The organism is Bacillus sp. B2-WWTP-C-10-Post-4 (genome assembly GCF_009183805.1).
Taxonomy (GTDB): Bacteria; Bacillota; Bacilli; order Bacillales; family Bacillaceae_G; genus Bacillus_A; species Bacillus_A cereus.
Map to the genome: position 1 here is coordinate 1 of NZ_WEII01000006.1, position 115,343 is coordinate 115,343.

The window sequence follows — 115,343 nt, forward strand, 5'->3', positions numbered from 1 at the left end:
ATACATATTTATATTTGCTCTTTGGATATTCCTTATACCAAATGAGTCGAATATAAAAGAAATCGGGATTCTTTTCTTATTCTGTTTCGCTGCACTTTTTTCTTGCTATTGCTTATGTAAAGCGATTAGAAAAATGACGCATGGTGATAAATTATTTTGGATTTTATTATTATGTACTTGTCTATGCGGGTTAGCTATGGAAATAACTTTATTTCTTCCTTCACTTTCTATTCATAAGCAAGTTATATTCTCATATAAAGCATTACCTTTTTTTATCATACAATATGTTTTACTCTTTGTTGGATTTGCTATAAAGTTTATAAAAATTTACTCTATTAAGGGTCTTGCTCAATTTTCATTCGATAGCATCTTTATTGTTATTATGAACATTTATTTCACTTTAACTTTTATCTTGGACCTTTCAAGCTTCCGTATGTTAACAAAGGAAACTTGGATTTTAATTGGCTATTTTATTGCACAATCATTAGTAATTTACGCCGTTATTAGTCTTTATAGAAGAGAACAATATTCTTCTAGTAGAATCGCATTAATTATCGGTTTCACTATTATACTCGTATACGGTTACATTCATCTGTTTCAATTAAATTTTGGGATGAAAACTTCTCCTGAATTTAATTATTTAATACACACTGCTTCTATTTTATTAATTGGACTTTCTTCCATACTATATATCTTGGATAAACCAATGCAACATGAAACGAAAGCAAAATATTATCGATTCGATTATGTACGTTTTATACTACCTTATTTTAGTATAATTATTACTTTTTCCTTTATTATCATTCAACCTTGGAATGATAAATTTATGTTAATTGGTCTCGTATTATCACTTATTTTGTTATTCTTGCGGCAACTTTACATGTGGAAAGATAATCAAGCACTAATCCTTACATATGAACAGTTGACTACACAACTAGAGGATGAAGTTGAAGAAGGTGCATTTGCATTATCAAAAAGTGAACAACGCTATAAGTCTTTATTCGAAGATCATCCCGATGCCGTTTTCTCTTTAAATATGAATGGCATTTTTCAACAATCTAATAAGGCTTGCGAAAGCTTATTTACTGCCTATTATTGCCAAGTGGCAAGCTATTCTCTGGTACACTTCATTGATTCAAAAGACCACGAACTACTAAAGAAGGCTTTACAAATTACAAAGGAAGGTAGGCCACAAACGTTAGAAGTTCGGACAAAAGAACAAGAAGGCTATTATTATTATCTTCATATTACACTTATCCCTACTTTTATAAACAAAGAAGTGGTCGGAATGTTTGGGATAGCACGTGATATTACCACCTTATATGAAAAACAAAAACAAGTAGAACATTTAGCCTTTCACGATGCACTTACTGGATTACCAAATCGCCGAAAGTTCGAAAAAGATTTAAAAGCCATTTTAAATACAGCTCAAACTAACGCAAATGATGTCGCCGTCATATTCCTTGATTTAGATCGATTTAAAAAAATTAACGATAGACTTGGTCATGACGTCGGAGATTTATTATTAATTGAAGTAGCAAAAAGATTACGCGGTTGCTTGCGTTCAAAAGATATCGTCGCTCGCCAAGGTGGAGATGAGTTTACAATTCTATTACCAGAAATGTACTCAGAAAAAAGTGCAATTTTTATAGCTGAACAGATTTTAACTATTTTAAACAAACCATTCTTCATTCAAGGCGAAGAACTCTCTATTACACCAAGTATCGGAATTGCGATGTACCCTGATTATGGAACTGATGTAAATGAGTTAATGAAAAATGCTGATATGGCTATGTATCGTGCGAAAGCAAATGGAAAAAACAGATTTGTTTTCTTCTCAAAAGAAATGAGCATCGCTCAAAATGAAATTCAATTCTTAGAAGGTGAACTTTCAAAAGCATTACAACAAAATGAATTTTTCCTTGAATACCAGCCACAAGTAAGCACAAAAACAAAACAAATTATCGGTTTTGAAGCATTAATACGTTGGAAGCATCCAAAACTCGGTATCGTATCTCCTGCCCAATTTATCCCTCTAGCAGAGGAAACTGGTTTTATTATTGAACTTGGCAATTGGATTTTACGTACTGCCTGTTTAGAAGCAAAAAGATGGCATAATCAAGGTTTTTCTCACTTAAAAGTTGGTGTGAATTTATCTGTTGTTCAATTTAACCATGCAGATTTAATCCCAACTATTTCAAAGGTGTTGGAAGAGACAGAACTGAAACCAGAAGCACTAGATATTGAAATTACGGAAAGCATCGCAATTAATCAAAATCAATCTGTAGTTGCAAAACTAGAACAACTTCAAAATCTCGGTATTCAAATTTCAATCGACGACTTTGGTACTGGTTATAGTTCTTTAGCTTATTTAACAAAATATCCAATCAACACATTAAAAATCGCTCGAGAGTTTATTTGTGGAATTACAACTAGTCCTTTAGAAGAAGCAATTGTCTCTTCCATTATTACACTATCAAAAGAACTAAATTTAAAAGTGATTGCAGAAGGTGTAGAAACAGCAGAAGAATGGGAATTTTTACATAAACAAAATTGTGATCACATTCAAGGATTCTTTATTAGCAAACCTGTTTCTAGTAAAGACGTTTGGATGTTACTCCATAAAAAAACAACCGTCTAAATAAGACGGTTGTTTTTTAGAACTCAAAAGGTACTTCATTAGCTAATTGTATCTCTTGATTATTATGAGAAATTATTTGGTTTTTCTCTAATGCTGTATCTCCTAATGAAATACCCCATGCCATCGCTAACGTTAGTAAACTACCAATAAGTAGTTTTTTCATATTCCATCACCCGCATTTTTTCTTTAAATATATCATGAAAAATTATCCAGACTTTATGCAATTATGCATATTTGTTCTTTATGTCTTTTTTATTTCTTCATTTTTTTTATAAGTGATTCTTTTAATTCATGGTTTCCTAATATATCAAAAAAGAAGCATGCTTTTTCGTAAGCATCTTCAATTTCTGCTCTATCACACCCAAGTTTTGCTAGGCATTCACCTTTTCGAAAGTATAACTGTCCAATCAATGTCATACTGTTAATTCGACACGATAGGTCAATAGCTTTATTTGCGTGACAAAGCGCTTCTTCGTATTGATTGTCTATGTATAATGCTTTTGCATGATTATGTCTCACCTTCACATCAAACTCTTTATTATCATGCAATGCCTCTAATTGTTTTAATATATTTTCAAACAAATCAATACCCTGCTTCAAATAGCCGTTTTCAGCATAAATGTTTGCAATTGCGTTTTCAATATAAAGGTTCTGATATACATCTATTCCTACCAGTTGTTGATTGAGCAATTTCTTTAATTCTAAAATGCAATATTCGTAATCGATTTTTTTCAATACGTAAGCAGCTACATAATATTGCCATTGAAGAAATTGCTGAAGCTCGGGATGATATTCTTCCTTTTTCAATTCATTGCATACTCTATTATAAATTTCTTTATATTTTTTTTGCTTACAAAGCAGAATAATTTGATCTTTTAACTGCTTATTCCTCTCAATATCAGAATAAATAAGTACCTCATAAAAATGAATGATGGGAACTTGTAATTTTGCTGCAATACCTTGCAATATATCCATACTTGGGTATACCGCGCCCGATTCAATTCGACTTACTTCCGATTGATGACATATGTTCTCGGATAACTGTTTTTGTGTTAATCCTCTCATCACCCTAATTTTCTTAATTTCACTTCCTAATTTTTCTGCGTGCATACTTACTCACCATCCCATTATAACAATCTAATTTTTTAAGTTGTCATACCACTACAATAATGTGAATTCGACAATTTTTGATATGAAATAATGCATAATATATATATAATTCGGCAAATTTTTCATACAATTCATCTCACATACAATAATAGATTAGGAGTGTTATAGATGAATTATAGAAAACTTGCTAGTGCTTTCGTTACATTCGGTCTTCTTTGCCCTTTATCAACAGAAGCTATTCATGCTCAAGAGTTAGACAAAAGTGCAGTCAAAGTTGAAATTGCTCAGCCTGGTTTAACAATCGGGAAATTAACACAACCTCAAAATGATACGAAAGAAAATATTGCTAAAAAGTATTTAAAAGGTGAGGTAAATGGGGCGAAAGCTCAACAAGAACAAGTCACTACTGAAAAAAATGTAGATTTCCAACCTACAAATAAAGAAACTAAAGAAAATCAAACCGAAGTTCGCCTTGCACAAACATATAAAAACTATAAAGTATATGGCCAAGATCTCATTGTAAAAGTAGATAAAAATGGAGTGATCACAACTGTTAGTGGTAAAGTTGTTCAGAATTTAAATCAACAACCTAATCTTACTATAACAAATTTTTTGTCGAAAAATGAAGTAAAATCTAAATTACGCGATATAGTTCAAATTCCAAGTGATGCAGTTGAGACAGAATTCTCTAGCGAAACCGTTGTTTATAAGAAAAAAGATGGCTATTATACATTCGCAACTGTTATTACATTTACTTATGAAAACAATGAACAAATTATAAACGGCAATGCTATCGTTGATCTAAAAACTGGCGAAGTACTTTTCCAAGAAAAGTTCATTAAAAACAAAGAGAATAAGACTATAAATCAAGTAACATCACCTAGATTATCCCCTGCAAGTGAGCAAGGAACTGGGAAAAATGCACTTCAAGAAAACATCTCTTTCAATATTGCCAAAGGAACTGATGGGAAATTTTATTTAGCGGATTTATCACGCGGAAATGGTATTTATATTTATAATGCAAACTACGCCGATTCCCTCGGAGGATATAGTCAAGCTGGTTATCCAGGGACACTAATTTCAAGTAGCAATCCTAATTTTGCAGATAAAGAAGCCGCGGGCGCTATGAAGAATATGAGTGATATTTACGATTACTTTAAGAAAGAACATAATCTAAAAAGTTACGACAATAAAGATTCAAAAGTTGTTGCTAGTGTACACGGTTTTGATTCTACTGAAGTTAGTGATGGTGTAAAAGAAGACTATGTAAATGCATTTTGGCATCCCGCTTGGAACCAAATGGTATTTGGTGATGGTTTAGGCGGAAAACTAACATCCGCTCTTGATGTAACAGCTCATGAATTTGGACATGCTGTATTCAGTGGCACGACGAAAAATAAAGTCGTGAGATATCCAAGCGCTGAAACATCTGCACTAAACGAGGGATTAGCGGATTTCTGGGGTACACAAATCGAATATTACGTAAAGAAAGATAAAGGAAACTGGATTATGGGCGATACATTAGGTGGCCTAACAATTCGTGATATCCCAAGGGAAATTGGTGACGGCGGTCATAAATTATATACAAATTTACAAGATTTCTATAACGATGGTAATAATCAAGAATCACACGTGAATTCTGGTATTATCAGTCACGTATTATATCAATTAGCTGAAGGTAAAACATATAACGATGTTGCTGTTCAAAAACAAGGAAATGAAAAAGTAAGTAAAGTTGTTATGCGTGCATTGCAAAATTATGCAACTTCCGCTGAAGACTTTGAATCACTTCAATCTCATATCGTACAAGCTGCAAAAGATTTATATGACACTGCCGTATCAAATGAATTTGCAAAAGCATTTGAAGCACATGGTTACAAACCGTTACAAAAAGTAAATAAAGTAATAGAAGTACAATAATTATAAAAAGAAGGTTACCTCTCATAGGTAACCTTCTTTTTATATCCAACCCTTTTCTTCCGCAATTGTAATTGCCTCAATTCTATTTTTCGCATCGAGCTTCGTTAATACTTCAGAAATATAATTACGTACTGTGCCCGGCGAAAGATAAAGTGCCTTCGCAATTTCGTTTGCCGTCTTTCCTTCTTTCGCAAGCAACAATACTTCCTTTTCGCGATCTGACAACGGATTTTGCTCCTGCCATAGGCCGAACATTAAATCTTGGGAGACCTCTCGTTTTCCCTTCATTACATTACGAATTGCTGCCGCTAAATCTTCACTTGGGCTATCTTTTAACAAATATCCGTGCACACCAGCTTTCATTGCTCGTTCAAAATAACCAGGTCTTGCAAATGTTGTTAAAATCATTACTTTGCATGATGATTTTTCTTTCTTTAAAGTCTCAGCGATATCCAATCCACTTTGAATCGGCATTTCAATATCCATAATACTTACATCTGGCTTTAACGATTCAATTAATTTTAACGCCTCTTCCCCGTTCGCAGCTTGTCCAATTACTTCGATATCATCTTCTAGATCAAGCAGAGCCCCTAACGCACCACGAAGCATCCGCTGATCTTCTGCAATAATAATTCGGATCATGCCCTCACCTCATCTTTTCCTGTTCTAATAACAACTGGAACTTTTACTGTTAACAACGTCCCCGGATTGATTGTACCTAGTTCAACAAATCCATCAATAAGAGCAATTCGTTCTTTCATGCCACGAATACCATTTCCATCATGATTTTGATCTGTTAAACCGATTCCGTTATCTTCTACTTTCAAAATCAGTTCACCTTGTGATTCTAATACAGAAACTGCGCACCGCGTCGCCTTACTATGTTTTACAACATTTGTAACGGCCTCACGTAAACACATCCCGACAATATTTTGTTCAATTGGTGATAACGAGCTCGATCTTGCTTCTTGCCTCACTTCTAATTCAATATTAGCTGCTTGTAAGATTGCTTTTATTTGCTCTAGCTCTTCTTCTACCGTAATCATACGCATATCAGAAATTAATTCTCTCAGCTGTTTTAAGGCTGTACGAGACGTTTGTGTAATTTCCTTCGCTTCCGCACTTGCACGCTCTGGATTTTTTACGATTAACTTCTCTACAAGCTGGCTTTTTAAAGTAATAAGAGATAACGTATGCCCTAATGTGTCATGAAGATCTCTTGCAATCCGCTGCCGTTCTTCACGTTTTACTAAGTCTTTAATTTGCTCGTTCGCCTCATCTAATTGATTTCTTAACATCTTTTTCTGATTAAAATTACGCATACCAAATGGCGTAAGAAGCATTAAAATAAACATCGGAACGATATTTACTAAACTTGTAGTTGTTATTTGATTCATATTTACAAATAAAAATGCTCCAAGCATTATAACTAAAGAGCATAACAGCACTCGAAATACTTTCTTATTTGGCGCAAATCCCATCGCACTTGCTGTGAAAAAGCCAAAAAATATCATAAAAGGATTATAAAATAAAGCAAATAAAAAGATGAGTATCATTTGAATGCATGCCCATAAAATAAACGTCTTCTGAACAAAATAAAGCTGACGGTATGTGATAATAAAAAGTATCAACATACCGCTTCCTAGCACAAGCTTCCACCCTGATGCTTGTGCTAAATGGTAAATTGGAAATAATAAATACACAAGCCACATGTACGGAAAAAATCCCATATGTTTCGGAAAAATCTCAATCCTCTTCTTCTCTATCATTTATACCGCTTCCTGTCTTTTTCTTATATATATTGATACTACAACAAATATAAGGAAATAACCTCCTAATACCGCGATATTTTCCCACCCAATTGATTTTCCAGCTACAATATCCCACGCACCACTTCCGAAATGGTATGTCGGTGTCCATTCACCAATCGTTTTTAATATTTTTGGGAATACTTCAATCGGCATCCACAATCCGCCAACTATAGCTAAACTCATATTTAAAATATTTGCTAAGCCAGCAGCTGCGTCCGCCTTCTTAATGGAACCTATTACTGTTCCTAACGCTAAAAATGGTGTTACCCCTAACAATAACCATAACCCCGCACCAATCCATTGCCCTACCGTTAACTCAACATGATTAATTAGTATCCCTGCAATAAAAATAACTAATATTGAAAAAGCATTTACTACTGTTTGAGCGATAATTTTTGCTGTTAAATATGCTCCCTCTGGAAGCGGTGTAATTTTTAAAAGATGTGTCCATCCTTGCCCTTTTTCCTGAGAAAGTCTCACACCGAAACTAAAGAGTGCAGTCCCTACAATACTGAAAGTTGCCATCGAAATTAAATAATGTGCTTTCCACGCATCTCCGTTTTGTGGTACTTGAACAACATTTGTAAAAATGTAGTAAAACATAACAGGCATTAATAATGAGAAAAAGATAAATAATTTATTGCGGAATGTACGTAAAATTTCTATTTTGCACTGCATCCATAACGCTCTCATGCGATTTCCTCCTTCTGATTTGCGACAAACTGTTCAAATGCCTCATCAAGGCTTCCACGTTCAATTGAAACATCTGTTACAGGTAAACTCCTTTGATAAATGGCTTTTAAAGTTGCATCCGTATCCTCCGTTGTTAAAATGAAGCATCCTTCGTTTGACTTTACTTCTGTTACATTTGGTAATTCCTTTAGTAATTTTGTAGGAATGCTTTCCTTTGAGTAAAATGTGATTGTTTTTCTCGAAATTGTTGCTTTCATTTCGTCTGGTGTACCATCTGCGATAATCTTTCCGTTCGCAAATAATAAGATACGATTTGCTAAAGCATCTGCTTCTTCTAAATAATGCGTCGTTAAAATAATCGTTTTCCCTTCACTTGCTAACTTTCGAATCGTTTCCCAAAATATTCTTCGAGACGTAATATCCATTCCGACTGTCGGCTCATCTAAAAATAACAAAGCTGGATTTCCCGCAAGTGCAAGCGCAAAGTTTAACCTTCTTTTTTGCCCACCTGATAACTTCTCACATCTTTGCTTTCGCTCTGATTCTAAATTTGATAACTGCAGTAACGTTTCTTTCGCTATAGGATTCGTATAATAACTACGGAATAACTCAATTGCCTCTTCCACCGTAATACTATCAATGACACTTACTTCTTGCAGCATTGCACCGAGGCTATTACGAACATCTTTATGCTTTGGACTCTTTCCAAATATAAAGACCTTACCTTCTGTTGGGTCCTTTAATCCAAGCATCATCGACATCGTCGTTGTTTTCCCCGCACCATTCGGACCAAGTAACGCTACTATTTCCCCTTTATTTACATGGAATGAAACATTATTTACTGCGTTTTTATGTTTAAATGTTTTAGAAACACCATTTACTTCAATAATCTTTTCCATCTCTCCACCCCCGCTGTTTCTTATATTTACATTGTATTACTTGGAAAACTTAGGAAACAGTATAGTGCGTCATAACATCGATATGACAATTGTCATGTATTCTTTATGAGAGGAATCAACCCGCATACCGCAAGCGAGTAGCAGGACGAAAATAAACATGATACAATCGGATAAGATATATATTCGAGGAAGGACAGTGGTTTTCATGATTATTCGTAATGAACAAGATTTAGAAGGCTTACGAAAAATTGGCCGCATCGTTGCGCTTGCACGTGAAGAAATGAAAAAACAAGCGAAGCCAGGTATGACAACGAAAGAGCTTGATTTGATCGGTAAAAAAGTATTAGATGAGCATGGTGCTATTTCTGCACCTGAAAAAGAATATGATTTTCCAGGTGTAACTTGCATTAGTGTAAATGAAGAAGTTGCTCATGGTATTCCAGGAGATCGTGTATTAAAAGAAGGCGACTTAGTAAACGTCGATGTATCTGCTGCACTTGATGGCTATTATGCAGATACAGGCATTTCATTTGTTCTTGGAGAAGACGAGGCAAAAGAAAAACTTTGCCAAGCAGCGGTTGATGCATTTTGGGCAGCAATGAAAAAGGTTAGAGCTGGCTCAAAACAAAATCAAATTGGTCGTGCTGTTTCAAACTTCGCACATAAAAGTGGATACAATGTTATTCAAAACTTAACTGGTCACGGCATTGGTCTTAGCTTACATGAAGCACCAAATCACATTTTAAGTTACTATGACCCAATGGATAATGCGCTTCTAAAAGACGGTCTTGTTATCGCTGTAGAACCTTTCATCTCTATGAAAGCTGATCATATTATTGAACGTGGTGACGACGGTTGGACATTCGTTACACCTGATAAAAGTCTTGTTGCACAATGTGAACATACCGTTGTCGTAACACGCGGTGAACCAATAATCTTAACAGAAATCTAATACCAAAAACGGCTGTTTTGTAGATTTATTCCACATAAAACAGCCGTTTTTTATTTTTGGGAAAATATGTGAACTAGTGTTGAACTCTTTATCATTTAAGTATATAATCTTTAGCGGAGGTTACTTAAGCTTATCTTTACTAAAAAGATATTGTAACTAAGGAGTAAAACACCTTCTTTCTTATTGTTTAAACAGGCTCAAAAATGACCGTAGTAACGTGTTAGTCGAATATTCTGTAATCCTTATATTTCTCTAACAATGTAAGAAACTATCACCTTTCAACTTCGGTCCACTAATCGCACAACTCTCTTTAGACAAAATAAATGACTATTTTCAAAGTATATATTGTCTTCATTCTGACCAAAACCAACCCTATCTAGATTTTTATTTCCACATAACTTTAAGGCAAAAATAAGCCTTCACAAAGGGATACACTACATTGGTTAGTATGTATCGTAAAACTTACCTTTATAACCATTCTTTTTTACTAGATATACATGAAAACTATCTCACATATAAAGGTCTGATATCATTATTTATATCAGTATTTTTTTCGACATTTTTTGTCGAATTGTGTATATTTCCATAGAACTGTGTAAATATACATTTTGTTTTACGTTAAATAATATTGCTTTGAACATAATTCTGTTTGTCTGAGAACGCGTATAGAAACGGAGGGATAACAAAAATAAATAGCTTATAACAAATACTTTTAATATTCCATTTGTTCATGTGGAATAAGTCCCCAATGGACAAATGAATGTTCAGAGGAGGAAAAATGAAAAAACTTTTTAATGTATGTTTAATTGTATTCGTACTATTTTCGCAACTTGCTAGTTTTCCATACAATCAAGTAAGAGCGGAGACCTTAACAGGAGATTCCTTATTTGACACTGTTGAAATGAAAGATGAGACGAATCATATTATTGACGAATCAAAAAATCCTAACAATTTAATAAAGATAGGATCAACCATTCAAGTAGAATACGCTTGGTCAATAAAGGATCAACAAGTTGTACACGCAAATGATACAGCAGTAGTTCAAATACCACTTGCATTAAAAGTATCTAAAGATTTGCAAGGGGATTTAGTAACAGATCAAAAAAATATTGGTCAATATTTTATAACAGCTAAAGATAATAAATTAAAATTAATATTTAATGATCAAGTAGAAAATTTGAAAGACGCTAAAGGAAAAATTAAAGTTGATACCGTGTTTAACTCAACTTTAAAACCTGGGGAAAAATCAGTTCAAATCGCTTTTCCTTTAGGAACAATGGTTCAGCCTATATCAGTTCCTGTTCAAGTAGAAAACTCTAAAGAAGATGGCACCAAACAGGATACTAATAAACAAGCGCAAGATCCAGTAGCTAAACCTGTTACTGACAATCCGGAGCAAGATCCAGCAACTAAAACTGTTACTGATAATCCGGAACAAAACCCAGCAACTAAAACTGTTACCGATAATCCGGAACAAAACCCAGCAGCTAAAACTGCCACTGATAATCCGGAACAAAACCCAGCAGCTAAAACTGCCACTGATAATCCGGAACAAAACCTAGCAGCTAAAATTGCTACTGACAATCCAGAACAAAAGCTATCAAGCGACCCTGCTGAGAATACAAATTCAGGTCCAAAGCAAATAACAACAAACATTTTAACCGGTGTAAAGTTGACGGATAAAGACGGAAAACCATTTACAGAGGATAACCGCCCAAGTACAGATTCCCCTGCCAATATTGAGTTTACATGGGAACTTTTAAAGTCAATGAATGTGAAAAATGGAGATTACTATATTTTTGATCTTCCTAAACATTTTAAGATTTACAATACAATTAACAGTCCTTTATATGATAGTGAAAACCATCAAATTGGTAATTTTACTGTTACAAAAGATGGAAAAGTCACGATGACATTCAACGATTATGTTGAAGAGCATCCAGATGTTGCTGGTAACCTACAATTAAAGACAGAATTTAATAAAGCTGAAATTAAAGGTACAACAACACAAGAAATTCCTTTCCCGATTAAAGATAAGGATATTTCTATTACAGTTGACTTTAAGCCTAATGTACAAACAGCTACGAATAAAAAAGGATTACCTGATAGACCAATTAATACAAATGAAATTAATTGGAAAGTAGAGATGAACAAAACGCAAGACACCCTTAAAAACGCTATTTTTAAAGATAACATTCCACAAGGTACAAACTTAAATAAAGATTCTATTAAAGTTTATTATTTAGAAGTTGATGTTAATGGGAATGTAACGCGTGGTGCAGAAGCTGAGCCAACAGATTACAATATTATTTCATCAGATGGCTCAAAATTGGAGATTGCTTTTAAAGATTCTATCAATAAAGCATATCAAATCGAATATGCCACAAAAATTACTGATGAAAATATTAAAAGTTTCCGAAATAACGTTACGATAACGAGTGATAATCAAAAGCAACAAAACGCAAGCTCTACTGTAACGGTTTCTCGTGGTACACACTTAAATAAAACAAGTAAATATGATCCAAAGACGCAAACAATTGAGTGGACAATTACTTACAATGGTGATCAAAGAGAGATCAAAAAAGCAGATGCGATTTTAAAAGATATTTTTGACGATACACACGAACTAGATGCAAATTCTATTGTTGTAAAAAACGCTTCATATAATGAAAAAGGAACGCTTGTAACAGGAGACGCTGTTAATAATTACACTGTAAGTAACAAGAAGAATGGCTTCGATTTACAGTTTAATGATGATATTAATAGTGCTTATGTGATTACCTATAAAACCAAGCCAACTAATAAAGTTATAGAAGATGGAAAAGTAAAAAATAAAGTTACAGCTGATAATGATTCAAGTAAAGAAAATGAAGCTAGCTTCAAGCAGCAAAATATTATTAAATCTAATAATAAAGCTGAAACAAATTATAAAGACAAAACAACAACTTGGACAATTATAGTAAATAATAACAACTATCCATTAAACAACGCGATCATTACGGACACCTTTGATCATGGTGGATTACAATTAAAAGATAAGAAACTAGAAATTAAAGACGGAAATTATACCCTTCAGGCTGGGACTGACTATATTTTAGATACAACAGATAAAGGCTTTAAAATTACTCTTATAGGTACGTATCAGTCTAATATGACAAAGACATTAGTCGTAAAATATACGACAGACTTTGATTATACAAAGCTAGAAAGTGGTAAAACTTCATTTAAAAATACAGGTAACCTATCTTGGATAGATACGGATTCTAATCCACAATCAAATAAGGTTGAAGCTAATTTTGATCCTGATACTTTCACAAAAGCAAATGGTTATAAATACGGTTCTTATAACGCCCAAACGAAGGAAATTACTTGGATAATAGGCTTTAACTATAATAATGTTGAGATTAAAGATCCTTATGTTATAGACGTCATACAAGATAAACAAAAGTTAGTGCCTGGATCCATTGAAGTGCGCGATATGATTTTAAATGGAAATCCAGATAATGCACAACCTGGTAATGCTGTACCAACTGAGAAATATGAACTTGAAGAACCTACAGAGAAAAATAAAAACACCCTAAAGGTTCATTTCAAACAATCAATTAATTCACCTTACTATATTATCTTTAAAACAAGCCTTGATAGTGAACTTATCCAAGGCACCTACAAAAACGAGGCAGATTTAAAAGATGGCTCTAAAATCGTAAACACCCTTACAGGTGACACTCAAGTAAATAAAGGTGGCAGCTTCGTTACTAAAAAAGCTGTGCAAGACGACAACTATATTAATTGGAGTATCGCAATTAACGAAAGCCAATCAACCATTGCAGATGCCGTTGTAACAGATGACCCAACCGAAAATCAGGTAATTGTGGAAGATTCATTCCACTTATATCCTACAACTGTTGATCCATATGGAAATTTAACAAAAGATACAGTAAACGAATTAAAAGAAGGAACAGACTATAAACTCAAAATAACAACAGACAATAATACTGGAAAGCAACATTTCGAAATTGCCTTCTTGAAAAAAATTGATCGAGCTTATATTTTAGAATATCGCTCACTTATTAATGCAGACGATAAAGAAAAAGTAAGTAATAAAGCGAAAATCACAGGCAATAAGTTGACAGTTAAAAACACAGAAACTACTGAAACGATTGAAGTGAGAATGTCTTCTGGTTCAGGCGGAGGATCTGCTACTAAAGGCCGTGGAAACCTTGAAATTATAAAGGTAGATAACGACAATAAAAACGCACTATTAGCTGGGGCAGAATTTACTTTATACGATCGTACAGGTAAAACTGTTATCCGTAAAATTACAACAGACAAAGACGGTATCGCTAAATTTAATAATTTAAAACGCGATAAATATTTATTAAAAGAAACAAAGGCTCCTGAAGGCTATGTAATTAGCTGGGATTTAAAACAAGGGAAAATTGTTGAACTTGGTACACAAGAGACTACAACATATAAACTTGCAAATAAGAAGTTTGTCGGTAAAGTAGTTTTAACAAAGTCTGATGACCTGAATAAAAACATCACACTGCAAGGTGCCGTTTTCACACTACTTGATAAAGACAAAAAAATAATTTCAGAACACGAAAAATTAACAACAAATGATAAAGGACAAATTACTGTAGATAATTTAAAACCAGGAACTTACTACTTAAAAGAAATAAAGGCTCCTGAGCATTATCAATTAGATGATCGACTTATTGAATTTACAATCGAGGAAGATCAAACAACAGTAATTAATAAAACGGCCCAAAACAGCTTAATTAGAGGCTCAGCTATCCTAACAAAAGTTGATAAAGAGGGTAATACTTTAGAAGGTGCTGTATTTAGTGTACGGGACCAAAATAACAAAAGAATTCCTGGTTATACCAAATTAACGACAAATGGTAACGGACAAATCGAAGCGAAAAATTTACTTCCTGGAGAGTACCAATTTGTTGAAGAGAAAGCACCTGAACATTATGAAATAGATAAAAAACCGCTTAAATTTACAATTGAAAAAAGCCAACAGAAAGCACTTACTGTTACCGCGACAAATCACCTCATTAAAGGTGGTGTCACTTTAACGAAAGTCGATGATGTCGATGGCACTGCCCTTGAAGGTGCTGTATTTAAAATTGTCGATGCGAATGACGAGAAACAAGTAATTCGTGAAAATATAAAAACAGGTTCAGATGGAAAAGTTAGCGTTAAAGATCTAGAGCCTGGTGTTTATAAATTTATCGAAACAGAAGCTCCTAAGGATTATACGTTAAGTACAAACCCTATCGAGTTTACAATTGATAAAAGCCAACAAGCTCTTGCTACTGTTACGGCAAATAACAGCTTAAAAACGGGCGAAGTTGAATTATTAAAAGTTGATGAGTTTGGTGAGAAAAAACCACTTGAAGGTGCAGTATTCAAGCTTGTCGATACAAATAATAATGACGTTTCCCCTTACACTAACTTAACTACTGATAAACACGGTAAAGTTAAAGTTAGTAACCTACGTCCTGGTACGTATAAATTCATTGAAATAGCTGCTCCTGAACATTACGTTTTACGAGCAGAACCTATTGAATTTACAATCGATAGAAGTCAGAAAGAAACTCTACTTGTGAAAGCTGAAAATGCTTTAAAACCAGGAGATGTTGAATTAACAAAAGTTGATGATATCGATGGTACAGCTCTTGAAGGTGCTGTATTTAAAATTGTTGATGCAAATGATGAAAAGAAAGTCATTCGCGAAAATGTAAAAACTGGTGCGGATGGTAAAGCTATCGCTACTGGCTTACGCCCTGGCGATTATAAATTTATCGAAGTAACAGCACCGAAGTATTACGACAAAAATACAAAACCAATTAAATTTACGATTACAGAAAGTCAAACAACTCAGGCTACTGTTACCGCTAAAAACAGCTTAACAAAAGGCGGTATTGAGTTAACAAAAGTGAATGCTGCAGATGAAAAGGAAACACTTGAAGGTGCAGTATTTAAAATCGTTAATAGAGATACTAATGAAGATGTTCGTACGGACCTTGTTACGAATAGTAAAGGAATGCTAGTTGTAGATGACTTACGTCCTGGTAACTATAAACTTATCGAAACAAAGGCTCCAACTTATTACGATGTAAATGTAGAACCAATTGAATTTACAATCGAAAAAGGACAACAAAAACTCCTTCCACTTACATTTAAAAATAGTTTAACGAAAGGAAAAGTTAAACTTATTAAAGAAGATGATGTGGAAAGTAGTAAAGCTCTTGCCGGCGCTGTATTCACATTGCAAGACGCAACTGGCAAAGAAATTATGAAAGATTTAACAACAGATGATCACGGAGTATTAGTTATTCCTGATTTAGCACCAGGGGATTATCAATTTATCGAAACAAAAGCCCCTGAACATTATAAATTAGACAAAACACCTATTAAGTTCACAATTAAAAAAGGTAGTAAGGAAGATCTTCCTATCCCTGTTACTGTAAAAAATAGTTTACTTACAGGTGGCGTCACTTTAACAAAAGTTGATGATGTTGATGGCACTACTCTTGAAGGTGCAGAATTTATAATCGTTGACGCTCATGATACTAAAAAGGTAATTCGAAAAGGTTTAACGACTGATAAAAACGGTAAAATTACTGCTTCTGATTTACGTCCTGGAGACTATCAATTTATTGAAGTAAAAGCTCCAAAAGACTATACCTTAAGCAAAGACCCTATTCCGTTCACTATCGAAAAAAGTCAAAAAGAGAATATTAATGTTACCGCTACTAACAGTTTAAAGAAAGGTGCAGTAACATTAACAAAAATTGATGACATCGATCGTACGATGCTCGAAGGTGCAATCTTTAAGATTGTGGATATGAATGGTAAGGAAGTTCATACGAATCTTGTTACAGATAAAAACGGAAAAATTTCTGTTTCTGATTTACGCCCTGGAGACTATCAGTTCATTGAAACAAAAGCTCCTGAGCACTATGTATTAGATGAAACAACGATTCCATTTACAATTGAAAGAAGTCAAACGAAAGAGATCAATGTTACAGGCAAAAATGCTTTGAAAAAAGGTAGCGTTGAACTAACAAAGATTGACGATATTGATATAAATACAAAACTTTCTAACGCCGTATTTAATTTATTAGATGCAGACGGTGAGCTAGTTGAAGAAGGCTTAAAAACAAATGCTGAAGGTAAAATTGTTATTGAAAATCTACGTCCTGGTACGTATCAATTCGTTGAAACAATTGCTCCTGAACATTACGATTTAGATAAAAAACCTATCGTATTTACAATTAAAAAGAGCCAAACTGAAACTCTTCATATCACTGCTACAAATGCTTTAACAAAGGGTGCAGTTAAACTTTCTAAAGTAGACGATATTGATGGCACTGTTCTTAAAGATGCAGTATTTAAAATTGTTAATATGAACGGTGATGTAGTTCATAAAGACCTTGTTACAAATGAACAAGGAATAATCGAAATTAACGACCTACGTCCTGGTGATTACCAATTCATCGAAACGAAAGCTCCTAAGCATTACGTTTTAGATGAAACACCAATCAAATTCACTATTGAAAAAGGACAGAAGAAAGTTATTTCTTTAACTGCTACAAATAGCTTAAAACAAGGTAGTATCGAATTACTTAAAGTTGATGATTTAAACACTCAAACAAAACTTGCCGATGCGGTATTTAATTTACTAGATCAAGATGGCAAAGTACTTAAAACAGATTTAAAAACAAACAGTGAAGGTAAAATCGTTATCGAAAACTTACGTCCTGGTACGTATCAATTCGTTGAAATAACGGCTCCTGAACACTATGATTTAGACAAAAAACCAATTATATTTACAATTGAAAAAAGCCAAAAAGATATTGCTACCGTTACTATGAAAAATAGTTTAACAAAAGGCGGCGTGGAACTTTCTAAAGTGGATGACGTCGATGGCACTACTCTTGAAGGCGCAGTATTTAAAATTGTGGATATGAATGGCACTGTAATTCGCAAAGATCTTGTTACGAATCAACAAGGTAAAATTAGCGTTTCTGACCTACGTCCTGGTGATTATCAATTCATCGAGACAACGGCTCCGAAACACTATGATTTAAACAAAGAGCCAATTCCATTCACAATCACAAAGAGCCAAGCTGATCCTATCTCCGTTACAGCTACAAATAGCTTAACGAAAGGCACTGTGGAACTTTCTAAAGTAGATGATGTAGATGGTACTGCTCTTAAAGGTGCGATATTTAAAATTACTGATATGAATGGTAACGACATTCGCACTGAGCTTACAACAGATGTACATGGAAAAATTTCTGTTTCTGATTTACGTCCTGGGGACTATCAGTTTATTGAAACGAAAGCTCCTGAACACTATAAATTAGATAGTACACCTATTAAGTTTACAATTAAGAAAAGCCAAAAAGAAAAGCTCCAAGTTACTGCTACAAATAGCTTAACTGAGGGTGCTGTAGAATTAATAAAAGTGGATGATATAAATCCAGATACAAAACTTTCTGATGCAGTGTTTAACATCATCGATGCGAAAGGTAAAATTGTTCGCACTGATTTAACTACTGATAAAGATGGGAAGATTTCAGTTTCTGATTTACGTCCGGGAGATTATCAGTTCATTGAAACGAAAGCTCCAACTGGCTATGATTTAAACGTTAAACCAATTCCTTTCACAATTACGAAAGGACAATCTCAGGTTACCTCTGTTACAGCCTTAAATAGTTTAACAACAGGTTCAATTGAGTTAACTAAAGTTGATATTGATCACCATGGAACACTTGAAGGTGCCATTTTCAATATTTTAGACCAAGATGGAAAAGTCATCCGAGAAGGTTTAAAAACAGATCAACACGGAAAAGTAATCGTAAATGATTTGAAACCTGGTAATTATCAATTAGTAGAAACAAAGGCTCCTAAAGGCTATCAATTAGATGCATCACCAATAAACTTTACAATTGATAAAGCCCAAGCTAAGCCACTACAAATTACAGTTTCAAATAAAAAAATTGAATCTTCTTCAGGTGGAGATGACAAGCCAATTACTCCTCCAAATAAAGAAGATAACAAAGGCAATGAAACATCTGAGAAACACGAAAACGGAACTTCCGAAGAAACATCGAATAAAACAGATAACAAACAGCAAGATGATCGAAATACGGATAAGCACCTTCCAAATACAGGTCATAAAGAAGACCCTACACAAACAGTAGGTATTGTTCTTCTACTAGCTGGATTATTAAGTATTTTAGCTACAAAACGCAAAAAAAATTATTAATAATTTTTTCACATCCAATCAATCTCTCAATTGATTGGATGTTTTTTTATACAAAAAGGACGATACATAAAGTATCGTCCTTTTAACGGGGTGAGGCTGCCCAAAAGTACGGAAAACCTTTGAACAGCCTCTTATTTTCATATGGATGCCTTACATATATCACTGATAATAATTATGAAATGCGGAAACATAATTACCATCAACTGATTCAAACATGAGGAATGAAACCCTACAGTGGTTCCATTCCTCTACATAATCTAAAGTTTGGGTACACTAGATTCATGCAATGTAGGAGCTTTCAGAGTAGAAAGCGAACCTTCGTTTAAAATGATAGCATACATATCTCCCTCAAAAATATGCAAATATGCATATATAGTTTTTTTATTTATCAATGTCAGAATATTGAAAAATAAAAGGTGTGAAGGTAAAATAAAGTCATTATCCGTCTTCTTTTGTCAGTCAGAGAGAATAGAAGAATAGGAGAGGAAAAAATGAGAAAATCATTGAAACAAAAAATAGTAAGCTCTTTGCTTGCTGTATCACTTGCTGTTAGCTTAGCTCCAATTGGGCAAGCAAAAGCGGATTCCACGTCAGAGGTTACACAAACTCCATCTATTACAAAACAGATTGATCCAAACCGCGCGATTGAACATGTTCGTTTCTTATCTGAAACAATTGGTCCTCGCCCCGGTGGAACAAAATCCGAAGAATGGGCTTCTCGTTACATTGGTATGCAGCTTAAATCAATGGGCTATGAAGTAGAATATCAACCATTTCAGGTGCCCGATCAATACGTTGGATTCATTGAATCACCCCTATCAACAAAACGTAATTGGCAAGCTGGTGCTGCTCCTAATGCACTAATTTCTACAGAAGCTGTTACAGCTCCCCTTATCTTTGTTCAAGGTGGGACAAAATTAGAAGATATTCCAAATGAAGTAAACGGTAAAATTGTTTTATTTGAAAGAGGAACGACAGTTACCGACTATAATAAACAAGTTGAAAATGCTGTTAGCAAAGGTGCAAAAGGTGTTCTTTTATACAGTTTAATTGGCGGACGCGGAAATTATGGACAAACCTTCAATCCCCGCCTAATGAAAAAGCAATCTATCCCTGTCTTTGGTCTTGCTTATGCGCAAGGAAATGCATTTAAAGAAGAAATCGCTAAAAAGGGGACAACAATTCTTTCCCTAAAAGCGAGACATGAATCTAAATTAACATCTCTAAATGTTATCGCCAAAAAGAAACCAAAAAAGAGTACAGGTAATGAAAAAGCAGTCGTTGTAAGCTCGCACTATGATAGTGTTGTCGGAGCACCTGGCGCAAATGATAATGCTTCTGGAACTGGATTAGTATTAGAACTAGCTCGTACTTTTCAAAATGTAGAAACTGATAAAGAAATTCGCTTTATTACCTTTGGTTCTGAAGAAACTGGATTACTTGGTTCGGATTATTACGTGAATAGTCTATCCCAAAAAGAACGCGACCGTATTTTAGGTGTCTTTAACACCGACATGGTTGCAACAAATTATGATAAAGCAAAGAATTTATATGCTATGACACCTGATGGCTCTACAAACTTTGTAACAGACGCTGCCTTGCAAGCAGGTAAACAACTAAATAATGACCTCGTCCTACAAGGTAAATTCGGTTCTAGTGATCATGTTCCATTTGCTGAAGCTGGTATTCCTGCTGCTCTATTCATTTGGATGGGTGTCGATAGTTGGAACCCATTAATCTATCATATTGAGAAGGTATACCATACACCTCAAGATAACGTATTAGAAAACATTTCACCTGAACGAATGAGAATGGCATTAGACGTTATCGGAACAGGAGTTTACAACTCGCTTCAAAAACCTGTTCCTCAAACTGAACAGAAAGCTGCTTAATCATTTAAAAGACCACTGATTTTATCAGTGGTCTTTTATTGAGAAAAAATATATATGCATAAAAGCATATTTTATCCTACCCATTATCGTATACAATATTAACTGTAACAAAACTGATTACAACTAATAAGGAGACTTTTTCTATTATGAAAAAAATGATTTTAGCAGGTGCATTAACTTTAGCAGGAATTACTGGAGCTACTGCGTTTATTCCTGAAACAAAAGTCGCTGCTGCCGCTCAAGAACAAAGCTTTACAAAATTTTATTCTTTGCAAACTGGAGGTAGTTCCGAACAAGAACCTATTTTCCTTCAAAAAGGACAAGAACTAACAATTCATCCTAACAGCAAAACTCCTAGTTACAGTGTTTATGACTCAAATCATAACCTTATTGGACGTTATTCTGATGGTTACGGCCGAATTTTCAATGCAAAAACAGATGGAAATATGTATGTTCAATTTCATGCACCTTACATTTACTATAGTCCTGTTAGTTTTTCTGTTACTTATACTATTCAATAGAAAAGAGGTCCTTTATAGGACCCCTTTTATTTCTCTTCCCAATTCACTTTTACAAATCCATCTTTTACTGTTAATCCGCTTATATTCAATACATATTCTTCATTTGCTTTTAAAGTAACTGTAAAAGTACCTTTTTTCGATTCACAAATTTCCTTTAACTCTTTTATACCTTCTCCTTGTCTTTCATACACACTAAAACATAAGTTTCCTCGTTTTGCATCTGTCTCATAAGAAAATGTCACTTGTGTATCCTTTTCATACTGAAATTCAATATCCTTACCGGCAATATCCCATGATGAGAATTTTGCCTCGTAACTTGTTTTCCCTTGCTTCTCATTTTCTAAATATATATCCCCTGCTCTCCACGCATCATCTAACGTTTGTGCAAAAGTAAAACCACTAAGTAATACAAACATTGTACTTGCCAATATCGCAACTAATGTTACTTTCTGTTTTTTAACAAAGTTCATCTTATATTCTCCTCCAACTTTCTTTTTACTTCTTCTTACCATATATAATAAAAACCCAATAAAGAATGGCAATATAACTGCTAAAATACTCCATCCTTTGCTCATTTGATGTGCTTTAGCATCTGTATATACCCATGATGCAACACATATTAAAAGTGCTATAAAAGCTAAAAACATCGTCACTCCAGCTACTTCAAATAGTACAAACGGATTAGCGAACTCTTTCATGTAATTTATACTCCTTCTTTAAAAATGACTGTATTACAACATATATCGGAATGTATACATGCATCATAATCACAATGGCTATCAACATAGGAATTTTATAATCCAAATGTGTGACAAATTGTTCTATAACAATTGTTAACAAAACAATCCAAATGGTGTGAATACAAATCATCCAGTTCCTCTCTAACTTCTGAGCCTTTCGCACGCCCTGCTTCGTGTTATTTATTAGCTCTTCGCTTGGAGTTATCTCTTCTGCTAAGCTACTCTTTACCTTCTGTTCAAATTTATCTTCTTTCATAAACGAACCCCTCCAAATGTTCTCGCATTTGCTTCTTCGCATAATTAAGGCGATATTTCACTGTACCAATCGGTATATTTAATATTTCGCTCATTTCTTTATAAGAGTATTGTTCATAATAGTAGAGTACGAGCACGGTTTTATATTTTTCATTCAATAGCTGTATAACTTCCCGTATCATTTCCGCTTCCACTTTTTGAATAAATTCTTCTGATATATTCACATCATCTGCGAAATCTATTTCTTCACCATCTTCTTTATGAAATAAATCTAAGACGCGATCTTTCCATCTTTTCTTCTTGCGGTAAAAGTCATAAAATGTACGAACGCAAATTGTAGTAATCCACTTTTTATAATTATCCACATAAGAAAGTTGGTGCCTTGATGAAAAAACCTTTATCCACGTCTCTTGAAAAATATCTTCCGCATCTTCTTTCGTTTTCGCTAACTTATAGCATAAGGAATATATTTGCTGCTTATATATATCAATTAATTCTTCTATCTTTTCTTCCATCATAAGCCTCCTGTCATTTATATAAGACGACGCAAATTCCCCTTTTGTTTGATAAATTTTTTTTATTATCTCCACATAAAAAGGCAATCACAACATCGTGTGATTGCCTTTTATTTAAAAATGAAAGTACGCTTCCGCTTTTCTTTATTGTCCAGTTCCAGCGGCTAGAATACTCGGTGGCTTCGCGCCTTCCTCCGAGGCAAAGTACACCTCTCTGTCAGGAGCTCCATCCCCCTCCTATTCTAAACGATCCGCTTCCGCTTTTCTTCATTACATTTTTTCTGGTGCAGATACTCCTACGATTGCTAATGCATTTTGAAGTGTAGTGCGTACTGCTTTCATTAACTCGTAACGAGCTTTACTTAATTCTAAGTTATCTTGGTTTAATACTTTTTCTGCATTGTAGAAGCTGTGTAATGTTGCTGCTAATTCAAATGCATAGTTTGTAATACGGTGTGGCAGACGTTTTTGTGCTGCATCCGCAACTACAGCTGGGAATTCACCAAGTTTTTTCAGTAACTCTACTTCTTTCTCAGAAGTAACAAGTTTATAGTTCACATCTCCATCTACAGCTAATCCTAATTCTTCGCCTTGACGAAGGATACTGCATACGCGAGCATGAGCATATTGTGCATAGTATACTGGGTTTTCATTAGATTTTGATACAGCTAAGTCCATATCGAAGTCTAAATGAGAATCACCGCTACGCATTGCGAAGAAGTAACGCATTGCGTCCACGCCTACTTCTTCCATAAGCTCACGAAGTGTAACTGCTTTACCCGTACGCTTACTCATCTTCATTTTTTCACCATTTTGGTATAGTTGTACCATTTGGATGATTTCTACTTCAAGCGTGTCTTTATCGTAACCAAGTGCTTGAATAGCAGCCTTCATACGAGGAATGTAACCGTGGTGGTCAGCACCCCAAATGTTGATTAACTTATCAAAACCACGCTCTAATTTATCACGGTGATACGCGATATCTGGCGTTAAGTATGTGTAAGAACCGTCGTTTTTAATTAATACACGATTTTTGTCATCGCCGTAAGTCATTGAACGGAACCAAGTTGCGCCGTCTTCTTCAAAGATCTCTTCACGCTCTTTTAATACAGCAAGAGCTTGATCGATTTTTCCGTTTTTGTATAGTGATGTTTCTGAGAACCATACATCAAATTTAACACGGAAGCTTTCTAAGTCTTTTTGAAGTTTTGCTAATTCATATTTTAAACCGTATTCACGATAGAATTCATAACTTTCTTTTTCATCAGCTTTCGCATAACGATCGCCGAATTCTTCAGCTAAACGTTTACCGATTCCAATGATATCCGCACCATGATAACCGTCTTCTGGCATTTCTTTATCTAAGCCTAAAGCTTGCATGTAACGAGCTTCAACAGAAAGAGCTAAGTTATGAATTTGGTTACCAGCATCATTAATGTAGTACTCACGAGATACATCGTAGCCTGCTTTTGCTAATAGGTTACATAAAGTGTCACCTACTGCCGCACCACGTGCATGTCCTAAGTGAAGGTCACCTGTTGGATTCGCAGATACGAACTCAACTTGTACTTTTTCACCTTTACCAGTATTCGTTTCACCGTAAGCTTCACCAGCGTTTACGATTGTTGGAATTAAATCTGTTAAGTAGCTATTATCCATATAGAAGTTAATAAAACCAGGACCAGCGATTTCGATTTTTTCAATAGAAGCTTTTGCTTTATCGAAGTTTGCAACTAGTTCTTCTGCAATCATACGAGGTGCTTTTTTCGCAACGCGTGCAAGTTGCATTGCCATATTTGTAGAGAAGTCACCATTTGTTTTATCTTTTGGAGATTCTAATACAACGTTTGGAATCTGTTCTTCTGTCGCTAATTCTGCCTTTAATACAGCAGCCTGAATTTCTTCTTTAATCAATCCTTTTACTTGTTCTAAGGAATTCATTATTTTGCCTCCTTCAAATTAATTGTAATAGTATATCTGCCAGCTTCTTGTTCACTTAGAAGCAATGCGTAAGTTAAGAAGAGTTGTCCTTTTTTCTTTTCATCCGACCATTTAAAAAGAACGTTATCAGTCTTTGTTTGCAATGCAAACGTACCAAGTTCACTCGTATACGTACCAGTTGTCCATTCACCTTTCACATGCGTCTGACGCATAGAAACAGCACCTGAACGCATAATGAGAACTTGTTCATCTTGAATTTTAATAATTGTTTTCACTTCGCCTTGTTCGTTCGGCTCCTGGAATGTTACATATGTACCTTGACCTTTTACATAGTATTGACCATTTGCTTCAAAAGCAACGGTTTCCTTCCTCGCCCCTTCACGGATTTCTGTTACGAAATGAACGTGTACCGGCAAGCCTGCAAGTTGTTTCTCCACGTCTTGCACACCTTTCAAATGTTATAGATATTAAATACTACTTATAATAAATCACTTTTCCTATCATATCAAAAAAAGACTCTGTCTGTCTGCTGAAAAATCAGGAAAACTCCATTTCAAAAAATAATTCACTTCTACTTTATTTTATATGATAAAATATTTTTTAAATCTAAATATTCTTTCAATTAAAGAGGTGAATATAGTGATACCAACAAAGTTAAAAAAGGGTGATGAAATACGGGTGATTTCACCATCGTGTAGTTTAAGTATTGTTTCAAATGAAAATAAAAAATTTGCTATAAAAAGATTAACCGACATGGGCTTTCAAGTTACATTCTCAAAATATGCCGATGAGATAGATCGATTTGCTTCCTCTTCTATTTCTTCCCGCATTCAAGACCTCCATAAAGCATTTAGAGACCCTAATGTAAAAGCTATTTTGACGACACTTGGCGGATACAACTCCAATGGTTTATTGAAACATCTCGATTATGATCTAATTCGTAAAAATCCGAAATTTTTCTGTGGTTATTCAGATATTACTGCTTTAAATAATGCAATTTACGCAAAAACAGGTCTCGTTACATATTCAGGACCCCATTTCTCTTCCTTTGGAATGGAGAAAGGGCTCGAGTATACAACCGATTACTTTTTAAAGTGCTTAACTTCTAATGAGCCTATTGAAGTCCTGCCATCTGAAACATGGAGCGATGATTCTTGGTATATAGATCAGAAAAATCGAGAATTTATTAAAAATAAAGGATACGTTTCAATTCAGGAAGGAGAAGCTACAGGAGATATTATCGGTGGCAATATGAGCACATTTAACTTACTGCAAGGTACACCATATATGCCAAATTTAAAGGACAAAATTTTATTTATTGAAGAAGATAGTTTAACTGGAACATCTACTCTTAAAACTTTTGATCGTTATTTACATTCCCTTATGCAGCAGCAAGATTTTGAATACATAAAGGGAATCGTTATAGGAAAGATGCAAAAAGGTGCAGAATGTACGATAGAAGACATTCAAGAAATGATTGCTTCAAAACCTGAACTTGCACATATTCCTATCATTGCAAACGCAAGTTTCGGGCATACAACCCCGATTTTCACTTTCCCAATTGGTGGACGTGCAAAAATTATTTCTAACAAGGAAAAAACATCTATCACTATTTTAACGCACTAAAAAGGAGCGAATGAGTCGCTCCTTTTATGGTTTTTCTATTTTTTCCAACGCTTTTTGTGGAATAGATTCTTTCGGGATTTCAGCCCATCCTTTTCCTTGCATACCTTTTGCATAAATTTTTATAAACGCCCCCGCATGCAATTCACGGTTCATCATTCTTTTAATGATCTGTAACTTTCCGTCTTCTGTATACCCTTTAAAAGTATACAAGTATTCTCCGTCTTTTTTCTCACCTTTATCTATAACCGCATAATAATCTTGTATTTCTTTATTTGAAAAGAAGTTGTCTACAAAAGCATGTACACCTTCTGTTTTTGTGTTCAAATAATACGCTGTTCCACCTAGAATAATGGCGAATACAGCTAAAACTTTAATTACCAATTTCATACATGAACCTCCTGTTTGCACTTCTTTCTCACTAGTATTATATCTATACTTGTATTATACGGAAAAGAGCATACTATACTCTATCTAAAAGTCTTACACTTTCCTTACATTATTGTAAGGGATTTTTCTTACAGCAAGTTCCCAAGAAAAAATTTTTCCGTTTCATACACTTTTATATTATTATTGAATGATACGAATTTTTATTACAAAAATCAAAGGAGACAGTTTTCAAATGGCTATCTTGCAAGGTTTAGCACTATTACTTGTTGTACTTTGTCTATTTACACTTTTTAGTTACCGTGCGCCTTATGGAATGAAGGCGATGGGTGCTTTAGCTAATGCAGCAATCGCAAGTTTTCTTATTGAAGCATTTCACCGTTATATAGGTGGAGAAATGTTTCATAATGACTTTTTACAATCAGTAGGAGAAGCTTCCGGTAGTATGAGCGGTGTCGCAGCAGCGATTTTAGTCGCATTAGCAATCGGTGTTTCCCCCGTATACGCTGTTTTAATTGGTATCGCTACTAGTGGATTCGGTATTTTACCAGGATTTTTCGCTGGATACGTTTGTGCTTTCGTCGTGAAATTTCTCGAAAAGAAATTACCAGCTGGCGTGGAATTTTTAGCAATCCTATTTATCGCTGCACCAATCTCACGCGGAATGGCACTGCTTATGGATCCGCTTGTTAACGCAACACTCGGTAAAATCGGTTCTATGATTTCAGTTGCAACTACAGAAAGTCCTATCATTATGGGTATTATGCTTGGTGGATTAATAACAGTTATTTCTACCTCTCCACTGAGTTCTATGGCACTAACTGCAATGCTTGGATTAACAGGTTTACCAATGGCGATTGGTAGTCTTGCCGTTGCGGCCTCAGCCCCGATGAACTTTATTTTCTTTAAACGATTAAAAATTTGTTCAAAGAAAGATACAATTGCTGTAGCAATCGAACCTTTAACACAAGCCGATGTTGTCTCAGCAAATCCAATTCCAATCTATATGACAAATTTCGTTGGCGGTGCACTTGCCGGTATTATTACATCGCTATTCCAGCTTGTTAATAATGCACCAGGAACAGCATCACCAATTCCAGGTCTTCTTGTCCTATTCGGATTTAATGACGTTGTAAAAGTAACAATTGCTGCTATATTATGTGGAATCGTTACCACTATTGTCGGATACATTGGATCTATTGTGTTCCGTAAATATCCAATCCGCTCTGCTGATGAAATTCGCGGAGTTACTTCGGAAGAGAAGGTTGCATAAGAAAAAGAGCTATTCCCATCGTTTGAGAATAGCTTTTTTTGTGTTGCATAACGGTAAATGAAATTATATCAGCGGTTTTTTCAATATATCAGCGCAACTCGAATTATATCGGCGATTTTTTCAATATATCAGCGCAACTCGAATTATATCGGCGATTTTTTCAATATATCGACTTACCGACACATAACGACAAAATAAGAGCCCTCTAATCATATAGAGGGCTCTTATTTTATCTAGCTGCAGCGGCTAGAATGATTGGTGGCTTCACTTTTATTTCACCCAACCGAGCAGCATTTCCCGCACGAATTTGCTTGCTGCGACTGGTGTTTGATCACTATGGTCGTAGACTGGAGCTACTTCTACTAAGTCTGCTCCAACTACATTTATATTTGAATTTGCAATTGCTACGATGGAATCTAATAATTCTTTAGATGTGATACCTCCAGCTTCTAACGTTCCTGTTCCAGGAGCGTGAGCTGGGTCTAATACGTCAATGTCAATTGTGACATAAACTGGGCGTCCTGCCAGTTTCGGTAATACTTCTTTTAACGGTTCTAATACGTCAAATTTATATAAGTTCATACCTACTTCTTTTGCCCATTCGAATTCTTCCTTCATTCCAGAACGAATACCGAAAGAATATACGTTTTCCGGACCAATTAAATCGCACACCTTACGAATAGGTGTAGAGTGGGATAAAGGCTCCCCTTCATACGACTCACGTAAATCAGTATGAGCATCCATATGGATGATTGCTAAATCCGGATATTTTTTTGCCATTGCCTTAAAAATTGGCCAAGACACTAGGTGCTCACCGCCGAGACCTAGTGGAAACTTATCGGCATCTAAAAGTTTTGATACATACTCTTCAATCATGTCTAAGCTGCGTTGTGCGTTTCCGAATGGTAATGGGATATCACCCGCATCAAAATATTTTACCTCTTCTAGTTCACGATCTAAATACGGGCTATATTCTTCAAGACCGATTGATACTTCACGAATACGTGCAGGGCCAAAACGAGATCCCGGACGGTAACTTACTGTCCAATCCATAGGCATCCCATAAATAACTACCTTTGACTCTTCAAAACTTGGATGACTTTTAATAAATACTTTACCTGAATAAGCTTCATCAAAACGCATATTCTTTTCCTCCTTATGTGGAACTTAAGGTATCCCAACCTTTCACTATTTCTCAAATTTGGAGCGAATTGCTCCTCTTTCTCGATTTACCGGGTCTTCTGTTTCATAACAAGAAGACGATTTTCTTTACAGGAGTGTAAGTAGCTAGCATGTTCAAGTCTTCTGGACAAACACCTTAAATGAGCTACTTACACTTTATTTATTTGATACGATTTTCTTACTTAATTAAATCACCAACAAATTTCGGTAATGCGAAGGCTGCATTGTGTAATTCTTTTGTGTAGTATTTCGTTTCGATTTCGTGGAAACGCTCTTCACTTACTTGTAATGGATCATGTTTTTTAGATCCAATTGTGAACGTCCAAAGACCACTTGGGTAAGTTGGAATGTTCGCTGTGTATAAACGAGTAATAGGGAAGATCTCTTTTACGTCTTTAAACACAGTTGTAATTAATTCTGGTGTAAACCAAGGGTTGTCCGTTTGTGCAACGAAAATACCGTCTTCTTTTAACGCTTTAGAGATTCCAGCGTAGAAACCTTTCGTAAATAAGTTTACTGCTGGTCCTACTGGCTCAGTAGAATCTACCATAATTACGTCATATTCATTTTCGCTCTCTGCGATGTGTAGGAAGCCATCTCCTACTTTTACTTCTACACGCTTATTATCTAATGCGCCTGCAATTGATGGTAGATATTGTTTAGAGTACTCAATTACCTTTCCATCGATTTCAACAAGAGTTGCTTTCTTTACACTTGGGTGTTTTAATACTTCACGAATAACACCGCCATCACCGCCGCCAACAACTAATACGTTTTCAGGGTTTGGATGTGTAAATAAAGGTACGTGCGCTACCATTTCATGATAAACGAACTCATCTTTTTCTGTTGTCATAACCATGCCATCTAAAATAAGCATGTTTCCGAACTCTTCCGTTTCAACCATATCCAATTTTTGGAATTCTGTTTGCTCCGTATGTAATGTGCGGTTAATACGCGCCGTAATCCCAAAATGTTTTGTTTGTTTTTCAGTGAACCATAGTTCCATCGTACAATCACGCCTTTCAATGCAAATTTATAATAGGGACATCATTAATGTCCCCTAACAAAAATAAAACAAAACATCCAAAAAGTATAGTTAAAAGTAAAAAAATAGCGAAAATATATTTTAGTCAGAGGGCTCCAATATCTATGCATAAAAAAAGCCCTTTCTTAAGAAAGGGCTTTTTTCTCTACTTCTACCGGTTTTTGAATCGGAATTAAAAGCATTACGCAACCAACTAATACAACAATTCCACCGACTAAAAACGGACTTTGCGGTGAAACAGTATGACCGATGACCCCTGATAAGATTGGCGCAATTGCACCACCTAACCAACGAACGAAGTTATAAACACCTGATGTAACAGATCTTTCATAAGGTGAAATATCCATTACATAACTTGTAAATAATGCATTATTTAATCCAGATGCTAATCCTGATAGAACAATTAATACAATTTGTAACAACATAATTTTTACAAAGAATAGCGCAATTAAGAAAAGCGCAAATACGAGTAAACTTCCTTTCAACAATGTTTTCGGCTCATAATTACCTTCTAGCTTATGGGCTAAAATTGCAGAACCGTAAGCTAACGCTAATCCCCATCCGCAAAACACAAACCCTAATTGAATAGCAGATAAATGCATAATAAGTGGTGAATATGCTAACACAACGAAAAATCCGTAGTAGTATAACATTCCTGAAATCGCACCTTGCATAAACGGTTTATATTTAACTAAGTTAAGTAATTCTCCTACGCCTGCCGCTTTACGCTTCACTTTTCGCTCCGGTTCTTTTACAAAAAAGAAAACTAAAATAAATGCTAAGAAGATTAAAATACTCGTCGCAAAAAATGGGTAACGCCAAGAATGTCCACCTAATATCCCGCCTAATAACGGTCCGCCTGCCATCCCTAAACCGATAGCTGCTTCATACAATCCTACTGCTTCATGAACTTCTTTACTTAATGCAATCAATAATGTCATCGCCGTTGCGAAGAACATCGCATTTCCTAATCCCCATCCTGCGCGGAAAAGAGATAATTGAGCAATCGTTTGCGATATACCGCATATAAACGCAAATATAGTCACGATCGCAAGACCAATCGTCATCATTCGTTTATCACCAAATCTCGATGCGAATATTCCAGCTGGTAACATCATAATTGCCATCGTTAAAATATATGCTGTAAATAACATCTCTACTTGCCAATGCGATGCACCAATTTGTTCAGCAATGCTTGGTAAAATTGGGTCGACTACCCCTATACCCGAAAAGGCAAGGAAGGTAGCCACCACTGTAATCAATCTCCCTAATTTTTGTTTGCTCTCCATTTTGATCATTCTCCTTTTGTGCTCTCTAAAAATGTCACTGCACGATGTAAGCTATCTTCAAGCTCTGCCTTTACACGCTGCATTTGCTCCATTTTCTCGTCTAACGTTTGCACTTGTTGTTCAAGCATCTCTTTAATTTCTTGAATCACTTCACGGTCACGAGGATTTTCACTACTTCTTCTTTGCTCCATTCTTTCTTTTAACGATAAAAAATGCTGCATTTCTTGAAGTGTGATTCCTAGCACTTCTTTCGCTTCTACAATTCTTTTAATTCTGGCAATATCCTCATCCGTATACAGACGAATATTTCCCTCACTACGTTCTGGGGGATGAATTAAACCAATTTCCTCATAATAACGAAGTGTACGTTTTGTTAAACCGACTTGCTTTGTTACTTCATCAATTTTATACATGTTTATTCCTCCCTTCACTTAATTATTACATTTTACGTTAACGTTAACTTTTCTGCAACTGTTAGACTTTTGTAAATGTTTGTCATATTCAATTGTATTTTCTCTAAAGCAGTTTCATAATGAAAGAAAAGAGATAATAAGGAGAATTTCACATGAGTAAACCACTTATTTTCGCTCACCGCGGAGTAAAAGGAACACATCCCGAAAATACGATGATTGCCTTCCAAGAAGCAGAACGCATTGGCGCTCACGGAATTGAACTCGATGTCCACTTATCAAAAGATGGTGAACTTGTCGTAATTCACGATGAAACCGTCGATCGTACAACAAATGGCGTTGGACTTGTTTCGGAAAAAACGGTAGAGGAACTACAATCATTGGACGCTGGTAGCTATAAAGACCCTTCTTTCCATGAAGCAAAAATCCCAACGTTGCGTGAGGTTTTCATTTGGCTTTCCACAACGAACTTACAACTAAATATTGAATTAAAGACAGATGTTATTCATTACCCAAATATTGAGGAAAAAGCTGTTGCACTTGTGCGTGAATATCATCTTTCTAATCAAATTGTATTTTCATCATTTAACCATGACTCTGTTTCATTATTAGCAGAAATTGCTCCTGAAATCCCAAAAGCAATTTTATATGATACACCACTTGCTGATCCAATTGCCGAAGCAAAACATAGAGAAGCAAATGGATTACATCCAAACTTCCAGTTATTAACGAAAGAATTTGTGCAGTTAGCACAAGAGCAAGGGTATGTTTTCCGTCCATATACAATTAATGAATACAAAGATTTACAAACTATGATTGATTATGGTGTAGATGTCATCATTACTGATTGGCCAGCACGTGCCTTTGAGCTCCTTTCTTAATGGAAGGGGCTTTTTTATTTTCGAAATTTCATTGTTTAAAATAAATGAAAACCCTCAATACTAATACAATAACGCTTGTATTAATGAGGGGCTGAAAAAAGATGGATCAAACTATGAATCCAAAACTTAAAAAATATAAACGTCTTTTCTTCACCGCAATGTTTTCTTGCGTCCTTTTCTTCGTTTTTTCTTTTTTTGTTATTATTATAGTTGCAAAAATTATGGGACCTCCTCCTGTTGCGGTCCCGCAAACAAGCGTCTTTTACGCAAATGATGACACTGTTATAGGACAAAGTAATGAAATGCAAAAACGTTACAATGTACCTCTTAATGAAATTTCACCTTATGTAAAAGAGGCGACACTATCTATTGAAGATCAACGATTCTACAAACATCATGGCTTTGATATGAAACGTATTGCTGGTGCCATTGTTGCCGATTTAAAAGCGATGGCAAAAGTCCAAGGTGCTAGTACGATTACACAACAGTATGCTCGTAACCTTTACTTAGATCATGATAAAACGTGGAAACGTAAACTATTAGAAGCAATGTACACAATTCGCCTTGAGGTGAATTATAATAAAAATCATATTTTAGAAGGATATTTAAATACAATTTATTACGGACATGGCGCTTATGGCATCGAAGCTGCATCCCGTCTATATTTCGATAAAACGGCAAAAGAGTTAACATTAGCAGAAGCTAGTATGCTCGCAGGTATCCCGAAAGGGCCAAGTGTCTATTCTCCCTTTTTGAAAGAGGATCGTGCGAAAGGACGACAAGCTCTCATATTAGATGAAATGGTAGAACAAGGATATATTACGAAGCAACAAGCAGCCTTAGCGAAGAAAGAGCCACTAACTTTTGCCTCATTAGATACGAAAAAAGTAGCAGAGGTCGCACCATATTTCCAAGATGCTGTACAAGCTTCGCTCCTTCGTGATGTTGGATTAGATGAACAAGCTTTACAACGGGGTGGCTTGCGAATTTATACAACGCTAGACCCTAAACTACAAGCTGTAGCAGAACAAGCTGTAAAAGATCACATACCTGACACAACAAACATACAAACTGCTCTCGTCTCTATGAATCCAAAGACAGGTGAAGTGGCTGCTCTTGTTGGTGGAACTGATTATACTACGAGTCAATTTAACAGGGCTACACAAGCCATTCGTCAGCCTGGTTCTACATTTAAGCCATTTCTATATTATGCGGCATTAGAACGAGGATTCACGCCTGCTACGCGCTTAAAAAGCGAATATACTGTATTCACCTTAGGTGACGGCGTTTCAAAGTATAAACCGAAGAACTATAAAGATTATTATGCAGATGATTTCGTAACGATGGCACAAGCTCTCGCAGTCTCTGATAACATTTATGCTGTGAAAACGAATTTGTTTTTAGGCGATGACGCGCTTGCAAAAACAGCGAAACAATTTGGAATTAAAAGTGCATTAAAAGATGTGCCTTCTCTAGCTCTTGGTACATCACCAGTAAAACCAATTGAAATGGTTAACGCTTATAGCATGTTCGCAAATGGTGGAAAAGAAGTAAAACCTACTTTCATTCGCCGCATTATGGATCATGAAGGAAATATATTATACGATGCTCATTTAGAGAGTAAACAAGTTCTCGACAAGAGCAAAGCGTTTGTAATGGAAGAAATGATGACCGGTATGTTTAATAAGAAACTAAGCAGCTATGCTGCTGTAACTGGTCAATCGATGTTATCCAAACTATCAAGAACATATGCCGGCAAATCTGGTTCTACTGAAACGGATAGTTGGATGATCGGATTTACTCCGCAAATCGTAACTGGTGTGTGGGTCGGATATGATCAACCTAAATCTATTTCAAACGTAGCAGAACAAGGATATGCGAAGAAAATATGGACTGATACGATGGAGAAAGGGTTAGATGGACAACCAAAAAAAGAATTTAAACAACCAGGTGACGTCGTAGCGGTTAATATCAATCCAGAGAACGGTAAAATTGCTACAAAAAATTGTCCTATTTCTGTGAAAATGTATTTCGCTAAAGGTACCGAACCGACTGAATATTGTATGGATCACGTCGATGATAAAGAAGAATTTGAAAAAACGACTGAAGAAAAGAAAAAAACAAGTTGGTGGAAAAAATATCTTCCTTGGTAAAAAAAATAGCTGACGGGCATCCGTCAGCTATTTTTTATTCACTTAATAATGCACGGCGCAATTCTTCACTAGATTCGTTCCAAATAGCTTCATTATGTTCTTTCAAGAACGTACCAAGTACCTTTTTAGATGATTCATCCATATGGTCAACCATAATGTGACGCTTCAATGATTTATCCATTTTATTTACGTGCTCTGGAAGTGATTTATATCCGCGGCGAATTTCACGGTCTACTGTCATTTCACAAGCTGTTACACCTGCATAATACGCACCTGTCGCAGTTCTTTCAATCGTTACCCAAACAAGCCAAAATGGTTTTCCGTTTGGAACTTCATCTTTATTTGTTAAAAACTTAATACCTTTTTCTACTGTACTACGCGCGTGCATCGCACCAATATCAACGAATGCAGTTTTCTCTAGTACATCAACAAATACAGGTGAAATGTTTTCTAAGCTTAATGCCCCAACACCAAATCCACCATGTCCATCTGTTGAATCATTTTTCACGATATTAAAACCGATTTTTTTCTTTTTCTCTGTCATATGTAAAATCCTCCTCACTTAAAAATTATAAAAGGCCAGAAATAGGCGCAATGATGCTATCTAAAAATACAAATACATGCGGAATAACTACCTGGAAAATAGGTTGAATTGTGTAATTACTAAGCGGTGTAATAACAAGAATTAATAACGCAATTGCCCCGTATTTTTCATACTGTGTCATTTTCGCGCGAATATTTGCTGGCGCTAAATCTTCTACTACACGATACCCATCAAGTGGCGGGATCGGTAATAAGTTAAATACAAGTAAAACGATATTCAGCATAATAAAAATCTGGAAAAATTGAGCTAACGTATCTGCTACTGCAGATGGAATTGAGTATAATACACCAAATTTTAATAAGCTATACCAAATAATTAAACCAATTGCGCTTAAAATTAAGTTACTAATCGGCCCCGCAATTGAAACTAATATACCTGCAAGACGCGGTCTTTTAAAGTTATATGGGTTAACAGGAACCGGTCTTGCCCAACCGAATCCAAGAATTAATACTGCAATCAAACCTATAGGATCTAAGTGTGCCATCGGTGATAAAGTCAAACGACCTTGTCTCTTTGCTGTATCGTCTCCAAATTTATATGCTACATATGCATGTGCAAATTCATGAACTGATAATGCGATAATAATGGCCATTGCTACCAAAGGAATTTGGTGCAACGGGTATCTAAATAACTGATCCATGCTTCATCTCCTCTTCCATATGTCAAAAAAAGAAATTATTTGTTTTTTCGATTGTTCTTCCCCATAATCCGCTATAATAAGAGTGTAACTTACATAAAAGGAGCGATTGTACATGCCATACGTAACAGTGAAAATGCTAGAAGGACGCACAGAAGAACAAAAGAAAGCTCTTGCTGAGAAAGTAACAGCAGCAGTAAGCGAAACTACTGGTGCTCCTGAAGAAAACATCGTTGTTTTCATCGAAGAAATGTCTAAAAACCATTATGCAGTTGGCGGAAAACGCTTAAGCGACAAATAATTTCAAGTTTTTTCATAAGAAGCAGCCATTAGCTGCTTCTTATTTCTTTCCTTCTAACAACTCAATAATTCTCTCTTTATATTTTCCTTTTCTTCCATCTTCATAGATTAAATCATGCGGATAGAATAGCTTTTGATCCGTTCTTTTCTTACCTGTAATCGCCTCAACAATATCCGACTCACGTGAAAGCTCTCTAAGTTCTCCGTTTGGCATAAGAAGTAGGATTGGTAGACGCTCTTCTTCTTCTCCTGCACGATAAAAGTCATACGGTAAGTCTGATGTTGAATCAACTACTAAATAATACTCCGGATCAAGTCCAATCTTTTTAAATAAACTACTTAATTCCATCCAATTATCTAAACCGTGTTTATCTGTAAACTCTACATATTTAAATAGATTTCGATTCATAAAACGGCGGCATAAATCACTTAAAATTGAATCTTCTTCTTCCTGCCATACTTGGAAGTAGTAATACATAACGTTCTCGTCTAACTTTAAATAATCCTCTACTGTTACTTCTTCTTCAAATAAAGAATAGAAATGAACAGGATGATTTTTAAATGTATAATACTTCTCGTGCAGTGATTTCGCACGGTGTAAAATCTTCGTTAAAATAACTTCTGCACTTCGTGTTACCGGGTGGAAATATACTTGCCAATACATTTGATAACGACTCATAATGTAATGCTCAACAGCATGCATACCACTATTTTTAATGACTACTTGATTCCCATACGGACGCATTACACGCAGTATACGTTCCATATCGAAGTTTCCGTACTTTACGCCTGTAAAATAAGCATCTCTTAATAAATAATCCATACGATCTGCATCAATTTGGCTCGAAATCATACTAATCGCTAATTTATTAGTAGATGTTTTTGCAATTACATCTGCTACCTTTTGTGGAAACTCCTTATCAACACGACTTAATACATCATTAATCTCCGTATCGCCTACGATAATCTTTTGCGTAAATTTCTCATGATCTAATGAAAATACTTTTTCAAACGAGTGAGAAAATGGGCCGTGACCGACATCATGAAGTAATGCCGCACATAAGCATAACAATCTATCTTCAGCATTCCAATTTGGTCTGCCATCAAACACATCATCAATCATACGACGAATAATTTCGTATACACCTAACGAATGAGTAAAGCGACTATGCTCTGCACCGTGAAATGTAAAAAATGTCGTTCCAAGCTGCTTAATACGGCGCAAGCGTTGAAATTCTTTCGTTCCGATTAAATCCCAAATAACACGATCACGCACGTGCACATATTTATGTACTGGGTCTTTAAACACTTTTGTTTCGCTGAGTTTGTCGTTTAAATATACCACTTTCCGACATCCCCCTTTCTTTACTACATTCTTACTTTATATTATAAACGAAATGAGAAACAGAAAGAAATGAAAGACTGTATTAATTCCCTTTATAAAAAGAAAAAATCACCTTTACCGAAGTAAAAGTGATTTCCTTTATACATTATTTACCTAAAACGAATTCAGCAACTTCGTCTAAGATCATATCTTTCCCTAGTGGGAAGTAACCTTTGTTTAAGTCTTCATTTTTAATTGTAAATACGTGGTTATTTTTAACAGCGTTCATGTTTTTCCAAATTGATTCTTCTTGGAATTCTTTTAAGCGCTGAGAACCGTCACCAGTTGTAAATACGAATAAGTAATCTGGGTTGTAATCGATTAAAGCTTCTTTTTGTACTTGTACTAACGGTTTATCAGTTGGTGTACCTTTAACTGCTGGTAGTTTTAAATCATTAAAGATTACGCTACCGTAACCGTAATCACCATATACGCGGAAAGCATTTGGATATGCAGCCATTTTCATAAATGTTGCTTCACCAGTTTTAGCGACGATTTTGTCATGTAATTTGCTTGCTTTTTCATCATACTTTTTGAACCATTCTTTTGTTTCTTTTTCTTTACCGAAGATTTGACCTACTTCTTCGAATTTTGGACGCCATTGATCTAATGGAGTGTTTAACATAACTGTTGGTGCAATTTTAGATAATTGATCATAAATCTTTTCTTGACGATTATTTACAAGAATTAAATCTGGTTTTGCAGCAGCTACTGCTTCAATGTTAATTTTATCGCCCCAAGCAGAACCAACTGGTTTAACGTCTTTTAGTTTCTTTTCAATATGTGCATCAATTTTTTCTTGAGATGTATTAGCAGTAATAACCGGTTTCATACCGAAAATTAATAATTCTTCTGTTGAACCACTAAGGTCAGCAATTTTCTTTGGGTTTGCAGGAATTTTAATTTCCCCTTTTGCATGTTTTACAGTGCGCTCTTCAGTCTTTGCATCTGCTTTCTTTTCTTCTTCTTTGTTAGAACAAGCTGCAAATAGTACAGAAGTCACAACTAGTACCATTGCTAATAGTGCCATTTTAAAATTCTTCATGTTCCCACTCCTTCTAGCTGTATTTATCTTATAAGTTACAATGAACTATAAGAAACAAAGATAACAATTAATTAATATATATTTATTAACTGTTGTTAATAACCCATTCTAACGGGCGTTCAACTTCCCATTCATATATAAGAAGCTCAACGTCCATTAGAAGCCCCCCTCTTTACGAGGGGGTTCTACTTATGCTTTTTTACGCAATTGATTACTAATCATCGCTAAATCATATGTTAAACAAATTGGCTTACAGTTTACTGGACATGGAACGATTTGAGCTTCAATCTCAAATACACTGCGAAGTGTTTCACTTGTCATAACTTCATCTGGCGTTCCTTGTTTCATTAACTTACCTGCTTTTAATGCAATCATATGATCAGAGAAACGAGAAGCGTGGTTTAAGTCATGGATAACCATAACAATCGTTCTACCTTCTTCTTCATTTAACTTTTTCAATAAGTTTAATACTTCTAATTGATGAGCCATATCTAAGTACGTTGTTGGTTCATCCAATACAAGTAATTCTGTTCCTTGTGCAAGAGCCATTGCGATCCAAACACGTTGACGTTGGCCACCTGATAGCGCTTCTGCTGGACGATTCGCAAATTCTTTCATTCCTGTCACTTCAAGTGCCCAGTTAATGTAGCGATAATCCTCTTCTTTCAACGTGCCAAACCCTTTTTGATGAGGGAATCTTCCATATGACACAAGCTCAAATACAGTAAGACCCGTTGGCACTTCTGCAGTTTGTGGTAAAATCGCCATTTTCTTTGCAATTTCTTTCGTTGGCTGTTTCTCAATTGCTTTTCCGTCAAGATAAACAGTACCTTGCTTTGCCTTCAAAATACGAGACGCCGTTTTTAATAATGTGGACTTCCCACAACCATTTGGTCCAATAATTGTTGTAATTTTCCCTTCCGGAATTTCAACTGTTAAACCATCAATAATTAAACCTTCATTATAGCCAACAGATACCGCATCCACCGCTAAAGTTGCCATACGAAAAGCCTCCCTTTATTTTGTCCTCATAAGTAAATAAATGAAATATGGTGCACCAATTACAGAAATAACAAGACCGACTGGTATTTCTGAAGTTGTTAATACACTTCTTGAAATTACGTCTGCGAATAAAAGTAAAAACGTTCCTATTAGCGCTGCTGTGGGCAACATAATTTGATGTTTACCACCAACAAGGCGCCTTGCTAAATGCGGGGCCATTAAACCAATAAAGCCAATTCCGCCCGCAACAGCAACAGATGCACCTGCTAAACAAACTGCAATAAATAATAATTTACGTCTTTCTTTTTCTACGTTTACACCAAGGCCAACTGCTGTAGAATCGCCTAAGTTCATTACATTTAATATGTGTGCTTTACTTATAGCAAGCGGTAAGAAAATAACCATCCATGGAAGTACACTTAATACGAATTTCCAATCTGTACCCCATAGACTTCCCGCCAGCCAAATCGTAGCAAAACGAAAATCGTTAGATGTCATCTTCATAGAGAAAATTAAACTAACAGCTCCAAATCCAGCTGCAACGGCAATACCGACAAGTATTAATCGAGTCGATGAAACGCCGTCTTTCCATGCTAGTAAATAAATAATTACCGCTGCTAATATCGCTCCAACTAGTGCGAAGAATGGAAGAATGAATACAGATAAAAATGTACCAGTCCCTACTTTCCCGAAGAAGAAGTAGACGAATATAACAACTGTTAATCCCGCTCCAGCATTAATACCTATAATACCTGGATCAGCAAGCGGATTTCGTGATAAACCTTGCAAAATCGCACCTGACATAGCTAAAGCAGATCCGACTAGTATAGCAATTACCATACGCGGCATACGGAATTCAAATAAAATAACAGACTGATCTTCAGCCCCTAGTCCAACCAATGACTTTAATACGTCCATTGGCGGGATTTTAAAAGTTCCTGTATTTAAACTAATAAGAAATATAGAAACGATTAGTCCTACTAAAATCGTTAATATAGAAATGTTCTTTTTTGTTAAGACACTCGTCCTCACATCTTTCCTCTCCCTTCATTACGTGCTAAGTAGAGGAAGAATGGAACCCCAATTAGCGCTGTAATTGCTCCAATTGGCGTTTCAAATGGCGGGTTAATAACGCGAGATAACATATCTGCACATTCAATTAACAGCCCGCCTAAGACCGCAGAACATGGAATAACCCATCTATAGTCCGAGCCTACAAGAAAACGAGTCATATGCGGAATTACAAGACCAACAAATCCAACTGATCCTGCCATGGAAACTGCGGAACCCGTTAAAACAAGAACAAGTACTGTTCCGATAAATTTAATTAATGTCGTATTTTGACCAAGTCCAATTGCAATTTCTTCACCGAAGCTCAAAATTGTAATATATCTCGACATCATAATTGCGATAAAAAGACAAACAAGGCCAATTGGCACTAACATATTAATACTTTGCCATTTCACTCCAGCAACCCCGCCTGCATTCCACATGCTTACCTCTTGGGCAAGATTGAAATACAATGCGATTCCAGATGAAATTGCCCCTAATAAAGCACTAATAGCTGCACCTGCTAAAGCTAATTTCACAGGTGTTAATCCACCTGGTGAAGAAGACCCAATTCCATATACAATGCTTGCACCAAACGCAGCTCCAATAAAAGATGCGATAACAAACATTAAATAAGGTGAATTAGGAAAAAATGCATACATAATTGCAATTCCAAATACAGCCCCATCTGTAATCCCCATTAACGATGGTGAAGCAAGTGGATTTCGCGTCATACCTTGCATAATTGCTCCTGATACCGCTAAAAAGGCACCTGCAACTACGCCCCCTATTGCTCTAGGCATGCGAAGCTCTTGAATTACATTATGATGTGTAATAGATCCATCAAACTGAAATACAGCTTGCCATACAGTCTTTAAACTAATATCTGCAGCCCCAAAAGAAATAGAAACTGCCATGCTTAAAGCTAACAAAACTGTACCCGCTACTAAAATAATAGAAGCGATAAGCGGTCTGCTCTTAATCTCTTTAACATTCTCTTCTTGCTGTTCTATACTGTTTGCGCTCGCTTCCATCCCTCAACCATCCTAACTAACAACATATATTTATTGAAATGAAATTTATTCTCAAATAGTAATAAAAAAATTAGGTGAATTGTTATTTTCCTGATAATGATTATCAGAATCAGACACTTCTATTCTACCTATCGCTTTAAAAGACTGTCAACCATTATTTTGAAATATAAATTTATATAAATTGGAATTTTAATACAAAAGTTGTGTCTATCCTTTAGAAAACGTTCGTCCACACAAGAGTACTTTCGCAGAATAAATTATTCCTCTTATGGGCATAAAAAAGAAGAGTAATCTTTTCACTCTTCTTTTTCTTACTTATTTAACTTTGCTTCAATTTTTGCGATTAACTCATCTTCTGTTGGAGCCGCAACTGGACGGTTATTTACAAATGCGAATGATTTTTTACGACCAGGACCACAGTAAGACTGACATCCAACTTCAATCGTTGCACATGAATCTACTTTTTTTAACTTCGGAACTAACGTTTTAACGTTCGTTGCCTGACAGTCATCGCACACGCGAAACTCGTTTCCCATTATATAACACTTCCTCTATTTTAAACTTTTCTCAAGTACGTTTAAAAATAAACACTAAATGGTATTTTACCGCTCTTTGAAGCTCGTTGCAAGTTTCCCTACAAAGCCTATTCTCTACATAATGCTACATATTTTATATGCTCTCCTACAGAAGTACTCACCATTCATGGGAAAATTTTTACCTTTCATCGAAATCTACCATATTTTTAAAAGCTTTGTATAAAAGTTTATTTTTTTGCCCATTATAAAAATAGGAAGTTCATAAAAAGAAAGGGAGTTGAATCTATGAAAGTAAGACAAGATGCTTGGACAGATGAGGATGATTTATTACTTGCTGAAACGGTACTTCGTCATGTTAGAGAAGGAAGTACGCAATTAAATGCATTTGAGGAAGTAGGGGATCAGTTAAATCGTACATCTGCTGCTTGTGGTTTCCGCTGGAATGCTGTTGTTCGCTATAGCTATGAACAAGCTCTTCAACTAGCAAAAAAACATCGTAAAGATAAAATGCGTGCTGCAAGCGGTGAACAAGCGAAAAAACGTTTACTTTATACACCACCAGCTTCAGATTCGATAACTGATTATGAAGAATTAGTACAAGAAGAATCAATCGTACAATATAAAGAAGCTATTCCATATCAAGAATCTACTGCTCCTGCTGCAAGAAGCTCTATGACAATGCAAGATGTTATTTATTTTTTACAAACAGTCGGATCTTCAAATATAAAAGTGACAGCTCTTGAAAACGAGAATACGAGATTGAAACAAGAAATTAAAGCACAAATCCTTCGGAATGAGGAACTAGAAAAGAAACTAGAAAAATTAGAAAAGCAATCTCATACTGTACAAGAAGATTACGAAACACTTATGAACATTATGAACCGAGCTCGTAAATTGGCAGTCATGGATGACGAAGAACGTTCTCAAACATCTTTCCGAATGGACCGAAACGGTAATTTAGAAAAAATTGCAGAATAAAAAGGATGCATGTAATGCATCCTTTTTATTATTTCACTTCTAAGCTCCCCCTTTATATGTGAGAAAACTCCATTCTTCATTTTTTGCTATAATAGAGATTGTCATTTTAAAGATAAGGGGTTAGTTATATGAGCAATTCCCGTTCCATTTTATCTCAGCCAGAGTGGCGCATTGTAGATCAATCTAGTTTGGGACCAACATTTCATGCACTTCAGTCATTCGCAATGGATGACACATTATGCACAAGCATTGGAAATGGCAAGTCAGCCGCAACAATGCGTTCTTGGGTTCATCACAATACAATTGTCCTTGGCATTCAAGATTCACGCCTTCCGCATTTAGAAGAAGGTATTTCTTTTTTAAAACAAAACAACTTCAATGTTATTGTCCGTAATTCTGGCGGGCTTGCGGTCGTGCTTGATGAAGGTGTTTTAAACGTATCACTTTTATTCCAAGAAACAGAAAAAGGTATCGATATTGACCTTGGATACGATACAATGTGGCATTTGATTAAGGAGATGTTAAAGGATTACGACGTTACTATCGAGGCAAAAGAAATTGTCGGCTCTTACTGTCCTGGTAGTTATGACTTAAGTATTCGCGATCAAAAATTCGCTGGTATTTCACAACGTCGTATTCGCGGAGGTGTCGCTGTCCAAATCTATCTCTGCGCTACCGGAAGTGGCTCTGAGCGTGCCGCACTCGTTCGTGATTTCTACAACCTAGCAATTCAAGGGGAAGAAACACGCTTTACGTACCCTGAAATTGTACCAAGTACGATGGCCTCACTCTCAGAATTACTTGGTGAAACCATTACAGTACAAGATTTAATGATGCGTCTTTTAAAAACATTGCAGCAATTCGCTCCAAAGTTAACACCATCTCAATTAACAATAGATGAGATTTCTTTATATGAGACGAATTTACAACGTATTATTGATCGTAATAATAAAGCACTTGGTTTAGAAAAATAAAGACCGTCGCTATAATAGCGACGGTCTTTATTTCAATTCATTATAGAATTAAAGTGCTTGAGCTGCTGTAATTAAAGCTAACTTGTACACTTCTTCTTCGTTACATCCACGAGATAGGTCATTTACAGGCATGTTTAAACCTTGTAAGATTGGTCCTACTGCTTCGAAGTTACCTAAACGTTGAGCGATTTTGTAGCCGATATTACCAGCTTCTAAGCTTGGGAATACGAATACGTTAGCATCACCTTTAATTGTAGAACCTGGAGCTTTTTTCTCAGCTACAGATGGTACGAATGCAGCATCGAATTGGAATTCTCCATCTAAAGTTAACTCAGGAGCCATTTCTTTTGCAATGCGAGTTGCTTCTACAACTTTTTCTGTTTCTGGAGATTTCGCAGAACCTTTTGTAGAGAAGCTTAACATAGCAACGCGTGGATCAATGCCGAATAACTCAGCAGTTTTCGCACTTTCGATACCGATTTCAGCTAAATCTTGGCTGTTTGGTGCAATGTTAATTGCGCAATCAGCGAATACATATTTCTCTTCTTCACGTACCATGATGAATACGCCAGAAGTTTTTGTAACGCCTGGTTTTGTTTTAATAATTTGAAGTGCTGGACGAACTGTATCAGCTGTAGAATGAGCTGCACCACTTACTAGACCGTGTGCTTTGCCCATGTATACAAGCATTGTACCGAAGTAGTTTTCGTCTTTAAGGATTTTGCGAGCGTCTTCTTCAGTTGCTTTACCTTTACGGCGTTCAACGAAAGATGCTACCATTGCATCCATTTCTTCGTATGTAGCTGGGTCGTAAATATCAACGCCTGCTAATGTTAAATTCATGCTAGCAGCTTTTGCGCTAATTTCTTCTCTATTACCAACTAAGATTGGTTTTACTAACTCTTCTTTTGCTAAACGCTCTGCAGCGCCTAAAATTCTTTCATCAGTTCCTTCAGGAAGTACGATAGAAATGCCTTTTCCTTGAACTTTTTCTTTTACTGTTGTAAATAAGTTGCTCACGAATAAACCCTCCTACATATGTTAAAAAAACTCTATCTTTAAGAATACTGCTTTTCTTCTATATTTTAAACTTATAGCTCCCAAAAAATAGATAAAATAAAAATGATTATATTTTCATAAAATTCAGCCGTTAAATTCACCTTGCTTAAACACTTAAATGTGACAATTTTATGCGCCAAGGTTTTATATAGATGATTTTAAAACTATATATGCTATAGTTAACGTGTAAAACTATCATTAACTGAGGTGAATAGAATGAGTGAAGCAACAACAACGTTAGATGGCTGGTATTGTTTACATGATTTACGTTCTATTGATTGGGCTGCATGGAAAACATTATCTAGCGACGAACGCGGACAAGCAGTGTCTGAATTTTTAAATGTCGTTGAAAAATGGAACGAAGTAGCTACTGCGAAAAAAGGTAGTCACGCAATGTATACAGTTGTTGGCCAAAAAGCTGATATTATGCTTATGATTTTACGTCCAACAATGGAAGAGTTAAATGAAATTGAGACAGAATTGAATAAAACAACTTTAGCTGAATATATGGTTCCTGCATATTCTTACGTATCTGTTGTTGAATTAAGCAACTATCTTCCAGCTGATGAGGATCCATACCAAAACCCGCAAATTTTAGCTCGCTTATATCCTGAATTGCCGAAAGCAAATCATATTTGCTTCTATCCAATGGATAAGCGTCGCCAAGGTGATGACAACTGGTACATGCTTCCTATGGAAGAGCGTAAAAAAATGATGTACAGTCATAGTAAAATTGGCCGTCAATACGCAGGTAAAGTACGCCAAGTGATTTCAGGATCTGTTGGATTCGACGATTTCGAATGGGGCGTAACATTATTCGCTGACGATGTTCTTCAATTTAAAAAACTTATATATGAAATGCGCTTCGATGAAGTAAGTGCTCGTTATGGTGAATTTGGAACATTCTTCGTTGGAAACATTTTACCAGACGAAAAAGTAGAGAAATTTTTACACATATAAATGGTGAAAAGGAACGAAATTCGTTCCTTTTTTTATTCTTCTCTATATTTATCCTCAAAAATCCCCTTTTTTCTGCACTTTTGAAGAAAAACCGACATTTTTTCAAATTTATTGTAAAATTGTAACCTTTTTATATGTAAAGATATGCTAAAATGATACGAGCTATATGCTAAATAACGATGCGAAGGTGATAATCTATATGAAAAAAATTTTGTCTATTTTACTATTGCTTGTATTGTCAATTTCTTCCTTAGGAGTAACAACATCCCATGCGGAAGAAAAAATACATATTGAGGCAGCCGCTGCACTTTTATTTGATGCAGATACAGGAAAAATACTTCACGAGCAAAATCCAGATGAATTGCTAGCTATTGCTAGTATGTCGAAATTAATTGTTGTTTACGCTGTTTTAGAAGCAATTAAAGAAGGAAAAATCACATGGGATACGAAAGTAAATATTTCTGATTACGCTTATGAAGTCTCTCGTAATAATGAATTCTCTAATGTACCGTTCGAAAAAGGACGTCAATATACTGTAAAAGAATTATATCATTCTATTGTTATATTCTCTGCAAATGGATCTAGTATCGCTTTAGCAGAACTTCTTGCAGGAAGTGAGAAAAACTTCTTAAATCTTGCAAATGAACATGCTAAAAAGCTAGGATTAAAGAAATATAAATTTGTAAACGCTACGGGCTTAAATAACGCTGACTTAAAAGGAAAACATCCTGAGGGTACTGATCCAAATGCAGAAAACTCTATGTCAGCTCGTGATATGGGTATGCTTTCAAAAGCAATGATTACAAAGTATCCAGAAATGCTAGAGGATACAAAACAAAGATTTAGAAACTTCCCAGACAATCACCCAAAACCAATTCGTATGGAAAACTGGAATTGGATGTTACCAGGAGCTGCTTTCGCTTATGAAGGTACTGATGGTTTAAAAACTGGAAGTTCTGATACAGCTGGATACGGATTTACTATTACTGCTAAACGTGGTGATGTACGTCTTATCTCGGTTATTATTAAAACAAAATCAATGGATGAACGTTTCACAGAATCTCGTGAATTAATCGAATACGGATTTAATAACTTTGAAAAACAAAAACTAAAAGTTAATAAGAACAATACAATCTCTGTAGTAAAAGGGAAAGAAGACCAAGTAACTGTTGCACCCGAAAAAGAAATAACAGTAATTGCGAAAAAAGGTAGCAAAGAACCTTATAAAATTGGGACTGAATTAGATAAATCTCTTGCTGAAGATGGACATTTAGTTGCTCCTATTAAGAAAGATGCCAAAGTAGGCTCAATTACTTTAGAATCAACTGATAAATACGGTTTCTTAGACGGTAGTAAAAGTATGAAAGTTACTGCAAAAACGACAGAGGAAGTTGAAAAAGCAAATTGGTTTGTGTTAACAATGCGCTCTATTGGTGATTTCTTCTCAAACTTATGGTCTAAAGTTTTTTAATAAAAAAGCTGGCTCACGCTAGCTTTTTTTATTTTCCGCTCTCAATGTAAAACTTCGTTTGGTTGTCATATCTGAGCCCTTTTCCTCATACGTATGAACTAGTAATTGTTACACACTTCATCTAGAGATAAACCTCTTTCCAAAAGGTATTCCAAAAAGAGAGGTGACACATAATGGGAGTTATTGCTTATAACGAAGAAGATGTAAAGTTGTTAGCTAGACTGATGCGTGCTGAAGCCGAAGGAGAAGGACAACAAGGAATGTTAATGGTCGGAAACGTTGGGGTAAATCGTGTCCGCGGAAATTGTTTAGACTTTAAAAGCATTCGTAATTTACGTCAAATGGTTTATCAAAACCCCGGCGGTTTTGAAGCAACGCAAAAAGGATACTTTTATCAACGGGCACGTGAACAAGATATTGCCCTAGCGAGACGGACCATTCAAGGGCAACGTTTTTGGCCTGCTAACTTTGCCTTATGGTTCTTTAGACCTGAAGGGGCATGTCCACCAACTTGGTATAACCAACAAAACTCTGGTCGCTTTAAAAAGCACTGCTTCTTCCAGCCATCTGCTGGAGACTGCCCTAGCGTATATTAAGGAATAAAAATGAGGAGGGATTTTTGAATGGCACAGCAACAAAATCCGTACTATGGAACAGGTTTTTATCAACCATCTGGAACTTATGTACAACCGCAACAAATGACTCAACAACAGCAGCAAGCGATGCAACAACAAACAGCTCAAGCTGCGCAAGCTCAATATGCAATTTCTCAAGGCATGTTACCTCTAGAGCAATCCTATATTGAAAATATCCTTCGTTTAAACAAAGGTAAGCAAGCTACGGTTGTAATGACTTATGAACGTGGCAGTTCCCTTGGTACACAATCTTATACAGGTATTATTGAAGCAGCTGGCCGTGACCATATTGTTATTAGTGAACCGCAATCAGGAAAACGCTATTTACTACTAATGATCTACTTAGATTACGTAGAGTTTCCAGAAGAAATTACGTATTTACCTAGTCAACAAGCAACTTATACTCCAAGACCATAAAAAAAGCTGGCAAATGCCAGCTTTTGTTTTTTTATAATCCTTTTACAACTGCAGTCCCTACTAGAATCCACGCCACTATAAACGCTACACCACCAAGAGGTGTAATTGGACCAAAGAACTTAATGCCTGTCGTACTTAATGCATACAAACTACCTGAGAACATAATAATTCCAGCTACCATTAGCCAACCAGCAGTAGTTAAAAGTGATGATTGAACCTTATCCATCAATAAAGCAACTACGAATAGTCCACCTGCATGAAACATTTGATATGTAACGCCTGTTTTCCAAACTTCTAACATTTTTGCAGAAATTTTATTTTCTAAACCGTGTGCTCCAAAGGCCCCTAACGCAACAGATAGCCCCGCTGCAATACAACCTAGTAAAAAGAAAATTTTCATCTTAATTCCCCTTTTTTACCTTTATCATAAGCAATTTTTGCATATAAGCCAACCGATTTATCTTCTAAAAATCAAATAAAGAATTACCGTTTGCATCACTTTCTTTTATATATACTGGCTCCCCAGAAACAGGTGCAATTGGTTGCATAGTTGTTACTGGTTGTGATCCAATTACTTGCGATTGAATTTCCGGTTCTCTATATGTAGATGTTTCAACTTGTTCATCTAATAATAAGTCACATAAAGCACGCACAACTAATAAATGTTCTTTTGACTTTTGTCCTTCACTACTTTTTGCCTTCGCAATTTCATTCGCCATTTTATTTAAAATCTTGTCGCTAGATATTTGCATTCCTTATCACCTCGTACTTTGTAATTCTTTCTCGAATTGTCCCAATTTTTCTACTGAACCAAATACTATTATCATATCACGTTCTTTCAATTTTTCCTGCCCTGTCGGATTATGTATAATATTCCCATTTCTTGAAATCGCTAATATTGTTACATCAAACTGATTCCTTACATTACTCTCTAGTAACGATTTACCAACCAATATTGAATCTTTTCCAACTAGAATTTCTTCAATGACAAATGACTGTTCTACTCCATACAACACTGTATCAATATAATGAACAGTTAATGGATTTGCAATACCTTTTGCGATATGAATACCCGCCATACTAGATGGATTAATAACCTTATTTGCACCAGCACGCCTTAATTTCTCTTCAGTTTCTGGCTTTTCAGATCTCGCCACAATTTTAATCGTATCGTTTAACCCTCTTGCTGTTAATGTAATAAATACATTTTCAGCATCATTTGCAACAATAGCAACTAAACCAGCTGCTTTTAAAATTCCGGCATTATGTAATACTTGATCTTCCGTTGCATCTCCATGTACAAATAAAAGCTTTTCCTGCTCCAATATACTTTCATCTTTATCAACAACGACAAATGGAATATTCTTTTCTTGCAATTCATGTACAACTTGAAGCCCCACTCTACCGCAACCACATACTATAATATGATTTTTCAACTGCGCTATTTGTTTATCCATCTTCTTCCTCCGTACTGCATGAAATAAATTCCCTTCAATAATCATAGCTGCCACTACCCCAATTGCATACGTAACAATACCTACGCCAACAGGAATAATAAGAAGCGCAAATACTTTCCCCGCTTGCGTTACAGGAACGGCATCTCCGTATCCAACAGTCAATACAGTAATCATTGTCATCCAAAATGCTTGAAACAAACTAATCTCTTCAATCGTCATAAATCCTATCGTTCCTAGAATTACAACAAAAGTCATACATATAACTGCTATCCATAATTGCTTACGTGCATTCATACTGTGTTTCAACTCTTTTCTCTATCTACAATCTTTGCCAGTGGAAATAAAATACGTATATACTAGATACGGAATCTATGAAAGAGGTTGATATAATGAAGACATTTCTTTCCGCCTTACAATGGGCACTATTTATTTTAGCTGGAAGCCTTATTGTACCAATTAGTGTCGCAACTAGTTATGGTCTTAATGGCGCTGAAGCCATCGCATTTGTACAAAGAACATTATTTGTTCTAGGTTTTGCTGGTCTCTTGCAAGCTATATTTGGGCATAAACTTCCTATTCAAGAAGGTCCTGCTGGCCTTTGGTGGGGAATTTTCTCTCTTTACGCAAGTTTAGGCGTCGTACTATTTGGATCAAATAATGAGACACTTAAAGTTCTTCAATATGCTTTCTTATTAAGTGGTATTATTTGTATTATTCTTAGCGTTTTTGGACTTATTGATAAACTCGTTCGCTATTTTACACCGACAGTCATTGGAACGTATTTATTTCTTCTTGTCGCGCAGCTTAGTGGCTCCTTCTTAAAGGGAATGTTTGGCCTTGATGGAAAACATACAGAAGTACAACCTAACGTATTTATTCTTTCACTCATTGTTATTTTACTATCCTTTTTCATCATGAAGCTACCTATTATTGGACAATATTCCGTTCTTTTCAGTATCGTATGCGGCTGGATATTATTCGCATGCTTCGGATTATCTAATCCAATAACACCAGTGACAGACATAATCCGTTTTCCATCCTTATTTGTTTTCGGAATGCCTCGTGTTGAATGGAATATGGTAATTACGGTCATTTTCGTTACGCTCTTACTTCTAACAAATATGTTAGCAAGTATTCGCGTTGTACAAAAGGTTGTCTCTAAATATGAAGAAAACGCTGCATCAGATCGTTTTAAACAAGCTGGCATTATAACAGGAATCAACCAATTGCTAGGCGGCCTATTTTCAGCTATTGGGCCTGTCGCTATTTCTGGATCAGCAGGTTTTATTGCAACGACTAATATTTATAAACGTCTCCCGTTTATATTAGGGTCAAGCTTTATTATTGTCGTTAGTATATTTCCAAAGATTACTTCATTCTTTGCAGCAATCCCTGTTGCAGTTGGTTATGCCGCTATTTATCCTGTATTCGCAAGCATGATTGGCCTCGCCTTTCGAGAATACGAAACTGTCCAGGATAAAGAACGATTATTTAAAGTAGCCGGTCTTTCAATCTTTACAGGAGTCGGAGTTATGTTTGTTCCAGCAGGAGCATATTCCACACTTCCACCATTTCTAGCATCGTTTTTAAGTAATGGTCTCGTTCTTGGATCTGTAATGGCAATCTTGCTAGAAATACTATTTTCTCGTTTCACAGCAAAACAAATATCTTAAATTGGAAAACTTCCATTATTGCACTCTACCTTTAGAGTTGTTACGATAAAATCAAACTTTAATCATTGGGGTTTTATTCATCCCCAATGATTATTAACCAATATTATGAGCAACACACTCATAATAATTTATCTACTTCTTTTCAAAGAGGTTTGATGTCTTACTATTATTCCTCAATCTCTTCATGAACATGTATTTTGATTTCAATTAAAGAAAGGAATTTTCTATATGACTTATAAAATGATTGTTTTAGATTTAGATGATACTTTATTACGTGATGACCATACTATTTCACCTCGTACGAAAGAAGCGTTAATGACTGCACAAGAGCAAGGCGTAAAGGTTGTACTTGCTTCTGGACGTCCAACGTTCGGTATGCGCAATGTAGCGAAAGAAATTCGTTTAGAAGAATACGGCAGTTTCATTTTATCTTTTAATGGTGCAAAAATTATTAACTGTAAAACAAACGAAGAAATCTTTAGTAGTACACTATCTCCTGAAATCGTTCACAACCTATTTGAAATTAGTAAAACTGAAGATGTATGGATTCATACTTATATGGGCGATGATATCGTAACGGAAGAAAATAATCCTTATACTGAAATTGAGGGCGATATTACTGGTATGCCAATTATTGTAGTAGATGACTTTAAAGCTGCAGTTAAAGAGCCCGTAGTAAAAGTATTAATGAATAAAGAAGCTGAACGCCTTGTTGAAGTTGAAAAGAAACTACAAAAACAGCTAGAAGGCCAATTAAGCGTGATGCGTTCGAAACCATTCTTCTTAGAATTTACTGAAGCTGGTGTTACAAAAGGAACGAGCTTAAACAAACTGATCCAAAAGCTTGGCATTAAGCGTGAAGAAGTTATCGCAATGGGCGATAGCTATAACGACCAAGCGATGATTGAATTTGCTGGTCTTGGCGTTGCAATGGGCAATGCACCTGATGATATTAAAGAAATTGCAAACTACGTAACAGATACAAATATGAACGATGGTGTTGCAAAAGTTGTAGAGAAATTCGTTTTAAAAACGGATGTACTTGTTTAATATTTTCATTCACAAAACCTATTTGAAGTCAAATACTTCAAATAGGTTTTTATTTAAATTCTCATGCTTTTGTGACTATATTTTGAACTTTGCACTATTCTCGTAGTGTAAACTTTCTTTTTGTATATAATGAAACAAAATAGACTATTTTATTTTGAAAAAGAATACAAATTTACTATATACAAGCATACGTTAAAGGAGGCTACTTTATGTTATCTACACCAATCGGACGATTAAGAGCAATTGGACTAGTTGAGGGTATTTCTTTCCTATTACTACTATTTGTAGCAATGCCATTGAAATATTTCGCAGGATTTGCAACAGCTGTTAAAATTACAGGCATGGCTCATGGTGTTCTATTTATTCTATTCATCTTTGCAGTAATTCAAGTAACAATCGTACACCGTAAATCAATTTTATGGGCACTTGGAGCATTTGTTTCATCAGTTATCCCATTTGGCACTTTTGTACTAGATGCAAAATTAAAGAACGAGCAACAATAATAATAAAAAGGTAGTTAACGACTGTTAACTACCTTTTCTATTTATAAATTTGGAATTTCCCAATCAATTTCTCTTTCGCCCATATTAGCTAAAATCGTATTTACTTTAGAATATGGCTTACTACCAAAGAAACCACGTCTTGCCGATAGTGGGCTTGGATGTACAGATTCGATAATATGATGATTCGGATTCGTAATTAACTTCTTCTTCGCCTGCGCATGGCGCCCCCACAATATGAAAATAACTGGCTTTTCACGTTCATTCAATAGTTCAATTACACGATCTGTGAAGTGCTCCCATCCTTTTCCCTTATGAGAATTTGCTTCGCCTTGACGAACTGTTAATACGGTATTTAGTAATAATACTCCTTGTTCCGCCCATTTTACTAAATAACCGTTATTCGGGATTTCATAACCATATTCATCTCGAAGTTCTTTATACATATTTAACAATGACGGTGGTGTTTTAACACCAGGTTGCACAGAAAAGCTTAAACCATGCGCTTGATTCGGTCCATGATATGGATCTTGTCCTAAAATAACAACCTTTGTATTTTCATAACTTGTATACTGAAGAGCGTTAAAAATATCTTCTACCTTCGGATAAACAACATGCGTGCTATATTCTTCTGTCAAAAAACTAGATAGAGTAAGATAATACTCTTTCTCGAATTCTGGTGCCAATAGTGGCTCCCAATCATTCTTTAAAACATTTTCCATACTGTCACTTCCTGTCTAATTAATTCACCATATCCTGTCTTGTAAATACTACGAACGAAATAACAAGGGAAACAACTGCCCAAACAGTTAAATTCATCAAAGAAAATCCCATCGATAAACCTTGTAATGCAGGTAATTTTCCTGATAAATAATCCGTTAATGATAAATTCACACTAAAAATATATTTGGCGCCTTCCCAAGATGTTGCGAACGAGCTTAAAATACCGCCTGCAATTAATGCAGCTAGCATAACGCCCATACCAGCTGGTGTATTACGAATTAAAACAGAGACCATAAATGATATAGTTCCGACAACGATAGCAACAAACCATGCTAGTCCATACGCCATTAAGATGTATTGCCACTGCGGAATAAGATGCACAAAGTTCGTATTTAGCGTTTCCTTATCAATAACAAATCCTGTTAAAACAGGTAAATTCCATCCCGAGTATCCAAATACAAGCCCTGATAATATGTAAGCAAACAAACCTACAAGAAACAGTATGAGCGAAATGAAAAATAACATCGTCACGTATTTACTAAGGAGTATTTTCCAGCGCCGAATTGGCCGCGTAAGTAACATCTTCATCGTCCCATCACTTCGTTCTCCTGAAACGATATCAATGGCGACAATCATTACGAGAAGCGGAATAAATAATGTAATTCCTTGTTCAATAAATGATCTGACAAAAGTCGGTGCACCCGGTGCCATCGGATTAATATCATGATCTAAATAATATTGTTGTTGCTCAACTCTTACCTTTAACCAATCACGCCATTCTTCTGGCAACCTAGAATTGTTCAACCGGTTCTGAGAATCAACAATTTGCTGTTGCAATGAAACCTTCCAATCGGTTGTACCGAGTCTTTTTTGTGTCGTTTCTATTTCACGATACTGCGCATACACAAAAAGCGGGATCAAGATTGCTAAAATAAGCATGACAACAAAAATACGTTTCTTACGGTAAATCTTTTCTGATTCATTTAAAACTAGATTCGCAAATTCACGCATGCTGCTCACCCCTTGTGAGTTCAATAAATAAATCTTCTAGCGTAAATACAAGCTCCTTAACGCTATGTACATCTATTTCATTTTCGACAAAGTGTTTATTCCAACTACTTATAGATGCAATATCCATGCGGCATAGTAATCGATCGCCTTCTACACTCACTTCCCTTACTTCTTCGGCCGCTTCTAGCATATCTTTCGCCTTAGAAATTGGTGTAACAATCCATTCTACACGATCACTTGCTGTTTTAATTAATTCTTCAACCTTGGCAACTGTTATCATTTTTCCTTTATGAATAATAGCAACGCGATCACATATCATTTGCACTTCACTTAGCAAGTGACTTGAAATAAACACGCTCATATTTTCTTCTTTTACAAGCTTATGTATAAATTCCCTAAGTTCTCTAATCCCTGCTGGATCTAAACCATTCGTTGGCTCATCTAATATGAGCAATTTTGGATTCCCAAGGAGCGCCTGCGCAATTCCAAGGCGTTGTTTCATACCAAGTGAGTACGTTTTTACCTTGTCATGAATTCTTTCATCTAAATGAACCATTTCAGCAATTTCAATAATACGTTCATCTGATATATCACCTAACATACGAGCAAATTGCTTTAAATTTTCCCATCCCGTTAAATATGTATACAACTCTGGGTTTTCAACGATACTCCCAATTTGACGCATCGCTTCTCTGAAATTTTCCTTAATCGAATAACCACCGATAGAAATCGTACCTTCTGTCGCCTTAATCAATCCGACTAACATTCGAATGGTAGTCGTCTTTCCAGCACCATTTGGTCCTAAGAACCCGAACACTTCTCCTTGCTTTACATCAAAGGAAATATTCTCTACAAGAGTCTTCTTTCCAATTACCTTCTTCAAATCTCGTACGGAAAGTATCGTCGTCATTTTACCCCTCCTTGTTCTAGTTTTAATTTACTTACAACATTTTGAACTAAACGTTCTGCCATATACGTATAACCTACTTCGTTCGGATGAAAATGATCAGAGTATAATAAATCTTTCCCGCGGTTTTGGAATAAATCAAATGTCGGTGTAATATACACATTTTTATCATTTAGCGCTAACTTCTCTAAAGATGCATTCCAGTCCACAACAATGTTTGAAGACCCTTTTAAATCTTCTACATCTTCAAAAGGATTGTATAAACCAAGCCAAAAAATCGGACTATCTGTATTTAATTTACGAATTTCTTCTATAATTTTCTTTGCTTCATTTTGAAACGTTTCTGTGTCAGGACGATACGTCTCTAAATCTATTTTCCCAAGCGATTCCCAGCCTGGGAACAAATCATTCCCACCAATCGTTAACACGATTACATCTGCTTGCTTAATTGAATATTGAGCGCCATTACTTTCAATTTGTTTTAATAAATCGGGCATTTTTGCACCACTAACTGCTAAATTTGTTAATGCAATTTTTTGCTTATAATCTTTTTGTAAATCCTCTTTCATTCGCCCAACATAGCCAATTCCTTCTTTATCACCAACGCCACGCGTTAATGAATCACCTAAACTAACGATTTGTAACGTTCCCGTTTTCTTTTTCTCTTTTGCCACTACATCGGTCTTTTTAATTAAATTTGAAGCTTTCGGATTTAATACATCATTTACACCTGACACAAAGCCATATGCAAATAAACAGAAAGATGCAATTGTAATGAGTAGAATTACTTTTACTACTTTTGATCTCATATCAAAACCCCTTTTAGCCCTCATAGATTGTCCATAATTATACCAAACGAAATTTTGAAAAGCGATTTTCACACCTTCTCAATTACGTCGTTTCTCTATTTACTAACTCTGGTAATAACTCTATATGCTTCACATCTAATTTCTCTTCATTAATCTTTTCATATAATAATTCAAACGCTTTTACTCCAACGTTTTTACTAGAATGCGAAATCGTCGTTATACCCAATATATCTGCCACCTCTTGATCATCACACCCGATAATCGTAATATCCTCTGGAATACGAATTCCTTGTTTTTTTGCTTCTGTAACCATCCCCGCTGCAATATGGTTACAAGATACAAGGAACGCCGTCGGTTTTACTGACATATGAGCCCATTCTCTAATTACATTGCGTCCATCTTCCACTGTAAAACAACCCTCAAATTTCCAGGTCTCTAACGGTGTTACGATACTCTGTTGAAGCGAATCTTCATATGCCTTCTTTCGTCTTTGGCTATTAACACTATTACTTCTTCCAATACAATATCCAACATGTGTATGACCGGCATCTATTAAGCTTTTCATCCCAAGTGAAAATACTTTGTAGTAATCGATATGGACACTTGAAATGCATTTTGAATCTATTTCTTCACACATAACAATCGGGCCGAATTTTGTATATTCTTCAAGCCTCTCCTTACTATTTGCCCGAGAACAAATAATAACCCCATCAAGCTTTTTCATTTTTAACATATTTAAAATTTCTAGTTCTTTTTCTTCGCTATAATTCGTCTGGCAAAGCATCATATTATAATTATTCTTGGCTGTCTCTTTTGATATCCCCTCGATAATAGCGCTATAATATTGATCATTTACGTGTGGTAATAAAACGCCAATTACATTCGTTTTTCCTTTCACTAAATGAATCGCATTCACGTTTTGCGTGTAATTTAATTCTTCTATAATCGCTAAAATTTCTTTTCGTTTCTGTTCATTTACGTACGGATGATTATTTAGTACACGTGAAACAGTTGAAACAGATACTCCAGCAAGTTCAGCAATCTTTCTTATATTTGTCATCTCATTTTCCCCTTCTCACAAAAATTCTCCCTTGACCTGGTAAGCTTTCCACAATATATCCTTTCCTAGCAAATACATTTAGAAAGGATATACAACTATGCTTCGATTCAAATTAGAATATATATTTTTCATTGGCGGTTTACTCATTCTTGCCATCGGTATTAATATGATGACGACAATTACTTCCTTTGGACTTAGCCCTTATGATTCCTTCTTTATTGCACTATATCAAAATTTTGGCATAAGTATTGGTTTTTGGATTTTTATGATTAACTTTGCCTTTACACTTATTGTACTCTTTTGGAATAAAAAACAAATTACAATCGGTACAATTGTAACGATGGTTCTTATTTCTCTTTTTGTTGATTGGATTGGTTCCATTACAACTATTATGGACGCTATCCGCTCTCTTCCAAAATATATAACACTTATTTGCGGAAATCTATTCGTTGGAGCTGGAATTGGTCTTTACGTCTCTACAAACCTTTGCGCAGCGCCTCAAGAAGCTTTCGTTTTAACGGTTGCTGAGAAGAAAAAATGGACGTTTAGAAGAACAGAGATTTCATTAGCCTTTTTATTTTTAACGTTAAGCTTTTTATTAGACGGACCTATCTATTTTGGAACAATCATCTTATCCTTTACAACAGGCTGGATTATCCAAGCATTTATTCAAGTTGGTACGCAGATTTTAAATAGAAAAGAGCCTATTAAGCAAGCTGCTTAATAGGCTCTTTCTGTTTTATGGTAAGGATACTACTTAGCATCCCCTTCAATTCGATAGTTCGCTTTCAAACAATCTATTTCTTCATACCCTTGCAACGTATGTAGAATATAATCATAATCAGCAAGAGACGCACGATGCGTTACAATTACAATTTCAGCCTTTCCTTTCTCTTCAAGCGGCATTTGAATAATTTTCTCAAAGCTAACTCCGCGCTCAGAGAACAATGAAGTAATTTTTGCAAATACACCAATTTCGTCTTTTACATGCAGTCTTAAAAACTTTTTCACGACAATTTCGTCTGGCTCTTTTAATACTTTTTGATATTGTGGGACTACAGCACTATTTCCTGTTACCCCTAATCTAATATTTTGCATTACAGCAACTAAATCCGAAACAACAGCTGTCGCTGTTGGTAAACTTCCTGCGCCTGGTCCATAAAACATCGTTTCCCCAACTGCTTCACCGTAAACATACACAGCGTTATATTCATTTTGTACTGCCGCAAGAGGATGTGTATTTGGAAGTAAAGTTGGTTCAACTGTAACCTCCAATTTTTCACCATCTCGTTTTGCAAGACCGATTAATTTAATTGTATAACCTAAGCTCTTACTATATTCAATATCTTCCTCTGTAATAGAGGTAATCCCTTTTACTTTCACGTCTCCAAGCTCTACATTTGTAGAGAAACCGAGAGTAGCTAAAATCGTCATTTTTCTTGCTGCATCTAAACCTTCTACATCTGATGTTGGATCTGCTTCTGCAAATCCAAGTTGTTGGGCTTCTTTTAACACGTCGTTATATGCTCTCCCTTCGTCTGACATTTTCGTCAAAATAAAATTTGTCGTTCCATTTACAATTCCCATTACTTTCGTAATAAGATCTGAGGAAAGTCCTTCTACGATACTGCGTAAAATTGGAATTCCCCCTGCCACACTCGCCTCATAGAATAAATCAGCCTTATTATCTTTTGCTGTCGCTAATAGTTCCGCCCCATGTAATGCCATTAAGTCTTTATTTGCAGTTACAACATGCTTTCCGCTTTTTAAAGCTTGTAAAATATATGATTTTGCATCATCAATGCCACCCATCACTTCAATGACAACATCAATATTTGGATTATCTAAAATTTCATTTGCATCTTGTGTTAATAGAGTAGAAGGTACCTCTATCTCTCTCTCTTTCTCAATGTTTTGCACTAATACTTTCGTTACCTTCACTGGACAACCTACTTGGTGTATGAGTCGTTCTTGATGATCCGTAATAATACGAACCACACCACTGCCAACTGTCCCAAGACCTAATAACCCAACTTGAATTTCTTTCATAGTACTGTCCACCCCTCAAAAATTGTGTTTAGATGAAATTATATGAGTAAAAAATCTGAAAAACAATTTATTTTGAACATTCGGAAAAATAAAGGTTAATCTTTACAAGGAAAACGTTGCCACGTGTTACACAATCTTTCTTTACAATATATAAGGGGTTTCTTGATACACGTAATAATTCAACCAATTAGAAAACAATAAATTACCATGACTCCTCCACCTAACAAGCGGCTTTTCATCTGGATTATTATGTTTAAAATAGTTTTTTGGCACATCAATATTTAATCCCTTGTCACGATCTCGTTCGTATTCTTGTTTTAACGTCTCACAACTATATTCGCTATGTCCAAGGGCAAACACTTGCCTTCCTTCTGGCCCAATAACAAGGTGAACACCTGCTTCTTCAGAGTTTGCTAACAATGTTAAGTCTTTCACTCCTCTAATATCATTCTCTCGTACTTCTGTATGACGAGAATGCGGAGCAAAAAACAATTCATCAAATCCTTGTAACAATTTCACATGTTGCTCGCAAACTTCATGTTCAAATACACCGAACATTTTTTCCTTAAGGGGATACTTTGGAACACCATAATGATAGTACAAGCCAGCCTGTGCTCCCCAGCAAATATGGAGCGTAGATGTTACATTCGTTTTTGAATACTCCATAATATGTTTAAGCTCTTCCCAATAATCTACCTCTTCAAAAGCGAGGGTCTCCACTGGCGCTCCTGTAATAATGAGCCCATCAAACTTTTCATTTTCAATATCACGAAACGTTTTATAAAAGCTTGTTAAATGTTCTTGCGTTACATTACGAGATAGATGTGATTCCATATGAAGCAAATGAACATCTAATTGTAACGGTGTGTTTCCAATTAAGCGAAGTAATTGCGCCTCTGTGTCTTGCTTCGTTGGCATTAAATTTAATATAGCAATTTTTAAAGCGCGTATATCTTGTGTTTCCGCTCGCTCCTTCGTCATTACAAAAATATTTTCTTTTTGTAACACTTTGCGAGCCGGTAAATCTTTATCAATTATGATCGGCATGTGTTTTGCCCCCAACTAGAGCTGCTTCCAAATCTGCAATAATATCAGAAACATCTTCTATACCAACTGATAAACGAATTAAATCAGATGTAACACCAGCTAAACGCTGATCTTCAGCATTTAATTGTCTATGCGTCGTACTAGCAGGATGTATAACGCAAGTTCGTGCATCAGCTACGTGCGTTACAAGAGTTGCTAGTTTTACATTTGCGATAAATTCTTTTGCTGCTTCTAATCCGCCTTTAATACCGAAAGTTAAAACACCACTAGCGCCTTTTTTCAAGTACTGTTGTGCCAATGAGTAATTTTCATTACTATCTAAGCCCGGATAATTCACCCATTCAATACGTTCATGATTAGCAAGCCACTTAGCAACTGCAAGAGCATTTTCACTATGACGTTCCATTCGTAAATGCAATGTTTCTAAGCCAATATTGCTAATATATGCATTGAATGGGCTCATACAATTTCCATAATCTCTTAATAGCTGAACACGTGCTTTCACAATATACGCTGCTGCACCAAAGTTTTGAACGTAACTTACACCGTGATAACTTGGATCTGGTTCAACAAGTTCAGGATACTTTCCATTTGTCCAATCAAAGTTTCCACCGTCAATTACAATACCGCCTAAGGAGCTCGCATGCCCATCGATATACTTCGTCGTAGAATGAACAATAATATTTGCCCCATGTTCAAACGCCTGGCATAAATAAGGAGTTGCTAATGTATTATCAACGATAAAAGGTACCTCTAATTCTTTAGCAGCAGCTGAAAATTCTTTAAAATTTAAAACATTCATCGCTGGATTTCCTAACGATTCTGCATAGATAAGTTTCGTCTTGTCATTAGCAAGCGCCGTAATTTCATCTGCCGTTAAATTTGGATTAAAGAACGTAACATCAATACCCAGTTTACGCAAACTCACTCCAAATAAATTAAACGTTCCCCCGTAAACCGTTGAAGAACAAAGTAAATGATCCCCACTACTACAAATATTTAAAACTGCGAGCATAATAGCTGCTTGCCCAGAAGCCGTTGCAACAGCTCCTACACCGCCTTCTAAATCTGATAACTTCTGCTCAAATGCGGCTAGAGTAGGGTTTCCAATACGTGTATAAATATATCCTTCTGCCTCTAAGTTAAATAGGGCTGCTAAATCATCTGAAGTATCGTATTTATATGTTGTACTTTGATAAAGTGGTAAAACACGTGGTTCACCATTTTTTGGCGTATAGCCACCTTGCACACAAATTGTTCCTTTTCCCCATGATTCTCCCATCTCTCATTCTCCTTTCTTTTATACAAAATAAAAAACTGCCCCTTTCCTGAAAACAAGAAAGGAGCAGTTTGAAAACACGCTCTAAAGGCTCTTTCTTATCTCTCAGGATTACTACCTGCAGGATTTGGCACAATTCCGTTATACGGCTGTTGCCAAGGTTTCATCGGGCCTGTCCCTCCACCTTTTCTTGATAAGACTATGCAATTACCGTTGATTTTATAGCAATAATTTCCTAATGTCAAACAGTTTTTCTGAATGTTCTAAAATAAATGTTAACAGTTTCATATAAAGCAACAAAAGAAATATATTCTAGTCTATTTCAAAAAAGACCTTTAAAAACCTCAAATCAGTCTATAAAATTAAATAAGTAATTTAACCTATAATCAAATTCCCCAAAAGTTAGCCTATATGTTGAATAGGCCATCTTCTCAAAAAGATACTATATATATTCAATCCATTTTTCACTAGTATATTTCACTTTTTTACCTACTAAGATTTACATAACGGAGGTATAACATGACAAATAAAAAAGATATGCAGTACATACTTGCTCTATATGGCATTCTTCTAGGATCTATAGTAGGAGCTACAGTCTGGTTATTTTTAGTCACAATAAATATTGGAATCCACTTTATTTGGGGATACTTGCCTGAAGTTCTCTCTTTTCCCTCTTATTACACCCTTTGCGTAACAATAATTGGCGGGGTCCTTGTTGGTCTATCACAAAAACATTTCGGTACATACCCACGCCTTATGCCTGAAGTGATGGCTGAATATAAAAAAACTGGTCGAATCGAATATCGCTTTGTCCATCAGGCTACTTTAACAGCGATTATTGTTTTAATTTTCGGAGCTAGTCTTGGTCCAGAAGCCGCACTAGTTGGAATTATAGGCGGACTGTGCACATGGGTAGGGGATCGCTTTAAATTTGCCTTAAAGGGTATGAATGAGCTAACCGAGATCGGAATTGGAGCTACTTTAAGTGTCATTTTTAACGCACCATTATTCGGTTATTTAGCACCAAATGAAAATGAGGGGGAACAAATTGCTGCTTTTTCTAAAGGAAAAAAGGCGATTGTATACTTAACTACTACTTTCGCAGGTTTTTCTGTTTATTTACTACTGAGTAAACTCGATAATCGTGGATCCTTTATTGTTGATTTCGGGGAAGGTGCACTTTCTTTCAATGAATGGATCGCATTTCTTCCACTTGCTAGTATCGGTGCTATAGTTGGTTTCTTTTATTTCAAGTTAGAATTCACATTAGAGAAGTTAATTCACCCTTTTAGGGAATACAAACTGACACTCGGAATTATCGGTGGTATTTTATTAGGAATTGCGGGAACTTTTCTTCCGTACACATTATTTTCAGGGGAACATCAATTAAAAGAATTAGTTGTTGAATGGAGCCATTTATCTTTTTGGATACTACTTCTTTCAGGGATTTTAAAGTTGTGCATTACTGCCGTTTGTTTGAACACAGGGTGGCGAGGTGGACATATCTTCCCAATTATATTTTCTGGGTCAAGTATCGGATACGCTGTAGCATCTATTCTTCCTATAGATCCAGTAGCATCTGTTGCCATCGTAACGACAGCAATTTCAAGCTATGCGTTACGAAAGCCAATAGCTATAACATTACTATTACTTATGTTTTTCCCGCTTAATTTACTATTGCCCATGCTTGGTGCAGCTGCTATCGGGAATGCCTTTCCGCTCCCAAAACATAACGAAAATAAAAATTAATAAAAATAGGCAGTGGGGATGAAAGCTCCACTGCCTATTTTTTTATTACACATGCTGCTTTAATAACGCTTCTAACTCCTCAAAATTATGCACTTCATATGTCGGTATAATCCCACTATCATTTAATTTCCTTTCTGGATTAAACCAACAAGTATCAATTCCCGCTACATATCCACCTTTCATATCAGCGCTTAATGAATCCCCAATAATCAGCCCTGCTTCAGGTGCAAAGTTAGGAATCCGTTCAAAAACATAATCAAAATACTCTTTCATCGGTTTTTGAAAACCTGTATCTTCCGAAACAAAAACATCTTTAAATAATGAATGTAAACCTGCATTACGTAAACGTTTATCTTGCGTCTTAGAAACACCATTTGTCACTATATACAATTCATACTCTCCTTGAATTTGATTTATAAATTCAAACGCACCTTGCATGAGTTGATTTCCTTCTTCTAAGTAGTTACGATAATTATTTTCCAATAATATTCCATCTACTTCTTCTCCATACTCTTTAAACAACAGAGAAAATCTTGTATTTACAACTTCATTGCGTGATAGTTCCCCTTTTTCAAAAGCATCCCAAAGACCTTTATTTATTTTTTTATAACGAGCCTCTATCTCGTCTGTTAAAGGGATTCCCTTCTCTTCAAAAAGCACCCGTAAAGCCACTTTTTCAGCCTTTTGGAAGTCTAGTAATGTATCATCTACATCAAATAACAACGTTTTATATTTTTTCATAAATTCATCACACTCTCTTTTCTACAAAAACAAATTTACATAAATCATATCATTCCTTCTTGTAAAGATAATAGGAGATATCTCATACTATACATAGGGGTGAAAATATGAAAATCAGCAAAAATGAGGAAGAAATTTATCAATACATGCGAATCCATCAATTCCATACCCTATTTTCATTTCATGTCTTGCCATATGTAGAGCTGCATTCTTTTCAAACGAAAGAGATGATATGTAGCGAAGGAAAAGCTCTCCCTTATCTCTATTACTTAATTTCTGGGAAAGCAAAAATATATATGAGTCATAAAAACGGGAAGGTTTCATTAATTAATTTTATTCAAGCACCATCTTTTATCGGGGAATTAGGATTAATAGGAGTAGAAAATATTACTAAGTCCGTTGAAGTACTAGAAGATTGTGTGTGTTTGGCACTTCCTCTTAAAGATTGTCAGCAACTTTTATTACAAGATGCAACGTTTTTACAGCACTTATGTAAATTTATTGGAGAAAAGACAATTACTCGCACTGAAAATTACGCAAAAAACTATAGTTATCCTTTTGAAAATCGATTAGCTGCTTTTATTTTATTAACAGAGCAAAATAATTGTTATATAGAAAAGCATACCGAGGCCTCGGAATATTTAAATGTCAGCTACCGTCATCTTTTATATGTATTAAATCAGTTTTGCCAACAAAATTATTTAAGAAAAGAAGGCCGAACATATTATATACAAGATCGAAATACATTAGAAAAACTTGCTGATGAACTAAAAATATAAAAAACAGCATTAACATGTAAACGTTAATACTGTTTTTTCGAGTGACGATTATAATTTTAATTAAAATTCACTTGCTACTTTAGCTGCTTCTTCAAGACCTGCAGCGATGATTTCTTCTGCTTTATCTGGGAATTGGTTATGTCCTTCAATAACTACTGTTTCCATGTTTGTTGCGCCGAAGAAGCCCATCATACTTGCTACATATTTAACAGCCATTTCTACCTCAGCTGCTGGACCTTCTGAATATACGCCGCCTCTTGCATTTAATAATGCAATCTTCTTATCTCCGATTAGGCCAACTGGACCCTCTGGCGTATATTTGAACGTTTTACCAGCACGGTTTAAATAATCAATATATGTGTGCAATACTGCTGGAAGCGTTAAGTTCCATAATGGGAAGCCGAAAACAACTTTATCAGCTTCTAGGAATTGATTTAAATACTTATCAGCAACTGCTACTGCTTTTGCTTCTTCTTCTGTTAAATCAAAGCCTTTACCTGCCTTGAATGTACCATTGATCATGTCTACGCCTACATATGGTAATTCTTCTTTATATAAATCAAGTTCTACTACTGTATCATTTGGGTGTGCTTCTTTATAGTTTGCTAAAAATGCCTCATATAATTTTACACTAACTGCTTGTTCCGCTGGACGGTTATTTGCTTTAACGAATAAAACTGTTGCCATTATTTATTCCTCCTAGTACTCACTCTTATGTTGTTATATGCTTTCAAAAAAGGTATCCCTTGTAATTGTTGTTTTGTTGCTTACAAACATATTTTATCTTTATATAAAGACAATTTCGTCCTCACATAGACGTATTTTTCCATAAAAAAAGTCCACCTTCTAAAGGCGAACTTGGTCTTACGACTTTCGTCTTATACAATTCCATTTTTCACTGCATATAATGCCGCTTGCGTACGATCAGATAAATTCAACTTACTCAAAATGCTACTTACATGCGCCTTAACTGTCTTTTCTGTAATAACTAAAACAGATGCAATTTCCTTATTGCTCATCCCTTTTGCTAATAGCTGCAATACTTCATTTTCTCTCGCTGTTAGCACATCCACTTGAATAGAAGGTTCTTCTTCCTTTTCTTCTACAGGTAATGTTTGAGAGAGAAGAGCATTTGCTATATCCGGATGTAATTGAATATTACCTTTATATGCGCTTCGAATAGCCTCAACAAGCTGATCTGGTTCTACATCTTTTAAAATATACCCACTTGCTCCAGCCCTTAATGCAGGTAACACATGCGCCTGATCAGAAAAGCTAGTTAATACAATTACTTTCACATTTGGATACTCTTTTTTAATATATGCCGTTGCCTCAACACCATCCATTTCAGGCATGTATAAATCCATTAATATAACATCGGGAGTTGTTTCTCCTACTTTCACTAACGCTTCTTTCCCATTATTCGCTTCTCCAACTAACTCTAAATCTTCCTGTGTACTTAAGAAAAATGCTAATCCTTTTAAAACGACTGTATGATCATCAACTAACAATACTTTTATTTTCACGAACTTCCCTCATTTTCACATCATAATGGTACGTTTATTTTTACACTTGTTCTTTTCTTATCACTTACAATTTTAATTGTTCCACCAACTAATTCTACTCTTTCACGCATCGTAGTCATGCCAAGTGATTTCTTCTCTTTTATATCCTTTTCTACAAAGCCATTTCCTTGATCGACTATTTCTAATGATACATTTTTCTCATTCACTGTAAAATAAATCGTCGCTTCTTTTACACCTGCATGCTTACTTACATTGTTCAGTGCTTCTTGGCCTATGCGCCACAAAGCTTCTTCTACTACACGAGGTAAATCACGAACACCCGTAACTTGCTCCCTAATTTTCAGTCCCAAATTTTCACCGTACTGCTTTAGAGCTGGCAATAATCCTTTTTCTAATCCTGCCGGACGAAGCTGCCAAATTAATGTCCTCATTTCTTTCAAAGCTCCTTGCGCCAGTTCACGCATCTCATGCAAAGATTGATCTACCTTTTCATTTTTACCTTTTAAAACTGCCTCAGCGCCTTTTGTCATGAAGGTTAATGAAAATAATTTTTGCGAAACAGAATCATGTAAATCTCTTGCTAACCGATTTCTTTCTTCCATTCGTACAAGTTCACGGCGCTGCTCGTTTAACCTCAAATTCTCTATTATTAACGAAACATGGTTCGATAATGCTTGAATTACATCTATTGTATTAGCATCCAACTCTCCATTATTCAAGCTAACACATAAAACACCAAATATATGGTTTTGAATATGTATTGGTGTAGCAATAACAGCTCGATTTAGATGTACATTATGTCCTATTTGATGTTTTATTAGAACTGGTTCATCTTGTTCTAACGCCTTCTTGGCCGCCTCTTTTATATCCTCTTTTAACTCTTCCTGAACGTAAGACGCTCGCAGAGATAATTCTTTTTCCTCCCTAATAAAAAGCGCTACTTGATTCCATTGAAATACTTCACCTACGTGATTTACCACCTTTTCAGGTAGTACATTAAACTTATGAATCGTTTTTAAATCTTGAATGAAACGCTCTAATTTCACATAATAATGTGCTCTTCTCTTTTCATTTTCATATAATTTTGTTCGCTTTAAAGCCGTACCAATTTGGAAGGCAACCGATTGGAGTAATACTAATTCTTCTTCTGAAAAATGTGTTTTACCCGGACTTGCAACATTTAACACCCCAAATTTTTCTCCCCCAGCTTTTAAAGGAACCGTAGCATGATGAAGAATGCCCTCCGTATCCCCCCAATTATATTCAATTGCATTATTAATTCTTTTACATTCAATAATATTAACGGCTCTCTCTAATTTTCCATCTACAAAACCTCGTAAACACCAACATTCACCTTCGCACATCGGGCGTTTATTTTCATATGTCAGTGCCTCTGGTAATTGATAGTCAATTAACTTCGTATACTTCCCATTTTCATCCGCAAGAAAAATCCATCCTGTCGTTAAACCTGTTACACTTAGTAATTTCTCTAGGACAGCTTGCAATACATGATATGTATCATTTGATGTATTTAATGTTTCTGCAATTTCCTTTAATATAACTAATTCATTTGTACGATTATCTCGAAACATACTCAGTCTCCTGCATACAAGATTTTAAATAGCTCTTAAAATAAATCATCTACTTTTCACTTTGTACTTATTCGTAACATTGATATAATGGTGAGAACATAGTTTTCATTATATCACTCGAGGGGGCTTTCATAATGACATTAAATAAAGCACTTACTATCGCTGGTTCTGACACAAGTGGCGGTGCTGGTATACAAGCAGATTTAAAAACATTCCAAGAACTGGGCGTATACGGAATGACATCTCTTACAACAATCGTAACGATGGATCCACATAACGGTTGGGCACATAACGTATTTCCAATCCCAGCTTCTACATTAAAACCACAATTAGAAACAACAATTGAAGGTGTTGGCGTAGACGCTTTAAAAACAGGTATGCTTGGATCAGTAGAAATTATTGAAATGGTTGCAGAAACAATCGAAAAGCACAATTTCAAAAATGTAGTAGTTGACCCTGTTATGGTATGTAAAGGTGCTGATGAAGCATTACATCCTGAAACGAATGATTGCTTACGTGACGTTCTTGTTCCAAAGGCATTAATTGTAACACCAAACTTATTTGAAGCTTACCAATTAAGTGGCGTAAAGATTAATTCTCTTGAAGACATGAAAGAAGCAGCGAAAAAGATCCATGCTTTAGGTGCGAAATACGTCCTAATTAAAGGCGGTAGCAAACTTGGTACGGAAACTGCAATCGACGTCCTATATGATGGAGAAACATTCGACCTTCTAGAATCAGAAAAAATTGATACGACAAATACACACGGCGCAGGTTGCACATATTCTGCTGCAATTACAGCAGAACTTGCAAAAGGAAAACCTGTGAAAGAAGCAGTAAAAACTGCTAAAGAATTCATCACAGCTGCTATTCGTTACTCATTCAAAATTAACGAATACGTAGGTCCAACTCACCATGGTGCATATCGTAAATTTGTTGTATCAAAAGAACTTGTCTAATATATAAATAAAAAACACTCACAAAGTTCATACATTGCCTCTGTGAGTGTTTTTTATAAGCTTTATGTCTTCTGGTCATCTTATCTTTAAGATACAGAGCTGACCTTATTTCTACCATTTCGTTTCGAGTAGTATAACGCATCATCCGCCGCTTGAATAAATTGCTCCGTTGATTCTTCATATTCTGAAACCCCCACCGAAACTGTAATTTTTATTTTCGTTTCATCTAACAATTGAAATGAGTGACTTTCAACAGCTGTACGAATTTGCTCGCCCATAAGAATTCCGTAAGCTAATCCCTTATTCGGTATCAAAAGCGCAAACTCCTCTCCACCCTTTCGAAAAGCCAAATCTGGAAATTGTGAAGTTTCTCGTAAAATACATCCTACTTGTTTTAGCACTTCGTCCCCTGCAGGATGCCCGTACGTATCATTTACATACTTAAAGTGGTCAATATCTATAAGTAGTAAACAAAACGAATCATTTTTCATGTTCTTATTACTAATATGACGATTCATCTCTAAATCAAACTGTCTTACGTTTCCTAAACCTGTCAATGCATCTATCGTTGCGTATTGTTTCATCTTTTGAAATAACTCATTGGATTGTAAAACATAATTTGCACTTATGAATGTTATGTAACCTGTAATAATACTAGAAATTAAATATAATCCCACTATGTGGATTTCTTTAATTAACCATATATATAACGCTGGGATTAGAATAGATAAAATATATGTGTGTAACCATACCCACTTTCCCCCTAAAGAAAGCTTCATGCGCGAAATAAAGATACTCCCTATTCCTATCGCAATGATTGTATAAAAAGCCACTTGAGAAGCTAATGAATAATCCATAAACAACAGCCTAGTTACTAAAATCATACCAATTGTTATGGTACTCGCTATCGGTCCTCCAATAATAACAGCTAGAATAACAGCTAAATAGCGTAAATCCAATAGAATGGTACCAACACGAACACTGAAATACATCAATACTATACCTAGTATCCCATTAAAAATGCCTACTACACATTTCTGCCCAAAAGAGAATCCTTCTTTTAACGGCTTATCCCTTAAAAGCTGGCCCCCAATAAAAATAAAGGAAAGAATAATTGTTGTATTTACAAATAAGTCCCTTAACATAAAATAATCTCCCTACTTTTCCATCTATCCCCTTCCTCACTTTATTGTATACGAAATACCTTTAATTCCCAAAGGTTTTGTTTATTTTTGCTGTTCCACGTGAAACAGCAAAAAAATAAAAAGGGCGAAAACTCGCCCTTTTTCATTAACAACAGCGTGATATTTTTCCACCCTTTGCATTAAATCTTGCTTCTTGTGCCTCAGCAAAAAATTGCTTTTGACATACAACCTCTTCTTCAGGATGATGCTTTTTCATATGCTCCACATATACTTCATAACTTGGTACTCCAACGAGCAAACTAATAAAGCGTTTTCTTTCACCCCATACTTGCCACAACTTTTTAAGCATAGTTCCTCGACTCACTTTCATCTCTAGGAATATATGGTGCCTCTTTTAACGGCATTGGCTTATTTCTTAATACTTGGATCCAAATTCGAAGTGCTGAAATTAACACAGCGATTACAACTATCATAAAAATTCCGCAAAGCGCTGCATCGATATAATCATTGAAAATAATTTGCTTCATTTGAGCGACATTTTTAGCTGGCGCTAACACTTTTCCCTCATCTAATGCTCCCTGAAATACCTTTGCATGCGATAGAAATCCAATTTTAGGATTTTCATGAAATAGCTTTTGATATCCCGCCGTCATCGTTACAATCAGCAACCCGATAGTTGGAATAAGTGTTACCCAAACGTACGCCTTTTTTCCCATTTTAAACAAAATTGTCGTTCCAAGTAATAATGCAATACCTGCTAGCATTTGATTTGCAATACCGAAAAGTGGCCATAATGTATTAATTCCACCGAGCGGATCTATTACCCCTTGGTATAAGAAATATCCCCACCCTAATACACATAATGTTGTAGCGATTACATTCGCTAATGTAGAATCCGTTTTCCCAAATGGCTTATATACATGCCCTAAAATATCTTGAATCATAAATCGGCCGACACGCGTTCCGGCATCAATTGTTGTTAAAATGAATAGAGCTTCAAAGAGAATCGCAAAATGATACCAAAATGCCATCATGGCCGTTCCACCTATTACTTGTGAGAAAATATATGCCATACCTATCGCTAATGTTGGCGCACCACCTGTACGTGATAAAATTGTTTGCTCTCCAACATTTACAGCGAGATCTTTTAATTCATTTGGTGTAATAGCAAATCCCCATGAGGAAATAACTTGAGCTGCCTGCGAAACATCTGTACCGATAAGTGCTGCGGGGCTATTAATTGCAAAATACGTTCCCGGTGTTAATACACAAGCTGCAATCATCGCCATCGCTGCTACAAACGACTCCATTAACATTGCTCCATAACCGATTGGCTGTGCGTGTCCCTCTTGCTCGATCATCTTCGGCGTCGTACCTGATGAAACGAGAGCATGGAATCCAGACACTGCACCACAAGCAATAGTAATAAATAAGAACGGGAATAAGTTTCCAGAAAACACAGGACCAGTTCCATCAATAAATTTCGAAACTGCTGGCATTTGTAAATCTGGTGCTACAATTAAGATACCGATTGCTAACCCTACAATTGTTCCGACTTTTAAAAATGTACTTAAATAATCACGTGGTGCTAAAAGCATCCAAACTGGTAATGCCGATGCGATAAATCCATATACAATAAGCATAATAGCAATTGTTTCACCACTAAATGTGAACATACTTGCAAGTGTTGGATTTTCTGCTACATACTGTCCTCCAACAAGAGATAAAATAAGTAGGATAATACCAATTACTGATCCTTCTCCAACACGACCAGGCCTAATATAGCGCATATAAACTCCCATTAAAATAGCGATAGGAATCGTTGCTGCTATCGTAAACATTCCCCAAGGACTTCCGATTAGTGCCTTTACTACGACTAACGCTAATACTGCTAATAAAATAATCATAATTCCTAAAATACCTATCATTGCAATTAGTCCTGTAACAGGTCCAATCTCATCTTTAATCATTTCTCCTAACGATTTACCATTACGTCTCATCGAAGCAAATAAAATGACAAAATCTTGGACAGCCCCCGCAACAACTACCCCAACAATAATCCAAATGGTTCCTGGTAAATATCCCATTTGTGCTGCTAAAATCGGTCCTACTAAAGGTCCCGCCCCAGCAATCGCTGCAAAGTGATGTCCAAACAATACCCACTTATTTGTTGGAACATAGTCTTTCCCATCGTTTAATGTATGGGCTGGTGTTTGCCGATTATCATCTAAATTAAAAACCTTTCTCGCTATAAATCTACTATAAAAGCGGTAAGCAACTGCATATACACATACGGCAGCTACTAAGAGCCATACAGCATTAATGGTTTCACCTTGTGATAAAGCTATTACCCCAAAAGCACCTGCTCCTACTGCTGTAATAACGCCCCAAAGTAAAATCGATTTCAATGTCTTCACATACAATTCCCCCAATACTATTTCTTAGTGGAGATTGTACTAAATTTTCTGAATATTTAACTTGAATCCTCCCTATCATGAAGGATTTTCAGTTTATCATGTTAAAATACTCTCATTACCTACTATAATTCAATGTTATTTCGAAGGCGTTTTACATAATTACGACTGACTGGAATCGGTTGCTCATCATACCTATCTAAATACAAATTATACGTGCCATTATAATAAGGTTTCAGTTCTTTTACATATAACATATTAATTAAATAGCTTTTATGTACACGTAAAAAATCATATGCATTTAGCTTATTTTCTAATTCCTGAAGTGTATATGTTGAAATATACTGATTATTCGTTGTGTAAATTGAAACAGTTTTATTTTCTTTATTTTTACTTACATATACGATATCTTCTGGAAGAATATATCGTATACCCTCTTGACTTTCTATCGGTAGTTTCCGCAAATAACTCTTTGCTTTCTCACCTTGTTCTTTACCTATTTTATATAAAAGAAATTGTAAATCTTCTTCACGAAATGGTCGCAATAAATAATAAAATGCTTGGAAACGAAAAGCTGTAATAGATTCTTCTATGTTTTCACCTACAAAAATAAATTTTGTATAGCAATTTATTTCTCGTAATAAACTTGCATATTCAAAACCACTACCATCTAGTAATTTGGAACTTAAAAAAACAAAGTCTGGTATATGTTTTTTCATCATAAATAAAGATTCTGTTCCTGTCTTTGCTTCAAAACATTCTACATTTCTCATATTTTCAGTGAAATTTTCAACTAACTCTCTTCTCTCTTCTGCCTCTTCCATGATCAGTAAAATTTTCATTTCTTCAACCACCTAATTCTTTGTCCATATGTCCTGTTGTATACATTCGCTTTTATAAGAAATAATCCCTTTTTCTTACTATACCATTATTTATCTAAAAAAACAGAAAAAAGGAAACCACTTCGGTTTCCTCTCCCCTTTTATCCCGCACTAACTGCCTATAAAGAGCCGAGTAGTGTAGGATAATAAACGGTCAGGGATACGTTTTATACTAATTCTCGTTGCTTCGTTTCCTGTCCAAGTATTATTACAGCGAATACACCAATTAAAATTGATCCACAGAAAATCGTAAATATTAATGATAGTGAAGCTTCTGAAGCAACTAAATATCCCACTAATAGCGGCCCAAGAATACCACCAATACGACCAAATGCTGCTGCCATTCCTGCACCTGTACCACGAATAACCGTTGGATACTGCTCAGGTGTATAGGCGTATAATGCTCCCCAAGCACCTAAGTTAAAGAAGGATAGTAACATACCTGCCACGATTAATACTGTTAATGAATCCGCAACCCCAAACAAATAAGCACTGCAAGCTGTCCCGATTAAATACGTAACCAAAACAAATTTACGACCGAGACGTTCAATAAACCAAGCAGCTGTGAAATATCCTGGAAGTTGAGCTAATGTCATAATAAGTACGTATTGGAAACTTTTTATTAAACTAAATCCTTTTAGCACCATTACACTCGGTAACCAAAGGAACATTCCATAATAGGAAAAGACAACACAAAACCATAGAATCCATAGCATAATTGTTGCTTTACGATATTCCCCAGACCAAACTGATTTTATATTTTCAATAACAGATGGCCTTTTTTCAACTTTTTGGAACCTTGGGGAATCCGGTAAATTCCATCTTAAATATAAAGCATATAATGCTGGAACTGCACTCAATACCATCGCAACTTCCCAACCATATTTAGGAATAACAAAATACGAGATAAGAGCTGCAATTAGCCATCCACCTGCCCAAAAACTTTCTAATAACACAACAATTTTCCCACGCTCATGCGCTTCAACACTCTCTGATACTAGTGTAGAGGCAACCGGAAGCTCTCCGCCAAGCCCCATACCAATTAAAAAGCGTAAAACGAGAAACATCGCAAGTGTCGTCGTTAATGCAGTTAAACCACTACCGATAGAAAATAATAATAATGTAATAATAAAGACTGATTTTCGCCCTATTTTATCTGATAGTATCCCAAAAATAAGCGCTCCTACTGCCATACCGATTGAGTTAATACTGCCTATCCAGCCCATTTCTTGCGTACTTAATCCCCAATCCTTTTGCAAGGCTACCATTACAAATGAAAGCATTCCAACATCCATTGCATCAAATAGCCATCCAAGCCCAGCTATACCAAGTAGTTTGCGCTTCGAAATTTCTTTTACCTTGCCCACTAGAAGTCCTCCTCACACAGGTGTCTTTACACATCATTTTACATGTGTGAATTGTATAAGTAAAATACTTTTGTGTAAAAAATTCTCCTTCATCATTCCCAAAAAGTAAAACGTCTATCCCGATTGGTGAGAGCTAATAATCAGTGGGGATGCCTCACTGATTAAAGTTTCAATTTATTAAAAATGAACAAATAAAAAAAGCAGCGATATTTCGCTACTTTTTCGAACGCATTACTTCTTTTAAAAATTCCGCTAATACTAACTGACGACGCCAGCGTGTTGGATTACTGCATAATCTATAAAACCACTCTAAATGAATCGCTTGAATCCATTTTGGTGCGCGTTTTACCTCTCCAGCCCATACGTCTAAACTTCCACCCACTCCAACAGCCATTTTCGTTTCTAAACGATGCTTATTGTTTTGGATAAAGTTCTCTTGTCTCGGGAAACCAAGTGCAACAAGTAATAAATCTGGTTTTGCTTCTTGAATGCGAGAAATAATATTCTCTTCGTCTTCTTGTTTAAAATAACCATCTTGTATACCAGCGATGGATACAGCTGAATATGTCTTTGTTAAATGATCTGCTGCAGCTTGTACAACATGCGGCTTTGCACCTAATAAGAAAACAGATACCGGCTTACTATCTTCTGATAACTTCGCAAGTAAATTACACATTAAATCAAAACCTGCTACACGTTCTTTTAAAGGTGTACCAAGCATCCCGCTTGCCTTTACAACCCCAATACCATCAGGTGTAATTAAATCTGTATTCAATAATGTTTGATAGAACTTTTCATCCTTTTTTGCGCACATAACAATTTCAGGGTTTGCTGTTACTACCTGAAACGTATGAGTTCGCTCCGCTTCTAGTTGTTCTTTTAAATATTGGACCGTTTCATCCATTGTCATTGTAGAAAAAGGAACGCCTAGAATATCAACTGTTTGTACTGCCATAGTTAACTATCCTCTCTATCATTACAAGTTTTTCGCTATTAATTGCTTATATGTTTCCTTTGTATCTTCATATAGTTTCTGAAGTGAGAAGTTCATAGTAGCGTGCTCATAAATATGTTTACCCATTGCTGCTAACTCTCCAGTTTTCCACTTATCATACGCTTCTTCTAAAGCTAATGCTAATGCCTTTCCATCACCTGTTGGCACAATCCATCCGTAAGTTTCATCTACGATTAATGGTTCAATTTCTCCAGCCCTAGTTACAATTGATGGTACGCGTTGATTTGCCGCTTCTAATAAAACTAGTGGGAACCCTTCACTATGGGAAGTTAATAAATTTACATGTGACGACGCAAATAATTGTTTTACATCTTGACGATGTCCTAAAAACTCTACTTTATCGTTAATCCCTTTTTCAGTAGCTAATGACTTTAGATTTTCTTCTAATGGGCCATCGCCAACTAATAATACTTTAATTTTCTCTAATTTTGTTTGTTGTAACGCATCGAATAAAACTTCATGTCCTTTGACAGGATGTAATCGTGCTACTTGGATTGCCGTAAATACATCTTCATCAATATTGAACATTTCTTTTTTATTATAGCCTTCTGCTTTTTCCTTATCGTATTCAATTCCATTATAAATAACATGCATCTTTTCATTTGAAATACCTAATGCTGCCAGGCTTTTTTTCAATCTATTTGTTACAACGAAAAATAAGTCTATATTTTTTAAGGCTTTCAAATTTAATTTCGTAAAAATCCAACCTTTTAAGCCCTGTTTAGTAAAGTCTTGAAATGGATCACTATGAATAGTCGTTACCCATTTTGCCTTTATTCTCTTTTTCATTAAAGAAACATAGAAATTAGCCCTAGGGCCATGTGTATGAACTACATCAAATTTTTCTTTATTAATAAATTCACTTATATTCTTTAAAATGGATAAATCATAGCGCGATTTTTGTGAAAACACATGGACTTTTATCCCTAACTCCCTTGCTTCCTTCGCAACAATTCCATCTTCAAATACTGCTAATTCTACTTCACCAGTTGGAAACTGATCGAGAAGTGAAATAATATGTGTTTTCCCTCCCCCATCTTCTGCTCCTGCATTCATATGCAATATTTTCATATTTTTTCCTCCTTTAAATCCTCGCTACGTTTCCATCTATTTTTATTTTACTGTACTAAAAAATAAAAGCTAACAAAAGTTAGCTTTTATTTTTATCATTCAATTTCTAGGTCTACTATTAGATAAGCTAACACCACTACAAAGTAAATACCAACTCCTGGTGCTGTTAAAATATGTCCTGCAATATAAGCAATACCTAACGCTAACAATAAGCTTGCTGAAATCATTCCATATTTTATATTAAATATGTCCTTAAATCTCGTAGCAAATGCTAGTAGAATTCTTAGCCCGTAATAAATAAATGGAATCATTAGTAATACAAAGCCAATAATCCCGAAATCATAAAACCAATCATGGAAGTCCATTTCAATTAGTTTTGGATCTGGCTGCTTTTGTTCATTGTATTTAAAGTTACCTGCATAACCCATTCCTAATAACTTTTGTGACATTGGCGCTTCTTTAAAGAACTGCTTATGTCTTTCTTCATATACTTGACGTCCACTGAAAATAAGATTTTCTTGATTTTCTTTCTTTTGCTCTTTCTCAAGCTCTTTCTTAACTTCCTCTTCTATCTTCGCCTTTTCTTCTGGCTTTTCAACTTTATGATGATTTTCTTCTTTTGCTTTAAGTTCTTGCTCTTTTTTCAGCTTCTCTTTAATTTCTTTTTCTTTTTGACCTTGCTGTGCCACATTTTGCTCTGATAAATAATTATTGTGAATACCCATATTTTGTGCTAATGGCGTTTGTTTAAACGTTCCGACTACACCAGCTAATAGGACAATAGCAATTACTGCATTAAGCGCAAGGGATTTTTTGTTCGGATTTTTTCTATCAAATAATAATTGTAGTAAAATAATCCCGATTGCTGCCGCTAGCGTAGCACCAATTGAGCCCATTCCTACTTTTGTACCAACTTGAATTAGCGAATAAATCATTAAAAGTGATGGAATCCAATATAAAATGTGTTTCCAGCTCTTTGTTTTTTGAATAGAATATAGTACTACAATAGGGAAAATAATAGCTAAGATTGAACCTAGTTCATTCCCTGCATAGAACCAACCTCGAGAACCAACCTTCATCCATTCATAACTACCAAAGTCAGTAGATGTTGAAATAGAAATAACCATAATTGCGTTAATGATTAATGTAGAATATACAATACTATTTCGAACCTTATCACTAATATTAACTGTCTTTTTCAATGATTTTAAAGCTAAAATGTATGATCCCAGCATGATATATATATATAATGCTTTCGCAACGAATTTAACCTCTTCACTAAGTACAATAGGATCCTTAACTAGTTTGTTATTAATAAATCCTATCCCTAAAACTCCGGCTAACAATATAAGATAAATTAAAAACTTTCTATTTTCCTTCTCTTTTGCCTGAATTAAAATGTAAATACCACCAACAGCCATAATAAGGAATCTTACTAAAATTCCAACGGTAGCATTTGACTTTAATAAAGTGATGCTAAGAGACGTTAATAAATCTAAAACAGGCTGTAAAATAATAAAAAAGAGCAAAAAATGCTCAAATCTAACCCTAGCTTGATTTGCTAACATTCCAAGACCTCCATACAAAATCTTAACATTATCTTTTAATCATAATTTTTTATCATTCAAACACACCTAGCAATTATAACATAACTCATATTCAAATCGAGAACTATTTTTCCAGCTAAAACTAGCCAGGACAAGTATTAATCAGTAATAGAAATTATCGTCCTTTAGCTATACTCCCCTATTTTTATAAAATCTATCTAACAACCATCCCCTTATTTTTGTCAGTATATAAATATTTTTTTATCATTTTATACAAATATAAATAACCTACCTATAATTGTAATGTTTTACCAAATAAACAACATCAAAAAATGTAAAATTAATCTTTTCATATCTTTTTCAAATTACTTTATGGCTATTTTCCAAACATTTTCAAACGCTTTCTTTATGAATTTTATCCGTTTTTCTACATGTAGCGAAAAGTAATTGTTATTTCCAATACTTTAGTGTATATTTTTTCTCTGGAACATCTTTAAGAGGAAGGGATTAAGGCCATGTTATTAATCGATATATTTACGTTTCTTGGCATTATCGCCGCTGCCATTTCTGGTACATTAGTTGGTTTAAAAAAAGATTTAGATTTATTTGGTGTCCTTTGTTTAGCTGTAGCTACTGCGCTCGGCGGCGGTATTATTCGTGATATCATGATTGGTAACCTGCCCCCTGTCGCATTTGTAAAACCCATTTACTTTTTCGTAAGTGTATTATCAGCATTATTTACTTGTATGTTTTTTGAGCGCATCAATAAACTTCAAGTCGTTATTATGCTTTCTGATGCTGTTGGCTTAGGTGTTTTTACAGCTATTGGTGCAAATGCGGCAATGTCACATCATGTTGACGCCTCATTTCTAGTTGTTTCAATGGGAGTCATTACAGGTATTGGAGGCGGTATTTTGCGTGACATTTGTGCTCAAGATATCCCTTACGTATTCCGAAAAGAGATTTACGCAATCGCTTCTATCTTAGGAGCAATTAGCTTCCTAATCACACACGGTATGGGGGCGCACGTGTTAGCTTTCTATGTTTGTTTATTAGTAACATTCATTATTCGTGTCGTCACTGTAATATATAATGTTCATTTCCCTGTTTTCTTTAAAACACATGCTAAAATTAATAAAGGCCATTAAGAGAATTCTAGATAGAATTCTCTTAATTTATATACTATTCAACGAACTAATATAGAGTAATTATATATAAGCATATATAATTACTCTATATTAGTTTTAAAATTGAAAACGTTTTATATACAGGGGGAAAGAATGATGCTTGGGGTTTTCAAAAAAAATATTAATAAAACAAATGCCAGTATAATCGAATTAAGTAAGGACCAACAAATAACTTTTAATGTCCCTACTAATTCTGAATTAAAAATTCAAATGGATATGCTACATATTTCAAAAGAAGATTTACAAGTTGTAAAAGTACTACAGCCTTTTATTTATGCAGAAATAGATTGGATTACTGAAAAATTCTATGCCAACATTACAAAACAACCTAATTTAATTACTATTATTGAACGTTACAGCTCTATTCCAAAACTAAAACAAACTTTAAAAACACATATTAAAGAATTATTCAGCGGCAATATGCATGAAGATTTTATTGAACAGCGTGTTAGGATTGCCAAAAGGCATGTACAAATTGGTTTACATCGAAAATGGTATACTGCTGCTTATCAAGAATTGTTCCGCTCTATCATGAAGATTTTGCAAACAAAAATAACAACAATCGATGATTTTTCCTATTCTATAAATGTTATAAATAAATTATTTACTCTTGAACAAGAACTTGTTCTTGCAGCTTATGAATCTGAATATGAAAGAATGCAAAAAGAGCATGAGAAAGAAAAAGAACTAACTGCTATGACAATTACGCATATCGCAACAGAACTAGCTGCTGTATCTGAAAAAACAAGCTCTTCTATTCAAAAACTAACCGCCAAATCTGAAACTATTGTAGAGATTGCTAAAACAGGTACATCATTAGCTACAACATCTGAAGAAAAAGCCAATAAAGGGAAAGAACAATTAAACCAGCAAAACAAACGAATGGGATCTATTCAAATGAATATGGAAACGATTATTACAGATACTCATGAACTCCTTAATATTTCTAACAAAATTAATGAAATCATAGATATTGTTAAATCGATTGCGGAGCAAACCAATTTACTCGCACTAAATGCAGCTATCGAGTCTGCACGTGCTGGAGAATTTGGGAAGGGGTTTTCTGTTGTTGCTGGTGAAATTCGAAAATTATCAGAGCAAACGAAAGAATCTATATTTAACGTTACAAAGCTCGTTGAAAAAACAAATGAACAAATTACCCGTGTCTCGTCTTCCGTGAAACAAATTAGCTCTCTCGTATCGGAAGGAACGGATAGTATGTCAGCAACAGATCGATACTTCCAAGAAATTGTAAAAGATATGTCTAACTCAAAAGAACAGAATAAGAAAATTGAACACGAGCTACAAGCTATTTCACAAGTAATGAAAGGAATTCAAGATGATTCCTCACAAATGGCTCTAACAGCCGATAATTTACAACTAGAACTAAATCGATAAGATAAAGTGAAACTTTAATCAACGGGGGTTTTGTTCATCCCCCGTTGATTATCAGCCCTCACCAATCGGGCTTTTACGGGCAGCCCGCCCCCCACCTAACTTCTTTGCTTTCGCTGATTTTGAGGTGGGGGTCTTACTGCCTGGAAAATAGCGGGATCAAATTCAAGTCAGGCATACTTTTCATCTGCACTGACTACTAAATTTCATCTTCCATCAAAAAAAGAATCCAGAATGGATTCTTTTTATTTTCTGAAAAATATTTTTTGACAATACACATAACTCATATAAACACCAAAGCTCTGCAAAATGAACAATGCCGGCATAATTACATTGTAATATGCCATATCTACTTGAAAGAGCTTTAACAATACGTAGCCACTAATTAAAAATAAGAACAACATATATCCCTCATTTTGTTGTTTCTTAATAAGGAAGTGTAATAGAGCTATAGTCATAAACAATGTTACGGCTATATATATCAGTTTTTCACATTTGAAAAGAATAGAATTTACCCCTTCATCTGAAAACTGATTTATCATCGGCTCTAAAAGTTTAAATCTTTCTCCCTCAATCTCTTTTAACTTTTGATCAATATGCTCTGTTACACTTTGATTTTTCGATATTTTTTCTTCATGTTGCGTCTTTCCAATTAAAACAGATTGAACATACGTCTCATTTGAAATCGTATATTGTGACAATCCCATTGTCTTAATTCCATAATTCACACTAAAATGGGCACTATAAAATAGAATAAGTATCCCTATCATTTTTAGTAACACCTTTTGTTTCGTTGCTGATTGAAATACTTCGATTAATAATACATATACCGTAATAAAAATAGGAAGAAATAATCCCATTGGGAAAACCATATTACTAAATGCAAATAAAATCGCTGAAAACACCCACATATAAGGATGATCTAATCCTTTATATAAAAGTATGTAACAAGCAAAATAAAATAAAAATATTGCAAGTGATTCAGGAGTTAATACGGAACTCATGAATATATTTGGAATATACAGAGCATAAAAGATAGAAGCAATACGACCGCATTCTTCTCCAAAAACCATTCCCGCAATACGATAAATAAATAATGCTGTTCCTGTGCAAAATAGCACATTAAATAGTTGTAAAGCGAATAATGAATCACCAAATATACGAATAATTACCGACTCATATATAATAAAAGGCAAATGAGTTACAGTCCCTATATTATTACCAATTGCAATCTGCTTTGCAGACTCATACATCACTTTCATATCACCAATTATTGGAGCATCTACAAATAACAGCATACTAACCCTCACAACTATAGATATACTTATAAGAAAAATAAGAAATTGTTTATCTGTAAAACGATATTGTAGAATTGATGCCACTAACAAAATAAGTATGATAAAAATTGCTAATATGATTGTTACACTTGTTGTACTTCCTCCAAAAAATTGCTTACTTGTCTCAAATGCTGCCCAACAACTATAAACGAAAAATGCGAGCATCGCACCGATTGTAATTTTATTGAAGAAAGATGAAAAATTTGTTTGTATATGATTCATATGTCCATTGCACCTCTATTTCCATTCATAACAAAACGATTCTATCATGAATGGGTACACGGCTGATAGGGAATTTCTATGACAAATACATAGTCATTACTTTTTACTTGCAATGTAAGCGAATCCTCTTTTACACTACATTTTAGATAAAATAAATTTTCTTTCAGTTACATGAATACAAATACAGAAGTTTAAATAATCCTCTTTTGGAATACACTTTACTTCATTAAATATCTAATATGAGTAATCTGCTTACACATATTATTCTGATTGAAAACAGACTATAGGGGCTGAATATATGGAAAAGAAATTCATGCGAGAATCTAAAGCAATTAAGACAACACGTGTTTTTCCTAACGATTTAAATAATCACCAAACACTTTTTGGAGGGAAATTATTAGCAGAAATTGATAGTATTGCTTCAATTGCGGCTGCAAGACATAGTCGTAAACATTGCGTAACAGCATCTATTGATTCAGTTGATTTTTTAACTCCAATTCACCAAGCTGATTCTGTTTGTTATGAAGCATTTGTATGTTATACAGGGAAATCTTCAATGGAAGTTTTCGTAAAAGTAATCGCAGAAAACTTATTAGCAGGCAAGCGTAGAATTGCTGCTACTTGCTTCATTACATTTGTGGCAATAAAAGATGGAAAACCTTCATCCGTACCACAAGTACTTCCTGAAACTGAAGAAGAACATTGGTTACACACAACCGGTTTAGAACGCGCGGAAAACCGAAAAAAGGGACGTTTAAAAAGTAAAGAGATGGCTGAAGTTTTAACTTTAAGTAAGCCATGGAATATATAATACGATACTCTCACTTCATACATGCACAGGTTTATTTCATCCTTGCATGTATTTTTTATTGTAAAAAATTCCACCTCTTATCTTTTATTTACTGTTTGTCTCCTAAAATAATCCACCAGTTTTTCCTTTATTTTGCTATACTATTAATGGTATATTAGATAAGGTTCGTTTAAAAATAACTATAATATAATTAAGTATATAAGGGATGGTGCGATAATGTCTGTTGAGGTACCAATTTCAATACCAAAAACGTTAATTATTATTCCTGCGTATAACGAGGAAGAAGCAATTGCAGATACATTAACAAGATTATTAAAACTAAAACAGCATTTTACAGAATTAAGCATTTGCGTTATTAATGATGGATCACATGATAAAACAGCTCAAATCGTAAATGATTTTCCTGTTCACCTTGTGAACTTACCATATAACCTAGGTATTGGCTCAGCTGTACAAACTGGTTATAAATACGCTTATGAGAATGGATATGATATTGCGATTCAGTTCGATGCTGATGGGCAACATAATCCTGATGATTTGTACAAAATTATAAAACCTATTGCTGAAGACCAATGCGATATGGTGCTAGGTTCACGTTTTACAGAGAAAACAGCCTATAAAGGTAGTATTTCTAGAAGAATTGGTATTTTTTATTTTACTGCTCTACTGAAAGTACTAACAAAACAAACCTTTATGGATCCAACTTCTGGGTATCGTGCTATCAATAGAGAAGTAATTAAGATTTTTGCACATAATTATCCAAAAGATTATCCAGAACCAGAAGTCCTTATTCATTTAAAAAAGAAAAAATTACGCATTAATGAAATATCCGTAAATATGCAAGAGCGTCAAGGGGGACAATCTTCTATCACACCTCTTAAATCTGCATATTACATGATTAAAGTAAGCCTTGCTATATTGATGCAAAAAATTGTGAAAGGTTGATAATAAATGCCTATAATTACCTTTTCATTTATCTTCATTCTATTATTATTTTTATTAATTATTAATTCCATTCGTCGTGGAGCTTTAGAAACTAAATATGCTATTTTATGGATTTTTGTTTGTGTTGCAATGGCTATTTTAAGTTCTACTGAAAAAATTATAAATTGGATTGGCCAACTATTACACGTAGAATATCCTCCATCTGTTTTATTCTTATTTGGACTATTATTCTGTTTCATATTAATTTTTGACTTAACAAGAAAAATTTCTAAATTACATCATCAACTTGTAACGTTAACGCAAGATTATGCGTTATTAAAGCAAAAATTAAAAGTAACGCAACCTGAAACCGATAAAGAATAGTTTTCTATTTAAATATGAATATATACAAAAAAAACATCTTAATTTTTTAAAAAAATTAAGATGTTTTTTATTGCAAACTATTTTTTTCTAATTAATAATTTACTAATTTTCATAACAGTTGCCACGGTCCCAACTCCAATTATAATAAATAAGAATGGTATTAACGGTAATGCATATCGTTCATATGCAACATAAAAACATGTTAAAGCTGTTTGCAATAAAAGGATTGACCATAAAAATGTAGTCTCTCTCCACCTTTTTAAAAGGAAAATAAATGAAAGTACTGTACATATTAAAAACGTCGTCTTAATAAAATTATATATTTCATTCATATCCTTTGCAGAAACATTGAATACTTCAATATTATGCTCTATAGAATAATACGGTTTTTTCCAAAGAATTTCTGGCTTCAAAACTAAATAACTCTCTATCATAGATTCCTTATCAGTTTTCCACCATTCCTTCATTTTATCAATCGCTATTTTTTCTTCTAATTCCATAAATTCATGTGCTTCAAGATTAGGGTATTTTGCATGTAACTCTATTTCAAGTTCCCCCATATCCTTACCTTCTGGGTAACCTTTCCCTTGATACGTTCCAAGTAATAACGGATTCCCTGCCCCAGCAGTTAGTGGGATAAATTTATCAAATTGAATGTAATTGCGAGCCCACCATGGTCCAAGTACGATAAGTCCTATTCCTATGCTTATAATCGCTTGCTTCATCATAATACGGAATGGGTAGCGTTTCATTAAAAGATACCCAAATAGTAAGATTGGATATAAGGCAATTTGTACACGGAGGTACAGTGCTAAAAAGTAGAAAATTAATACAATCAGAAGATGTTTCGTTTTATGAGTATCAGCTAATTTTAAACTCCAATATACTAATCCTAATGAAAGGAATAGAAACGGTCCTTCTGTTAAAGTTAAATTTTCCATAACAATCTCTGGAGGATACACAGCTAATAAGAAAGCACCTATTAATCCTGCAGCAGAATTCAATAAATAAGTACCAATCTTATAAGTTAGCAAAATACTAAGTACCCCTAATAGGATAATAATTAATTTTGCTACAAAAAGACCTTCACTGCCATTTCCAAAAAAATAAAATACAACAGCTAATAAAGCTGGAAAACCCGGCATAATATGAATCGTTGGTTTATCTGGTTCATGATATGTTAACATCCCTGTTTCCAATAAAATATTTGCCGTTTTTTGATAACCTATATCATCGCTAGCTATAGATAGATCTGCACCATGTGTTTGTAAAGTTGCAAAACGAAGTGCAAAACCGACTATCATAATAATCCCTAAAAGGATTATATTAGATTTGCGAGTAAATCGCCCTAACATCTCATCTTCTCCCTTCAGATACATAATTTTCAAAATATATTTCTATATTTTTACAACACAATACGTTCTATAATAAATACTTTTTATACAAAGTACAACAATAGAAAGTTGATTTACAAAGTTTATATGCGTTAAACTTATACAGATGTTCTTGTAATCTTCTTCCTTCCAAAAGGCTTGTATATATGATGCAAGACATAAAAAACTTGAGGAGATAAAAATTCTATGATGGAACAAAAGCAACTTGTTTCTGTTGTCATACCCCTGTATAACACGGAAAAATATATTGAAGAAACGATGCAGTCAATACTAGATCAAACATATAAAAACATTGAAATTGTAATTGTAGATGATGGAAGTAAAGATCAATCACCTTCTATTGTGAAAAACCTTGCTGAAAAATACCCAGGACAAGTAAAATACGTTCATCAAAAAAACCAAGGTGTTTCGGTAGCCCGTAATACAGGTATCGAAAATGCTAGCGGAGAATATATCGCTTTCCTTGATAGTGACGACTTATGGCATCCAACTAAAATTGAGAAACAAATCGAGAGTATGCATAAAAACAACATGGACGCGTGCTATTGTGGTTATATGAATTTCTACGAAGAAACAGGCGAGAAGGTTGAACATACAACAAACTTTATTAAAGGTGATATGGCAAAAGCATTCCTAACACATCAAGTTGTTGCTCAAACAAGTACTTGGATTTTCAAACGATCCATCGTAATGGATCATAACATTCGTTTTACACCAGGATGTAGTTGGGGAGAAGATTTAGAGTTTTTATTTAAACTTATGAGTTTGACAAATGTATGTTATGTCGATGAATACTTAACTTATTATAGAATCTTATCAGAAGGAAATCTTTCTTCTAAGTATAAAGATTATGAATTAAAAACAACAAAAGAGCTAGAAGTATTCAATCGTATGAAAGATTGGGTACATAATAAATCTCAAGACTTCATTACGAAAGACCCTCAGTCACTGATTGAGATTCTTGAGACTTATTTATTCCCTTATACAGTCATCAATAACGCTTGTATATATATTAAAGAAAACTCTCGATTAGATAAATCACAAGTTCAATTAATCAAAAAAGATATAAGGAAATATTGCCGTAAAATCTATTCAAAGAATGGAAAGCGTAGTAAAAAACTATATGCAATGCTTTGGTTTGTACGAATTAAATTTCTGTTTTCTTAAACTGAAAATATAACGATACTCTCTCTTTCTGTGAACAAATTAAATTTACAAATAGGACAAACTAACCGGGTCCTAAAGAATAGAAAGGTCTTTTCTCATGAAAACAAATAAAATTCTAAAAAACGCATCCTACCTCTTTGTAGGAAACATTACTGTCCGCTTTGTACTGGCTATTGCAACAATTTTCTTTGCAAGATATGTTTCTCCAAGTGATTACGGTATGTTTACAACTGCGTTAGCAGTTTCAGCTGTTATTTGTTACTTTACAGATGCAGGTTTAACACATACGTTTATGCGTGAAGGAACGAGAAGCGATGCTAATATTAGTGTGCTAATAAGTAGTTATTTACGTATTCGTTTAATATTAGCTATCGTAATTTCTGTACTTTTCGCTATTTTTGCCCAGTTCTTCTATCCCGATGCTTACTTACGTGCGATGGTATATTGGGTTGTCCTACCAACAATGTTCGGAGCAACCTTACAAGGTGTTGGTATGGCTTACTTCCAAGTAACAGAACGCATGCAATTTACAGCTATTATTTCTGTACTACAAGGTGTAACAGCTGCTGCTGCCCTATTACTAGGGATGTCTTTCCAATGGTCACTTATGATGGTTGCTGCCATGTACGGGGTATCTAGTCTTGTAACAGGTGTTATCGCCTTTATAATGACAATACGTTACACGAAAGTCCATAAGGGTTGGGATAAAGGCATTTTAGATCAACTACTTATTTTCACGATCAACGGAATCATTATTATGCTCTTACCACAATTGGGCCCTATTATATTAGAAAAGGTTTCAACATATAAGCAAGTTGGATTCTTTGGTGCTGCATCTAAAATACCTGCTGTACTATATCAAATACCTGGAGTAATTGCAGCTGCTTTTTATCCAAGACTTTTTGCTTTTGGTAATGAGAAAAATATTGAAGAACATAGAAAATTATCAAGTTTTGAATTAAAACTTATGTCTTTTTTAGGAATGGGAATTTCTATCCCCTTTATTGCTGATCCAAGTTTCTGGATTGTTAGTTTATTAGGAGAAAAATACGCTCCCGCTGGTGACGCTCTTGCTATTCTAGCGTTTATGGTTATTTTACAATCAATTAACTATCCACTAGCCGATAATTTAACAACGATTGGCCAGCAATGGAAACGTGCAACAACAATGACTATTGGATTAGTTGTTGCCATCATAGGTTATATTGTATTAGGTAGTAAATATGGAATGATGGGGGCAGCTGCCGCAGCCATCATTACCGAAATTACACTATTAATCGGATTTACCCTCTTTATTCGTAAAGGCATGCAATTATTAGTTAAAGGAATTATATTTAATTCCTTAGCCTTTATTATTAGTTACGGTATATACCGAATTGCATTAATCAACTTACCACCATTAGTTGCTTTAACTCTTACTGGTATACTATACGGTATAATCGGAATTGTAATTGATCCTCAAATACGTGGATTCGTTTTAGGATTTATAAAACAAAAGCTTATTCGCAAACATGCTTAAAAGCAAAAAGCTTTTCCTATTTAAAAATGGAAAAGCTTTTTGCTTTTTTATATACCATCATTTTTCTTCAGTAAAAAAATGCTATATATTCCAGCTCAAATTGACTTACTTTCTGAAAATGCCTTATACTAAATTACATGTAAACTATGAACTTCAACGCTTGTAAAAATATATATGCTTCAACAAAAATATATATTTTCTCATGTTAAAACTAAAGAACACACCTTTAAAAATTGGTGTGTTTTTATATGCTACCTAAAAACTAGTTGCTACATGTAACGACTTTCAAAGGAGGATTATCAATTTTTATGAGCATAAAGCCGAATAATAAATTCTTTTCCAAGAAAACAATAATAATTATGCCAATATTATTATTGTGCGCTTTTGCTTTTCATTATTTCTTTTTAACATCTAATCAAGCCTTTTCTGGTACAGGGGATGCGTTACGTCAATTTGGTTTTTTTACGTTTCTTCTACAACATGCCTTTAAAGATGGCAACCTTTTTTGGTCTTTTGATTATGGATTAGGTGGAGATTTATTTGGAGAGTTTAGTTATTATTACAGCACATCACCGTTTTTCTGGATTACACTGTTACTACCTAAACTAAGTCTTGAGCAAGTATATGACGTGAAATTATACATGAGTATTTTAAAAAACTTTTTAGCTATGGTATTCATGTATGGTTCTTTACGTTACCATAATAAAACAGCATTCTCATCTTTTGTTGCTGCTATTATATATGGTGGTTGTATTACTTTCATCCGCCACTCTTTACTATGGGATTTCATGGCTGATGCCATTGTATTTTTACCATTAGTAATATGGGGACTTGATAAATATATTATTGAAAAGAAGCGCGGACTTTTCCTAATCGCTGCTACTTTAATGTTAGCATCAAACTTTTATTTTGCTTTTATCACAAGTATTTTCATATTTATTTATGCATTATTCCAATACTTTGCGACACAACAAAATAAAACGATTGTCTCTTTTCTAACTTATTATATTAGAATCGGTTTATTGTATGGATTATCACTCGGTTTAGCCGCCGTTTGCTTCCTCCCATCAGTTAATGCCGTATTTAGTGCTGATCGACTATCAAAAAAGTTTGAGATACCATTATTATTTGAAGATAAATTTTATAAAGATTTAATGGAAAATATTTTCTTCATGTATAATGCTGAAAATCATCAATTAGCTTTACCAGCTTTAATTTTATTCTTAATCGTATTTGGAATGTTTATACGTGATAAACTCGTTAAAAATAAAGTATTCTTTACGTTATTCATGTTCATTCTGTTTATGCTTCCATATACATATTCTGTGTTTAATGGTTTTTCAGCAATGCAATCTAGATGGTTCTATTTATTTGTATTTGTAATTGCCCAAACAATTGCATACATTCTAGATTGGATGATTATTCATAAGAAAGACTACAAATTACCTTATTTAATAAGTTTATTAGTGTCTATTGGATTATTCATTTATGCATTTTATAGAAAAGCAAATATAAATGTAACTGATAAACCTTTACAAGACGTTGATAACATTTTACTCGGAACTGTCGTTCTTTCTGTTATTACAGTATGTTTATGGCGTTATATTTCCAAACCTTTCATACAATTTTTAGTTGTATTGAATGTACTCGTTAGCACAATTTCTATGAATTATATGTATGCGAATAATATACTTAGCACCGTTTACGGACAGAGCCAGATTTCAACTGAAAAGTTACACGAACCAGGCTATGATAATAAAGAAGAAATTGCTGCAATTCGCTACATACAAGAAAATGATAAAGACTTTTATCGTATTCTTAATCCATATAGCGAATATAACACACCGATGCTACAAGGATATCATGGCGTAAGTACGTATCAAAGCTTAGTTAATTATTATGTCCATGACTTTATGAAAAATAAATATGGTGTATTCCAAATGTACGATACACCTTCAATGTTTTATCAAGCTGATAGTCGACTACTACTCGAAAATATGCTAGGTATAAAATATCGCGTATTAAGTGCTGATACAGATTCAAAGAATGTACCTTATGGATATAAACTATTACAGCAAGTAGGACCATATAATATTTACAAAAATGACTATGCTTTACCGTTAGGATATGTATATGATTCGGCTATAAGTGAAGAAGAATTTTCTAAATTAAACTTCGCTCAGCGTGATCAATTATTATTACATGCTGTTGTCGTTAATAATACAAAAGAATTTTCATTAAACCATTTTAATAAACAAGACCTCAAATCAAAGGCAGTATCTATTAAAACGGAAAAAGCAAAATTCGAAAACATGGAAAAACAAGAAAATAAACTAATTGTTCATGGCTTTGGAAATATGATTGTACCTATCAATTATCCTGATACACCTGGTGATCTACTGATAGAATTAAAATTAAAAAATGCAGGCACATTCAATGCAACTGTTAATGGAAAAACGATAGGAAAAGGGGACGATGCTGGTGCATACTCTTATCCGTTAGAAAGGTTTGTTTACAATTTGGGCAATGAGCGTCCAGAAAACCTAACTATCTCTATTGATATGGCAGGTGAGTATGAATTAGGTGACTTGCAAGCAAATATTGTAAACTATGAAAGTGTACAAAAAGAAACAAAAAAACTAACTGAAAATAGGCTTGAAAATATTTATTATAAGAACAATTATTTAAAAGGGGATATCAAATCAAATAAAGACGGGCTCCTATATTTATCTGTCCCATATAGTAAAGGCTGGACTATAAAAATTGATGGAAAAGAAACAGAATTTACGAAAGCGAATTCTGCCTTTATCGGTGTTCCCATTACAAAAGGTTCACATGTAATCGAAATGACTTACGTTACACCTTACTTCAAATTAGGTATGATTATATCAATCATCTCACTAATTATCTGTATAGCTTTACTAATTTTCAAAAATCCAAAAGCACGACGAAAATTTTCTTTTAAAAAGCAATAATGAGCAATCAATGAATCATGAATCTATCCAATTGGATAGATTCATATAAAAACGCATAACATTGTTTTAACCCACTACAAACAAGGAGTGTCAAAAATGACTCTTTCAATCGTTGTACCATGCTACAATGAAGAAAAGGTGCTTCGAGCCTTTTATTCAGAGACTTCTCTTGAAATTCATAAATTAACTACCGATTATGAATTTGTTTTTGTTAATGATGGTAGTAAAGATGATACTTTAAATATTTTACGTGATTTAGCTAGTTCAGATTCGTCAGTACACTACATATCATTTAGTCGAAACTTCGGAAAAGAAGCTGCAATGTTAGCTGGTTTAAAATATGCTACAGGCGATGCAATTGTTATTATGGATGCTGACTTACAACACCCTCCTACGTTAATAAAAGAACTGTTAGAAGGATATAACGACGGCTACGACCAAGTCATTGCAAAAAGAACAAGAACTGGTGATTCACCCGTTCGCTCTTTCGTCTCTCGTCTTTACTATAAAGTGATGAATAAATTTGTAGATATTGAATTAGTAGACGGTATTGGTGACTTTAGACTTTTAAGTCGAAGAGCAGTAGATTCTTTATTATCTTTAAGTGAATACAACCGATTTTCAAAAGGCTTATTTTCTTGGATCGGTTATAACGAATTAATCATTGAATATGAAAATGTATTACGTTCTGATGGAGAAAGTAAATGGACCTTCTCGAAATTATTAAATTACGGAATTGATGGTGTAATTTCATTTAATAATAAACCGTTACGTCTATCTATATATCTCGGATTACTAACAACCATTTTAGGACTTTTATACGTAATCACTACGTTCGTTCAAATCATCCTTGGTGGTGTGGAAGTTCCTGGTTACTTTACTCTCATTTCCGCTATACTATTTATTGGCGGTATTCAACTCATATTCCTAGGTGTTATTGGTGAATATATCGGTCGTATTTATTATGAAACAAAACGTAGACCGCATTTTATTGTAGCTGAAAAGAAAGTTAGTGAAGTTAAACAAAAGGCATAACCAAAAAGTTACTTCTGTAGGTAGAAGTAACTTTTTTATATACTAACATTTACAAACACTTCTTTTGAAAAAATATACATTTTGAAATGATGGCATTATATGAAAGAATTTAGTATCATGATTCAAGGTACTATTTCAAGTTGGACGGAGGATACTATGAGCTTATTAACAGTTGAAAAATTAGGACATACATTTGGTGATCGTACATTATTTAAAGATGTATCTATGCGATTATTAGCAGGTGAGCACGTTGGATTAGTTGGTGCAAACGGTGTTGGTAAATCAACATTCATGAATATCATTACTGGTCAGCTTATTCATGACCAAGGTCGTGTAGAATGGACACCGGGCACACATTACGGCTACTTAGATCAGCATACTGTTTTAACGCCTGGACGTACGATCCGTGACGTACTAGCGGATGCATTTTTACCGTTATTCGAAAAGGAAAAAGCTTTAAATGAAGTTACAGAAAAAATGGGAACTGCTACACCAGAAGAACTAGAAGAACTTCTTGAACAAATGGCAGAAATACAAGATGCACTTGAAGCAGGTGGTTTCTATTTACTAGATATGAAAATTGAAGAGGCTGCACGTGGTCTTGGAATTGATGCTATTGGTTTAGATCGTGATGTTTCAGCACTAAGTGGTGGACAACGTACAAAGGTATTGCTTGCAAAGCTATTACTTGAACAGCCAGAAGTATTATTGCTTGATGAACCTACTAACTATTTAGACGTTGAACATATTCATTGGTTAACAAATTATTTAAAAGAATACCCACATGCATTCTTATTAATTTCTCATGATACAGAATTTATGAACAAATGTGTTGATGTTATTTTCCATCTAGAATTCACAAAAATGACACGCTATACAGCGACATATGAAAAATTCCTAGAACTAGCAGAAATCAATAAAAACCAACATATAAACGCTTATGAAAAGCAGCGCGAGTTTATCAAAAAGCAAGAAGACTTCATTGCAAAAAACAAGGCTCGTTATTCAACGACAGGTCGTGCAAAGAGTCGTCAAAAGCAACTTGATCGCATGGAACTTATTGATCGCCCAGAAACAGCAATTAAACCTGAATTCTCATTTAAAGAAAGTCGCGCAAGTAGTCGCTTCGTCTTTGAAGGTGAAAATGTAGAAATCGGATATACACATCCGCTACTACCAAAGCTATCAATGACGATCGAACGTGGTGAAAAAATTGCTATTGTTGGATGTAACGGTGTTGGTAAATCAACGTTACTAAAAACAATCTTAGGTAAAATTAAGCCTTTAAGCGGTAAAACAAGCCTTGGTGACTTCTTAGAGCCTGCATACTTTGAGCAAGAAGTTAAAGCTGACAATATAACACCAATTGATGATGTATGGAATACATTCCCTGGTTTAGACCAGCATCAAATTCGTGCGATGTTAGCAAAATGCGGATTAAAAAATGAACATATTTCTCGCCCATTAAGTCAATTAAGTGGTGGAGAACAAGCAAAAGTTCGTTTATGTAAGCTAATGGGTGAGGAAAGTAACTGGCTACTATTTGATGAGCCGACAAACCATCTTGATGTTACAGCAAAAGCGGAACTTAAGAAGGCTATGAAAGCATATAAAGGAACAATCCTCCTTGTATGTCACGAACCGGACTTCTATGAAGATTGGATTACAAAAGTTTGGGATGTTGAAGAATGGTCTCAAAATAGTAAATAGTCTTTAAGAAAAAACTCCTTGTGTAGACAAGGAGTTTTTTACTTATTTTTATTAAGAATTTTTTATATTGTAGTATCCTATAAGTCGTAATCGAAATTCTTTTAATTCCGGATACGCCTCTAAATTTGCTAACATACCTCTAATTACTGGAATTCTTGGATTAAGCAATCGTATTTCCGCCTCTAAAACATCTAACGTTACTAACAACTCATCATCCTCTAATTGATCAGCTAAACTACGCTTAAATACAATAATTTCTTTTAAAAAATGCTCTTTAACTTGTTCCTTAATAAGCTCTGATTTACAAAGGAATTCTCCAAGCTTTTCTTCATGTAAAATAGGTTCTTCCGAAGATTCTACCAAACCATCTACTAAATGATCTACTCTTTTTAAAATAAAAGCAGCGACATACGATAAATCAATTTCTGGTGCTTGTAAAATAATTAATTCTAAATAACCACGGCATATGCCTTCTACTATAATTACTAAATCCAATAAATATGGCATAACCTTTTCACCATAAATGGACAATAAACTATTCCGATAAAATGCATGAGACTCTAACTTCATCCGCATCATAAATTCTTCTACTTCTTTATTAAACGGAATTGCATTTTCTCTCGCATGCATAATAATAAATTCTTTATGCTTTTGTATATCATTAAACTGACAATGTAATTGTTTTGCAAATTTTTCACGTGGTAATAAAGACTCTTGTTCAATATCCAGCATTTTCTTTTGGATTTTGTCATAATAATATCGAAGTGTCGCTAATAAAAGCTCATCTTTCGATTTAAAATATAAGTAAAAAGCTCCCTTAGATATACCACTAGCTGTCACAATTTCCTGCACTGATGTCGCATTTACACCCTTAGTAGCAAATAACTTCATAGCCGATTCTATAATTAAACGCTCTTTTTCTTTCATATCTTCTCTCCTAAATTTAATCTCGCATCTTATTATAAATGTATTATACCATCCCTTTTTATTGACGATTGACCAAACGGTCAGTTATATTATGTATTAGACTGACCAGTTGGTCAATATAATACAAAGGGAGCGCAAACATGAACAAAATCATCAATTTCTCGTTAAAAAATAAGTTCGCAGTTTGGCTACTAACCATTATTGTTACTATTGCGGGGATCTACTCTGGACTCAATATGAAGCTGGAAACAATTCCTGATATTACAACACCGATTGTGACAGTAACTACGGTCTATCCTGGTGCTACACCAGAAGAAGTAGCTGATAAAGTTTCAAAGCCGATGGAAGAACAACTACAAAATTTAAGCGGTGTTAACGTTGTGAGTTCATCATCTTTTCAAAACGCATCTTCTATTCAAGTAGAATACGATTTTGACAAAAATATGGAAAAAGCAGAAACAGAAATTAAAGAAGCTCTCACAAATGTAAAACTCCCAGAAGGTGTTAAAGATCCTAAAGTTTCACGAGTAAACTTCAATGCTTTTCCCGTTATTTCGTTAAGCGTAGCAAGCAAGAATGAATCTTTAGCTACTTTAACTGAAAATGTAGAAAAAAATGTTGTACCGGGATTAAAAGGACTTGATGGTGTTGCATCTGTTCAAATTGCTGGTCAACAAGTAGATGAAGTACAGCTCATCTTTAAGAAAGATAAAATGAAAGAACTAGGACTAAGTGAAGATACTGTAAAAAATGTGATTAAAGGATCGGATGTATCTTTACCACTTGGCTTATACACATTTAAAGACACGGAAAAATCAGTTGTTGTAGATGGCAATATTACAACGATTAAAGCATTAAAAGAACTTAAAATACCAGCTATACCTTCCTCACCTAACGGTCAAGGTAGTCAAAATGCTGGCGCTGGTGCACAAACGCCACAAATGAATCCAGCCGCTATGAACGGGATTCCAACAGTTACATTAGATGAAATTGCTGACATTAAAGAAGTTGGGAAAGCAGAATCCATTTCTCGAACAAATGGAAAAGAAGCAATTGGAATTCAAATTGTGAAGGCCTCTGATGCAAATACAGTTGATGTTGTAAATGCAGTAAAAGATAAAGTAAAAGAACTTGAGAAAAAGTATAAAGACTTAGAGATTATTTCAACATTCGATCAAGGTGCACCTATTGAAAAATCAGTAGAAACAATGCTGAGCAAAGCAATTTTCGGTGCTATCTTTGCGATCGTTATTATTATGCTGTTCCTACGAAATATTCGAACAACGTTAATCTCTGTCGTTTCAATACCACTTTCTTTATTAATTGCTGTTTTAGTCATAAAGCAAATGGATATTACGCTTAACATTATGACACTTGGAGCAATGACCGTTGCTATAGGCCGCGTTGTCGATGACTCAATTGTTGTTATTGAAAATATTTACCGCCGTATGTCGTTATCAGAAGAGAAATTGCGCGGAAAAGATTTAATTCGTGAAGCTACGAAAGAAATGTTTATCCCAATTATGTCTTCTACCATCGTAACAATTGCTGTATTTTTACCACTTGGACTAGTAAAAGGTATGATTGGTGAAATGTTCTTACCATTCGCCTTAACTATCGTCTTCGCTTTATTAGCATCATTACTAGTAGCAGTTACAATCGTACCGATGCTAGCTCATTCCTTATTTAAGAAAGAGAGCATGAGGGAAAAAGAAGTACATCATGAAGAAAAACCAAATAAATTAGCAAATGGGTATAAACGCATACTTGCATGGGCTTTAAATCACAAAATTATTACATCAAGTATCGCTGTTCTTCTATTAGTTGGTAGTCTTGCACTTGTACCAGTTATCGGTGTAAGTTTCTTACCTTCTGAAGAAGAAAAAATGATTATCGCAACATACAATCCTGAACCAGGTCAAACGTTAGAAGACGTTGAAAAAATTGCAACAAAAGCTGAGAAGCACTTCCAAAATAATAAAGACGTCAAAACAATTCAGTTCTCATTAGGTGGAGAGAATCCAATGAGTCCTGGTCAATCAAACCAAGCAATGTTCTTCGTGCAATATGATAACGACACGAAAAACTTTGAAAAGGAGAAAGAACAAGTCGTTAAAGATTTACAGAAGATGTCTGGCAAAGGCGAATGGAAAAACCAAGACTTCGGAGCAAGTGGCGGTAGTAACGAAATTAAACTATACGTTTACGGAGATAACTCAGAAGACATTAAGCCTGTCGTAAAAGATATTCAAAATATCATGAAGAAAAATAAAGACTTAAAGGATATTGACTCTAGTATTGCAAAAACATATGCAGAGTACACTTTAGTCGCAGATCAAGAAAAGCTGAGTAAAATGGGCTTAACGGCTGCACAAATCGGAATGGGACTTTCTAATCAACATGATCGACCTGTTCTGACAACAATTAAAAAAGACGGTAAAGATATCAATGTATATGTAGAAGCTGAAAAACAAAATTATGAAACAATCGATGACTTAACAAATCGTAAAATTACAACACCACTTGGTAATGAAGTGGCTGTGAAAGATGTTATGACTGTAAAAGAAGGTGAAACTTCGAATACAGTGAAACACCGCGATGGCCGTGTTTATGCAGAAGTAAGTGCAAAACTAACATCTGATGACGTTTCAAAAGCATCTGCCGCTGTTCAAAAAGAAGTAGATAAAATGGATCTTCCTTCTGGCGTAGATGTTTCTATGGGCGGCGTTACAAAAGATATTGAAGAATCATTTAAGCAACTTGGCTTAGCGATGTTAGCTGCGATTGCCATTGTATACTTCGTTCTTGTCGTTACATTTGGCGGTGCCCTTGCACCATTCGCAATTTTATTCTCGCTACCATTTACAATTATCGGAGCTCTTGTTGCCTTATTAATCTCCGGTGAAACATTAAGTGTGTCTGCAATGATTGGGGCGCTTATGTTAATCGGTATCGTTGTAACAAACGCAATCGTGCTTATCGACCGCGTTATTCATAAAGAAAATGAAGGACTATCAACACGTGAAGCTTTATTAGAAGCTGGTGCAACACGCCTTCGTCCAATTTTAATGACTGCAATTGCAACAATTGGTGCTCTTATCCCGCTTGCATTAGGATTTGAAGGTAGTGGCTTAATTTCTAAAGGACTTGGTGTAACGGTAATTGGTGGATTAACAAGTTCAACGTTATTAACACTTCTTATTGTTCCAATCGTTTATGAAGTATTAAGCAAATTTAAAAAGAAAAAAACAAAATAACAAAAAATAACCTCGCTAACTGCGAGGTTATTTTTTACTTCCAAACAAGACTAGAAAATCACCATAGCCTTCTTTCTCTAATTCCTCTTTTGGAATAAATCGAAGGGCTGCAGAATTAATGCAGTAACGAAGTCCATTTGGTCCTGGACCGTCTGGAAATACATGCCCAAGATGTGAATCTCCTTCCTTACTTCTCACTTCTGTACGCGTCATATTATGACTCACATCCATCTTTTCTTTCACACTTGCTGACATAACTGGTTTTGTAAAACTAGGCCATCCACATCCACTATCAAATTTGTCTAGAGAAGTAAATAGCGGCTCACCTGAAACGATGTCTACATAAAGACCTTCCTCTTTATGGTTCCAATACTCATTTCGAAATGGTGGTTCTGTACCATTTTCCTGCGTTACATAAAACTGCATCTCATTGAGTTTTTCTTTTAAATGAGCATTATCCTTTGGCCAATGTTGCTTAATAAAAGCATCTCGTCCTGAGCCTTTACGATATAACTCATAGCGGAATGTGTTTTTCTTATGATATCCTTGGTGATATTCTTCAGCTGGATAAAATGTAGCTGCTGGTAGTATTTTTGTCGCAATTGGTTTTGAAAAGCGCCCACTCTGCTCAAGTTCTTCTTTTGAGGCTTCTGCTTTTTTATGTTGTTCTTCATTATGATAAAAAATCACTGTTTCATAAGACTGTCCGCGGTCGTGGAATTGTCCTCCAATATCGGTCGGATCAATTTGTCTCCAATATATATTTAACAATTCCTCATACGACATTTTATTTGCATCAAATGTAATTTGTACCGCTTCATAATGTCCTGTTGTTTCTGAGCACACTTCTTTATACGTTGGGTCCTCTTTATGACCGCCTGTATAACCTGAAATAACCTGTATAATGCCCTCCATCTCTTCAAATGGAGAAACCATACACCAGAAACACCCTCCAGCAAATGTAGCTAACTCTACCTTTTCATTTACAGCCATTCTTTCACCCCTATTCTATGTTCTTCTTACAGTATGGCATAAGGAACATCATGTTATAAAAGAAAAAGCATCGAACATCGATGCTTTTTCTTACTTCACTTTATTTTTCCCAACATCCTTCTCCATTTCATCACTTGTCACGTCTAAAACATCTAGTAAGAAAATGAAGATTGGAATACCGATAATCAGTCCCCATACACCTAAGAAGTGCTCTGAGAAAATTAATACCATAAAAGTATAGAAAATCGGTAAATTTGTTTTTTGCGACATAAACTTCGGATTTAATACGTAACTTTCAAGCGCATGAATCACTGTTACGATAACTAAAATATAAACAACGTACATAATACCGCCAATATTGTAAGCAATCATACAAAGTGGGAATAACGAAATGATAACCCCCGCTACTGGAATTAATCCAAGCAAGAAAATCATTAATGCTAAACCTAATAATTGCGGGAATCCTAATATCCATAATGCGATAACTGAAAGAACACAGTTAACAACAGCAATTAAAAATTGTGCTTCGATTACCTTTCCAAATGAACGTGCAAATTTCTTTCCGAAGTACTCAATTTCAGTATAGAAAATTGCAAGCCTGCTTTCTTTAAACTTTGCAGTAAAACCAACAATACGAGATTTTTCTAATAAGAAAAACAAACTCAAAATTAAAGAAAGTAAAACCTGAAGGCCAAATTTACCAACATTCGTAATCGATTTATACAAAATGTCTACGCCTTGTCCTACATATTTAGAAAGCTCCATATGATTGACAGCATTAACTGCATACTTAATTAGTTCACTATCTGGTGGGTTTCTTAAAAATACATTGAATTGGTAAATCAGTTGTGAAATTTGTATCGTCAATACTGGTAAATATTTAAATAGCGTAATAGCAATTCCACCAATTAACATTACATATAGAAATGCTATAATAATTTTTCGATTAATAGGCATGAAATGATCTAATTTGCGGGAAATAAACTTTTGGAATCGATCCATTAAATACGTGAGAATAAACGTAATTAATATTAAATTCAACATACTTTGCAGCCCGTATAACACGAGAGCAAGTATTACTAATACGAGTAACCTCTGAAATCCTTTACTTTGAAACAGGTTTTTTATTTGCATAATCGACGAATACTCTCTCCTGTCCTATAAACTAAAACGTTACTAAGTAGATTTCTCTCTCTTTTCTACTTTTAATTATTCATTCATATTAAGATTTTTATAAACTCATTATATGCCTACCTTAACAGGTATACAGTAGCTTACTTCTTATTTTACAATACAATGACCTAATTCAAAACGTATTCTACATAGTATTAATGAAGATTTAAGGAAACTTACATTTTTTTAAATAGGTCTTACCACTACTGTAACATAAAAAGCAAGCTATCAGTAGAAATCTGTCCTACAAATAGCTTGCTTTTCTTGTTTTTTAAGTAAGTTTTACTATCCAATGAATGGTATGAACATTGGGATGACAACTACTGTTACAACCCCAACTACCGTTACAGCAATACTTGCCATTGCTGCCTCTACCTCACCCATTTCAATTCCTACCGCAACTCCTAATGCATGACCCGCTGTTCCAAGCGCTAAACCTTTTGCAATCGGATGTTTCACTCTAAATGTTTTTAAGAATAATGCTCCTAATGCGTATACGATAACTGCGTTGAAAATAACTGCAAACGATGTAATTGCTGGAATACCACCAATACTTTCTGAAATTGGTAACGCAATTGCTGTTGTTGCTGCTTGTGGTAGCATTGAATTCATTACTGCTGTATCTAAACCGATTGCTTTTGCAACAATGAACACGACAATTACTGAGCAAATAGATCCAACCACGATAGCTGATAAAATTTGCCACCAATATTTTTTCAACTTATCAACTTGTTTATAGAGTGGGATAGCAAATGCAATGGTTGCTGGCTCTAAGAAGAAACTAATCATTTTTCCGCCAGTATTATATTCTTCAAAAGTAAAGTTACCTACCTTTAGAAAGACAATCCCTAATACCATCGCTACGAATAATGGCGTAAATAGGAAGAACCCTTTTGAATGCTTGAATAATAATGTTCCGATTCCGTATGCGATTAATGAAACGACGATTCCGAAATATGGAGTCATTGTGCTTGCCATGTTCATTACCTCCTAACAATATATAAATGCAATGGTTACGCAACCTTTCCGTGCTTGCGTCCTTTATTTACTACTTTCAATTCTTTTGTATCTTCTGTTTCTTTTTCATCTTTTCCTAAAATAAATTGTGCAAATAACCCTGTTACAGCGAGTAAAATAACTGTTGCTACAACAATTACAGTTAAAATTTGTACAAAGTATTGCCCCATTACACCAAGAGAATTAATAACTGAAATACCTGATGGGACGAATAAGAATCCAATAATACCTGTTAAAGCTGTTCCGAGTGATTCAACTTGCTCCAATTTAATAACTTTTAAACATAATAGACTAAATAAAATAACTAACCCGATTACCGATGAAGGCATTGGAATTGGTAAATGTGTTGCAATAATATTAGAAATTAACATAATAGCTGAGAATATGAATGCTTGTGATAAGAAACTATATACTTTTTTCGTACTCATTTTGGCCACCTCTTTCGATTTGGTACCTTTATTGTATAGGATACAAACGTATAAGTAAGCGTTTACATAACAGAACGTCAAATATACAGAATCAGTTACAAATATAAAAGGATGAAATACAAAAGCTGCTTCTTAAATACGAAGCAGCTTCTTGAGTTCTTTTGCATATGTACGGCTAACAGGTACTTTCGATCCTTCTTTCATGATTAAATTATAAGTAGAATTAAACCATGGCTGAATTTCAGTAATATGATTAATATTCGCAATAAAGCTACGGTGTACGCGCATGAAGCTTGCTTGTGGTAACTTCTTCTCTAAAATTACAAGTGTATCATGTGTTACATACGTTTCCCTCATTGTTTTTACTGTGACTTTCCCATCTACAAGCCCTACATATATAATATCTTCAATATTCACAAGTACGATTGATTCTTCAATTGGTAATGCTAATTTATGCATCTCTGCTGTTACATCTGTCCCCTTTATTTCGTGCTTCGTTTCTATTTGCGCTTGTTTTTGTTTTTTATACTTCTTTAATGTCTGCACAATACGCTCTTCATCAAATGGTTTTAAAATGTAGTCTAACGCATCTACTTCAAATGCTTGCAGCGCATATTGATCATAGGCAGTAGCAAATACAATTGCAGGTGGATTTTTCATCTTCTTTAATATATTCGCGATTTCAAATCCGTTATCATCGGATAATTGAATATCTAAAAACACAATATCTGGTCTACTTTGCATTAGTTCTTCTAATGCGTCTTCCACACAATCAGCCTCACCAATTATCTCAACTTCTTTCGTTCTCTCTAATAAATACTTTAGTTCATCACGTGCTAACATTTCATCGTCAACTACTAGTACTTTTAACAATCTGCTCTTCCTCCCCTACTTTTTTTGGAATAACAAAAGTAATCTCTGTCCCCTCATTTAATTCACTTTCGATATGAAGCATCGTTTCTTTTCCAAATAATCCAATAAGACGTTCATTAATATTATATAAAGCTGTTCCAGTCCCTTTCTTTGACGAAACTACCATCTTTCCTAATTGTTCTAAACGTTCTTCCTCAATTCCCTGTCCATTATCTTTTACTTCAAAGTGAACCATACCCTCTTTTTCAAAAACATGCACTTCCACTTCGCATACTGGTTGCTTCTTCGGAAAAGCATGTCGCAATGCATTTTCAACCAATAGTTGAAGAACAAATGGTGGTACTAAAGTTGTCTTTAGCTCATCCTGAATATACATCTTTACCTCATACTTATTTGGGAACCTTGCTTGTTCTAGTGATAAGTATGCCTGTACATGGTTTAATTCTTGTTCTAGTGGAATCAATAACTGACGTGCCCCTTGCAAATTACAACGGAAATATACGCTAAGCTGTAATAATAACTTCCTTGCTTTTTCTACATCTGTTCGGCATAAAGCTGATACTGTATTAATCGCATTAAATAAAAAGTGCGGGTTAATTTGCGCTTGTAATGCTTTTATCTCCGCATCTTGAAGTAATTTACTTTGCAACTCAGCTTCTCCTAACTCTAACTGCGTGGAGAATATTTTTGCTAACCCTTCTGCTAATTCCTCTTCCACACGACTTAACTGGTTAGGATTTTTGAAATAGAGTTTTAATGTCCCTATCGTATTTCCATGCGAAGTTAGTGGAATTACAATCGCCGCTTGCAAAGGGCAGCCTTCATGTTGACAATTAATAACCTCACGTGATTTCGCTTTCATTATTTTCCCTGTGTTTAACACTTCTTTCGACAAACCGGTTATTAAACTATGTGAAGGAATATGGTGATCTGATGCTAATCCAACATGAGCTAATATTTTCTCTGTATCTGTTAAGGATACCGCATCTGTTCCTGTAAAACGGTGAATAATTTGTGCCACATGCTTACATGATTCTTCTGTTAAGCCTTGGCGGAAATACGGTAACGTTTTATCTGCAATACGTAATACTTTATGAGTCTGAAGTGCCTTTGCATTCTCCTCCTGACGCAAAATAGCTTGTATCATAGAAAGTAAAATAAAACTTCCAAAACTATTTACAAGAATCATTGGTATCGCTATTGTTTTCACAACGCTAATTCCATCCTCTATAATTAATAAAATCATAAGCATTTCTAAAGATACGATAAAAACACTTAAAACTGCTGAAAATTTAGGAGTAATTGTACGATTATATTTTTTGAAAATATATCCGATATAACCAGTTATAATCCCAGCTAAAATAGAAGAGATTGCGCAGCTTAGCGCTGTCGTACCACCAAGCATATAACGATGAATACCAGCAATAAATCCTACTCCAACCCCTACGATAGGGCCACCAAGTAAGCCGCTAATACCGACACCCATAATACGCGTATTCGCAATTGTACTTGACGAAGAAACACCTTGTAACCAGTTTTCATTCATAATCGTATTTCCTGCTATTTCAATCCCAGTGTAATTGCTTACAATTGTAAATACCGAAAAAATACAAATAAGCTTCAGCTTATCTACATAGCCATCCTGTTTATGAAGGAGGCGTCTGAAAGTTTTAATATGAGAGAGTAAAAATCCTAAAATAACTATAAGTCCGACTCGTTCAATCATCATGAGTACTAAATTTAGCATCTTTGATTCATTCCTTTTTATTTAGTTAGTTTTATTATGGGAAAATAATGAAGTCGGCGTCAAGAAGAACGAAATATTTTTTGAAATATTTTACACATAATAACTTCCTCTTTATTTGACAATACAATAGAAGAGTGCTAAAAATAAAGTAATATAATACAGTCCTTTAACCCAACCCCGTGAGGTTGAGAAGGAAGTCGGAATATAATATACGTATGTTCTTTTTGGGGGATACGTATGCTTTTTTGGCCTTCTCATCATATCAGGTGAGAAGGCCTTTTGTTATTCTTCCATAGCGACTGTAGAAAATAAGGAGGAGTAATAATGAACGTCACTACTGATGTACAACAAATAACAGAGGAGACGAAAGCGAAAAGATATAAAACATTATTTGGTTCTGCGCTAGGATATGCAGCAGAAGGTTTAGATATGTTGCTATTATCTTTCGTACTTGTCTATATTTTAAAAGAGTTTCACTTAAGTCCTGTTGAAGGTGGAAACTTAACATTAGCTACCACAATAGGGATGTTAATTGGTTCTTATTTATTTGGATTTATTGCTGATTTATTTGGCCGTATTCGTACAATGGCCTTCACAATCTTACTGTTTTCACTAGCAACCGCACTCATTTATTTCGCAACAGACTACTGGCAATTATTAATTCTGCGCTTTTTAGTTGGAATGGGGGTTGGTGGTGAATTCGGAATCGGAATGGCCATTGTAACAGAAACATGGTCTAAAGAAATGCGCGCTAAAGCGACATCTGTTGTTGCACTTGGATGGCAATTTGGTGTACTGGTTGCTTCACTCCTTCCAGCATTTATTGTCCCGCACTTTGGATGGAGAGCCGTTTTCTTATTTGGATTAATTCCAGCTTTACTAGCTGTCTATGTCCGTAAAAGTTTAAGTGAACCGAAAATATGGGAGCAAAAACAACGCTACAAAAAGGAACTGTTGCAAAAAGAAGCTACAGGTAAATTAACAACTACTGAAGCAGAACAACTAAAACATATAAAAAAATTCCCACTTCGAAAGTTATTTGCCAATAAAAAAGTAACAATTACAACAATCGGTCTCATTATTATGTCGTTTATCCAAAACTTCGGATATTACGGAATCTTCACATGGATGCCCACTATTTTAGCAAATAAATATAACTATACATTAGCAAAAGCAAGTGGCTGGATGTTCATTTCTACCATCGGTATGCTAATTGGAATTGCAATCTTTGGTATTCTAGCTGATAAAATTGGTCGCCGTAAAACTTTTGCAATCTATTATATTGGCGGTACAGTATACTGTCTCATTTACTTCTTCTTATTCACAGATTCAACATTATTATTATGGGGAAGTGCATTGCTTGGATTTTTTGCAAATGGAATGATGGGAGGATTTGGGGCAATTTTAGCTGAAAACTATCCTGCTGAAGCTCGCTCTACCGCTGAAAACTTTATTTTCGGTACAGGACGTGGGTTAGCTGGATTTGGGCCTGTTATTATTGGCTTACTCGCTACAGGTGGCAACCTACTTGGAGCATTGTCCTTGATTTTTATCATCTACCCAATCGGGTTAATTACAATGCTACTATGTGTACCAGAAACAAAGGGAAAAGTATTAGATTAAACGTAAAAGAGGAAGCATCTCATTTAAGATGCTTCCTCTTTTACGTTTTTATTTATTTTGATTTACTAGCCTTCTGAAATAAGAATGCAGTTTTATCTTCTTCTTTTACAATACCTTGTTTTAATGCTAATTCTCCCGCAACTTTAGGCGCTAACCATAGCATTGGGAATAACAAAATTGATACCGGAACTGCCGTCACCACGATAAACGATTGTAGCGCATTAATACTTCCTTCACCCATATATAAAAGAATTGCTGCAACTGCGCCCATAATAAGCGACCAAAAAATTCGCAAACTAATTCTAGGATCTCCGTCTCCAGTCACTGCCATTGAAATGGAATACGCCATTGAATCTCCTGTTGTCACTACAAATAAAATTGTTAATAAAAGAAATGCTGGTCCAATAATATTAGAAAGTGGCAATTGTCCTGTAATTGCAATCATAGCTGCCGGCATACCAGATTCACTTAATGCGTCCGAGATAGACCCAGGATTCATCAACTCATAAAACACGCCTGATCCACCTAATATAGTAAACCAAAACGTTGTAATAATAGGTGCGATAATTCCAATTGCAACGATGATTTCTCGAATCGTTCTCCCTCTTGAAATTCGACTCACTAAAATTGCCATCATTGGTCCGTATCCAATAAACCATCCCCAGAAAAAGATTGTCCAAGATCCTAACCAACTTGTATCACCACGGTATGTGCTCATCGGTATAAACTCATTTACATAAAATCCAAACGAAGAAACAAACGAATCAATAATAAATCCACCTGGCCCAAATAGTAATATGAATGCCATTAATACAATTGCTAATCTAACATTTAAATTACTTATAATTTGAATCCCTTTATCAATACCTGTTACTGCCGATATGGTAGACACGGCCACCACACAAACAATAATTGCTAATTGAGTAGTAAACACATCAGAAATTCCAAATAATTCTTGTAATCCATAACTTGCTTGTAAACCTAAAAATCCAATTGGGCCAATTGTACCTGCAGCTACTGCAATAATTGCAGCTGCATCAATTATCGTTCCAAGCAGGCTCTTTCTTAATTTTTCCCCAAAAATAGGATATAAAAGCGTTCGAGGTTTTAGCGGCATATCTTTATGATAATGTCCATACATCATAACTACCGCACTAATTGTACCTAAAATCGTCCATGCTAAAAATCCCCAATGCATATAACTTTGTGCTAAAGCAGGCATGACTGCTTCTTTCGTTCCAGCAGATATACCATCATGTATTGGTGGCACCGTCATCAAATGATACATTGGCTCTGCTGCTGCCCAAAAAACGCCACCTCCGGCAAGTAATGTAGACATAATAATAGCAAGCCATTTTGCCGTACTAATCTCAGGTTTTTCTAATCCTCCAAGCTTAACTCTCCCATATTTGGAGAACGCCATACACATCGCAACAATAAATGTACCTAATAATAAAACTTGCCAGAAGGCACCGAAATATTTAATTGAAAAAGCGAAACTTTTATTAATCGCACTCTCTACATAATCCTTGTTCAAAAAAACTGCAATTACAAATAATAAAAGTGAACCACCACTAATAATAAATACAGGCCAATCAGTTTTTCGACTCTTCATCCTCATTTACACTTCCTCCTTCCTCAGCAATCTAAAAAAACAACTTTATTATGTTTTATTGTTTAAAACCAAAACACAATAATTATATATGCATAACATTTTATTGACTTCCCACATACTTATGTTGTCCCTAAAAATATGCCAAATCCCTTATTAAAAAGAAAGAATCTCTTCCTCTTACATAAAAAAGCAAAACAAAAGACCTTATATTTCTATAAGGTCTTCGAAACAGAAATTTGATTATAACATAAGGAACTCCTTGGTTCAAAAAGCCTCTTCCAAAAATAACCGAGAGTAAAGGCTTCCATTTGCTACATAACAGTAATTTAAAAAAATTATATTTCACAGAAAAAACCTACACTAAATATCATTTATGAAAGAAATTTGGCTTCAAAATTTCATTCGGATACGGTTTATGATAAATGTGGGTGGTAGCTGGAGATAATGGTGGAATAAGCCATACCCAATTACCTGTTACAACACGACCACAAGCAGCTTCTTGCTTCTCAAATTGCTGAAATTGTTGTGCAGCAGTATGGTGATCAACAATACTAACTCCTTGTTTTTTGAAGGAGTGTAGTACGGCAATATTCAACTCAATTAGCGCCTTATCTTTCCATAAGGTACCGTTTCTGGATGTATCTAAATCCATCATCTCCGCAACAGCCGGAAGTAAATTATAACGATCATGATCTGCTAAGTTGCGCGCCCCAATTTCTGTTCCCATATACCATCCATTGAACGGAGCGGCTGTATAAGAAATACCGCCAATTTCTAAACGCATATCTGAAATCATTGGAACACCATACCATTTTACTCCAAGTGATGAAATAGGGTATTCTGGGTGTTCAATTGGCACTTCTTTTACTTCTTCTCTCGGAATTTCTTTATATATAGGCGCTTTTCCATCTATAGAAAACACAAGTGGCAATACATCGTAATTCGTACCTTCTCCTTGCCAACCAAGCTCCTGACAAAAGTCCGTAAATGTAGCGGAATGAGAATCACCAATCACTCCCGTTTCTGTTTTATATCCTGCATATCGAATCAATTGGTGATTATAAATTCTTATATTATTTTCTTCACCTTGATATTGCTTAAAAATCGTAATGGTTGGTTTAACTTTTCCGTCGTTCGTTGCATATTTAATATGATGAATTAATGCATTATATACACCCTCTTCATCATTTACTTCGCGCGCATCTAATATGTGCATCTTACTCCAAAATAGTCTTCCAATACATCTATTACTGTTACGCCATGCCATTCGTGAACCATGAACAAGTTCTTCAAATGTGTGCTCATATGTCCCTGTCTTCTCTATCTCAATTTGAATTTCTTTTATACGTTCTTCTATCAATTGTTCTTTATGAAGCTCCTTATAACAAATCGTAATAAAATTACTTGCTTCCTCTATTAATTGTTTCGTTTTACTCATAAACAATCTCCTTCTATTTCAACAAAACCCTGCTACTTTACAGTATAAGCAAAAAGGATAGGAGTCACAAATGAAAGTGAGAGTGTTACTTTTATTGTAATATTTTTCAGAAAATTAATGGAATTACTATTGACTTATATGGAAAATGGGTGTATTTTTGACTCAGGTAAAGTATTTTTACCTAGACCAACTTTTTAAGTCGAAAGGAGGGAATGTTATGTCTTCATTTCAATTGCCAAAGCTTTCATATGACTATGATGAACTAGAGCCACATATTGATAGCAATACACTTGCCATTCATCATGGAAAGCACCATGCGACATACGTAAACAATTTAAATGCTACTTTAGAAAATTATACTGAATTACATAATAAATCTTTAGAAGAATTGCTATGTAATTTAGATGCTTTACCGAAGGAAATTGTTACAGCTGTACGAAATAACGGTGGTGGTCACTATTGTCATAGTCTTTTTTGGGAAGTGATGAGCCCACGAGGTGGCGGTGAGCCTAATGGAGACGTTGCAAAAGTAATTGATTATTATTTCAATACCTTTGACAACTTAAAAGATCAACTTTCCAAAGCAGCTATTAGTCGTTTTGGAAGTGGCTATGGATGGCTTGTTCTTGACGGTGAGGAACTCTCTGTTATGAGTACACCAAATCAAGATACGCCTTTGCAAGAAGGGAAAATCCCCTTACTCGTAATTGATGTATGGGAACATGCTTATTATTTAAAGTATCAAAATAGGCGCCCAGAGTTTGTTACCAACTGGTGGCATACAGTAAACTGGGACCAAGTAAACGAGAAGTATTTACAAGCAATTCAATCACAAAAACATTAGTCGTACGTATAAGGTAAATTTGGTAATGTAAAATCAGTATTGTCGAAATCCTCCAGAATCCCCCGGATTGCCACCGGGGGATTTATGATTACTTCATTGTATTTATATAATGTTTTAAAATATTTTTTATTTCTAGTTTCAGCTCTCGGAACAAAAATCCGAATTCACGAGCCTTTCCATTATGTAACGTACAGTTAGTTACCTCATTATAAGGAGCTATATTTCCCCCAGCTTTCTGAATGAGTGCTTTTATTCCTGTCTTCTCTTCTATGAAATGAATAATTTCTTCCATAGAAACTACTCCGTTACTACAGGCGTTAATTGGTCCTCTCACATTTGCCATTCCGCACCAAGCTAGAAACTCTCCTGCCTCTTTTTCATGTATAAATGACAAAGTTCCATCTACATGATCCACAACGATAGGTTTTTGGTTCACAATACATTCAACGTAAAATTGTAACCTTTTCGTATAATCATTTTCTCCAATAACAACTGGAAAACGCACTGCAACGACTGGGAATGTTGCATGTTGAAATACAACGGCTTCAGCTAATCTCTTTCCTTCACCATAATTGAAGTCATTCCTATCTCCATACGCGATTGCATACTCGTACGGATTAAAGTCTTCTTCTGATAAGCTTAGGGCAGGTTCATAGACGGCCATTGAAGATGTCATAACATATTTCTTCGTTTTCCCTCGTAACACTTCACATATTACCTTCGCTGCATTCGAGCTATAGCATAAATTATCGTATACAATATCATAACTTTTATCTTCTAGACGCTCTGCTAGTTGTTTTTCATCTTCCCTATCTACAATAAGTCTTTTTACTCTACTGCCAAAAGAATCTTCCGTAATTCCTCTCGTCGCAATCGTTACATCGTGCCCCTCTTGCAAAAGTGCTTCTACTAAATGTTTACCAAAAAATCTTGTTCCCCCTAGCACCAATACTTTTTTCAACTTCATCATCCCCACTTTAGCAAATTGTAAAATACTACCTCTCTATTATAAGTGCTAACATATAAAAAGCATGGAATTCGTTTAACGATTCCATGCCTTTATACAGATAATATATTAACGTACTCGATATTTATAAATACAATAACAGAAGTATAAAATAGAAATTACAGATACATAAACCCATAATTCATATACGAATCCCTCTCCCCACACTCCCATAAAATAAAAGAGTGAAGGTAAAGTCAATGTTACCCATGATTGTACGAAGGCAATCCTTCCAAGATATTGATTAATGTTCTTCTTTTGTGTATTTAATACAAAGAATAAATACCAAAGTAATGCCCACATAAACCACGTTAACGCATTAACAACATCATGGAATTGAACAAATGAAACAACCATATAGAATAAGGCAATAATTGCTACCCAAATACAAAACCATCCTAGGCCACTACTATCCATTCCTTTTATAAAAGTAACACCTACATATAAATAAGTTAATCCAAATAAGAAAGTAGCCGCATATGAATACACTGTCCAATTGCTTTGGTCAGAAATCATAATCAAATAAAACGGAATAATAATTTGTAGTGCACCCACAAATAAATTAAAAACACCCGCACTTTTCATCTCTGCTTTCCCTAATATAACAAGACTATTTAAAAATAAAGCTGCCCCTGAAAGTAATAATCCTACATAACCCATATATATTCGTGTGAAAATCTTTACCTTTCACACTTTTAACCTCCCCACACTATAAAATGATACTTATATTATTTTTCTTCCCATTTAAAACTACATACATAATTTTTTATCTAAATAAGTCAGACCTCCTACCTCAAAAAAGGAGTGAACTTAAAACGCTTTCAATAATAAATAATCCTATCAAAACATGAACTAGGATTCCTTGATTATAAACGGACTCTAGCAATGATACAAGTGTTGGAATACATTTCAATAATACGCTTTCAATTCCCATAAAAAATTAATAAAATAATACATTACTCTATCTCATTCTACTACCTTCTAGCATAAGATATTGTAAAATCATATCATTTAAAACAGCGAACGTTCTTTTCTAGGTTCGCTAATAAACTTAGTAGAAAATGAATATAAAAAATGACCTCTTGCTTTTATGCAAAGGTCATTTTTTATATTCATCATTAAACTTCTAAATAGCCATTTTTATTATTTGATTGCCATTTCCAAGAGTCAGCACACATTTCTTCTAATCCGCGTGTTGCCTCCCAGCCTAATTCACGCTTTGCTTTCGATGCATCAGCAAAACATACTGCCACATCACCTGGGCGACGCTCTGTAATTTTATAAGGAACTTTCTTGCCCGAAACTTTTTCAAACGCTTCAACCATCTCTAGTACACTATAGCCCATGCCTGTGCCCAGGTTATAAGCATCTACTCCTGTTGTACTCAGTACTTTCTCAAGCGCCTTTACGTGACCATTTGCTAAGTCCACAACATGGATGTAATCACGGACTCCTGTTCCATCTTTCGTTGGATAGTCATTTCCGAATACGCTTAATTCTTTTAACTTACCTACCGCTACTTGCGTTACATATGGCATTAAGTTATTTGGGATTCCATTTGGATCTTCTCCGATACGCCCACTTTCGTGTGCACCAAATGGATTGAAATAGCGAAGTAATGCGATACTCCATTCTGCATCTGCAAATGCTACATCACGCATAATTTGCTCAATCATTAATTTCGTTTGACCATATGGATTTGTTGCACTTAATGGAAACTCCTCGGTAATCGGTGACGTTTCCGGGATACCATATACAGTTGCAGATGAACTAAAGATTATCTTCTTTACATTATGTTTCTGCATTACTTCACATAGCACTAACGTGCTTGTAATGTTGTTATGATAATATGTTAATGGAATCGCTACTGACTCCCCTACAGCTTTAAATCCTGCAAAGTGAATAACTGCTTCAATTGAATTTTCTTCAAAAATTGCGTCAAGCGCTTCGCGATTTAAAACATCTTCTTTATAAAACTTAAATTGTTTTCCTGTTATTTCTTTTACTCGATTTATAGATTCTACCGAGCTATTCGAAAGATTATCCACTACTATAACTTCGTAACCGCTATTTAGTAATTCTACACATGTATGACTACCAATATATCCTGCTCCACCTGTTACAAGTATTGCCATAATTATAGTCCTCCATATTTCATTCATTATAAACTTCTCAAAGTATATCACATATTTCTTATCCTATGTTTAACATGCGAACACAGAAACTTACATTTTATCCCATAATAATTTTATAACATATACGATTCTAATCAGGTAATAAAAAAATGCCACATAATTTTTATTATGTGGCGTTTTTTTATTAAATTACGTAACAATATACACTTAGAAAATGCGCAAGACTACCTAATAATACAAAAACATGAAAAATTTCATGATGCCCCATATATTTAAACTCTAACCATTTTGGCTTTGTTCCATAAATAAATCCACCAATTGTATAAAAAATGCCACCAAGTACTAAGA

100 protein-coding genes, 1 pseudogene and 1 riboswitch (1 of these 102 running past the window's edge) are annotated in these 115,343 nt (G+C 34.9%); of the genes and pseudogenes, 38 read left to right on the forward strand and 63 right to left on the reverse strand.

Features of this window, described 5'->3' with window-relative positions; translation table 11 throughout:
- On the forward strand, positions 1-2,641 hold a 2,641-nt coding region (locus GBN78_RS05105), incomplete at its 5' end, for a DUF4084 domain-containing protein (protein WP_226798468.1).
- A gap of 16 nt (positions 2,642-2,657) precedes the next feature.
- Here the strand turns inward: GBN78_RS05105 and GBN78_RS05110 are convergent.
- Both GBN78_RS05110 and GBN78_RS05115 read right to left on the reverse strand, forming a co-directional pair.
- On the reverse strand, positions 2,658-2,804 hold the full coding sequence (locus GBN78_RS05110; RefSeq protein WP_000734726.1) for a quorum-sensing peptide PapR: 147 nt from the start codon (positions 2,802-2,804) through the stop codon (positions 2,658-2,660).
- Positions 2,805-2,893: 89 nt separating this feature from the next.
- Complete coding sequence (locus tag GBN78_RS05115; protein ID WP_000542925.1) at positions 2,894-3,751, reverse strand: helix-turn-helix domain-containing protein; 858 nt, start codon at positions 3,749-3,751, stop codon at positions 2,894-2,896.
- A 168-nt stretch (positions 3,752-3,919) separates the two neighbouring features.
- Here GBN78_RS05115 and GBN78_RS05120 point away from each other — a divergent pair, with 168 nt between their 5' ends.
- A complete protein-coding gene (locus GBN78_RS05120) occupies positions 3,920-5,671 on the forward strand; it encodes a M4 family metallopeptidase (protein ID WP_098293333.1) in 1,752 nt (583 codons plus the stop codon).
- Positions 5,672-5,710: 39 nt separating this feature from the next.
- Here the strand turns inward: GBN78_RS05120 and GBN78_RS05125 are convergent, their stop codons facing one another.
- From GBN78_RS05125 to GBN78_RS05140, 4 genes are read right to left on the reverse strand one after another with little or no spacing between them, the layout of a single operon-like run.
- On the reverse strand, positions 5,711-6,313 hold the full coding sequence (locus GBN78_RS05125) for a response regulator transcription factor (protein ID WP_098293334.1): 603 nt from the start codon (positions 6,311-6,313) through the stop codon (positions 5,711-5,713).
- A complete protein-coding gene (locus GBN78_RS05130; protein ID WP_000570624.1) occupies positions 6,310-7,440 on the reverse strand; it encodes a sensor histidine kinase in 1,131 nt (376 codons plus the stop codon). The genes GBN78_RS05125 and GBN78_RS05130 overlap by 4 nt, the downstream gene beginning before the upstream one ends.
- Positions 7,441-8,175, reverse strand: coding sequence for an ABC transporter permease (locus GBN78_RS05135; protein WP_098293335.1), 735 nt, complete (start codon positions 8,173-8,175; stop codon positions 7,441-7,443).
- Entirely contained in the window at positions 8,172-9,074 is a 903-nt protein-coding gene (locus GBN78_RS05140) for an ABC transporter ATP-binding protein (protein WP_098293336.1), read from the reverse strand. Before GBN78_RS05140 ends, GBN78_RS05135 begins: the two co-directional genes overlap by 4 nt.
- A gap of 157 nt (positions 9,075-9,231) precedes the next feature.
- Between GBN78_RS05140 and map the strand changes: the two genes are divergently transcribed.
- The 4 genes from map (at position 9,232) to GBN78_RS05160 (ending at position 21,728) form a co-directional block, all read left to right on the forward strand.
- Positions 9,232-10,026 (forward strand): type I methionyl aminopeptidase, encoded by a 795-nt coding sequence (gene map / locus GBN78_RS05145; protein ID WP_003313889.1) that lies wholly within the window; start codon positions 9,232-9,234, stop codon positions 10,024-10,026.
- A 778-nt stretch (positions 10,027-10,804) separates the two neighbouring features.
- Positions 10,805-19,315 carry a SpaA isopeptide-forming pilin-related protein gene (locus tag GBN78_RS05150; protein WP_152127027.1) on the forward strand — a complete coding sequence of 2,837 codons (8,511 nt, stop codon included), beginning with the start codon at positions 10,805-10,807 and terminating at the stop codon, positions 19,313-19,315.
- Between the two features lie 491 nt (positions 19,316-19,806).
- Complete coding sequence (locus GBN78_RS05155; RefSeq protein ID WP_098300353.1) at positions 19,807-21,207, forward strand: M28 family metallopeptidase; 1,401 nt, start codon at positions 19,807-19,809, stop codon at positions 21,205-21,207.
- A gap of 146 nt (positions 21,208-21,353) precedes the next feature.
- Positions 21,354-21,728, forward strand: a complete 375-nt coding sequence (locus tag GBN78_RS05160; protein ID WP_152127029.1) for a hypothetical protein — start codon at positions 21,354-21,356, stop codon at positions 21,726-21,728.
- Positions 21,729-21,754: 26 nt separating this feature from the next.
- Here the strand turns inward: GBN78_RS05160 and GBN78_RS05165 are convergent, their stop codons facing one another.
- The 5 genes from GBN78_RS05165 to GBN78_RS05185 form a co-directional block, all read right to left on the reverse strand.
- The gene (locus tag GBN78_RS05165; protein ID WP_152127030.1) at positions 21,755-22,426 is read right to left on the reverse strand and encodes an anti-sigma factor; all 672 of its coding nucleotides are present in this window, start codon (positions 22,424-22,426) and stop codon (positions 21,755-21,757) included.
- Positions 22,410-22,724: an anti-sigma factor gene (locus GBN78_RS05170; protein WP_098300356.1), complete on the reverse strand. Its 315-nt coding sequence runs from the start codon at positions 22,722-22,724 to the stop codon at positions 22,410-22,412. The genes GBN78_RS05165 and GBN78_RS05170 overlap by 17 nt, the downstream gene beginning before the upstream one ends.
- The gene (locus tag GBN78_RS05175) at positions 22,711-23,238 is read right to left on the reverse strand and encodes an RNA polymerase sigma factor (RefSeq protein ID WP_141539850.1); all 528 of its coding nucleotides are present in this window, start codon (positions 23,236-23,238) and stop codon (positions 22,711-22,713) included. The genes GBN78_RS05170 and GBN78_RS05175 overlap by 14 nt, the downstream gene beginning before the upstream one ends.
- Before the next feature lie 270 nt (positions 23,239-23,508).
- A complete protein-coding gene (gene argS, locus GBN78_RS05180; protein ID WP_001086446.1) occupies positions 23,509-25,179 on the reverse strand; it encodes an arginine--tRNA ligase in 1,671 nt (556 codons plus the stop codon).
- Positions 25,179-25,616: a YwiB family protein gene (locus tag GBN78_RS05185; RefSeq protein WP_000414867.1), complete on the reverse strand. Its 438-nt coding sequence runs from the start codon at positions 25,614-25,616 to the stop codon at positions 25,179-25,181. The genes argS and GBN78_RS05185 overlap by 1 nt, the downstream gene beginning before the upstream one ends.
- Before the next feature lie 202 nt (positions 25,617-25,818).
- On the opposite strand from GBN78_RS05185, the gene GBN78_RS05190 reads away from it, so the two are divergent.
- On the forward strand, positions 25,819-26,805 hold the full coding sequence (locus GBN78_RS05190) for a S66 family peptidase (protein WP_000613231.1): 987 nt from the start codon (positions 25,819-25,821) through the stop codon (positions 26,803-26,805).
- A 24-nt stretch (positions 26,806-26,829) separates the two neighbouring features.
- Here GBN78_RS05190 and GBN78_RS05195 read toward each other — a convergent pair whose 3' ends face one another.
- Entirely contained in the window at positions 26,830-27,192 is a 363-nt protein-coding gene (locus GBN78_RS05195; RefSeq protein ID WP_000779919.1) for a YxeA family protein, read from the reverse strand.
- A gap of 232 nt (positions 27,193-27,424) precedes the next feature.
- On the opposite strand from GBN78_RS05195, the gene GBN78_RS05200 reads away from it, so the two are divergent.
- A complete protein-coding gene (locus GBN78_RS05200) occupies positions 27,425-28,462 on the forward strand; it encodes a PTS sugar transporter subunit IIC (protein ID WP_152127032.1) in 1,038 nt (345 codons plus the stop codon).
- A 270-nt stretch (positions 28,463-28,732) separates the two neighbouring features.
- On the opposite strand, the gene speB is transcribed toward GBN78_RS05200, so the two are convergent.
- The 4 genes from speB to GBN78_RS05220 form a co-directional block, all read right to left on the reverse strand.
- A complete protein-coding gene (gene speB / locus GBN78_RS05205; RefSeq protein WP_001209831.1) occupies positions 28,733-29,605 on the reverse strand; it encodes an agmatinase in 873 nt (290 codons plus the stop codon).
- 217 nt (positions 29,606-29,822) lie between these two features.
- Positions 29,823-30,650 (reverse strand): polyamine aminopropyltransferase, encoded by an 828-nt coding sequence (speE, locus tag GBN78_RS05210; protein WP_152127034.1) that lies wholly within the window; start codon positions 30,648-30,650, stop codon positions 29,823-29,825.
- A 164-nt stretch (positions 30,651-30,814) separates the two neighbouring features.
- The gene (locus GBN78_RS05215) at positions 30,815-31,978 is read right to left on the reverse strand and encodes an MFS transporter (protein WP_152127037.1); all 1,164 of its coding nucleotides are present in this window, start codon (positions 31,976-31,978) and stop codon (positions 30,815-30,817) included.
- 5 nt (positions 31,979-31,983) lie between these two features.
- On the reverse strand, positions 31,984-32,391 hold the full coding sequence (locus GBN78_RS05220; RefSeq protein ID WP_098300360.1) for a MerR family transcriptional regulator: 408 nt from the start codon (positions 32,389-32,391) through the stop codon (positions 31,984-31,986).
- Between the two features lie 152 nt (positions 32,392-32,543).
- Between GBN78_RS05220 and GBN78_RS05225 the strand changes: the two genes are divergently transcribed.
- Together GBN78_RS05225 and GBN78_RS05230 are read left to right on the forward strand one after the other, a co-directional pair.
- Entirely contained in the window at positions 32,544-33,269 is a 726-nt protein-coding gene (locus GBN78_RS05225; RefSeq protein ID WP_098300361.1) for a glycerophosphodiester phosphodiesterase, read from the forward strand.
- A gap of 101 nt (positions 33,270-33,370) precedes the next feature.
- A complete protein-coding gene (locus GBN78_RS05230) occupies positions 33,371-35,422 on the forward strand; it encodes a transglycosylase domain-containing protein (protein WP_100619713.1) in 2,052 nt (683 codons plus the stop codon).
- A gap of 34 nt (positions 35,423-35,456) precedes the next feature.
- Here the strand turns inward: GBN78_RS05230 and GBN78_RS05235 are convergent, their stop codons facing one another.
- Both GBN78_RS05235 and GBN78_RS05240 read right to left on the reverse strand, forming a co-directional pair.
- Positions 35,457-35,966 carry a YwhD family protein gene (locus tag GBN78_RS05235; protein ID WP_000136678.1) on the reverse strand — a complete coding sequence of 170 codons (510 nt, stop codon included), beginning with the start codon at positions 35,964-35,966 and terminating at the stop codon, positions 35,457-35,459.
- Positions 35,967-35,991: 25 nt separating this feature from the next.
- Positions 35,992-36,666 carry a site-2 protease family protein gene (locus tag GBN78_RS05240; protein WP_152127039.1) on the reverse strand — a complete coding sequence of 225 codons (675 nt, stop codon included), beginning with the start codon at positions 36,664-36,666 and terminating at the stop codon, positions 35,992-35,994.
- Between the two features lie 112 nt (positions 36,667-36,778).
- Between GBN78_RS05240 and GBN78_RS05245 the strand changes: the two genes are divergently transcribed.
- Positions 36,779-36,964: a 2-hydroxymuconate tautomerase gene (locus GBN78_RS05245; protein WP_001147171.1), complete on the forward strand. Its 186-nt coding sequence runs from the start codon at positions 36,779-36,781 to the stop codon at positions 36,962-36,964.
- A gap of 39 nt (positions 36,965-37,003) precedes the next feature.
- Here GBN78_RS05245 and GBN78_RS05250 read toward each other — a convergent pair whose 3' ends face one another.
- From GBN78_RS05250 to GBN78_RS05275, 6 genes are all read right to left on the reverse strand, one after another.
- A complete protein-coding gene (locus GBN78_RS05250) occupies positions 37,004-38,308 on the reverse strand; it encodes an HD domain-containing protein (RefSeq protein ID WP_000262731.1) in 1,305 nt (434 codons plus the stop codon).
- A gap of 145 nt (positions 38,309-38,453) precedes the next feature.
- Entirely contained in the window at positions 38,454-39,392 is a 939-nt protein-coding gene (locus GBN78_RS05255; protein ID WP_000787724.1) for an ABC transporter substrate-binding protein, read from the reverse strand.
- A 189-nt stretch (positions 39,393-39,581) separates the two neighbouring features.
- Entirely contained in the window at positions 39,582-40,394 is an 813-nt protein-coding gene (locus GBN78_RS05260; RefSeq protein ID WP_000212069.1) for an ABC transporter ATP-binding protein, read from the reverse strand.
- A 15-nt stretch (positions 40,395-40,409) separates the two neighbouring features.
- Positions 40,410-41,426, reverse strand: coding sequence for a FecCD family ABC transporter permease (locus GBN78_RS05265; RefSeq protein WP_001260757.1), 1,017 nt, complete (start codon positions 41,424-41,426; stop codon positions 40,410-40,412).
- The gene (locus tag GBN78_RS05270) at positions 41,423-42,478 is read right to left on the reverse strand and encodes a FecCD family ABC transporter permease (RefSeq protein WP_000388273.1); all 1,056 of its coding nucleotides are present in this window, start codon (positions 42,476-42,478) and stop codon (positions 41,423-41,425) included. Before GBN78_RS05270 ends, GBN78_RS05265 begins: the two co-directional genes overlap by 4 nt.
- 311 nt (positions 42,479-42,789) lie before the next feature.
- Positions 42,790-43,014: a YuzB family protein gene (locus GBN78_RS05275; RefSeq protein ID WP_000526078.1), complete on the reverse strand. Its 225-nt coding sequence runs from the start codon at positions 43,012-43,014 to the stop codon at positions 42,790-42,792.
- Between the two features lie 285 nt (positions 43,015-43,299).
- Between GBN78_RS05275 and GBN78_RS05280 the strand changes: the two genes are divergently transcribed.
- Positions 43,300-43,992: an RsfA family transcriptional regulator gene (locus tag GBN78_RS05280; protein ID WP_000868358.1), complete on the forward strand. Its 693-nt coding sequence runs from the start codon at positions 43,300-43,302 to the stop codon at positions 43,990-43,992.
- Positions 43,993-44,120: 128 nt separating this feature from the next.
- On the forward strand, positions 44,121-44,966 hold the full coding sequence (gene lipL, locus GBN78_RS05285) for an octanoyl-[GcvH]:protein N-octanoyltransferase (protein WP_000071950.1): 846 nt from the start codon (positions 44,121-44,123) through the stop codon (positions 44,964-44,966).
- A 48-nt stretch (positions 44,967-45,014) separates the two neighbouring features.
- On the opposite strand, the gene pta is transcribed toward lipL, so the two are convergent.
- Positions 45,015-45,986: a phosphate acetyltransferase gene (gene pta / locus GBN78_RS05290; RefSeq protein WP_000067225.1), complete on the reverse strand. Its 972-nt coding sequence runs from the start codon at positions 45,984-45,986 to the stop codon at positions 45,015-45,017.
- A 255-nt stretch (positions 45,987-46,241) separates the two neighbouring features.
- Here pta and hemQ point away from each other — a divergent pair, with 255 nt between their 5' ends.
- From hemQ to gerQ, 4 genes are all read left to right on the forward strand, one after another.
- A complete protein-coding gene (gene hemQ, locus GBN78_RS05295; protein ID WP_001287595.1) occupies positions 46,242-46,985 on the forward strand; it encodes a hydrogen peroxide-dependent heme synthase in 744 nt (247 codons plus the stop codon).
- Positions 46,986-47,184: 199 nt separating this feature from the next.
- Entirely contained in the window at positions 47,185-48,456 is a 1,272-nt protein-coding gene (locus GBN78_RS05300; RefSeq protein ID WP_000722867.1) for a serine hydrolase, read from the forward strand.
- 173 nt (positions 48,457-48,629) lie between these two features.
- Positions 48,630-49,052, forward strand: a complete 423-nt coding sequence (cwlJ, locus tag GBN78_RS05305) for a cell wall hydrolase CwlJ (protein WP_000538167.1) — start codon at positions 48,630-48,632, stop codon at positions 49,050-49,052.
- A 27-nt stretch (positions 49,053-49,079) separates the two neighbouring features.
- Positions 49,080-49,508, forward strand: coding sequence for a spore coat protein GerQ (gene gerQ, locus GBN78_RS05310; RefSeq protein ID WP_000068652.1), 429 nt, complete (start codon positions 49,080-49,082; stop codon positions 49,506-49,508).
- 31 nt (positions 49,509-49,539) lie between these two features.
- Here gerQ and GBN78_RS05315 read toward each other — a convergent pair whose 3' ends face one another.
- The 3 genes from GBN78_RS05315 to GBN78_RS05325 form a co-directional block, all read right to left on the reverse strand.
- Positions 49,540-49,908 (reverse strand): DUF423 domain-containing protein, encoded by a 369-nt coding sequence (locus tag GBN78_RS05315; RefSeq protein WP_000688315.1) that lies wholly within the window; start codon positions 49,906-49,908, stop codon positions 49,540-49,542.
- 64 nt (positions 49,909-49,972) lie between these two features.
- Positions 49,973-50,260: a YwdI family protein gene (locus tag GBN78_RS05320; RefSeq protein WP_100619711.1), complete on the reverse strand. Its 288-nt coding sequence runs from the start codon at positions 50,258-50,260 to the stop codon at positions 49,973-49,975.
- Positions 50,261-50,266: 6 nt separating this feature from the next.
- Positions 50,267-51,259: a potassium channel family protein gene (locus tag GBN78_RS05325; protein WP_000993984.1), complete on the reverse strand. Its 993-nt coding sequence runs from the start codon at positions 51,257-51,259 to the stop codon at positions 50,267-50,269.
- A gap of 95 nt (positions 51,260-51,354) precedes the next feature.
- Here GBN78_RS05325 and GBN78_RS05330 point away from each other — a divergent pair, with 95 nt between their 5' ends.
- From GBN78_RS05330 to GBN78_RS05340, 3 genes are all read left to right on the forward strand, one after another.
- Positions 51,355-52,638 (forward strand): purine/pyrimidine permease, encoded by a 1,284-nt coding sequence (locus tag GBN78_RS05330; RefSeq protein ID WP_152127041.1) that lies wholly within the window; start codon positions 51,355-51,357, stop codon positions 52,636-52,638.
- 228 nt (positions 52,639-52,866) lie between these two features.
- Entirely contained in the window at positions 52,867-53,688 is an 822-nt protein-coding gene (locus tag GBN78_RS05335; protein ID WP_152127043.1) for a Cof-type HAD-IIB family hydrolase, read from the forward strand.
- Between the two features lie 209 nt (positions 53,689-53,897).
- Positions 53,898-54,191: a DUF3817 domain-containing protein gene (locus GBN78_RS05340; RefSeq protein ID WP_000953396.1), complete on the forward strand. Its 294-nt coding sequence runs from the start codon at positions 53,898-53,900 to the stop codon at positions 54,189-54,191.
- Positions 54,192-54,232: 41 nt separating this feature from the next.
- Here GBN78_RS05340 and GBN78_RS05345 read toward each other — a convergent pair whose 3' ends face one another.
- Genes GBN78_RS05345 through GBN78_RS05365 form a run of 5 tightly spaced genes read right to left on the reverse strand, consistent with a single transcriptional unit; the run spans position 54,233 to position 58,698 of the window.
- Positions 54,233-54,910 carry a uracil-DNA glycosylase gene (locus GBN78_RS05345; protein ID WP_000432520.1) on the reverse strand — a complete coding sequence of 226 codons (678 nt, stop codon included), beginning with the start codon at positions 54,908-54,910 and terminating at the stop codon, positions 54,233-54,235.
- A gap of 19 nt (positions 54,911-54,929) precedes the next feature.
- Positions 54,930-55,922, reverse strand: a complete 993-nt coding sequence (locus tag GBN78_RS05350; RefSeq protein ID WP_001206497.1) for an ABC transporter permease subunit — start codon at positions 55,920-55,922, stop codon at positions 54,930-54,932.
- Entirely contained in the window at positions 55,915-56,832 is a 918-nt protein-coding gene (locus tag GBN78_RS05355) for an ABC transporter ATP-binding protein (RefSeq protein ID WP_000207719.1), read from the reverse strand. Before GBN78_RS05355 ends, GBN78_RS05350 begins: the two co-directional genes overlap by 8 nt.
- Complete coding sequence (locus GBN78_RS05360) at positions 56,829-57,710, reverse strand: SGNH/GDSL hydrolase family protein (RefSeq protein WP_002022849.1); 882 nt, start codon at positions 57,708-57,710, stop codon at positions 56,829-56,831. Before GBN78_RS05360 ends, GBN78_RS05355 begins: the two co-directional genes overlap by 4 nt.
- A 10-nt stretch (positions 57,711-57,720) precedes the next feature.
- Complete coding sequence (locus GBN78_RS05365) at positions 57,721-58,698, reverse strand: LacI family DNA-binding transcriptional regulator (RefSeq protein WP_100619709.1); 978 nt, start codon at positions 58,696-58,698, stop codon at positions 57,721-57,723.
- A gap of 97 nt (positions 58,699-58,795) precedes the next feature.
- Here GBN78_RS05365 and GBN78_RS05370 point away from each other — a divergent pair, with 97 nt between their 5' ends.
- Positions 58,796-59,422 carry a YczE/YyaS/YitT family protein gene (locus tag GBN78_RS05370; RefSeq protein ID WP_000943411.1) on the forward strand — a complete coding sequence of 209 codons (627 nt, stop codon included), beginning with the start codon at positions 58,796-58,798 and terminating at the stop codon, positions 59,420-59,422.
- Positions 59,423-59,451: 29 nt separating this feature from the next.
- Here GBN78_RS05370 and GBN78_RS05375 read toward each other — a convergent pair whose 3' ends face one another.
- The 3 genes from GBN78_RS05375 to GBN78_RS05385 all read right to left on the reverse strand — a co-directional run bounded on the left by GBN78_RS05375 (position 59,452) and on the right by GBN78_RS05385 (position 63,076).
- On the reverse strand, positions 59,452-60,747 hold the full coding sequence (locus GBN78_RS05375) for a homoserine dehydrogenase (protein ID WP_000659093.1): 1,296 nt from the start codon (positions 60,745-60,747) through the stop codon (positions 59,452-59,454).
- Between the two features lie 141 nt (positions 60,748-60,888).
- Positions 60,889-61,794 (reverse strand): homoserine O-acetyltransferase MetA, encoded by a 906-nt coding sequence (metA, locus tag GBN78_RS05380; RefSeq protein WP_001121538.1) that lies wholly within the window; start codon positions 61,792-61,794, stop codon positions 60,889-60,891.
- Entirely contained in the window at positions 61,778-63,076 is a 1,299-nt protein-coding gene (locus GBN78_RS05385) for a bifunctional O-acetylhomoserine aminocarboxypropyltransferase/cysteine synthase (RefSeq protein WP_000504780.1), read from the reverse strand. The genes metA and GBN78_RS05385 overlap by 17 nt, the downstream gene beginning before the upstream one ends.
- A 92-nt stretch (positions 63,077-63,168) precedes the next feature.
- A riboswitch (SAM riboswitch) is annotated at positions 63,169-63,273 on the reverse strand.
- Positions 63,274-63,592: 319 nt separating this feature from the next.
- Here GBN78_RS05385 and GBN78_RS05390 point away from each other — a divergent pair.
- The gene (locus GBN78_RS05390; RefSeq protein WP_000182467.1) at positions 63,593-64,822 is read left to right on the forward strand and encodes a chloride channel protein; all 1,230 of its coding nucleotides are present in this window, start codon (positions 63,593-63,595) and stop codon (positions 64,820-64,822) included.
- 45 nt (positions 64,823-64,867) lie between these two features.
- Here GBN78_RS05390 and GBN78_RS05395 read toward each other — a convergent pair whose 3' ends face one another.
- Positions 64,868-65,563: a YjjG family noncanonical pyrimidine nucleotidase gene (locus GBN78_RS05395; protein ID WP_000760192.1), complete on the reverse strand. Its 696-nt coding sequence runs from the start codon at positions 65,561-65,563 to the stop codon at positions 64,868-64,870.
- A 107-nt stretch (positions 65,564-65,670) separates the two neighbouring features.
- Here GBN78_RS05395 and GBN78_RS05400 point away from each other — a divergent pair, with 107 nt between their 5' ends.
- A complete protein-coding gene (locus GBN78_RS05400; protein ID WP_152127045.1) occupies positions 65,671-66,342 on the forward strand; it encodes a transcriptional regulator YeiL in 672 nt (223 codons plus the stop codon).
- A gap of 60 nt (positions 66,343-66,402) precedes the next feature.
- Here GBN78_RS05400 and GBN78_RS05405 read toward each other — a convergent pair whose 3' ends face one another.
- From GBN78_RS05405 to GBN78_RS05415, 3 genes are all read right to left on the reverse strand, one after another.
- Entirely contained in the window at positions 66,403-67,029 is a 627-nt protein-coding gene (locus GBN78_RS05405) for an FMN-dependent NADH-azoreductase (protein ID WP_152127047.1), read from the reverse strand.
- 191 nt (positions 67,030-67,220) lie between these two features.
- Positions 67,221-67,868: a response regulator gene (locus GBN78_RS05410; RefSeq protein ID WP_000695812.1), complete on the reverse strand. Its 648-nt coding sequence runs from the start codon at positions 67,866-67,868 to the stop codon at positions 67,221-67,223.
- Between the two features lie 20 nt (positions 67,869-67,888).
- The gene (locus tag GBN78_RS05415) at positions 67,889-69,460 is read right to left on the reverse strand and encodes a GAF domain-containing sensor histidine kinase (RefSeq protein ID WP_000488141.1); all 1,572 of its coding nucleotides are present in this window, start codon (positions 69,458-69,460) and stop codon (positions 67,889-67,891) included.
- Positions 69,461-69,594: 134 nt separating this feature from the next.
- Between GBN78_RS05415 and pdxK the strand changes: the two genes are divergently transcribed.
- Positions 69,595-70,419 (forward strand): pyridoxine/pyridoxal/pyridoxamine kinase, encoded by an 825-nt coding sequence (pdxK, locus tag GBN78_RS05420; protein WP_000174245.1) that lies wholly within the window; start codon positions 69,595-69,597, stop codon positions 70,417-70,419.
- 86 nt (positions 70,420-70,505) lie between these two features.
- Here the strand turns inward: pdxK and GBN78_RS05425 are convergent, their stop codons facing one another.
- The 8 genes from GBN78_RS05425 to GBN78_RS05465 form a co-directional block, all read right to left on the reverse strand.
- On the reverse strand, positions 70,506-71,564 hold the full coding sequence (locus GBN78_RS05425) for a GGDEF domain-containing protein (RefSeq protein WP_088046167.1): 1,059 nt from the start codon (positions 71,562-71,564) through the stop codon (positions 70,506-70,508).
- A 145-nt stretch (positions 71,565-71,709) separates the two neighbouring features.
- Positions 71,710-71,913: a YbdD/YjiX family protein gene (locus tag GBN78_RS05430; protein ID WP_000914504.1), complete on the reverse strand. Its 204-nt coding sequence runs from the start codon at positions 71,911-71,913 to the stop codon at positions 71,710-71,712.
- Complete coding sequence (cstA, locus tag GBN78_RS05435) at positions 71,906-73,981, reverse strand: carbon starvation protein CstA (RefSeq protein ID WP_000854310.1); 2,076 nt, start codon at positions 73,979-73,981, stop codon at positions 71,906-71,908. Before cstA ends, GBN78_RS05430 begins: the two co-directional genes overlap by 8 nt.
- A gap of 122 nt (positions 73,982-74,103) precedes the next feature.
- Entirely contained in the window at positions 74,104-74,820 is a 717-nt protein-coding gene (locus GBN78_RS05440; protein WP_152127049.1) for a LytR/AlgR family response regulator transcription factor, read from the reverse strand.
- A 206-nt stretch (positions 74,821-75,026) separates the two neighbouring features.
- Complete coding sequence (locus GBN78_RS05445; RefSeq protein WP_000521077.1) at positions 75,027-76,226, reverse strand: MFS transporter; 1,200 nt, start codon at positions 76,224-76,226, stop codon at positions 75,027-75,029.
- A gap of 214 nt (positions 76,227-76,440) precedes the next feature.
- A complete protein-coding gene (locus tag GBN78_RS05455) occupies positions 76,441-77,181 on the reverse strand; it encodes a WecB/TagA/CpsF family glycosyltransferase (protein ID WP_000290748.1) in 741 nt (246 codons plus the stop codon).
- A gap of 21 nt (positions 77,182-77,202) precedes the next feature.
- Entirely contained in the window at positions 77,203-78,312 is a 1,110-nt protein-coding gene (locus GBN78_RS05460) for a glycosyltransferase family 4 protein (protein ID WP_000697464.1), read from the reverse strand.
- 95 nt (positions 78,313-78,407) lie between these two features.
- Entirely contained in the window at positions 78,408-79,880 is a 1,473-nt protein-coding gene (locus GBN78_RS05465) for an O-antigen ligase family protein (RefSeq protein ID WP_000880749.1), read from the reverse strand.
- 494 nt (positions 79,881-80,374) lie between these two features.
- Between GBN78_RS05465 and GBN78_RS05470 the strand changes: the two genes are divergently transcribed.
- From GBN78_RS05470 to GBN78_RS31125, 3 genes and pseudogenes are all read left to right on the forward strand, one after another.
- Complete coding sequence (locus GBN78_RS05470) at positions 80,375-81,007, forward strand: trimeric intracellular cation channel family protein (RefSeq protein ID WP_088046162.1); 633 nt, start codon at positions 80,375-80,377, stop codon at positions 81,005-81,007.
- A gap of 255 nt (positions 81,008-81,262) precedes the next feature.
- Positions 81,263-81,640: pseudogene (locus GBN78_RS31120) on the forward strand (protoglobin family protein); the annotation flags it as partial.
- Entirely contained in the window at positions 81,638-82,444 is an 807-nt protein-coding gene (locus GBN78_RS31125) for a methyl-accepting chemotaxis protein (RefSeq protein ID WP_374221796.1), read from the forward strand. The pseudogene GBN78_RS31120 and the gene GBN78_RS31125, both read left to right, overlap by 3 nt.
- Before the next feature lie 242 nt (positions 82,445-82,686).
- On the opposite strand, the gene GBN78_RS05480 is transcribed toward GBN78_RS31125, so the two are convergent.
- Positions 82,687-84,000 carry an ArnT family glycosyltransferase gene (locus tag GBN78_RS05480; RefSeq protein ID WP_070184501.1) on the reverse strand — a complete coding sequence of 438 codons (1,314 nt, stop codon included), beginning with the start codon at positions 83,998-84,000 and terminating at the stop codon, positions 82,687-82,689.
- Between the two features lie 298 nt (positions 84,001-84,298).
- Here GBN78_RS05480 and GBN78_RS05485 point away from each other — a divergent pair, with 298 nt between their 5' ends.
- The 3 genes from GBN78_RS05485 to GBN78_RS05495 all read left to right on the forward strand — a co-directional run bounded on the left by GBN78_RS05485 (position 84,299) and on the right by GBN78_RS05495 (position 86,119).
- A complete protein-coding gene (locus tag GBN78_RS05485) occupies positions 84,299-84,811 on the forward strand; it encodes an acyl-CoA thioesterase (protein WP_070184502.1) in 513 nt (170 codons plus the stop codon).
- 216 nt (positions 84,812-85,027) lie between these two features.
- The gene (locus tag GBN78_RS05490) at positions 85,028-85,756 is read left to right on the forward strand and encodes a glycosyltransferase family 2 protein (protein WP_152127051.1); all 729 of its coding nucleotides are present in this window, start codon (positions 85,028-85,030) and stop codon (positions 85,754-85,756) included.
- Between the two features lie 6 nt (positions 85,757-85,762).
- Entirely contained in the window at positions 85,763-86,119 is a 357-nt protein-coding gene (locus GBN78_RS05495; RefSeq protein ID WP_001121767.1) for a DUF2304 domain-containing protein, read from the forward strand.
- A gap of 77 nt (positions 86,120-86,196) precedes the next feature.
- Here GBN78_RS05495 and GBN78_RS05500 read toward each other — a convergent pair whose 3' ends face one another.
- Entirely contained in the window at positions 86,197-87,474 is a 1,278-nt protein-coding gene (locus GBN78_RS05500) for a glycosyltransferase family 39 protein (protein WP_000901470.1), read from the reverse strand.
- Positions 87,475-87,699: 225 nt separating this feature from the next.
- On the opposite strand from GBN78_RS05500, the gene GBN78_RS05505 reads away from it, so the two are divergent.
- The 5 genes from GBN78_RS05505 (at position 87,700) to GBN78_RS05525 (ending at position 95,919) form a co-directional block, all read left to right on the forward strand.
- Positions 87,700-88,680 carry a glycosyltransferase family 2 protein gene (locus tag GBN78_RS05505; protein WP_000970520.1) on the forward strand — a complete coding sequence of 327 codons (981 nt, stop codon included), beginning with the start codon at positions 87,700-87,702 and terminating at the stop codon, positions 88,678-88,680.
- 97 nt (positions 88,681-88,777) lie between these two features.
- Positions 88,778-90,199 carry an oligosaccharide flippase family protein gene (locus GBN78_RS05510; protein WP_000856129.1) on the forward strand — a complete coding sequence of 474 codons (1,422 nt, stop codon included), beginning with the start codon at positions 88,778-88,780 and terminating at the stop codon, positions 90,197-90,199.
- Between the two features lie 308 nt (positions 90,200-90,507).
- A complete protein-coding gene (locus GBN78_RS05515; RefSeq protein ID WP_053513758.1) occupies positions 90,508-93,174 on the forward strand; it encodes a YfhO family protein in 2,667 nt (888 codons plus the stop codon).
- A 96-nt stretch (positions 93,175-93,270) separates the two neighbouring features.
- Positions 93,271-94,209, forward strand: coding sequence for a glycosyltransferase family 2 protein (locus GBN78_RS05520; protein WP_000175827.1), 939 nt, complete (start codon positions 93,271-93,273; stop codon positions 94,207-94,209).
- A 156-nt stretch (positions 94,210-94,365) separates the two neighbouring features.
- On the forward strand, positions 94,366-95,919 hold the full coding sequence (locus GBN78_RS05525; protein WP_000055410.1) for an ABC-F family ATP-binding cassette domain-containing protein: 1,554 nt from the start codon (positions 94,366-94,368) through the stop codon (positions 95,917-95,919).
- Positions 95,920-95,970: 51 nt separating this feature from the next.
- On the opposite strand, the gene GBN78_RS05530 is transcribed toward GBN78_RS05525, so the two are convergent.
- Positions 95,971-96,846: a TetR/AcrR family transcriptional regulator gene (locus tag GBN78_RS05530; RefSeq protein WP_000659645.1), complete on the reverse strand. Its 876-nt coding sequence runs from the start codon at positions 96,844-96,846 to the stop codon at positions 95,971-95,973.
- A 140-nt stretch (positions 96,847-96,986) separates the two neighbouring features.
- On the opposite strand from GBN78_RS05530, the gene GBN78_RS05535 reads away from it, so the two are divergent.
- Entirely contained in the window at positions 96,987-100,103 is a 3,117-nt protein-coding gene (locus GBN78_RS05535) for an efflux RND transporter permease subunit (protein WP_152127053.1), read from the forward strand.
- Between the two features lie 27 nt (positions 100,104-100,130).
- On the opposite strand, the gene msrB is transcribed toward GBN78_RS05535, so the two are convergent.
- From msrB to lytS, 6 genes are all read right to left on the reverse strand, one after another.
- Positions 100,131-101,096, reverse strand: coding sequence for a peptide-methionine (R)-S-oxide reductase MsrB (gene msrB, locus GBN78_RS05540; protein WP_152127055.1), 966 nt, complete (start codon positions 101,094-101,096; stop codon positions 100,131-100,133).
- Positions 101,097-101,186: 90 nt separating this feature from the next.
- Complete coding sequence (locus GBN78_RS05545) at positions 101,187-102,230, reverse strand: AI-2E family transporter (RefSeq protein WP_001166010.1); 1,044 nt, start codon at positions 102,228-102,230, stop codon at positions 101,187-101,189.
- Between the two features lie 324 nt (positions 102,231-102,554).
- Entirely contained in the window at positions 102,555-103,247 is a 693-nt protein-coding gene (gene lrgB / locus GBN78_RS05550; RefSeq protein ID WP_000168868.1) for an antiholin-like protein LrgB, read from the reverse strand.
- A 35-nt stretch (positions 103,248-103,282) separates the two neighbouring features.
- Positions 103,283-103,714 carry an antiholin-like murein hydrolase modulator LrgA gene (lrgA, locus tag GBN78_RS05555; protein ID WP_000104901.1) on the reverse strand — a complete coding sequence of 144 codons (432 nt, stop codon included), beginning with the start codon at positions 103,712-103,714 and terminating at the stop codon, positions 103,283-103,285.
- Positions 103,715-103,846: 132 nt separating this feature from the next.
- The gene (locus GBN78_RS05560) at positions 103,847-104,587 is read right to left on the reverse strand and encodes a LytR/AlgR family response regulator transcription factor (protein WP_000921840.1); all 741 of its coding nucleotides are present in this window, start codon (positions 104,585-104,587) and stop codon (positions 103,847-103,849) included.
- Positions 104,565-106,334 (reverse strand): two-component system sensor histidine kinase LytS, encoded by a 1,770-nt coding sequence (gene lytS / locus GBN78_RS05565; RefSeq protein ID WP_000933591.1) that lies wholly within the window; start codon positions 106,332-106,334, stop codon positions 104,565-104,567. Before lytS ends, GBN78_RS05560 begins: the two co-directional genes overlap by 23 nt.
- A gap of 324 nt (positions 106,335-106,658) precedes the next feature.
- Here lytS and GBN78_RS05570 point away from each other — a divergent pair, with 324 nt between their 5' ends.
- Positions 106,659-107,957 carry an MFS transporter gene (locus GBN78_RS05570; protein ID WP_001103408.1) on the forward strand — a complete coding sequence of 433 codons (1,299 nt, stop codon included), beginning with the start codon at positions 106,659-106,661 and terminating at the stop codon, positions 107,955-107,957.
- A 52-nt stretch (positions 107,958-108,009) separates the two neighbouring features.
- Here the strand turns inward: GBN78_RS05570 and GBN78_RS05575 are convergent, their stop codons facing one another.
- Positions 108,010-109,578 carry a BCCT family transporter gene (locus GBN78_RS05575; protein WP_001242442.1) on the reverse strand — a complete coding sequence of 523 codons (1,569 nt, stop codon included), beginning with the start codon at positions 109,576-109,578 and terminating at the stop codon, positions 108,010-108,012.
- A gap of 361 nt (positions 109,579-109,939) precedes the next feature.
- Positions 109,940-111,010, reverse strand: a complete 1,071-nt coding sequence (locus tag GBN78_RS05580; RefSeq protein ID WP_000047625.1) for a nitric oxide synthase oxygenase — start codon at positions 111,008-111,010, stop codon at positions 109,940-109,942.
- Between the two features lie 217 nt (positions 111,011-111,227).
- On the opposite strand from GBN78_RS05580, the gene sodA reads away from it, so the two are divergent.
- Entirely contained in the window at positions 111,228-111,854 is a 627-nt protein-coding gene (sodA, locus tag GBN78_RS05590; RefSeq protein WP_000094035.1) for a superoxide dismutase [Mn], read from the forward strand.
- An 88-nt stretch (positions 111,855-111,942) separates the two neighbouring features.
- Here sodA and GBN78_RS05595 read toward each other — a convergent pair whose 3' ends face one another.
- The 4 genes from GBN78_RS05595 to trhA all read right to left on the reverse strand — a co-directional run.
- Positions 111,943-112,824 (reverse strand): NAD-dependent epimerase/dehydratase family protein, encoded by an 882-nt coding sequence (locus GBN78_RS05595; protein ID WP_043327923.1) that lies wholly within the window; start codon positions 112,822-112,824, stop codon positions 111,943-111,945.
- A gap of 105 nt (positions 112,825-112,929) precedes the next feature.
- Positions 112,930-113,520, reverse strand: coding sequence for an AmiS/UreI family transporter (locus GBN78_RS05600; RefSeq protein WP_000542569.1), 591 nt, complete (start codon positions 113,518-113,520; stop codon positions 112,930-112,932).
- A 458-nt stretch (positions 113,521-113,978) separates the two neighbouring features.
- Entirely contained in the window at positions 113,979-114,995 is a 1,017-nt protein-coding gene (galE, locus tag GBN78_RS05610; RefSeq protein WP_000996548.1) for a UDP-glucose 4-epimerase GalE, read from the reverse strand.
- Positions 114,996-115,179: 184 nt separating this feature from the next.
- Positions 115,180-115,343, reverse strand: the end of a protein-coding gene (trhA, locus tag GBN78_RS05615; RefSeq protein ID WP_001099728.1) for a PAQR family membrane homeostasis protein TrhA. 484 nt of this gene lie beyond the right edge of the window; 164 of the gene's 648 nt are visible here — the last part of the coding sequence; its start codon lies beyond the right edge, outside the window — the gene reads right to left on this strand; the stop codon is at positions 115,180-115,182.

Excerpts from the sequence above, each read along its gene's own strand:
- GBN78_RS05110 (WP_000734726.1), bottom strand. The coding sequence starts at position 2,804 with ATGAAAAAACTACTTATTGGTAGTTTACTAACGTTAGCGATGGCATGG.
- GBN78_RS05115 (WP_000542925.1), bottom strand. The coding sequence starts at position 3,751 with ATGCACGCAGAAAAATTAGGAAGTGAAATTAAGAAAATTAGGGTGATG.
- GBN78_RS05120 (WP_098293333.1), top strand. The coding sequence starts at position 3,920 with ATGAATTATAGAAAACTTGCTAGTGCTTTCGTTACATTCGGTCTTCTT.
- GBN78_RS05125 (WP_098293334.1), bottom strand. The coding sequence starts at position 6,313 with ATGATCCGAATTATTATTGCAGAAGATCAGCGGATGCTTCGTGGTGCG.
- GBN78_RS05130 (WP_000570624.1), bottom strand. The coding sequence starts at position 7,440 with ATGATAGAGAAGAAGAGGATTGAGATTTTTCCGAAACATATGGGATTT.
- GBN78_RS05135 (WP_098293335.1), bottom strand. The coding sequence starts at position 8,175 with ATGAGAGCGTTATGGATGCAGTGCAAAATAGAAATTTTACGTACATTC.
- GBN78_RS05140 (WP_098293336.1), bottom strand. The coding sequence starts at position 9,074 with ATGGAAAAGATTATTGAAGTAAATGGTGTTTCTAAAACATTTAAACAT.
- map (WP_003313889.1), top strand. The coding sequence starts at position 9,232 with ATGATACAATCGGATAAGATATATATTCGAGGAAGGACAGTGGTTTTC.
- GBN78_RS05150 (WP_152127027.1), top strand. The coding sequence starts at position 10,805 with ATGAAAAAACTTTTTAATGTATGTTTAATTGTATTCGTACTATTTTCG.
- GBN78_RS05155 (WP_098300353.1), top strand. The coding sequence starts at position 19,807 with ATGAGAAAATCATTGAAACAAAAAATAGTAAGCTCTTTGCTTGCTGTA.
- GBN78_RS05160 (WP_152127029.1), top strand. The coding sequence starts at position 21,354 with ATGAAAAAAATGATTTTAGCAGGTGCATTAACTTTAGCAGGAATTACT.
- GBN78_RS05165 (WP_152127030.1), bottom strand. The coding sequence starts at position 22,426 with ATGAAAGAGTTCGCTAATCCGTTTGTACTATTTGAAGTAGCTGGAGTG.
- GBN78_RS05170 (WP_098300356.1), bottom strand. The coding sequence starts at position 22,724 with ATGAAAGAAGATAAATTTGAACAGAAGGTAAAGAGTAGCTTAGCAGAA.
- GBN78_RS05175 (WP_141539850.1), bottom strand. The coding sequence starts at position 23,238 with ATGGAAGAAAAGATAGAAGAATTAATTGATATATATAAGCAGCAAATA.
- argS (WP_001086446.1), bottom strand. The coding sequence starts at position 25,179 with ATGAATTCCTTAGAACAAGTAAAAGGATTGATTAAAGAAGAAATTCAG.
- GBN78_RS05195 (WP_000779919.1), bottom strand. The coding sequence starts at position 27,192 with ATGAAATTGGTAATTAAAGTTTTAGCTGTATTCGCCATTATTCTAGGT.
- GBN78_RS05200 (WP_152127032.1), top strand. The coding sequence starts at position 27,425 with ATGGCTATCTTGCAAGGTTTAGCACTATTACTTGTTGTACTTTGTCTA.
- speB (WP_001209831.1), bottom strand. The coding sequence starts at position 29,605 with ATGCGTTTTGATGAAGCTTATTCAGGTAAAGTATTTATTAAAAGTCAT.
- speE (WP_152127034.1), bottom strand. The coding sequence starts at position 30,650 with ATGGAACTATGGTTCACTGAAAAACAAACAAAACATTTTGGGATTACG.
- GBN78_RS05215 (WP_152127037.1), bottom strand. The coding sequence starts at position 31,978 with ATGGAGAGCAAACAAAAATTAGGGAGATTGATTACAGTGGTGGCTACC.
- GBN78_RS05220 (WP_098300360.1), bottom strand. The coding sequence starts at position 32,391 with ATGTATAAAATTGATGAAGTAACAAAGCAAGTCGGTTTAACAAAACGT.
- GBN78_RS05225 (WP_098300361.1), top strand. The coding sequence starts at position 32,544 with ATGAGTAAACCACTTATTTTCGCTCACCGCGGAGTAAAAGGAACACAT.
- GBN78_RS05230 (WP_100619713.1), top strand. The coding sequence starts at position 33,371 with ATGGATCAAACTATGAATCCAAAACTTAAAAAATATAAACGTCTTTTC.
- GBN78_RS05235 (WP_000136678.1), bottom strand. The coding sequence starts at position 35,966 with ATGACAGAGAAAAAGAAAAAAATCGGTTTTAATATCGTGAAAAATGAT.
- GBN78_RS05240 (WP_152127039.1), bottom strand. The coding sequence starts at position 36,666 with ATGGATCAGTTATTTAGATACCCGTTGCACCAAATTCCTTTGGTAGCA.
- GBN78_RS05245 (WP_001147171.1), top strand. The coding sequence starts at position 36,779 with ATGCCATACGTAACAGTGAAAATGCTAGAAGGACGCACAGAAGAACAA.
- GBN78_RS05255 (WP_000787724.1), bottom strand. The coding sequence starts at position 39,392 with ATGAAGAATTTTAAAATGGCACTATTAGCAATGGTACTAGTTGTGACT.
- GBN78_RS05260 (WP_000212069.1), bottom strand. The coding sequence starts at position 40,394 with ATGGCAACTTTAGCGGTGGATGCGGTATCTGTTGGCTATAATGAAGGT.
- GBN78_RS05270 (WP_000388273.1), bottom strand. The coding sequence starts at position 42,478 with ATGGAAGCGAGCGCAAACAGTATAGAACAGCAAGAAGAGAATGTTAAA.
- GBN78_RS05275 (WP_000526078.1), bottom strand. The coding sequence starts at position 43,014 with ATGGGAAACGAGTTTCGCGTGTGCGATGACTGTCAGGCAACGAACGTT.
- GBN78_RS05280 (WP_000868358.1), top strand. The coding sequence starts at position 43,300 with ATGAAAGTAAGACAAGATGCTTGGACAGATGAGGATGATTTATTACTT.
- lipL (WP_000071950.1), top strand. The coding sequence starts at position 44,121 with ATGAGCAATTCCCGTTCCATTTTATCTCAGCCAGAGTGGCGCATTGTA.
- hemQ (WP_001287595.1), top strand. The coding sequence starts at position 46,242 with ATGAGTGAAGCAACAACAACGTTAGATGGCTGGTATTGTTTACATGAT.
- GBN78_RS05300 (WP_000722867.1), top strand. The coding sequence starts at position 47,185 with ATGAAAAAAATTTTGTCTATTTTACTATTGCTTGTATTGTCAATTTCT.
- cwlJ (WP_000538167.1), top strand. The coding sequence starts at position 48,630 with ATGGGAGTTATTGCTTATAACGAAGAAGATGTAAAGTTGTTAGCTAGA.
- gerQ (WP_000068652.1), top strand. The coding sequence starts at position 49,080 with ATGGCACAGCAACAAAATCCGTACTATGGAACAGGTTTTTATCAACCA.
- GBN78_RS05315 (WP_000688315.1), bottom strand. The coding sequence starts at position 49,908 with ATGAAAATTTTCTTTTTACTAGGTTGTATTGCAGCGGGGCTATCTGTT.
- GBN78_RS05320 (WP_100619711.1), bottom strand. The coding sequence starts at position 50,260 with ATGCAAATATCTAGCGACAAGATTTTAAATAAAATGGCGAATGAAATT.
- GBN78_RS05325 (WP_000993984.1), bottom strand. The coding sequence starts at position 51,259 with ATGAATGCACGTAAGCAATTATGGATAGCAGTTATATGTATGACTTTT.
- GBN78_RS05330 (WP_152127041.1), top strand. The coding sequence starts at position 51,355 with ATGAAGACATTTCTTTCCGCCTTACAATGGGCACTATTTATTTTAGCT.
- GBN78_RS05335 (WP_152127043.1), top strand. The coding sequence starts at position 52,867 with ATGACTTATAAAATGATTGTTTTAGATTTAGATGATACTTTATTACGT.
- GBN78_RS05340 (WP_000953396.1), top strand. The coding sequence starts at position 53,898 with ATGTTATCTACACCAATCGGACGATTAAGAGCAATTGGACTAGTTGAG.
- GBN78_RS05345 (WP_000432520.1), bottom strand. The coding sequence starts at position 54,910 with ATGGAAAATGTTTTAAAGAATGATTGGGAGCCACTATTGGCACCAGAA.
- GBN78_RS05350 (WP_001206497.1), bottom strand. The coding sequence starts at position 55,922 with ATGCGTGAATTTGCGAATCTAGTTTTAAATGAATCAGAAAAGATTTAC.
- GBN78_RS05355 (WP_000207719.1), bottom strand. The coding sequence starts at position 56,832 with ATGACGACGATACTTTCCGTACGAGATTTGAAGAAGGTAATTGGAAAG.
- GBN78_RS05365 (WP_100619709.1), bottom strand. The coding sequence starts at position 58,698 with ATGACAAATATAAGAAAGATTGCTGAACTTGCTGGAGTATCTGTTTCA.
- GBN78_RS05370 (WP_000943411.1), top strand. The coding sequence starts at position 58,796 with ATGCTTCGATTCAAATTAGAATATATATTTTTCATTGGCGGTTTACTC.
- GBN78_RS05375 (WP_000659093.1), bottom strand. The coding sequence starts at position 60,747 with ATGAAAGAAATTCAAGTTGGGTTATTAGGTCTTGGGACAGTTGGCAGT.
- metA (WP_001121538.1), bottom strand. The coding sequence starts at position 61,794 with ATGCCGATCATAATTGATAAAGATTTACCGGCTCGCAAAGTGTTACAA.
- GBN78_RS05385 (WP_000504780.1), bottom strand. The coding sequence starts at position 63,076 with ATGGGAGAATCATGGGGAAAAGGAACAATTTGTGTGCAAGGTGGCTAT.
- GBN78_RS05390 (WP_000182467.1), top strand. The coding sequence starts at position 63,593 with ATGACAAATAAAAAAGATATGCAGTACATACTTGCTCTATATGGCATT.
- GBN78_RS05395 (WP_000760192.1), bottom strand. The coding sequence starts at position 65,563 with ATGAAAAAATATAAAACGTTGTTATTTGATGTAGATGATACATTACTA.
- GBN78_RS05400 (WP_152127045.1), top strand. The coding sequence starts at position 65,671 with ATGAAAATCAGCAAAAATGAGGAAGAAATTTATCAATACATGCGAATC.
- GBN78_RS05405 (WP_152127047.1), bottom strand. The coding sequence starts at position 67,029 with ATGGCAACAGTTTTATTCGTTAAAGCAAATAACCGTCCAGCGGAACAA.
- GBN78_RS05415 (WP_000488141.1), bottom strand. The coding sequence starts at position 69,460 with ATGTTTCGAGATAATCGTACAAATGAATTAGTTATATTAAAGGAAATT.
- pdxK (WP_000174245.1), top strand. The coding sequence starts at position 69,595 with ATGACATTAAATAAAGCACTTACTATCGCTGGTTCTGACACAAGTGGC.
- GBN78_RS05425 (WP_088046167.1), bottom strand. The coding sequence starts at position 71,564 with ATGTTAAGGGACTTATTTGTAAATACAACAATTATTCTTTCCTTTATT.
- GBN78_RS05430 (WP_000914504.1), bottom strand. The coding sequence starts at position 71,913 with ATGCTTAAAAAGTTGTGGCAAGTATGGGGTGAAAGAAAACGCTTTATT.
- GBN78_RS05440 (WP_152127049.1), bottom strand. The coding sequence starts at position 74,820 with ATGAAAATTTTACTGATCATGGAAGAGGCAGAAGAGAGAAGAGAGTTA.
- GBN78_RS05455 (WP_000290748.1), bottom strand. The coding sequence starts at position 77,181 with ATGGCAGTACAAACAGTTGATATTCTAGGCGTTCCTTTTTCTACAATG.
- GBN78_RS05460 (WP_000697464.1), bottom strand. The coding sequence starts at position 78,312 with ATGAAAATATTGCATATGAATGCAGGAGCAGAAGATGGGGGAGGGAAA.
- GBN78_RS05465 (WP_000880749.1), bottom strand. The coding sequence starts at position 79,880 with ATGTTAGCAAATCAAGCTAGGGTTAGATTTGAGCATTTTTTGCTCTTT.
- GBN78_RS05470 (WP_088046162.1), top strand. The coding sequence starts at position 80,375 with ATGTTATTAATCGATATATTTACGTTTCTTGGCATTATCGCCGCTGCC.
- GBN78_RS05480 (WP_070184501.1), bottom strand. The coding sequence starts at position 84,000 with ATGAATCATATACAAACAAATTTTTCATCTTTCTTCAATAAAATTACA.
- GBN78_RS05485 (WP_070184502.1), top strand. The coding sequence starts at position 84,299 with ATGGAAAAGAAATTCATGCGAGAATCTAAAGCAATTAAGACAACACGT.
- GBN78_RS05490 (WP_152127051.1), top strand. The coding sequence starts at position 85,028 with ATGTCTGTTGAGGTACCAATTTCAATACCAAAAACGTTAATTATTATT.
- GBN78_RS05495 (WP_001121767.1), top strand. The coding sequence starts at position 85,763 with ATGCCTATAATTACCTTTTCATTTATCTTCATTCTATTATTATTTTTA.
- GBN78_RS05500 (WP_000901470.1), bottom strand. The coding sequence starts at position 87,474 with ATGTTAGGGCGATTTACTCGCAAATCTAATATAATCCTTTTAGGGATT.
- GBN78_RS05505 (WP_000970520.1), top strand. The coding sequence starts at position 87,700 with ATGATGGAACAAAAGCAACTTGTTTCTGTTGTCATACCCCTGTATAAC.
- GBN78_RS05510 (WP_000856129.1), top strand. The coding sequence starts at position 88,778 with ATGAAAACAAATAAAATTCTAAAAAACGCATCCTACCTCTTTGTAGGA.
- GBN78_RS05515 (WP_053513758.1), top strand. The coding sequence starts at position 90,508 with ATGAGCATAAAGCCGAATAATAAATTCTTTTCCAAGAAAACAATAATA.
- GBN78_RS05520 (WP_000175827.1), top strand. The coding sequence starts at position 93,271 with ATGACTCTTTCAATCGTTGTACCATGCTACAATGAAGAAAAGGTGCTT.
- GBN78_RS05525 (WP_000055410.1), top strand. The coding sequence starts at position 94,366 with ATGAGCTTATTAACAGTTGAAAAATTAGGACATACATTTGGTGATCGT.
- GBN78_RS05530 (WP_000659645.1), bottom strand. The coding sequence starts at position 96,846 with ATGAAAGAAAAAGAGCGTTTAATTATAGAATCGGCTATGAAGTTATTT.
- GBN78_RS05535 (WP_152127053.1), top strand. The coding sequence starts at position 96,987 with ATGAACAAAATCATCAATTTCTCGTTAAAAAATAAGTTCGCAGTTTGG.
- msrB (WP_152127055.1), bottom strand. The coding sequence starts at position 101,096 with ATGGCTGTAAATGAAAAGGTAGAGTTAGCTACATTTGCTGGAGGGTGT.
- GBN78_RS05545 (WP_001166010.1), bottom strand. The coding sequence starts at position 102,230 with ATGCAAATAAAAAACCTGTTTCAAAGTAAAGGATTTCAGAGGTTACTC.
- lrgB (WP_000168868.1), bottom strand. The coding sequence starts at position 103,247 with ATGGCAAGCACAATGACTCCATATTTCGGAATCGTCGTTTCATTAATC.
- lrgA (WP_000104901.1), bottom strand. The coding sequence starts at position 103,714 with ATGAGTACGAAAAAAGTATATAGTTTCTTATCACAAGCATTCATATTC.
- lytS (WP_000933591.1), bottom strand. The coding sequence starts at position 106,334 with ATGCTAAATTTAGTACTCATGATGATTGAACGAGTCGGACTTATAGTT.
- GBN78_RS05570 (WP_001103408.1), top strand. The coding sequence starts at position 106,659 with ATGAACGTCACTACTGATGTACAACAAATAACAGAGGAGACGAAAGCG.
- GBN78_RS05575 (WP_001242442.1), bottom strand. The coding sequence starts at position 109,578 with ATGAGGATGAAGAGTCGAAAAACTGATTGGCCTGTATTTATTATTAGT.
- GBN78_RS05580 (WP_000047625.1), bottom strand. The coding sequence starts at position 111,010 with ATGAGTAAAACGAAACAATTAATAGAGGAAGCAAGTAATTTTATTACG.
- sodA (WP_000094035.1), top strand. The coding sequence starts at position 111,228 with ATGTCTTCATTTCAATTGCCAAAGCTTTCATATGACTATGATGAACTA.
- GBN78_RS05595 (WP_043327923.1), bottom strand. The coding sequence starts at position 112,824 with ATGATGAAGTTGAAAAAAGTATTGGTGCTAGGGGGAACAAGATTTTTT.
- GBN78_RS05600 (WP_000542569.1), bottom strand. The coding sequence starts at position 113,520 with ATGGGTTATGTAGGATTATTACTTTCAGGGGCAGCTTTATTTTTAAAT.
- galE (WP_000996548.1), bottom strand. The coding sequence starts at position 114,995 with ATGGCAATACTTGTAACAGGTGGAGCAGGATATATTGGTAGTCATACA.